The following is a 115,343-nucleotide window of genomic DNA, read 5'->3' as shown; positions in this document are numbered from 1 at the left end:
GCAACCAGGTTGCCTTTGCCGGTGTACTTGTACGCCAGTTCAGGGTCGCGGGCGATTTCACGTACGGGCTCGGCAACGCCAGGGCTGTAGGCCAGCGACAGGTCGCGGGCGGTGGCAGTGGCTTTGGTGAGCTCTACACTCAGCTTTCCTGGACGAGGATGGGCATGATATTCGAGAGCGGCAGTTTTCAAATCAGACATATCGGCATTCCGCTTTTACTGTTGGTCGACGGACCGCCGAGGATACGCGTGTCGCAAAGTCCCTACAAGACTGGGCAGTCACAGGTGTCAAGGGCCCTGCGCTACGACTTTTGGCCAAGAGCCACGGGATACAAGGGCTCAACTGTTCACAATCGACTTAAAAAATGTCTACATTTTTTTGTTTAAATTCGATTTGATCGATGTGCTGCCAAATCGCAGGCACAAAAAAGGCGCCCACAAGGGACGCCTTTTTCAACAGCTGGCAAAAACCCAAAGGGCTTTTGAGCCTTACTCTGCTGGAGTAGCAGCAGGCTTCTTGCCGAAAGCACCAAAGCGATCTGCGAAGCGCTGTACACGGCCGCCGGTGTCCAGAGTTTTCTGCTTACCGGTGTAGAACGGGTGGCACTCGTTGCATACGTCAGTACCCAGTGGCTTGCACAGGTTCGAACGAGTTTCGAACTTGTTGCCGCAGCTGCAGGTGACTTCGATGGTTTCGTACGCTGGATGGATATCGGCTTTCATGGTGACTTCCTCGGGCTAGCGTGCCGCCACTCGACACTATTGTCGAATACCGCACGTAATTAGGCCGCGGATTCTACCAGACCTTTTTAAACGCGCAAGCGGCGGTTCCGGCCGATTGGGCACATATAAGCCCCTTTCATCCGAAAAGACCCGACACATCACATCCCTTTGTGGGAGCGGGCTTGCTCGCGAAAGCAGTGTGTCAGTCGCCGAAAATAGCGGCTGATCTACCGCATTCGCGAGCAAGCCCGCTCCCACAGGGGATCGCAGCGCTCTGAACATCCCATTCGTGCACCACAGACAGGACACTCCCACCGCAGGTCTGCTAGGCTCCCGCCCCTGCGCCACCGCCTGCCTTTATATGAGACTCCCCGCGTGCCCGACGCCATTTTGCGCCTAGCCCTGCCCTCGCCCCTGCGCCGCCTGTTCGACTACCGTGCCCCGGCCGGCGTGCTGCGGACGCAGTTGCAGCCAGGCATGCGCGTGCGCGTGCCATTTGGGCGCCGAGAGATGATCGGCATTCTGGTCGAAGTGGCCGATCACAGCGAAGTCCCCGCAGAAAAGCTCAAGCCCGCCATAGCCATCCTCGACACCACGGCGCCGCTGCCACCGGCCTTGTTCAAGCTGTGCCTGTGGACCGCCCAGTATTACCAGCACAGCCTCGGCGATACCTTGAGCTGGGCGCTGCCGGTGTTGTTGCGCCAGGGCGAGTTGGCCGAAGCACGCCAGGAACGCTTCTGGTCGATGGTGCCCGGCGCGCGCCTCGATGACCCACGCATCGCCCGCGCGCCGCGCCAGCGAGAAGCCCTGGCGACGTTGGCCCAACACCCGCACGGCGTAGCCCATCAGCTATTAAGCAAGCTGATGCTGAGCAAAGACAGCCTCGACCTGCTGCTGGCCAAGGGCCTGGTGCAAGTGGAGATCCGCAAGCACGCCCCGGACCCGCGCCACGACCACTGGCTGGCCCAGCCGGAACTGCCACTGAACCCCGAGCAGCGCGCGGCGTACGAAGCGATTCGCGCTGGTTTCGACAGTTTCCACGCGTTCCTGCTGGCTGGCGTTACCGGCAGCGGCAAGACCGAAGTGTATTTGCAGTTGATCCGCGAAACCCTGCAAGCCGGCAAACAGGCGCTGGTGCTGATCCCGGAGATCAACCTCGGCCCGCAAACCCTGGCGCGTTTCGAGCAACGCTTCAACGCGCGCATCGCCCTGGTGCACTCGGCGGTCAATGACCGTGAGCGCCTGGAATCCTGGCTGGCGGCGCGGGACGGCGAGGCCGACATTATTATCGGCACCCGTTCGGCGCTGTTCACACCGATGAAAAACCCCGGCCTGATCATCATCGACGAGGAGCATGACGGCTCCTATAAACAGCAAGAAGGCCTGCGCTACCACGCCCGCGACCTGGCGCTGGTGCGCGCGCGCCAGGAAGACATCCCGATTGTGCTGGGCTCGGCCACGCCGTCTCTGGAAAGCCTGCACAACGCCTACACCGGCCGCTATGGCCTACTGCGCCTGAACGAGCGTGCCGGCGGCGCCAAGCAACCGCGCTTCCTGCGCCTGGATGTGAAAAGTCGGCCACTGGACAGCGGCATTTCCGGGCCGATGCAGCAAGCCATCGGCCAGACCCTCGCCGCCGGCCAGCAAGTTTTGGTGTTTCTCAACCGCCGAGGGTTTGCGCCGACACTGCTGTGCCATGACTGTGGCTGGATGTCGGAGTGCGAACGCTGCGATGCGCGCATGACCGTGCACCAACGCCACGGCGAGTTGCGCTGCCACCACTGCGGCCATGTGGAGCGCACGCCGCGCCACTGCCCGCAATGCGGCAAAGTGGATTTGCGCCCAGTCGGCGCGGGCACCGAGCGCGCCGAAGAACGCCTGGGGATTCTGTTCCCGGATTACCCGGTGCTGCGGGTCGACCGCGACAGCACGTCGCGCAAAGACGCAATGAATCAGCTGTTCGCCACCATCCAGAAGGGCCAGCCGTGCATCTTGATCGGTACGCAGATGCTTGCCAAAGGGCACCACTTTCCACGGGTCACGCTGGTGTCGATCCTGGATGCCGACGGCGGTCTGTTCTCCGGTGACTTCCGCGCCAGCGAGCGCATGGCGCAACTGATCGTGCAGGTCGCAGGCCGTGCGGGGCGTGCCGAAGAGCCGGGCAAAGTGATTATCCAGACACACCTGGCCGACCACCCGCTGCTGATTCAGCTGACAGAACAAGGCTACTTCGCCTTTGCCGAACAGGCGCTGAGCGAACGCCGCTCCGCCGGCCTGCCGCCGTTCTCGCACCTGGCACTGCTGCGGGCTGAAGCACATAAACCCGGGCAGGCCGAAAGTTTTCTGGATGAAGCCTGCAGCGCCGCCGAACGTTTGCTCGGCGAACTGGGTCTGACCGGCATCGAATTGCTCGGCCCGGTGCCTGCGCCCATGGAGCGCCGCGCCGGGCGTTATCGCGCTCAGCTACTCTTGCAGGCAACGTCCCGCGCACCGCTGCATCGGCTATTAAGTAGCTGGTTGCTTGCCCTGGAGCAAATGCCCAGCGGCCGGCAAGTGCGATGGTCGCTGGATGTGGACCCGGTAGATTTATATTGATAGCAAAACCGCTATCGCAGGCAAGCCAGCTCCCACATGTAGAAGTATTCACCCATTAAAATGTGGGAGCGGGCTTGCCCGCGATGAGGCCCGCAGGTCTACCAACCCGTCTGAACGGTTGGCAAGCCCGCCCTCGCCACGGATAATGCCCAGTTTTTCCACCTGCGCATCGCGCGCCGCCGCTTGCGGTCGAAAGAGAACACCATGAAAGACACCATTCGCCAGCTGATCCAACAAGCCATCACCCAACTCGTCAACGAAGGTGTGTTGCCTGAAGGCCTGACGCCGGCGATCCAGGTGGAAAACACCCGCGACAAGACCCATGGCGACTTCGCCAGCAACATTGCGATGATGCTGGCCAAGCCTGCGGGCATGAAACCGCGCGACCTGGCGGAAAAAATCATCGCCGCCCTGCCTGCCGACGAGAGCGTCACCAAGGCCGAAATCGCCGGCCCAGGCTTCATCAACTTCTTCCAGAACACCCAGGCCCTGGCTTCGCGCCTGGACGCCGCCCTGGCCGACGCCAGGATCGGCGTGCGCAAGGCCGGCCCGCTGCAGCGCGTGGCGGTTGACCTGTCGGCCCCCAACCTGGCCAAAGAAATGCACGTGGGCCACCTGCGTTCGACCATCATTGGTGACGGCGTGGCGCGGGTGCTGGAGTTCCTCGGCGACACGGTGATCCGTCAGAACCACGTGGGCGACTGGGGCACCCAGTTCGGCATGCTGATGGCTTACCTGCAGGAAAACCCGATCACCAGCAATGAGCTGGCCGACCTGGAAAACTTCTACCGTGCCGCCAAAAAGCGCTTCGACGAATCCGAAGAATTCGCCGACCGCGCCCGTGGCCTGGTGGTCAAGCTGCAAGCCGGTGACGAGGAATGCCTGGCGCTGTGGGGCCGTTTCCGCGAGATCTCGCTGTCGCACTGCCAGGAAATCTACGAGCTGCTCAACGTGAAGCTGACCATGGCCGACGTGATGGGCGAAAGCGCCTACAACGACGACCTGATCAACGTGGTCAACGACCTCAAGGCCGCGGGCCTGCTGGTCGAGAGCAATGGCGCGCAGTGCGTGTTCCTCGAAGAATTCAAGACCGCCGACGGCGAGCCGCTGCCGGTGATCATCGTCAAGGCCGATGGCGGCTACCTCTACGCCACCACCGACCTGGCGGCCGTGCGCTACCGCAGTGGCGTGCTGAAAGCCGACCGTGCGCTGTACTTCGTCGACCAGCGCCAGGCCCTGCACTTCCAGCAGGTGTTTGAAGTGGCACGCCGCGCAGGCTTCGTCACCCACCCGATGCACATGGAACACATGGGCTTCGGCACCATGAACGGCGCCGACGGCCGGCCGTTCAAGACCCGTGACGGCGGCACCGTGAAGCTGATCGACCTGCTGACCGAAGCCCAGGAACGCGCCTACAACCTGGTGAAGGAAAAGAACCCGGAACTGGCCGAGGCCGACCTGCGCAACATCGCCCGCGTGGTAGGCATTGGCGCGGTGAAATACGCCGACCTGTCCAAGCACCGCACCAGCGACTACAGCTTCAACTTCGAACTGATGCTCAACTTCGAAGGCAACACCGCGCCGTACCTGCTGTATGCCTACACCCGTGTGGCTGGCGTGTTCCGCAAACTGGGCAAGGACTTCAGCGAAGTTGACGGCCATATCGTGCTGGACGCACCGCACGAACAGGAACTGGCGGCCAAACTGGCGCAATTCGGCGAAGTGCTGAACAGCGTCGGCGAAAAGGGCACACCGCATATCCTCTGCACCTATTTGTACGAAGTCGCCGGCCTGTTCTCGAGCTTCTACGAGAACTGCCCGATCCTCACCGCCGACGACGAAGCCCAGAAGCAAAGTCGCCTGCGCCTCGCCGCACTGGCTGGACGGACCCTCAAGCAAGGCCTGGAATTGTTAGGCCTGGAAACCCTGGAGCGTATGTAAGTTGGCTGCCAAGAAAAAACCTGCACCCAAGCGCGGCGCCAGCCGCTATCAAGCCCCGGCGAAGAAGCCGATCCCGGGCTGGTTGTGGATGGCCATTGGCCTGGCGGTCGGTGCGTTTGTCGTGATCCTGATGAAGCTGGAGCCAGGCAAGGGCGATGACGTCAAACGCGTCAAGCAAGAGCAGCAGAAGGCCACGAAAATGGCCGAAGCCAACAAGACGGCGCCAAGCCCGACCGCACCGGTGAAGCCGAAATACGACTTCTATACGCTGCTGCCGGAATCGGAAGTGATCGTGCCGCCCGACGCCGTGCCGGAGAAAACCCTGCCGACGCCGCAAGTGCCGACCACGCCGGTCACTCCTGCGGAAGCGGCGAAGATCGACACGGCCCGCGCCCAGGCCGCATTGGCCGGGATCACCCCGCCACCGCCGCCGCCAGTGGCGACCACCAAGGCTGCGCCAGTGACCAAGTTCTTCCTGCAAGCGGGCTCGTTCCCGAAACAGGCGGATGCGGATCGGGTGCGTGCGCAGATTATTCTGTTGGGCCAGGCCGTGACGGTGGAGTCCGGCACGGTGAAGGACGCGACCTGGTATCGCGTGCTGGTGGGGCCGTTCAGCAACCGTGAACAGCTGACCGTGGCGCAGAAACAATTGGCCGGTGCCGGGTTTAGTAACCTGTTGTTACAACAACGCCAGAGCCGTTGATTCAAGCTTAACGCCGCTCAAAATGTGGGAGCTGGCTTGCCTGCGATGGCGGTGTAACAGTCAATATTTTCAGTGACTGACACACCGTCATCGCAGGCAAGCCAGCTCCCACATTGGTTTTATGGGCCTCTGGAAAATGTATAAGACCAATAAACACCACTCGTCCGCACACCCTTCCTACGGTTGAAATCCCCCCCGCCACCCCCATATGAGATTCCAACAGGGCATTTTCGCCCCGCTGCGTGGAGACTCTCCCCTTGACCACCATCGTTTCAGTACGTCGCCACGGCAAAGTCGTCATGGGCGGCGACGGCCAGGTTTCACTTGGCAACACCGTGATGAAAGGCAACGCCAAGAAAGTGCGTCGCTTGTACCACGGCCAGGTTCTCGCGGGCTTTGCCGGCGCTACCGCCGACGCCTTCACCCTTTTCGAGCGTTTCGAAGGCCAGCTGGAAAAACACCAGGGCCACCTCGTACGTGCCGCGGTTGAGCTCGCCAAAGAATGGCGCACCGACCGCTCCCTCAGCCGCCTGGAAGCCATGCTGGCCGTCGCCAACAAAGACGCGTCCTTGATCATCACCGGTAACGGCGATGTGGTTGAGCCTGAACATGGCCTGATCGCCATGGGTTCCGGCGGTGGCTACGCCCAAGCGGCAGCCAGCGCACTGCTGAAGAAAACCGACCTGTCGGCCCGTGAAATCGTCGAGACTGCCCTGGGCATTGCGGGCGATATCTGCGTGTTCACCAACCACAACTTCACCATTGAGGAGCAGGACCTCGCCGAGTAAGCCGTAGGCTTATTCCGCTTGAGGCCGCCAAACACTATGTCCATGACTCCCCGCGAAATCGTCCATGAACTTAATCGCCATATCATCGGCCAGGACGATGCCAAGCGCGCCGTTGCCATTGCGCTGCGTAACCGCTGGCGCCGGATGCAATTGCCCGAAGAGTTGCGCGTTGAAGTAACGCCAAAGAACATCCTGATGATCGGCCCGACCGGCGTCGGTAAAACCGAAATCGCGCGGCGCCTGGCCAAACTGGCCAATGCCCCGTTCATCAAGGTCGAAGCCACCAAGTTCACCGAAGTGGGTTATGTGGGCCGCGACGTCGAGTCGATCATCCGTGACCTGGCCGACGCTGCCTTGAAACTGCTGCGCGAACAGGAAATGACCAAGGTCAGCCACCGCGCCGAAGACGCTGCCGAAGAACGCATCCTTGACGCCCTGCTGCCACCGGCGCGCATGGGTTTCAACGAAGATGCCGCGCCGTCGTCCGATTCCAACACCCGTCAGCTGTTCCGCAAGCGCCTGCGTGAAGGCCAGCTGGATGACAAGGAAATCGAGATCGAAGTGGCCGAAGTCTCCGGCGTCGATATTTCCGCACCGCCTGGCATGGAAGAAATGACCAGCCAGCTGCAGAACCTGTTCGCCAACATGGGCAAGGGCAAGAAGAAAAGCCGCAAGCTCAAGGTGAAGGAGGCGCTGAAACTGGTGCGTGACGAAGAAGCCGGGCGCCTGGTGAATGAGGAAGAACTCAAGGCCAAGGCCCTGGAAGCGGTCGAGCAGCATGGCATCGTGTTTATCGACGAGATCGACAAGGTCGCCAAGCGCGGCAACTCCGGCGGCGTCGACGTGTCCCGCGAAGGCGTACAGCGCGACCTGCTGCCGCTGATCGAAGGCTGCACCGTGAACACCAAGCTGGGCATGGTCAAGACTGACCACATCCTGTTTATCGCCTCGGGTGCGTTTCACCTGAGCAAGCCAAGCGACCTGGTGCCGGAGCTGCAAGGCCGTCTGCCGATTCGCGTGGAACTCAAGGCGCTGACCCCAGGCGACTTCGAGCGCATCCTCAGCGAGCCGCATGCTTCGCTCACCGAGCAGTACCGTGAGCTGCTGAAAACCGAAGGCCTGGGCATCGAGTTCCTGCCGGACGGTATCAAGCGCCTGGCGGAGATTGCCTGGCAGGTCAACGAGAAGACCGAGAACATTGGTGCGCGTCGTCTGCACACCCTGCTTGAGCGCCTGCTGGAGGAAGTGTCCTTCAGCGCTGGCGACATGGCCGGTGCGCAGAATGGCGAAGCGATCAAGATCGACGCTGACTACGTTAATAGCCACCTGGGCGAATTGGCGCAGAACGAAGACCTGTCTCGTTATATCCTGTAAGCCTTAACGCAGAGCCGCTTTGCTTTACTGTGGGAGCGGGCTTGCTCGCGAATGCGGTGTTTCAGTCAGCAGTTCTGATACTGACACACCGCATTCGCGAGCAAGCCCGCTCCCACATTTGAAGCCGGTTCCTACAGGATCATCTCCAATGTCGAAATTTCCTACTGCTGTAAACCTGCACAAAACCTCCAACACCCTTGGCCTCACCTACGGGCCCGATGAGGTCTACCAGCTCCCCGCCGAACTGTTGCGCACTCACTCGCCTTCCGCCGAGGTGCAGGGCCACGGCAAACCCATCCTGCAATTCGGCAAGCTCAACGTCCGGCTGATCAAGATAGAACCGGCCGGTCAGTACGCACTGAAACTGACCTTCGACGACGGCCATGACAGCGGACTGTTCACCTGGGACTACCTTTACCAGTTGGCCGTACGCCAGGAAGACCTGTGGGCCGACTATCTTGCAGAACTCAAAGCGGCCGGCAAAACCCGCGATCCGAGTGAGTCGGTCGTGCGGCTGATGCTCTAACTCAGGCGTCTTGCTCTTTAGAGGGCATTTTCTAATTTCATCTGCTTGAATGCCCTGTCGCGTGGTCAACGATTGGCCCGCTTGCGAAAAAAATTAAACTCGGGTAACCAATGGAACTGGCAAGTTCCCTGCATTTGACGATGCGGTATCAACGGTCACCCGAGTTGCAGTACCAGGCTGGTGTCGTGTATCGAAATTGGGTGCGCAGCAATCGCCGGTACTCGTCTTTCGGACAATGGAGCGTCGTAGATGAGTAACAAGAATAACGATGACTTGAAACGCCAGGCCTCGGAAAACACCTTGGGGCTGAACCCGATCATCGCGTTACGCAAAAAGGATTTATTGGCCTCAGCGAAGATGGTGCTGACCCAAGCCATCAAGCAACCGTTGCACAGCGTCAAACACGTCGCCCATTTTGGCGTCGAGCTGAAGAATGTGATGTTCGGCAAATCAGTGTTGGCGCCCGAAGGCGATGACCGTCGCTTCAGCGACCCGGCGTGGAGCCAGAACCCGCTCTACAAGCGCTACCTGCAAACCTATCTGGCGTGGCGCAAGGAACTGCACGACTGGATCGGCGACAGCAACCTGTCGGAACAGGACATCAGCCGCGGCCACTTCGTGATCAACCTGATGACCGAAGCCATGGCCCCGACCAACAGCGCGGCCAACCCGGCGGCGGTCAAACGTTTCTTTGAAACCGGCGGTAAAAGCCTGCTCGACGGCTTGTCCCACTTGGCCAAGGACATGGTGCACAACGGCGGCATGCCGAGCCAGGTCAACATGGGCGCCTTTGAAGTGGGCAAGACCCTGGGCACCACCGAAGGCGCCGTGGTTTTTCGCAACGACGTGCTGGAGCTGATCCAGTACAAACCGATCACCGAGCAGGTGCACGAGCGCCCACTGCTGGTGGTGCCGCCGCAGATCAACAAATTCTATGTATTCGACCTGAGCCCGGAGAAGAGCCTGGCGCGCTTCTGCCTGCGTAATGGCCAGCAGACGTTTATTGTCAGCTGGCGCAACCCGACCAAGGCCCAGCGCGAGTGGGGCCTGTCGACCTATATCGAAGCGCTCAAGGAAGCGGTCGATGTGGTCACGGCAATTACCGGCAGCAAAGACATCAACATGCTCGGCGCCTGCTCCGGTGGCATCACCTGTACTGCATTGCTCGGCCACTATGCGGCGCTGGGCGAGAAGAAGGTCAACGCCCTGACCCTGTTGGTGAGCGTGCTCGACACCACCCTCGACACGCAGGTGGCGCTGTTCGTCGACGAACAGACCCTGGAAGCGGCCAAGCGCCATTCCTACCAGGCCGGCGTGCTGGAAGGCCGCGACATGGCCAAGGTGTTTGCCTGGATGCGCCCCAACGACCTGATCTGGAACTACTGGGTGAACAACTACCTGCTGGGCAACGAGCCGCCGGTGTTCGACATTCTGTTCTGGAACAACGACACCACGCGTCTGCCGGCAGCGTTTCATGGCGATTTGATCGAGCTGTTCAAGAACAACCCGCTGGTACGCGCCAACGCCCTGGAAGTGTGCGGCACGCCAATCGACCTCAAGCAGGTCACCGCCGATATCTATTCCCTGGCCGGCACCAACGACCACATCACGCCGTGGCAGTCTTGCTACAAGTCGGCGCAGCTGTTTGGCGGCAAAGTCGAATTTGTGTTGTCCAGCAGCGGGCATATCCAGAGCATCCTCAACCCGCCAGGCAACCCCAAGGCCCGCTACCAGACCAGCGATGGCCTGGCAGGCAAGCCGCTGGAGTGGCAAGAGAATGCAACCAAGCACACTGACTCGTGGTGGTTGCATTGGCAGGCATGGCAGGCAGAGCGGGCGGGGAAATTGAAGAAGGCTCCTACGAGTTTGGGTAACAAAACCTATGCCGCGGCTGAGGCGGCGCCGGGTACTTATGTGCATGAACGATAAGAACACCCGTTATTTTGATTGAAATGAGATCAAATGTGGGAGCGGGCTTGCTCGCGAATGCGGCGTGTCAGTCAACACCTCTGATACTGATACACCGCTTTCGCGAGCAAGCCCGCTCCCACACTGATCTCACTCCGGCTGCACTACTTCACAGGGCTTGAGCATGCCGCAACCGTTCATCTTCCGTACCATCGACCTGGATGGCCAGACCATCCGCACGGCGGTACGCCCGGGCAAGCATCACTTGACGCCGCTGCTGATCTTCAACGGCATCGGTGCCAACCTTGAGTTGGTGTTTCCGTTCGTCCAGGCGCTGGACCCGGACCTGGAAGTGATCGCCTTCGATGTGCCGGGCGTGGGCGGTTCGTCGACGCCGAACCGGCCTTATCGATTCCCCGGCCTGGCCAAACTCACCGCGCGCATGCTCGATTACCTGGACTATGGCCAAGTGAATGCCGTGGGCGTGTCCTGGGGCGGCGCGCTGGCGCAACAGTTTGCCTATGACTACCCGGAGCGCTGCAAGAAGCTGATCCTGGCCGCCACCGCCGCCGGTGCATTCATGGTGCCGGGCAAGCCCAAAGTACTGTGGCTGATGGCCAGCCCGCGGCGCTATATCCAGCCGTCCCATGTGGTGCGCATCGCGCCGATGATTTATGGCGGCTCGTTTCGTCGCGATGCAAAGCTGGCCGCCGAGCATGCGAGCAAAGTGCGCTCGGCCGGCAAGCTGGGTTACTACTGGCAGCTGTTTGCAGGCTTGGGCTGGACCAGCATCCACTGGCTGCACAAGATCCGCCAGCCGACCCTGGTGCTGGCCGGCGACGACGACCCGCTGATCCCGTTGATCAACATGCGCTTGCTGGCCTGGCGCATTCCCAACGCGCAGTTGCACATCATCGATGACGGCCACCTGTTCCTGATTACCCGGGCCGAAGCCGTGGCACCGATCATCATGAAGTTTCTCGAAGAGGAGCGCCTGCGGGCCGTGATTCACCCGCGACCGGCCGTGTAAGGACTGCACCGCCGCGCAACTTGCCGAGAACCGACTATGGTTCTGAATTGGCGTGCCCGTTGTTGCCTTGACGAAGGAGTGTTGGCTCATGCGAGAAAGACCCGTGACGAACCCGGCGCCCACACCTGCCGTGTTCATCAATGCGCAAAATGCGATCACCGGCCTGCGCGGTCGGGACTTGCTGGCGACCCTGCGCAGCGTCGCCGCCCACGGCTTGCGCAACCCGGTGCACACCGCGCGTCATGCCCTGGCGCTGGGCGGTCAGCTCGGCCGCGTGCTGCTGGGCGAAACCGTGCATGAGCCCAACCCCAACGACGCGCGCTTCGTCGACCCCACCTGGAAGCTCAACCCGCTGTACCGGCGCAGCTTGCAGGCCTATTTGAGCTGGCAGAAACAGACCCGCCACTGGGTCGACGACAGCACCCTGAACGCCGATGACCGCGCCCGTGCCCATTTTGCGTTCTCGCTGCTCAATGATGCCGTGTCGCCCTCCAACACTTTGCTCAACCCGCTGGCCGTCAAGGAGCTGCTCAACTCCGGCGGCAACAGCGTGGTGCGCGGTGTGAGCAACCTGTTTGACGACTTGCTGCACAACAACGGCCTGCCCCGCCAGGTCAGCAAACACGCGTTCGAAGTGGGCAAGACCGTAGCGACCACACCCGGCTCGGTGGTGTTTCGCAACGAGTTGCTGGAGCTGATCCAGTACAAGCCCATGAGCGAAAAACAGTACGCCAAGCCGCTGCTGATCGTGCCGCCGCAAATCAACAAGTACTACATTTTCGACCTGAGCCCGGCCAACAGCTTTGTGCAGTACGCGCTCAAAAATGGCCTGCAGACGTTTATGGTCAGCTGGCGCAACCCGGATGTGCGCCACCGTGAATGGGGCCTGTCCACCTATGTCGCCGCGTTGGAAGAAGCGCTCAACGTGTGCCGGGCGATCACCGGCGCCCGCGAGGTCAACCTGATGGGCGCCTGCGCCGGTGGGCTGACCATCGCCGCGCTGCAAGGCCATCTGCAAGCCAAGCGCCAGCTGCGGCGCGTCTCCAGCGCCAGTTACCTGGTGAGCCTGCTGGACAGCCAGCTCGACAGCCCCGCCACGCTGTTTGCCGACGAGCAAACCCTGGAGGCTGCCAAACGCCGCTCCTACCAGCAAGGTGTGCTGGATGGGCGCGACATGGCCAAGGTGTTTGCCTGGATGCGCCCCAACGACCTGATCTGGAACTACTGGATCAACAACTACCTGCTCGGCAAGGAACCGCCGGCGTTCGACATCCTGTACTGGAACAACGACAACACGCGCTTGCCCGCCGCGCTGCACGGCGATTTGCTGGATTTTTTCAAGCACAACCCATTGAGCCATCCGGGCGGCCTGGAAGTGTGCGGCACACCGATCGACTTGCAGAAGGTCACCGTGGACAGCTTCAGCGTGGCCGGGATCAACGACCACATCACGCCGTGGGACGCGGTGTATCGCTCCACGCAATTGCTCGGCGGCGAGCGGCGCTTCGTGTTGTCCAACAGCGGGCATGTGCAGAGCATCCTCAACCCGCCGGGCAACCCCAAGGCCAATTACGTCGAAAACCCCAAGCTGAGCAGCGACCCGCGCGCCTGGTACTACGACGCCAACCACGTCGAAGGCAGCTGGTGGCCGCAGTGGCTGGCGTGGATTCAACAACGCTCCGGCGTGCAGCGCGAAACCCTGACCGCCCTGGGCAACCAGAATTACCCACCGATGGAAGCGGCGCCGGGCACTTACGTGCGCGTGCGCTGAGTCAACGATCACATTAAGAAGACTGGATGAAGACCCGCGACCGTATCCTTGAATGTGCCCTGCAGTTGTTCAACCACAAAGGCGAACCGAACGTGTCGACCATGGAGGTCGCCAATGAAATGGGGATCAGCCCCGGCAACCTCTACTACCACTTTCATGGCAAGGAACCGCTGGTGCTCGGGTTGTTCGAGCGCTTTCAAAATGAACTGGCGCCGCTGCTCGATCCGCCTGCGGATGCGCAGCTGAGAGCTGAAGATTACTGGCTGTTCCTGCACTTGATCGTCGAGCGCATGGCCCATTACCGGTTTCTGTTTCAGGACTTGTCGAACCTGGCCGGGCGTTTGCCGAAGCTGGCCAAGGGTATTCGCAACTTGCTGACGGCGCTCAAGCGCACGCTGGCTTCATTGCTGGCGCGGTTGAAGGCGGCGGGGCAACTGGTCAGTGATACCCAGGCGCTGGGACAATTGGTGGAACAGATCACCATGACTTTGCTGTTTTCCCTGGATTACCAGCGGATTCTGGACCGGGAGGGCGAGGTGCGCGTGGTGGTGTACCAGATCATGATGCTGGTGGCGCCGCACTTGCTGTTGCCGGCACGGCAGGCGACCGAGAAGTTTGCCCTGAAATATCTGGATGATCTGGATTGAAAATGTGGGAGCGGGCTTGCTCGCGAATGCGATGTATCAGTCAGCACATCTGATACTGACACACCGTATTCGCGAGCAAGCCCGCTCCCACATTTAGCTTTAGGGTGTTCTTGAGATCGAGCCAATAAAAAACGCCCGACCTTCACAGGCCGGGCGTTTTTTGTGCCCTGAAAAAATCAGGACTGACTGGTTGGCGTCGGGGTTGCCGGCGATGCAGTCGGGGTAGCAGCGGGCGTCGGTGCGGACACCGAGTTGGCTGTCGACGCGGTAGGCGCCGGGGTTGCAGGCTTGGCCGCAACAGCAGGCTTTGGCGCTGCTGGTTTTTTCGCTACAGCAGGCTTCTTGGCGGCGGCTGGTTTTGCCGCTGGCTTTGCAGCCACAGGTTTTGCAGCAGGTTTAGCCGCGGCGGGCTTGGCTGCAGGTTTCGCAGCGGCCGGCTTGGCAGCAGGTTTAGCGGCGGCAGTTTTAGCCGCAGGTTTCGCCGCTGTCTTGGCTACTGGTTTAGCCGCTGGTTTGGCAGCAGCTTTAGCGGCCACGGGTTTAGCAGCAGGCTTGGCGGCGGGTTTGGCTGCAGCGGTTTTAGCGGCAGGCTTGGCAGCCGGTTTAGCCGCTGCTTTGGCCGCAGGTTTGGCAGCCGGCTTGGCGGCAGCTTTAACAAGTGGCTTGGCCGCAGATTTTGCAGGAGGTTTGGCGGCAGCCGTTTTAGCGGCAGGCTTGGCAGCAGGCTTGGCCGCTGCGGTTTTAGCCGGTGCCACTTTAGCGCCAGTGAGTTTTTCGATTTGCTTGGTCAGGGTATCGACCTTGCTGTGCAGCGTCTTCAGTTCCGCTTTGCTGGGCACACCCAGTCGCGAAATGGCACTGTTAAGACGCTTGTCGAAAGTTTCTTCCAACTTGCCCCAGGTATCCGAAATGGTCGACTTGGCGGAACCTGCGCTGGCCTTTGCCGCTTCGACTTTTTTACCCACTGTGGTTTTGGTCAACTTCTCGGCCTTCTCGCCGTCTTTGACCAAAGTCTCGAAGTACTTACCGCCGTCACTGCTAACCTTCGAGTACACGCCTAAACCAGCAAGCCAGATCTTACGGGAATATTTTTCAACTTCCCCGATCCACGAGCTGCCTTCTTTCTGAGTAGTCTTTTTAACAGCCATCCCGATGTCTCCTTAGTGTTTACGCGCGACACGTTCTAGCAATGCCGTCAGCTCTTCGAGCTTAGCAGAGAGTGTCTCAACGTCATGTTTAGACGCAATGCCGATCCGATTCAAGGCACTTGCAACACGCGTGTCAAAAGCTTTTTCAACTTTATCCAGTTGAACTTCAACCAAACCTTTGACGCTTGAGACATTACTCTTTACTTGGTCAATCTGACTGTTGGCGGCATCAAGTTGTTCAACCACAACTTTTTTGCCTTTACTTTCAACATGTTGACCGGTCTTAACCAGCTCTTTGAAGTACTCGCCGCCCTCGCTGCCGACCTTGGCATAGGCACCAAGACCCGCCAGCCAGATCTTGCGGGCATAGCTTTTAACGTCACTCAGGGCGGTAGACTGAACGTCGATTTTTTTCTTGAAAATAACTTTGGCCATGGTGCACCTCACGCAGATTAGGGTCGAGGAACGGCCCACAGGAGTTGAGGGCTTGGGCACAAAGTAGGGTGAAAAATTAGAATCGGCACCCTAAGCGCATTCGGATCAGGCCAGTGCCTTATCCAGGGCTTTTTCGATTTCGGACTTGATCGTGCCACTCATGGCCGACATCAACAGGCCGAGTTCCACATCAATACGCAGCGAATCATCGGCGACTAACACAGTGCCTTTAACCCCCGAACGCTTGAGGTTGAGGGTATCGCCGGACCACGAAGGCTCCAGGCCATATTGCTCCTTGAGTTTGTTCGCCAACTTCTCGGCCTTCGCCCGCGCAGCTTCTTTACCCAGGGAATGTGCACGCTCAACGGTAATACGGGCCATTGCAATGACTCCTCTTTTTAACGACTCAGAACACCTGCCATGCGGCAAAAGGTCTCGGTGACCGCCTATCTTACCTTCAGCCTTGCCAAGACAAAGTAGGCCTTGGGGATTATCATGTCCCGCATTCTCTTTTGGTGACAGCGATATGACTGATCAGCGCAAAGGCAGCGATGCCGAACCCACCACTCACTTCGGCTTCAAGAACGTTCCGGAAAGCCAGAAAGCGGAAAAAGTCGCTGAGGTGTTCCACTCCGTAGCCGCCAAGTACGACCTGATGAACGACGTGCTGTCAGGCGGCATGCACCGCCTGTGGAAGCGCTTCACTATCGAGCTGTCGGGCGTACGCACCGGCAACCGCGTGCTGGACATCGCCGGCGGCACGGGCGACCTTGCGGCCAAATTCTCCAAGCTCGTCGGCCCTACCGGCCAGGTCGTGCTGGCCGACATCAACGGCTCGATGCTCAAGGTCGGCCGTGACCGCCTGCTGGATAAAGGCGTGGCCGGCAATATCGAATTCGTCCAGGCCGACGCGGAAAAGCTGCCGTTCCCGGACAACCATTTCGACTGCGTGACCATCGCCTTCGGCCTGCGCAACGTCACCCATAAAGAAGACGCGATCCGCTCGATGCTGCGTGTGCTCAAGCCGGGTGGCCGCCTGCTGGTGCTGGAGTTCTCCAAGCCGACCAACGCGCTGATGTCCAAGGTCTACGACACTTACTCGTTCGCCTTCATGCCGTTGATGGGCAAGCTGATCACCAATGACGCCGAGAGCTACCGCTACCTGGCCGAATCGATCCGCATGCACCCCGACCAGGAAACCCTGAAGTCGATGATGGTAGAAGCCGGTTTCGACCGCGTGACCTACCACAACATGACCTCGGGTATCGTCGCCCTGCACCGCGGCATCAAGCCCTGATGCTGTTCCAGGGCCTTCTCGCCAGCGTCGAACACGGCCTCAACCGTGTACTGCGCCTGGACAGCACCGCCCTGGCGCGGCTCGCGCACTTGAACGGCAAGGTCATTGCCGTCGATTGCACCAGCCCCGCCTTGCAGCTGTTTATCCTGCCCAGCGATGAAGGCCTGCTGCTCGCAAGCCAGTGGGTCGCCGAGGCCGACTGCACCCTGCGCGCGCCGGCGTCGAGCCTGTTGCACCTGGCACTGAGCCGCAACAAAACCGCGATCCTCCACGGCCCCGAAGTGAACCTGGAAGGCGACAGCGCGGTGCTGATGGACCTGGCCGCCGTGCTGCAAGACCTGGAACTGGACTGGGAATACGAGCTGTCACGCTGGATCGGCCCCGTGGCCACCCAGTTGATCAGCGGGCACCTGCGCAGCCGCTCGCGCTGGTATCAGCAGGGGTTTGCCAGCCTCAGCCAGAACCTCGCCGAATACCTGAGCGAAGAATCGCGCACCCTGGTCGGAGAACGCGAAGCGCAAGCGCGCTTTCGTGAACTCGACAAGGCCAAAATCGACCTGGAACGCCTCGAGGCACGCTTCGAGCGCCTGAGCCGTTCCCTTGATCCAAGCGATAACGCATGAAGCTGCTCGCCGTCCGCCGTTTGTTTCGTATCCAGCGCGTCGTAATTCGCTACCGCCTCGATGACCTGCTGTTCGCCCTGCCCTTGCCGTGGTTCCTGCTGGCGGTGCGCTACGTGCTGCCGTGGCGCTGGTTCCCGCGCAAACAGCTGGAGCTGAGCCGGGGCGCGCGCCTGCGCCTGGCGCTGCAGGACCTGGGGCCGATCTTTATCAAGTTCGGGCAGATCCTCTCCACCCGCCGCGACCTGTTGCCCGAAGACATCGCCGATGAGCTGATGCTGCTGCAGGACCGCGTGCCGCCGTTTGACTCCCAGCAGTCGATGAAGCTGATCGAAGAGCAGCTGGGCAAGAAGATCAGTGAAGTGTTCCGCCGTTTCGACGTCGACCCGCTGGCCTCGGCTTCGGTTGCGCAAGTGCATGCGGCGCAGCTCAAGACCGGCGAAGAAGTGGTGGTGAAGGTGATTCGCCCCGGCCTCAAGCCGATCATCGGCCAGGACCTGGCGTGGCTGTTCATCCTCGCCCGCGCCGCCGAGCGTTTCTCTGCCGACGCGCGCCTGCTGCACCCGGTGGACGTGGTCGCCGACTACGAAAAAACCATCTACGACGAACTCGACCTGCTGCGCGAAGCCGCCAACGCCAGCCAGCTCAAGCGCAACTTCGAAGGCTCGCAGCTGTTGTACGTGCCGCAAATCTATTGGGACTGGTGCCGCCCGAAAGTGCTGGTGATGGAGCGCATCTACGGCGTGCAGGTCACCGACCTCGCCACCCTGGCCGACCAGCGCACCGACATGAAGATGCTCGCCGAACGCGGCGTGGAGATCTTCTTCACCCAGGTGTTCCGCGACAGCTTCTTCCACGCCGACATGCACCCGGGCAACATCTTCGTCAGCACCGTCAACCCGTGGAGCCCGCAATACATCGCAATCGACTGCGGCATCGTCGGCAGCCTGACCCCGGAAGACCAGGATTACCTGGCGCGCAACTTGTTCGCCTTCTTCAAGCGCGATTACCGCCGCGTGGCGCAGTTGCACATCGATTCGGGCTGGGTGCCGGCGGAAACCAAGCTCAACGAATTCGAAGCGGCGATCCGCACCGTGTGCGAGCCGATCTTTGAAAAACCGTTAAAAGATATTTCATTCGGCCAGGTGCTGATGCGCCTGTTCCAGACCGCGCGGCGCTTCAATATGGAAGTGCAGCCGCAGTTGGTCCTGCTGCAAAAAACCCTGCTGAACATCGAAGGCCTCGGCCGTCAGTTGTACCCGGACCTCGACCTGTGGAACACCGCGCAGCCGTTCCTGGAGCGCTGGATGCGTGAGCGCGTCAGCCCGAAAACCTTGCTGGGCAACCTGCAAAGCCAAGTGGAGCAGCTGCCGCACCTGGCCAGCATGACCCGCGACCTGCTGGAGCGCATGTCCCAGCCCCACGCCAAAGACCCCGCGCCGCCGTGGCAGAAGCGCAAGGACGACTGGTTCCTGCGCCTGCTGGGCGCCGCACACCTGGTTGGCGGCGTGATGCTCGCCATCGGCGGGCCGCTGAACCAACTGGGCCACTGGCCGGCCGGCATCATGGTCGCCGTGGGTGTTTATCTGATCGTGCGTCGATAGCCGATCCGGTTATACACTGTCGCAAATTGCCGGAGCGGAACATGAAAGACTGGCTGGACGAGATCAAGTGGGACAGTGACGGCCTGGTGCCGGCCATTGCCCAGGACTACAAAACCGGGCGCGTGCTGATGATGGCCTGGATGAACCGCGAGGCCCTGAGCCTGACTGCCACTGAGCAGCGCGCCATTTACTGGTCACGTTCGCGTGGCAAACTGTGGCGCAAGGGCGAAGAGTCCGGGCACGTGCAAACCCTGCACGAGATGCGCATCGACTGCGACGCCGACGTGGTGATCCTGATGGTCGAGCAGATCGGCGACATCGCTTGCCACACCGGTCGCCACAGCTGCTTCTATCGCGTGTTCGAGAACGGCGAATGGAAGGTGGTCGAACCGGTGCTCAAAGACCCGCACGCCATTTACTCGGCAGGACACTGAACATGAGCGATACCCTCAACCGCGTGGCCCAGGTACTGGAAGACCGCAAAGGCGCGGACGCCGACAGCTCCTACGTCGCCAGCCTGTACCACAAGGGTTTGAACAAGATTCTGGAAAAACTCGGCGAAGAGTCCGTCGAGACCATCATTGCCGCCAAAGACGCCCAGATCAGCGGCGACTGCAGCGATGTGATCTACGAAACCGCTGACCTATGGTTCCACAGCCTGGTCATGCTCGCCCAACTGGGGCAGCATCCACAGGCCGTGCTGGATGAACTGGACCGTCGCTTCGGCTTGTCCGGGCACGCCGAAAAGGCCTCGCGCCCGTCCGCCTGAATAACTTTTACAGAGGAATTGCAGCATGGGCATTTTTGACTGGAAACACTGGATCGTCATTCTGGTAGTGGTGGTACTGGTGTTCGGCACCAAGAAACTCAAGAACCTGGGCACTGACGTCGGCGAGTCGATCAAGGGCTTTCGTAAAGCCATGAACGATGACGAAAAGCCGGCCGACCCGGTGGTCAACCCCGTCGTGAACCCAGTGCCTCCGGCCCAGCCTGTGCACCCCCAGGCGACCCAGCCGATCACTGAGCGTCGGACCTTCGACGTGCAGGCTGAAAAAGTCGAAGAGCCGACCCGCAAAGACTCGTGAGCACTGACTAATGTTTGGTATCAGCTTCTCTGAACTGCTCCTCGTCGGCCTCGTGGCCCTGCTGGTATTGGGGCCGGAACGCCTGCCCGGTGCCGCACGCACGGCCGGCCTATGGATCGGGCGCCTGAAACGCAGTTTCAACGCCATCAAACAGGAAGTTGAACGGGAAATCGGCGCTGACGAGATCCGTCGGCAACTGCACAACGAACATATCCTGTCGTTGGAGCAGGAAGCGCGCAAGATTCTGTCGCCGGTGAATGAGCCGAGCAAACCGGCCGAGCCCGTGGCCGAGCACAGCATCGCACCGCCTGCCGTGGCTCCAGCGCCTCCCGTGGTGGAACACACTCCGGCCCCGCCTGCTCACACCCCGGCAGAGCCCGCCCCGACCGCGCCAGCGCCGACGCCCGTTGCGTCGCCCGCTCCCCATGACCCTACATTGCCGCCGCGAGCCCCATGAGCGCTGATAAACCGGAAAACGACCAGCACATGCCGCTGGTCTCGCACCTCACCGAGCTGCGTGCCCGCCTGCTGCGTTGCGTAGCGGCCATCTTCATCATCTTTGCCGGGCTCTTCGCTTTCACCCAGCAGATCTACACCTTCGTCTCTACGCCACTGCGCCAGTACTTGCCGGCGGGCGCGACGATGATCGCCACCGACGTGTCGTCGCCGTTCCTGACGCCACTGAAGCTGACCATGATGGTTTCGCTGTTCCTGGCGATCCCGGTGATCCTGCATCAGATCTGGGGCTTTATCGCGCCCGGCCTGTACAAGCATGAAAAGCGCATCGCCGTGCCGTTGCTGGTGTCGAGCATCCTGCTGTTCTACACCGGCATGGCCTTCGCCTATTTCCTGGTGTTCCCGCTGATCTTCAAGTTCTTCGCCGCCGCCACCCCGGCCGGTGTGGAGATGATGACCGACATCACCAGTTACCTCGACTTCGTGATGACGCTGTTCTTCGCCTTTGGCGTGGCCTTCGAAATCCCGGTGGCCGTGGTGCTGCTGGTGTGGATCGGCGTGGTCGACGTCAAATACCTGAAGAAAGTACGTCCGTACGTGATCATCGGCTGCTTTGTGGTCGGCATGATCCTGACACCGCCGGACATTTTCTCGCAGACCCTGTTGGCCGTGCCGATGTGGATGTTGTTCGAGATCGGCATTCTGTTCGGCAGCCTGATCAGCAAGCGTGGCGATCACCCGGATGACCAACCCGTCGACGACGACCAGCCGCCAGCGACCCAGCCGTGAACCTGCTGCTGCTTGAAGAGGCCGACTTTATCGCGGCCGACCGCGTGATCCTGCGTGATCGGCGCCTGGTGCACATGCAGGAAGTCCACCGCGCAACGGTGGGCGACAACCTGCGCGTTGGCCGCATTGGCGGGCTGATGGGCAATGCACAAGTGCTGCGCCTGGAGGCCAGCGAAGCCGAGCTGCAAGTCAGCTTCGACCTGCCGCCGCCAGCCAAACTGCCGCTGACATTGCTGCTGGCCCTGCCGCGCCCGAAGATGCTGCGCCGAGTGCTGCAAACCGTGGCGTCGATGGGCGTGCCGAAGGTGGTTTTGGTCAACAGCTATCGGGTGGAAAAGAGCTTCTGGCAAACCCCGTTTCTGGAGCCTGAGGCGATCCGCGAGCAGCTTATCCTCGGCCTCGAACAGGCCCGCGATACGGTGCTGCCCGAGATCATCATCGAAAAACGTTTTAAGCCGTTCGTTGAAGATCGCCTGCCAGCCATGACCGCAGGCACCCTCGGCCTGATCGGCCACCCTGGCGATTACCCGGCCTGCCCGCGCGGGCTGGATGAGCCTGTAACCCTGGCCATCGGCCCGGAAGGTGGCTGGATTCCCTACGAAGTAGACCTGCTGACCAAGGCCGGCTTGCAACCCGTACAGCTCGGCGCACGCATCCTGCGGGTAGAAACCGCCGTGACCGCCCTGCTCGCCCGCCTTTTCTAATCCCACAACACACCAACCCACAACACAGAACCCACACAAGCCCGCTCCACAGTGAATCCGTGTCGCTACAGAAACTTCCTACGCGGCCGATAGCCTCTGAATAAGTCCAAGCCTTGTTCAAAGGGAGTTCGCAGCATGTATCGTTGGTTAGCCGAAAAACTGGGGAATGTGAGCGTCAACCGCAAGCTGAGCATTGGCTTTGGCTTGGTGTTGATCCTGACGCTGTTGATCACGTTCACCGGTTGGACCGGCTTGGGCGATGTGATCAGTCGCGGTGACAAGCTGGGCTTTATCTCCAGCCTCAATGGCCTGACCAAAGACCTGCGCCTGGCGCGCCTGGACTTCGAAATGCGGCGCGGCGAACAAGGCACGGATGCGGTCAACGGCCTGCTCACCAAACTGGACAGTGGCCTGAAAACCGCCGAGACCCTGATCGAGCAACCCGACGACAACGCCCTGGTCGAGCAACAGCTCGAGGCTTTAGGCCAATACAAGAAGGCCTTTGCCGCCATGGTCCAGGCCGGCCTCAAGCGTGAAGGCGCACGCAGTAAGCTCGGCGACACCGCCGACAACGCCGTCGCCAAAACCAACGATGTCGAAAAAGCCCTGCTGCAAGGTGACAGCGTCACCCAGTTCAACAGCGTGGTCGACCTGAGCAAGCTGATCCAGCAATCGCGCTTCCAGGTGCGCGGCTACACCTACAGCGGCAAGACCGAAGCCGAGCAACCTGCGCTGGATGCCATCGACAATGCCCTGAAGAAAATCACCGAACTCCAAGGCCAACTGCCTGAGCAGTACCAGGCCAACCTGCAAGAAGCCGGCGTGTCGCTGCAAGCCTACCGCGCCGCCGTCAGCCAGTACCGCGACTCCCAGGTTGCCAGCGCTGCGGCCCTGAAAATCATGACCGAGCAAGGCGACATCCTGCTCGGCCACAGCGAAAAACTCACCACCTCGCAGACCGCCGTGCGCGATGCCGATGCGGCGCAAGCCAAGCAGCTTTTGTTGCTGGCCACCGTGCTGGCGCTGATCTTCGGTATGGTCGCCGCCTGGGCCATCACCCGGCAGATCGTCATCCCGTTGAACCAGACCCTCAACGTTGCTGAGCGCGTGGCTTCCGGCGACCTGAGCCACAACCTCAACTCCGCACGCCAGGACGAGTTGGGCCAATTGCAGCGCGCCATGCAAAGCATGACCGTCGGCCTGCGCGAACTGATCGGCGGGATCAGCGATGGCGTCACGCAGATCGCCAGCGCTGCCGAACAACTGTCGGCCGTGACCGAGCAGACCAGCGCCGGGGTCAATAGCCAGAAGGTCGAGACCGACCAGGTGGCCACCGCCATGAATGAAATGGCCGCCACCGTGCAGGAAGTGGCGCGTAATGCCGAAGAAGCCTCCGAAGCCGCCGTGGCCGCTGACCAGCAGGCCCGCGAAGGCGACAAGGTGGTCAGTGAAGCGATCGCCCAGATCGAGCGCCTGGCCACCGAAGTCGGCAACTCAACCGAAGCCATGGGCCATCTCAAGCGCGAAAGCGACAAGATCGGCAGCGTGCTCGACGTGATCAAGTCGGTGGCCCAGCAAACCAACCTGCTGGCCCTTAACGCCGCGATTGAGGCTGCGCGTGCCGGTGAAGCCGGGCGTGGCTTTGCGGTGGTGGCCGACGAGGTGCGCAGCCTGGCCCAGCGCACGCAGAAGTCCACCGAAGAGATCGAAGAGCTGATCGTCGGCCTGCAAAGCGGCACCCAGCAGGTGGCGACCATCATGGACAACAGCCGTGGCCTCACCGACAGCAGTGTCGAGCTGACCCGCCGTGCCGGCAGCGCGCTGGGCAATATCACGCGCACCGTCTCGACCATCCAGGCAATGAATTCGCAGATCGCCACCGCCGCCGAGCAGCAAAGTGCGGTGGCCGAAGAGATCAACCGCAGCGTGTTGAATGTGCGCGATGTGTCTGAACAGACGTCCTCGGCCAGTGAAGAAACCGCCGCCTCCAGCGCCGAACTGGCGCGTTTGGGGATCTACCTGCAGACGCTGGTCGGGCGTTTCCGTATTTGATCCATCCTACGCGGCGGCCAGACCAGGCCGCCGCAACTTGTGAAACGTCCTACGCAGTTATCAGCCCGCCATAACCCCAAATCGATTTAGCGTTTGAGCTGTTGCCAAGCGCGCTCCCTGATTTGGAGGTTCACCATGTTTCGGCTGACCCGCTTGCTGGTCAACGCCAGCGTCCGCGTAAAACTTGCACTGGGTTTCGGCCAAGTGCTGATCTTGAGTGTCCTGATCGCCGCGACGGGCTGGCAAGCCTTGAACGCCGTGCTTTATCGCTCCAACAGCCTGACGACCTTGGCTCAACTGGCGCTGGACGCCGAGACCATGCGTGCGGACCGGATCGTGTACCGCACCCTGACGGACGCCGCCAGCCTGACCAAAATGACCACGCAGATTGAAAAGATCGACCAGCACCTGGCCGACCTTTCAACGCGTCTGAAAGACCCGGCAGACCTGCAGCGTCTGCAGGAAGCGATACGCCTGGTGGCCAGTTTCAAGGCGGCCATGGCAGCCTTGCCGCCCTTGGTCGAGCAACGCGAGAGCACCCGCCTCGCGCTCAAGAAGTCCGCCCTGCAGGCCAGCGACACCCTGGCGCAATTCGCCAGCGACTTGCCCAACCAAGAGGATGAAAAAGCCCTCGATGCCATCGAAAACCTGCGCCAGGCCATGGAACAGGCGGAGGATCGCGCCCAGAGCCCCGCCTGGGCCGCCGAGTCGCTGCAGGCCTACACCGAGGCACTCAGCCAGACCCTCGGCGCCCTGGACACGGCACAGACCGCGGTGACCGCGCAACCGGTGGACGCGGCACTGCTCAAGACTGACCTGGCCAACTATCGCGAACAGTTGATCAAACTCAAGCAAGCTCAGCTCAATATCGAAACCGTGCAAAACCGATTTGAACAACAACTCGATGAGTTGCGCGAGCACAGCCATCGGCTGAGCGAAGGCCAGACCGCCAAGCGTGACAGCGAAGCCGAGCAGACCCACAGGCTGCTCATCTGCGTCACCTTGGTGGCCTTGTTACTCGGTGTTCTGGCCGCGTGGTGGATCACTCGGCAAATAGTCGGCCCGCTGCGAACACTGCTCACGGCCGCGCACCGTGTCGCTGACGGCGACTTGAGCCAGAACACTGCGCAGGACCGCCACGATGAACTGGGCCAGTTGCAGCAAAGCATCGGGCAAATGACCCGCAGCTTGCGCAGCCTGATCAGCGGCATCGGTGACAGCGCGCGGCAGATCGCCAGTGCCGCCACTCAGTTGTCGACCGTCACCGAGCAAACCCGCGCCGGGGTTAACGGCCAGCGCGACGAAACCGATCAAGTGGCCACGGCGATGAATGAAATGCTCGCCACCGCCCAGGAGGTTGCCCGACATGCCGAACAAGCCTCGGTTGCCGCCAATGAAGCCGACCAGCAAGCCAGCGCCGGCGACAAGGTCGTGGCGCAGGCCGTCGAACAGATCGGCCACCTGGCCCATGAGATGGCGCGCTCCAGCCAGGCGATGATTGCCTTGCAGCGCGAAAGCCAAAAAATCAGCGGCGTGCTGGACGTGATCAAGTCAGTGTCCCAGCAGACCAACCTGCTCGCCCTGAACGCCGCCATTGAGGCGGCGCGGGCCGGTACGGCGGGCCGGGGTTTTGCGGTAGTGGCCGACGAAGTGCGCAGCCTTGCCCAGCGCACGCAGGAGTCGGCCGAGGAAATCGAAGGGCTGATTTTGGGGCTGCACACCGGCACCCAGCAGGTGGCCGACATCATGGACGGCAGCCGCGCGTTGACCGACCACAGCGTCGAACTGACCCACGATGCGGGGGATGCACTGGCGGCAATTATCCGCACCGTGTCGATCATCCAGGAAATGAACCCACAGATTGCTGCCGCTGCCGAGGAACAAAGCGCGGTGGCCGAGGAAATCAATCGCAGCGTGTTGAAGGTGCGGGATGTGTCGGAACAAACCGCGGCCGCCAGTGAAGAAACAGCGGCCGCGAGTGCTCAGTTGACGAAGTTGAGCCTGGATTTGCAGAACCTGGTCGGTAGATTCAAGCTCTGAGGCTTACAGGACTTGGCGCAGAAAGGCCTGGGCGCGCGGGTCTTTAGGGGCGTCGAAGAATTCGGCCGGGGCCGCGTCTTCGAGCAGTTTGCCGTGATCGAAGAACAGCACCCGGTCCGCCACTTCGCGGGCAAAACCCATTTCGTGGGTGACACAGACCATGGTCATGCCTTCCAGGGCCAAGGTCTTCATCACGTCCAGCACTTCGCCGACCATTTCCGGGTCCAGCGCCGAGGTGGGCTCGTCAAACAGCATCACCTTGGGTTCCATCGCCAACGCGCGGGCGATCGCCACACGCTGTTGCTGGCCGCCGGACAAGCGCGAGGGGAACTCATTGGCCTTCTGGGCAATGCCGACTTTTTCCAGCAACGCCAGGGCCTTGGCTTCGCGCTCCTGCTTGCCGCGCTTGCGCACGACTTTTTGCGCCAGGCACAGGTTTTCCAACACGGTCATGTGCGGGAACAGGTTGAAGTGCTGGAACACCATGCCGACTTCGCGACGATAGGCGTTCACGTCGGTTTTCGGGTCGGCCAGCTGCAAGCCATCGATGCTGACGGAGCCTGAATCGAACTCCTCCAAACCATTCAGGCAACGCAGGAAGGTGGATTTTCCGGAACCCGACGGGCCGATCACCACCAGCACTTCGCCCTTGGCGACTTGAGTGGTGACGTGGTCCACCGCGCGCACCACGTGGCCACGGGTGTCGAAGACTTTTACCAGATCGCGGACTTCAATCACTTTGCGCGAGCCTCCGCTCAAGCCGGCTGGCCATTTTTGACAGCGGCAGGTTGATCAGCAGGTACAGGCCTGCCACACAGAACAGGATTTCAAACGGCGAGAACGATGTGGTGATGACCTCACGGCCACTTTTGAGCAGTTCGGTAATCGCGATCACCGACACCAGGGACGTGTCCTTCACCAGGCTGATAAATTGCCCGGCCAGCGGCGGCAGTACGCGTTTGAACGCTTGCGGCAATACCACGTGGCGCATCGACTGGCTGGCACTCAAACCCAACGACCGCGCGGCTTCGTTCTGACCACGGGTGATGGACTGCACACCGGCACGGACGATTTCAGCTACATAGGCACCTGTAAACAGCGACAGCGCGGCGATCCCGGCGAATTCCCGTGACAGGTTGAGCACAGTGCCGATGAAGAAGTAGAAAATGAAGATCTGTACCAATAGCGGCGTTCCGCGCACCAGTTCGACGTAGATCGTCGACAGATCGCGCAACGTCGGGTTGCTGGACAGACGGCACAAGCCGGTTGCCAACCCGATCGCCAGGCCAAGAATGCCCGACACCACCGACAGCCAAAGCGTGGTCCACAAGCCCCACATCAGCGGCCCGAGTGCCCAGTGGCGGGTCACGCCGACCACATCGCCTTCGGCCACGTCATCGCCACGCGACACTTGCAGGCTGTTGTCGGCCACGGTCAGCGTCTGCTCGGCACCGGCGTCATTGCGCAGGGTGACTTCGGCGATGTCGCCTTTGCGCACCAGCTCAACGACGGTGGAGATATCGGCGGCGCGCTGGGACGTCTCGGCCTGGTAGGCGAAGTACTGCGGCACGCGGTTCCAGCGCCATTCGTAGGACATCAGCGAGGTGGCGTAGTACAACGCGCCAGCCAGGCCAACCAGCACGACTACGGTCAGCAGGTGCCAGGGCCATTGGGCTTTTTTCTGTTTCATTTCAAATTCCGCGATTTGTGTTGCTTGTCAGGCCGTCTTCGCGAGCAAGCCCGCTCCCACACTTGACCGAGTTCCAACATGAAAATGCGGTCAAAATGTGGGAGCGGGCTTGCTCGCGAAGGGCGCGACTCGGTCTAAACCTTTATTCCATGTCCTTGAGCCACTCGGAGCTCTTGAACCACTTGTCATGGATGCGATCGTAGGTGCCGTCGTTGCGGATCTGGTGCAGGAAGTTGTTGATGTAGTTGAGGCTGTCGTAATCGCCTTTTTTCAGGCCAAACGCCAACGGCTCAAAGGTGAAGGGTTCTTCCAGGAACACCAGCTTGCCATTACCGACCTTTTTCTCGGCGACCACGTTGTACGGTGCGTCGTAGACGAAGGCATCGGCCTTGCCATTGACCACGTCCAGCACACCTTCCTGTTCGTTGTCATAGCCGTGGTACTTGGCTTTGGAGATCAGCTTTTTAGCCACCATCTCGCCGGTGGTACCGAGCTTGGAGGTCAGGCGGTATTTCTCGTCATTCAGGTCTTTGTAGGACTTGATGGTGCCTTCCAGGTCCTTGCGAATCAGCAGGGTCTGGCCGACCACGATGAAGGGTTCGCTGAAGTTCAGGCGCAGGTTGCGTTCCTGGGTCAGGGTCATGCCGCTGCCGATCATGTCGAACTTGCCGGTCAGGAAGGCCGGGATGATGCCGTCGTAACCGGTGGACACCAGCTCCAGCTTGACGCCCATGGACTTGGCCAGGGCCTTGAGGATGTCGACTTCGAAACCGATGATTTCACCGCGCTTGTCTGTCATTTCGAACGGCATGTAGGTTGGGTCCATGCCGACTTTCAGCGTGCCGCGCTTGACCGCATCATCGATGGCGCCGGCATGCGCCGCAGTGGCCGCGACCAGCGCGGTGACGCCAAGCATCAGCATCGAAAGATACTTTTTCATCATCAAGTCCCCTGAACGATTCTTGTAAGGTCGGCGCGCAAAAGGGCTGCACCAATTCGGGGTGCGATCCTAACCCACTCATTGCCCGTCACAAAGGTTTCGCGGGTAATTGTTAACGGCGTATGTCGGAAAAACCCCACAAAAGTGCAAGCAAGCGCACTGATAGACACGTCCGGGCGAGCGCGCGGCAATTCATTGATATGTAAGTAGTTATGACGATCAGTCAATTTCCGCCATCCAGGCGGTGTCCTTGAACCACTTGTCGTGCAGCCGATCGTAGGTGCCATCCTGGGCCACCTGGCTAAGAAAGTGGTTGATCCAGTTAAGGCTATCGTAATCGCCTTTTTTCAGGCCGAACGCCAGGGGCTCAAAGGTAAACGGCTGCTCCAGCGCCAGCAGTGCGTGGTTCTCCGGCCGGGTCATGGCGATCAGGTTGTAGGGCGCGTCATGAACAAAGGCATCGGCTTTGCCTTCCACCACCCGCCGCACGCCCTCCTCCGGGGTTGCGACACTGCTCAATTGGGCCGCCCCCAAAAAACGTTGTGCGGCGGACTCGCCCGTAGTGCCTTCGGTGGCCACGATCCGATAACTCGCCTCGTCCAGGTCTTCGATACTGGAGATCTTGCCGGCAAGGCTCGGATGCAACAGCACGGTTTGGCCGACGACAATGAAGGAGTCGCTGAAATTGAGCTTCAGGTTGCGCTCTTGAGTGACCGTCATGCCGCTGCCGATCAGATCGAACTTGTTCGCCATCAACCCCGGCACCAAATCGGTATAGGGCACAGCGACCAGTTCAAGTTCGACGCCCAGGGCGCGGCTCATCGTTTGCAGCAAGTCGATCTCGAAGCCGATGATGCGGCCCTGCTTGTCGGTCATTTCGAAGGGGACATAGACGGGCGTGGTGCCGACTTTAAGCACGCCTCGCCGCACCGCGTCATCAAGCGCGCCGGCGCTCAGCCAGCCTGAATAAATCAATGCGGCAGCGCTGATCAGCCATGCCGAACAATACCTTTTGAACATGAATCCCCCTATGTTCGAGTCAATTTCGGGGGCGATGCTAACCCAGCCGCAGGCACGACAATACGCCTCGGACAAGGGTCTTTTGTTTCGAAATAACAAGGTGCCAGGGGGATCAGGAAGAGGCGTGAAACGCTGTAGGACCAGCGCTTCAAACGCCCCCGAGGTGAGCCCTCGGGGGCGTCAGAATCAGGCCGGTTGGGCCTGCGACGACAGCGGTTGCAACGGCAGCAACGGCGCGTGCGGGTCAGCTTTGATCGATGCACGCCAAGCGCCAAGCCATTCGGCGTGGCCTTCGCTCCACACCTGCTGGTGCAGGCGAGCCAGGGCTACCGGGTCGCTGAGCAACGCCACCCGCTCGCCATTGTTGAGGCCGGCAGGGCCGACTTTCAACGCATGGCGCACACGCTCCTGGCGCAAGTGCTCGATCGGCTCGGCCTCACGGTGACGCGAGGTCGCCAGGGCACAGGCCAGGGCGTTCTGCTGCGGGTCGACAACCGAACGCACAAACCCGTCATTCAGGGCGTGCCAACGGTTTTCGTGGGTGTACTTCTCGGTCGACAGCAGGGCTTGCGGCGGATTGTATTCCTCAGGAATCAGGAACAGGCTCTCGTCGCGAGACTTGAGGCCCAGCTTCACGCGGCTGGAAATCACCGACACCGGAATCGACAGCATCAGCGAGCCGACAATCGGAATCAGCCACCACAGGAAGCTCGGGTTCAACCACACCACCAACAGCGCCCACAGGAAGCCGAGCAAGGTTTGCGGGCCGTGGCGCTTGACTGCCTCGCTCCATGGCGTGGAATCGTCGTCACGTTGCGGCGAGTTCCAGGTCGCAGCCCAGCCGAGGAACGCGGCGAGCACGAAGCGGGTGTGGAAGATCATCCGCACCGGCGCCAGCAGCATGGAGAACAGCATCTCCAGCAGCATCGACAAGGTCACCTTGAACTTGCCACCGAACTCTTTCGCACCCTTGGCCCAGATCAGGATGATGCTCAGCAACTTGGGCAGGAACAGCAGCACGATGGTGGTGGAGAACAGCGCCACCGCCTTGTCCGGGTGCCATTGCGGCCACAGCGGGTACAGCTGGCGTGGCGCCATGAAGTACTGCGGCTCCATCAAGGTGTTCACCGCCAGCAACGCCGTCGACAGCACCAGGAAGAAGAACCATAGCGGCGCCGACAGGTAGGACATCACGCCGGTCAGGAACACCGCACGGTGAACCGGGTGCATGCCTTTAACCAGGAACAGGCGGAAGTTCATCAGGTTGCCGTGGCACCAGCGACGGTCACGCTTGAGTTCATCCAGCAGGTTCGGCGGCAGTTCTTCGTAGCTGCCCGGCAAGTCGTAGGCAATCCACACGCCCCAGCCGGCACGGCGCATCAGTGCAGCTTCAACGAAGTCGTGGGAGAGAATCGCACCGGCAAACGCGCCTTTACCCGGCAACGGCGCCAGGGCGCAGTGCTCGATAAACGGCTTCATGCGGATGATCGCGTTGTGGCCCCAGTAGTGGGATTCACCCAACTGCCAGAAGTGCAGGCCGGCGGTAAACAGCGGGCCGTAGACGCGGGTGGCGAACTGCTGCATGCGTGCATACAGAGTGTCCATGCCCGACGCACGTGGCGCGGTCTGGATAATCCCGGCATCCGGCGTAGCTTCCATCAAGCGCACCAGGCTGGTCAGGCATTCGCCGCTCATCACGCTGTCGGCGTCGAGCACCACCATGTACTTGTAGTCACCGCCCCAGCGACGGCAGAAGTCGTCGAGGTTGCCGCTCTTGCGTTTGACGCGACGGCGACGGCGGCGATAGAAGATCTTGCCGAAGCCGCCGGCTTCGCGGCACACGTCAAGCCAGGCTTGCTGTTCGGCGATGCAGATATCGGCTTCGTTACTGTCGCTTAGCACGAAGAAATCGAAGCGGTCGAGGTCACCCGTGGCGGCCACCGATTCGAAGGTGGCGCGCAAACCGGCAAACACCCGAGGCACGTCTTCGTTGCAGATCGGCATCACCAGCGCGGTGCGGGCATCTTTTGGAATCGGCTCGTCGCCGGCGCTTTTGCCGGAAATTCGGTACTTATCGTGACCGGTGAGCAATTCCAGAAAGCCCATCAACGCGGTCCAGAAACCGGCCGACACCCAGCAGAACAAAATCCCGAACATGATCAGGATGCTGGTTTGCAGGGCGTAAGGCAGTACCTGGGTCGCGGTTTGCAGCAGGGTCTGGTTGCGAATCTCGTCGAAGTCGACCAGCGACCAGCCCTGGTACGGCATGATGCCTTTCATGTACCAGCCGGCGACGATGGTCTGGCCGAGCATCAAGATCAGCAGGATGTAGCGACGGATCGAACCGACGGTGCGCCAGCGCGCGGCCGGCAGTACACGTTCGTCTTTGGGCGGCTTCGGCGGGTTGGTGCGACCGGTCATCCGGCGCCAACCGCGCACCAGGATGTTGGTGCGCCAAGGCTCAGGCACGACTTTGGTCCGACGAATCGGCGGCGTCGCCTTCAGGCACACCCGGCCACTGGCGTCGAGCGCGAGCATTTCTGCGTCTTGCAGCTCTTCGGCGGTGTTGAGGGTCAGCCGACGGCCAACCGAGGCTTGGGCAGCATCGGTCGGTGCGTCGAAAGTCGCGGACGACAAGCGTTCGTGCAACTCGCTGAAGGACGTGCAGCCCGCCAACTCGGCGCGCTGCTCTGCGGTCATCGGGAGGTGCGCCAGGTACTCGGACAGAGTCTCTGGCGTGGCTTGAGAATTACTCATCGGCAGGCAACTGATAGCTCCAGGTTTCGGTCAGGACTTGTTCTGTCTTGCTCGGCTCCGGATTAGAGAGTGACGTGGCCGGGGCAGCTTCTGGCTGCTTGGCTTCCTTGTCCTTGGCATCTTTCGCGTCTTTAGCGTCTTTCGCTTCTTTCGCGTCCTTCTTGGCCTGTTTCTCGTGTTGCTTGGCCAGGAGTTTGTCGGCCTTGATCACTTGGGTCGAAGCCTTTTCAGGCTCTGGCTGCGGAATATCCTGGACCAGGGCCGCACGCATTTCAGTTGGCTTGCCTGCGTCTTTGATCTTCATCCGCAGGGTCAGGCGCCAGCCTTTGGTGTGTTCGTTGTAGCGCACGCTGTTTTCAACGATTTCAGCGTTGTCGCCCACGCTCACCTGGCTGCGCACCGGGGCATCGGCCGGCAGTGCTTTGAGGGACGGCCCCTCGAAGTCCACCAGGTAAGCCACGCTGCCGTCCGGCTGGCGGATCAGGTTGGATTGCTTCACGTCACCGGTGGAACGCAGCGTCTGCTTGACCCAGGCGCTGTCGGCCGGGTGCAGGGCTTTTTCGTCCATGGTCCAGTGCAGGCGGTAGCTGATGTCCAGCGGCTCGCCGACTTTCGGCAACTCGGCCGGGCTCCAGAACGCAACGATGTTGTCGTTGGTTTCATCGGCGGTCGGAATCTCGACCAGGTCGACGGAACCCTTGCCCCAGTCGCCCTCAGGCTCGATCCAGGCGCTTGGGCGCTTGTCGTAGTTGTCGTCGAGGTCTTCGTAGTGGCTGAAGTCGCGACCGCGTTGAAGCAGGCCGAAACCGCGCGGGTTTTCGATGGTGAAGTTGCTGACCGACAGGTGTTTCGGGTTGTTCAGAGGGCGCCAGATCCACTCGCCGTTGCCGGCATGGATCGACAGACCGCTGGAATCATGCAGCTCACGACGGTAGTTGAGCACCTTCGACGGCTGGTTCGCGCCGAACAGGAACATGCTGGTCAGCGGGGCAACGCCCAGCTTGCTGACCTTGTCGCGCAGGAACATCTGCGATTTGACGTCGACGATGGTGTCGGTGCCAGGGCGCAGGGTCAGGCGATAAGCGCCGGTGGCGCGTGGCGAATCCAGCAGGGCGAAGATCACCAGCTGCTTTTCACCCGGTTTTGGACGCTCGACCCAGAACTCGGTAAAACGCGGGAATTCTTCACCGGACGGCAATGCCGTGTCGATCGCCATGCCACGCGCAGACAGGCCATACGACTGGCCCTTGCCGACGACGCGGAAGTAACTCGCGCCGAGCATGGTCATGATTTCGTCTTGCTTGTCGTCTTTGTTGATCGGGTAAAGCACACGGAAACCGGCATAACCCAGTTGTTCGGTGGACTTTGGATCGTATTTCACGTCGCCGAAATCGAAACGCGTCGGGTCGTATTTGATTTCATGAACGCTGTCGGCGGTGACTTCGTTGATTTTCACCGGCGTGTCGAAGTGCATGCCCTGGTGATAGAAGGACAGCTTGAAGGGCGTGTTCTGATCGGCCCACTCGGCTTTTTCGTTGCGGAAACGAATCTTCTGATAGTCGGCGAATTTCATTTCGCGAAATTCGTTCGGCAGATTGCTGCGCGGAGCTTCGTATTTCTGCCCGGCCAGCTCTTTTGCCTTGGCCGACACATCATCCAGACTGAATGCCCACAGTTGACCCGCGCCGAACAGGCAAAACAGGGCGGAGCCCGTTACCAGTGCGTTTCGTAACCGTTTGGCAGACAATTTTGGTGCATTACAGGGACTAACAATCACGAGCAACCCTCGCCGAAAACAGATCAAAAAACCAACGGCCAGCTATCTATATGCCAGGTTGGCGAGCATTGTTCCGACTCCCCTGGGTCAAAATGATTCCCCAGTGGCCGTCGGACAAGTCTCTACCTAAGTCAAAAATGGACCAAACAACGCTGATCCCCGTAGCGCGCGATTATCTAGTAGCCAGCGAAACAACGCATTAGGGACAACGAAGTATTTGTAGCGAAACCCTGCGTTTTTAGGCATTAAAGTCGTTTTTAATACATTCATATCTGTAAGAGGAAGGTCACAGGGCCATCATTGACCAAATGCACCTGCATATCAGCGCCAAAACGCCCTGACGCCACCTTGCCATGCAATTGTTGCGCTTGTAACAACAAGTGCTCAAATAGCGCCGCTCCCAGGGCCGGTGGGGCCGCTGTGGAGAAGCTCGGCCGCAGCCCGCTTTTGGTATCCGCCGCCAGGGTGAACTGCGAAACCAGCAGCAAACCGCCGCCGATATCCTTTAAAGACAAGTTCATCTTGCCCTCATCGTCGCTGAACACTCGGTAGTTAAGCAGCTTGTGCAGCAGTTTGTCGGCACTCTCGGGCGTATCTGAAGGCTCGACAGCTACCAGCACCAGCAAACCCTGGTCAATCGAACCGACCACTTCGCCCGCCACCTCGACCCGGGCGCCACGCACCCGTTGCAACAGGCCCTTCATGCTTCTTCTGGCGGCAAATCAAGCAGGCGCCGTGCCATCTCGCCGGTCGCACGTACCAAAGCATCAGTGATGCCTGGCTCGGAGGCCGCGTGCCCTGCCTCGCGAATCACCTGCAGCTCGCTGTTGGGCCACGCCTGATGCAGCTCCCAGGCATTGTCCAGCGGGCAGATCATATCGTAGCGGCCGTGAATGATGACACCCGGCAGATGGGCGATCTTGTGCATATCGCGAATCAGCTGGTTGGGCTCCATGAACGAGTTATTGGTGAAGTAGTGGCACTCGATACGCGCGATGGAGAGCGCGCGCTGCGGCTCGGAAAAGCGCTCGACGTGCTGTGGGCTCGGGCACAGGCCCAACATGCGGCCTTCCCAGCCGGACCAGGCTTTGGCCGCGTGCATCTGGGCGATCTGGTCGTTGCCGGTCAGGCGCTTGTGGTAAGCGGCGACCATGTCGTGACGCTCGTCCGCCGGGATCGGGGCGAGGTAGTCCTGCCAGTAATCCGGGAACATGCGGCTCGCGCCTTCCTGGTAGAACCAGTGAATGTCCTGCGGCCGGGCCAGGAAAATGCCGCGCAGGATCAAGCCATGCACACGCTCGGGGTGGGTTTGCGCGTAGGCCAAAGACAGGGTCGAGCCCCAGGAGCCACCGAACAGCACCCATTTGTCGATGCCCAGGTGTTCGCGGATGCGCTCAAGGTCGGCGACCAGGTCCCAGGTAGTGTTGTTTTCCAGGCTCGCGCGAGGCGTGGAGCGCCCGCAGCCACGCTGGTCGAATGTGACAATGCGGTACAGGTTCGGATCAAAGTAGCAGCGGCTCTGGGCGTCACATCCGGAGCCAGGGCCACCGTGGATAAAGACGACAGGCAAGCCTTCGGGGGTGCCGCTTTCATCGACGTACAGCGTGTGGGTGTCATCGACTGCCAGATCGTGCCGGGCGTAAGGTTTGATCTGCGGGTACCAAGTCTGCATTGCGCGCTCCGTAGGGTGTCGGGTTCATCCCTGAGGGGACGTCTATTATTCTTGCCGTCTGGCATCATAAACCCGAATTGTGCAATGAGCATGTCCTTGAGCACTTAGACCTATGTCAGCTGTTCGCTCCCCAGGTAGGACAGCAGGTAGTCGTACAGCCGATCCACCTCCGGCGCCTGGCCGCGCGCGCGCAAACAGCCGTGGACCAAACCTTTGCCGGGATACAGCACGGCCTCGACGCCTGCTGCTTGCAGGCGTTCGGCATACACCATGCCGTCATCGCGCAGCGGGTCGAACTGGGCCACGGCGATCAGGGCCTTGGGCAAACCGCTGAAATCCTCGGCCAATAGCGGCATGGCATAGGCCGAAGGCTCGCCGCCGCCCAACAGGTAGAGCGCCAGGTAGCAGTCGGTATCGGCGCTGCTAAGCAGCGGCGCGTCCATGCAATCGCGGCGCGACGGCAAATCGGCCGGCCCACCCAAACCGGGGTAGATCAGGACCTGGGCCTGAGGCAGCGGCTGGCCGTCGTCGCGCAGGCCCAGGCACAACGCCGCCGCCAGATTGCCACCGGCGCTGTCGCCCATCACCACCAAACGCTGCAAGTTGATGGCGTGCGGCCCCTGCCCCGCCTGGATTGCCTGCCAGACAGCGCGGCAATCTTCGTACGCCGCCGGGAACGGATGTTCCGGCGCCAGGCGGTAGTCGATGGCGATTACCAACACCTGCAGGGCGCTGGCCAGTTCGAAGCAGATGAAGTCATGGGAATCCAGCCCGCCGACCACCCAACCGCCGCCGTGCATATAAAGGAGGCATGGCCAGCCTTGCGCCGGAGTGGCCGTTGCAGGTTGATAGCAGCGAACCTTCACCCCGCCGAGCGCGGCGTCCGAGACTTGCAGGCCATCGGGCTGCGACGGCGTGAACGCCTCGCACATGCGGTCGTAATTCTGGCGCAAGCCAGCCAGCGATGAGTCTTCGCTGGTGAAGGATTCGGTTTTGGTGACGAAGGCGCGCATCTGCGAAGAAAGTGGGTATTCGGACATGCATAAACTTCTCTGACAATGGAGATCAACCTGTGGGAGCGGGCTTGCTCGCGAATGCGGTGGGTCAGCCAACTCATCAGGCGACTGATACACCGCATTCGCGAGCAAGCCCGCTCCCACATTTGCCCTGTGTTGTTTGAGCTACCGTGTCTGGCTCAGGGCTTAAGGCTGGCCTGGACGGCCGCGACGCCATCGCTGCCATCAAACGCGGCAACCCCCGCCAGCCAACGCTGCAAATCCTCCGGATGGTCGCGCAGCCATTGCTTGGCGACGTCCTGCGGCGACTGGCGCTCCATGATCGGCACCATCAACTGGCTTTCCTGGGCGGCGGTGAAGGTCAGGTTGGTCAGCAGCCGGTTGGCGTTGGGGCAACGCTCGGCGAAGTCCGGCGCGGTGACGGTGGAAACGGTGGCCCGGCCTTCATCGGCACCGAACACATCTTCACTGCCGGTGAGGTAGGTCATTTTCATATTGATGTTCATCGGGTGCGGCGTCCAACCGACAAACACCACGAACTCCTTGCGATTCACCGCACGCTGCACGGCCGCGAGCATGCCCGCTTCACCGGAGGCGACCAGCTTGAAGCCGCCCAGGCCGAAGTGGTTGGTGTCGATCATTTTCTGGATATCGGTGTTCGCGCCACTGCCGGGCTCGATGCCGTAGATTTTGCCGCCCAGTTTGTCCTTGAAGCGCGCAATGTCAGCAAAGGTTTTCAAGCCAGCGTCGGCCACGTATTGCGGCACGGCCAGGGTGGCTTGGGCGTCAGAGAGGCTGGGCGTGTCGAAGACCTTGACCTGTTTGGCGGCCAGGAACGGGGCAATGTTGTTGTCCATCGCCGGTTTCCAGTAGCCAAGGAAGATATCCAGGCGCTTGTCGCGGATGCCGGCAAAGATGATCTGCTGCACGGCGCTGGTCTGCTTGCTGTCGTAGCCCAGGCCGTTGAGCAGCACGTCGGCCATGCCGGAAGTGGCGATGACGTCGGTCCAGCTGACCACGCCCATGCGCACCGCCTTGCACGAGGCCGGCTCAGCGGCCATGGCCTGCGCACTGAGCAGCACGGCGCCGGTGAGGGTCAACAGGTAACGGTTGAACAGTCTTTTCATGAAAGAGGTCTCACTCGGCAGCTTTATTGTGGGGAGTGGCGTCTGACGCGCCCTGCCCACAACCTTACCCAGCGGGATGTCTGTTAACACGACCTGTGGCGACCGGCAGTTGCACTGCGGCGACTGTGAGGCCCCCTTCGCGAGCAAGCCCGCTCCCACATTTGGACCGCATTCTCATGTTGGAACTCGGTCAAGTGTGGGAGCGGCGGTTCGACGCTTCGACTTGCTCGCGAAAGCTATTGCAGCAGCCCCGAAAATTACCGGTAACGCTGCTGCCCCCAGGTTAACAACCCTTCCAGCAACTGCCTCAACACCACCCGCGTCGGCTCGGCCAAATCCGGCCGGTAACGGAACGGCTCAAACTCTTCCATATAGGCGCTCTGGCACAACTCCAGCTGCACGGCATGAATGTCCTGCGCCGGGTCGCCGTAATGCCGGGTGATATGCCCGCCCTTGAAACGCCCGTTGAGCACATGGGTGTATTGCGGATGCGCAGCACAGATGGCTTCCAACTGGCTGGCCAGCTCCGGGTCGCAGGCGGCGCCGTTGAAAGTGCCGAGGTTGAAGTCCGGCAGCTTGCCTTCAAACAAGTGCGGTATCACCGAGCGGATCGAGTGCGCATCAAACAGCAGCGCGTAGCCGAACTCGGCCTTGAGCCGCGCCAGTTCTTCTTGCAGGGCACGGTGGTAAGGGCCCCAAATCTTTTGCAGGTAAGTGGCGCGCTCTTCCTGGGACGGCGCCAACCCTTCGCGGAACAACGGCACGCCGTCGAACAAGGTCGCCGGGTACAGGCCGGTGGTGGCGCCGACGTACAACGGCTTGTCGTCCGCAGACCGGTTCAGGTCGATGACAAACCGTGAATACTCGGCCGACAGCGTGCTGGCCCCCAGTTCCTCGGCAAAGTCATACAGCGTGGGGATGTGCCAGTCGGTGTCCGGCAGGCTTTGTGCCTCGGGGATCAACCCGGCCTCGACCGCAGGCGTCAGACGCAGGCCCGCATGGGGCATGCTAATCAGCAGCGGCACACGGCCTTGTTTGAAGTTCAGAACCTTATCCACAAAAAAGTACTCCTCAAACAGTGACATCGACGCCGTGGCGCACGACGCGTTTATCCAGCTCGCCGCCCAGCCAGTAGGCCAGGTCGGCGGGGCGATCAATCTGCCAGGCGACAAAGTCGGCGACCTTGCCCACCTCCAGCGAACCGTGGGTATCGCCCATACCCAGTGCGGTCGCCGCGTGCTGCGTGGCGCCGGCCAGGGCTTCTTCCGGGGTCATGCGGAACAAGGTGCACGCCATGTTCAGCATCAGGCGCACCGACAACGCCGGCGAGGTGCCGGGGTTGAGGTCGCTGGCGATGGCGATCTTCACGCCGTGTTTGCGCAGGGCGTCCATTGGCGGCAACTGGGTTTCACGCAGGAAGTAAAACGCGCCCGGCAGCAATACGGCGACGGTGCCGGCAGCGGACATCGCGATGGCGTCTTCTTCGGTCATGAATTCCAGGTGGTCCGCCGACAGCGCGTGGTAACGCGCGGCGAGGCTGGAGCCGTGCAGCGACGACAACTGCTCGGCGTGCAGCTTCACCGGCAGGCCCAGTTGCTGGGCAACCTTGAACACGCGCTCGACCTGCTCGGTGGAAAACGCCAGGTATTCGCAGAACGCATCCACCGCATCCACCAGCCCTTCTGCAGCCAGGGCCGGCAGCATCTCGGTGCAGATGTGCTCGATGTAGTCGTCGGCGCGGTCCTTGTACTCCGGCGGCAACGCATGCGCGGCCAGGCACGTGGCGCGCACGCTGACTGGCAACGCTTCGCCGAGGCGCCGCGCGACGCGCAACATCTTGCGCTCGTTGACCAAGTCCAGGCCGTAGCCGGATTTGATCTCCACCGTGGTCACGCCGTCACGCAGCAAGCTGCGCAGGCGCTTGTGGGCGCTGGCAAACAGTTCATCTTCGGACGCGGCACGGGTGGCGCGCACGGTGCTGGCAATACCACCACCCTTGGCGGCGATTTCGGCGTAGCTCACGCCTTCAAGGCGCTGCTCGAATTCGCCGCTGCGATTGCCGCCGAACACCGTGTGCGTGTGGCAGTCGATCAGCCCGGGGGTGACCCACGCGCCTTGCAGGTCATGCACCTGGGCGTAGTCCGCCGGTGGCACTTGGCTGCGGAGGCCGACCCACTCAATGAGCGGGCCTGCGGTGACCATGGCGGCATCCTCGATGATCGAGTATTTGCCGCCTGCCATGGTTGCGACGTGGCAGTGTTGCCAAAGCGTTTTCATCAACGCCTCCCTAAGTTAACGATGAGACAAAGCCGGGTCGTAATGGACCTTGGCCGTTTGCCCGGCAGCAGGTTTGACCCACAGCAGATAGGCGACCACCAGCAGCACGATCCACACGGCGCCGACCAGCAAAGCGGCCTGGGTGTCCGGGAAGTAACCCAGCACGCCAAACACGAACAGCATGAACACGATGGCCGCCGCTGGCGCATACGGCCAGAACGGCACCGGGAATTTCAGCTCGGCGACCTGTTCTTTGGTCATCGAGCGACGCATCGCCACCTGCGTGAACAGGATCATCAGCCACACCCACACCGTGGCGAAGGTGGCAATCGAGGCGATCAGCAGGAACACGTTTTCCGGGATCAGGTAGTTGAGCACCACGCCGCCAAGCAGCGCTGCGCCCATCACCACCACGGTCATCCACGGCACACCTTGCTTGGACAGTTGGGCAAACCCCTTGGGCGCCTGCCCTTGCTGGGCCAGGCCGTACATCATGCGGCCGGCGCCGAAGATGTCGCTGTTGATGGCCGAGACGGCCGCCGAGATCACCACGATATTGAGGATGGTCGCCGCCGAGCCAATGCCCAGGTTGCTGAAGATCTGCACGAACGGGCTGCCTTGGCTGCCAATCTGTGGCCACGGGTAGATCGCCATCAGCACGAACAGGGTCAGCACGTAGAACAACAGGATGCGCAGCGGCACCGCGTTGATGGCCTTGGGGATCACACGTTGCGGGTCTTTGGCCTCACCGGCGGTGATGCCGATGATTTCGATGCCGCCGAAGGCAAACATCACCACCGCAAACGAGGCGATCAGGCCGCCAATGCCATTGGGCATGAAGCCGCCGTGGGCCCACAGGTTGCTGAGGCCGCTGGCCTGGGTTTCACCGGCCGAATGGATGCCGAACAGCATGATGCCGAAGCCGCCGAGGATCATCGCCACAATGGCGCCGACCTTGAGCAGCGACAGCCAGAACTCCATCTCGCCAAACACTTTGACGTTGCACAGGTTCAGGCCGCCGATCAAAAACACGATGCCGAGCACCCATACCCAACGCGCCACTTCGGGAAACCAGAAGCCCATGTAGATACCGAATGCAGTGACGTCGGCGAGGCAGACGATGATCATTTCAAAGGCGTAGGTCCAGCCGAGGACAAACCCGGCCATTGGGCCCAGGTAGGTGCTGGCGTACTGACCGAAGGAGCCGGACACCGGGTTGTGCACGGCCATTTCGCCGAGGGCGCGCATCACCATGAATACGGCGGCGCCGCCGATCAGGTAGGCGAGCAGCACGGCGGGGCCGGCCATCTGGATCGCCGAGGCAGAGCCGTAGAACAACCCGGTGCCGATCGCGGAACCGAGTGCCATGAAGCGAATATGTCGGGCGCTGAGCCCGCGTTTCAAACCCTTTTCTTGCTGGTGCATTTCTCGTCCCTATTATTCTTATGAGGAGAAGATCGTTCCCACGCTCCGCGTGGGAACACATCCTGTGACGCTCCGCGTCACGACTCTGAAAGCGGACGCGCAGCGTCCAGGGCAGCATTCCCACGCAGAGCGTGGGAACGATCGGTTACAAGCTCGGCAGGAGTTTGGCCGGCACCAGCTCATTCAGGCAGCGGCTGGCGAGCAGTTCGCTGGCGGCATTGATGTCCGGGGCGAAGAAGCGGTCCTTGTCGTAGAAGCCGACTTTGGCGCGCAGGATGCCACGGGCTTTTTCCAGCTTCGGCGAGGTTTTCAAACCGTCGCGCAGGTCAAGGCCCTGGCACGCAGCCAACCATTCCACTGCCAGAATGCCACGGGTGTTCTCCGCCATTTCCCACAGGCGCTTGCCTGCAGCCGGTGCCATCGACACGTGGTCTTCCTGGTTGGCGGAGGTCGGCAAACTGTCGACGCTGTGCGGATGAGACAGGGCCTTGTTCTCGCTGGCGAGTGCAGCGGCAGTCACCTGGGCAATCATGAAGCCGGAGTTGACCCCGCCATTGCCGACCAGGAACGGCGGCAGTTGCGACATGTGCTTGTCCATCATCAACGAGATGCGGCGCTCACTCAGCGAGCCGATTTCAGCGATGGCCAGGGCCATGTTATCAGCGGCCATGGCCACAGGTTCGGCGTGGAAGTTACCACCGGAGATCACGTCGCCTTCGGCTGCAAACACCAGCGGGTTATCCGACACGGCGTTGGCTTCCACCACCAGTACTTCAGCAGCCTGTCGGAACTGGGTCAGGCAGGCGCCCATGACTTGCGGCTGGCAGCGCAGGGAGTACGGGTCTTGCACCTTGTCGCAGTTCTGGTGCGACTGCGACACCTGGCTGCTTTCGCCGAGCAGGTCGCGGTAGGCCGCAGCCGAATCGATCTGCCCACGTTGGCCACGTGCGGCGTGAATACGCGCGTCGAACGGCGAGCGCGAGCCGAGCACGGCTTCCACGGTCAGGCCACCGCACGCGAGTGCCGCGGCGAACAGGTCTTCGCCTTCGAACAGGCCGCGCAGTGCATAGGCCGTGGACACCTGGGTGCCGTTGAGCAGCGCCAGGCCTTCTTTGGCGGCAAGCGTCAGCGGCGCCAGGCCTGCGACTTTCAGCGCTTCGGTCGCCTCCAGCCATTCGCCCTTGTAGCGCGCCTTGCCTTCGCCGAGCAGCACCAGCGACATGTGCGCCAAGGGCGCCAGGTCACCGGAAGCACCGACCGAGCCTTTCAGCGGAATGTGCGGGTACACCTCGGCGTTGATCAACGCGATCAGCGCGTCGATCACCTGACGGCGAATCCCGGAGAAGCCACGGCTCAGGCTGTTGACCTTAAGCACCATGACCAGCCGCACCAGCGCGTCGCTGATCGGCTCACCGACACCGGCGGCGTGGGACAACACCAGGGAACGCTGGAGGTTTTCCAGGTCTTCACTGGCGATGCGGGTCGAGGCCAGCAGGCCGAAACCGGTGTTGATGCCGTAGGCGGTGCGATTCTCGGCGAGAATCTGCTCCACGCAGGCCACACTGGCTTCGATCTGCGCCGTGGCGCTGTCATCCAGACTGAGGGTTACCGGCTGCTGGTAGATGGCCCGCAGTTGGGCAAGGCTCAGTTGGCCTGGAATCAGATTTAGCGCAGTCACATTCATGCTCCTTGTGAATTATTCTTAGTGCAAATTAGGTAATACGTGGTGCAACAAAGCGGTGTCTTTGAGCAACGCAGCGGCGCTTGCGATATCCGGCGCCAGCCAGCGGTCCTGCTCGTAGGCCGGGACTTTTTCGCGCAGCAAACGCCAGGCGCTGTCAGTGCCTGCGCCGAAACGCTGGTCCTTGAGAAACTCGAAGGCCTGGGCCGCCAGCAGGTACTCGATGGCGAGGATCTGGGTGACGTTGGCCAACAACTGGTGCAGCTTGAGCGCGGCGTTGGTGCCCATGCTCAGGTGATCTTCCTGCAGGCCCGAGGTGACGAAGTTGTCGAGCACCGCCGGTTGCGCCAGCTGGCGGTTTTGCCCGCACAGCGAGGCGGCGACGTATTGCACGATCATCATCCCGGAGTTGACGCCGGGGTTGCTGACCAGGAACGCCGGCAAGCCACTGACATGCGGGTTGATCAGGCGATCCAGGCGGCGCTCGGCCACCGAGCCGATTTCCGCCATGGCGATGGCGAGCATGTCCGCCGCCAAGGCCACGGACTGCCCATGCGGGTTGGCCTGGGACACCACGCGGTAGTTGTCCGGCGTGCCGAGCACCAGCGGGTTGTCGGTGGCGCTGTTGAGTTCGGTCTCGATCTGGCGCGTGGCGTGTTCAACCTGGTCGCGGGCGGCGCCGTGGATTTGCGGGATCGAGCGGATGCTCAAGGCGTCCTGGGTGCGAATGCCTTTGCTGCTGGCGATCACTTCACTGCCGTCGAGCAGCGCGCGCAGGTTGATACCCACTTGCTGCATGCCGGGGTGCGGCTTGAGGGCGATGATGGCTTCGTCGAACGCGTCGATCTGGCCGCGCTGGGCTTCGAAACTCATGGCGCCGATCACATCGGCCCATTGCAGCAAGTGATGCGCGTCGGCCAGGGCCAGGCAGCTCAGGCCGGTCATGCACGGCGTGCCGTTGACCAGGCACAGGCCGTCTTTGGCGCCGAGTACCACCGGCTGCAAACCTTCTGCGTGTAAGGCTTCTTGCGCCTTCACGATCTGGCCGCGATAGCTCACCGTGCCGACGCCCAGCAAGGCCACGCCGACATGGGCCATGTGGGTCAGGTAACCCACCGAACCCTGGGACGGCACTTGCGGCGTGATGCCGTGATTGAGCAGGGCCAGCAGCGAATGCACCACCTGCGGGTGCAGGCCGGATTTGCCGTGGCTGTAGTTGATGATTGCCGCGCAGATGATCGCGCGGGTCTGCTCGTCGCTCAGCACCGGGCCGACGCCACAGGCGTGGCTCAGCAGGGTATTGCGCGACAGCTGGCTGAGCTGCTCGCCCTTGAGCGACACATTGCACAACGCGCCCAGGCCGGTGTTCACGCCATAGGCGCGCTCACCGCTGGTGACAATGCGCTGGACGATGGCCTGGGCATTGTCGATGCGCGCCCAGGCGTGACCCGAGAGTTCGAGCACTGCGCCGTGACGGGCAACGGCGACCACGTCCTGCCAGCGCAGGGGGGCGTCGGCGATGATGATTTTTGCTGCCTGGGACATCTCTAGCCTCTTAAGTTGATCGTTCCCACGCTCTGCGTGTGAACGCCGCCTGGGACGCTCCGCGTCCCGCTGTCAGAAAGTGACGCGGAGCGTCACGGGATGCATTCCCACGCAGAGCGTGGGAACGATCAGCTACACCACCGCCGCGCGGCGCTGAACAAAGCGGTCCACATACTCATCCGCCGGCGAATGCAGAATCTCGCGCGGGGTGCCGACCTGGATCAGTTTGCCGTCCTTGAGAATCGCAATGCGGTTGCCGATACGCACGGCCTCGTCGAGGTCGTGGGTAATGAACACGATGGTTTTGTGCAGGGTCTTTTGCAGCTCCAGCAACTGGTCCTGCATCTCGGCGCGGATCAGCGGGTCGAGGGCGCTGAAGGCTTCGTCCATCAGGATGATGTCGGTGTCGGCCGCCAGGGCGCGGGCCAGGCCCACACGTTGGCGCATGCCGCCGGAGAGCTGGTGCGGGTATTTGTTTTCGTAGCCCTTGAGGCCAACGGTTTCGATCCAGTGCAACGCGCGTTCGGCGCAGACCTGCTTGGTTTCGCCACGCACCTTGAGGCCGTAGGCGACGTTGTCCACCACGCTCTTGTGGGGCAGCAGGCCGAAGCTCTGGAACACCATGCTGATCTTGTGCCGACGGAATTGGCGCAGAGCTTCCATGTCCAGTTGCAGGATGTCTTCGCCGTCCACCAGGATCGCGCCGCTGGTCGGGTCGATCAGGCGGTTGAAGTGGCGCACCAGCGTGGACTTGCCGGAGCCCGACAGGCCCATGATCACGAAGATCTCGCCGGTGCCGATGCTCAGCGACAGGTCGTTGACGCCGACCACGCAGCCGGTCTCGGCCAGCACCTGGTCCTTGGTCTTGCCCTGGCCTACCAGCGCCAGGGCTTCCTTGGAGCGGTTGCCGAAGATCTTGAAGACGTTTTTAACTTCAATTTTGCTGACAGTAGTCATTTGCTCGCCTCATGCCGTGGACGACCATAGGCCTGGGTAATGCGGTCGATGACCACTGCAAGAATCACAATCGCCAGCCCGGCTTCGAGGCCGCGGCCAACGTTAAGCGTCTGGATGCCGACGAGCACGTCTTCACCCAAGCCACGGGCGCCGATCATCGAGGCGATGACCACCATCGACAACGCCATCATGGTGGTCTGGTTGATCCCGGCCATGATGCTTGGCAGGGCCAGCGGCAGTTGCACGCCGAACAGTTGCTGCCAGCGGTTGGCGCCAAAGGCGTTAATGGCTTCCATGACTTCGCCGTCGACTTGGCGAATGCCCAGGTCGGTCAGGCGAATCAGCGGCGGCGCGGCGTAGATCACCGTGGCGAAAATCGCCGGCACCTTGCCAAGGCCAAACAGCATCAGCACCGGAATCAGGTACACGAAGCTCGGCATGGTTTGCATGATGTCGAGCAGCGGCATTAGCACCGAACGCAGACGATTGCTGCGTGCCGACAGAATGCCCAGCGGAATGCCGATCAGCACCGAGATCACCGTGGCGACCATCATCAGTGCCAGGGTCTGCATCAGCTTGTCCCACAGGCCAACCGCGCCCACCAGGAACAGCAAACCGACGATGACGGCCGTGGTCACCACCTTGCGGGTGGCGTGCCAGGCGATGCCACCGACGATGGCCAGCATCAGCCACCAGGGCGCCGCGCGCAGCAACCCTTCCAGGTTGACGATGGCCCATAGCAGGGTGTCGGAGATGTGCCGGAACACATCACCGTAGTTGGTGACCAGTGAGTCCACCCAACCGTTGACCCAGTCGGCGATGGAAAACGTAAAACTCTCAGGAAACATATCGTGCTCTCGATCCAGTGGGTTGTGGCCGGTGTCCGACTAGCCCCTCAGGGTAGTCGGACACGCTTGACCTACAAGGCCGCGTCGATTTTCTTGGCTGCGTCGTCGCTCACCCATGCGTGCCAGACTTCAGGATGTTCCTTGAGGAAAATTTTCGCCAGTTTTGGCGACTCAATTCGCTCTTTGGCCATGCGACCGAGGTTCTGGTTCAGCAGATCGATGGGCAGGTTGACCTTTTCCAGCACGGCCACCAGCTCCGGCGCTTGCTCGTGGAAGGTCTTGGACAAGCCGACCTTGATGCTCACGCTTTTATCCACACCGGGTTTTTCTTCCAGCTTGACCAGGTCGACCTGGCCCATCAGCGGCGTTGGCGACCAGTAGTAGAACAGGATCGGCTCACCACGCTTGTAGCTCGACAGCACCGCCGCATCCAGCGCCGGGCCGGTGCCTGGGCGGAAGTTGGTGTAAGTGCTTTCCAGGCCGTAGCTTTTGAGCATCTCGCTGTTGTCCAGCTCGCAGGTCCAGCCGGCCGGGCAGTTGTAGAAACGGCCTTTGGACGGTTCTTCCTGGTCCTTGAACACCGAGGCGTATTTGGCCAGGTCAGCGATGTTTTTCAGGCCTGGCGCCTTGGGTTCCAGCTTGCGCTTGGCGTCGCCTTCAATCACGTAACGCGGCACGTACCAGCCTTCGACCGCGCCGACTACCGGGGCGCCGACGCCGACGACTTTGCCGGCCTTCTCGGCCTTGTTCCAGACTTCGCTGCGGCCAACCCACTCTTCGGCGAACACTTGGATGTCGTTGCTGCTCAGGGCGTTTTCCATGGTGATGGAGTTGCCCGGCAAGCTGTCGGTTTTGCAGTCGTAGCCTTTTTCCAGAACGGTTTGCAGGATGTCGGTGAGCAACATGCCGCTTTCCCAATTCAGGCCGGCGAATTTCACCGGCTTACCGGATTCGCACCAACCGGCCGCCTGGGCGCCGGCACTCGCCAACACGCTTGCGCAGAACACAGTAGCCAGCAGGGTCTTATTCATCTTCATTGTTGTGACGCTCCCAATCTTGAAATGGATTACGGCAGTCAGTAGGCGTCCTGCCCTGTCCACGTCCCATCAGGCTTGTGCAGCCAGCCCGTTTGTCGTTGGTGCAGCGCCCTGCTCTATTGGCAGGATCAGTTGATCGGGCACCGTGCCGTGCCATTTTTTCGCACATACGTAATACAAGGCCGCTGGCAGTACCAAGCCGATGATCCAGGAGATATCCACATCACCCAGCGCAGCAACCAAGGGGCCGGTGTAGAACTTGGTGGAGATGAACGGCAACTGCACCAGCACACCGAACACATAGACGCTGATACCCAGCAGGTTCCAGCGACCGTAGCGGCCATTCGGGTCGGCCAAAGCCGGAACGTCATAGCGCTCGCGGGTGATGCAGTAGTAATCCACCAGGTTGATTGCACTCCACGGCGTAAAGAACGCCAGCAGAAACAGGATGAAAGACTTGAACGCACCGAGGAACGAGTGCTGGCCGAGCAACGCGATCAGGGTTGCAGTGCCGACAATCACCAGCACGAACACCAGACGCTGCAGGCGGGTGACCTCAAGGCGGCCGCGGAAGCCGCTGATGATGGTCGCAATGCACATGAAGCTGCCGTAGGAGTTCAGGGTAGAGATGGTGACCTTGCCGAACGCGATGCTGAAGTACAGCAGCGCAGCGGTGGCGCCCGTACCGCTCAACCCAACAATGTAGGCGACTTCGTGACCGGCAAATTGCCCGTTGGACATGGCCGCGGCAAACACGCCAAGGACCATCGCCACCTGAGCGCCAATGACCGAACCGGCGCCGGCGGCGAGAAAGGTTTTCAGCGAAGATGTCTTGCTTGGCAAGTAACGTGAATAGTCCGCTACGTAAGGGCCGAAGGCGATCTGCCAAGAGGCCGCGAGCGACACCGCCAGCAGGAAACTGCTCCAGCTGAAGTGGCGGATCTGCAAAAGCGCGCCAACGTCGGTCTGGCTCATCAAACGACTGAACAGATAGACAAAGGCAATCACGCCAATGACGCTGGCGACACGCCCAATAAAGTGGATCACCCGGTAACCCAGTACGGTGACCAATACGATGACACTGGCAAAAATCAGGATACCGACGCTGTCGCTGACCCCGAACAACTGGCCCAGCGCCTGCCCCGACAGCACGGTCCCGGTTGCGGTGAAACCGAGGTACATCAAACAGACCAGCACAATCGGGATGGCTGCACCGTAAACGCCGAACTGCACCCGGCTGGAGATCATCTGTGGCAGGCCAAGCTTTGGCCCTTGCGCCGCATGCAACGCCATGACGCCGCCGCCGATGAGTTGGCCGATCAACAGGCCGATCAACGACCAGAACACATCACCGCCCAGCACCACGGCCAAGGCCCCGGTGACAATCGCGGTGATTTGCAGGTTGGCACCCATCCACAGGGTGAACTGGCTCAATAGACGACCGTGTCTTTCCGCTTCCGGGATGTAGTCGATCGAACGCTTTTCGATCAACGGGGTGGTGCTTGCACGTGGGTCATTTGCAGCCATGTGTGTTCAACCTCTGATGGATTGTTTTTCGGTAGTGCAGGTGAAACATGTCTTGTGTGCACAGCAGGCCAATTGTGGGAGCTGGCTCCCACATTGAGTTACTTGATCATCGGGAGGTTGAGGCCCTGTTCTTTGGCGCAGTCGATGGCGATCTGGTAACCCGCATCGGCATGACGCATCACGCCGGTGGCCGGGTCGTTGTGCAGTACGCGAGCAATGCGCTCAGCCGCTTCGTCGGTGCCGTCGCAGACGATCACCATGCCGGAGTGCTGCGAGAAGCCCATGCCTACGCCGCCGCCGTGGTGCAGCGACACCCAGGTCGCGCCGCTGGCGGTGTTGAGCAAGGCGTTGAGCAGTGGCCAGTCGGACACGGCGTCGGAACCGTCCTGCATGGCTTCGGTTTCGCGGTTCGGGCTTGCGACCGAGCCGGAGTCGAGGTGGTCACGGCCGATCACCACCGGTGCAGACAGCTCGCCGCTGCGCACCATTTCGTTGAACGCCAGGCCGAGTTTGGCGCGCTGGCCCAGGCCAACCCAGCAGATACGTGCCGGCAGGCCCTGGAAGCTGATGCGCTCGCGGGCCATGTCCAGCCAGTTGTGCAGGTGGGCGTCGTCGGGGATCAGCTCTTTGACTTTGGCGTCGGTTTTGTAGATGTCCTGCGGGTCGCCGGACAGGGCAGCCCAACGGAACGGGCCGATGCCACGGCAGAACAGCGGGCGAATGTAGGCCGGTACGAAGCCCGGGAAGGCGAAGGCGTCTTCCACGCCTTCTTCTTGCGCCATCTGGCGGATGTTGTTGCCGTAGTCGAAGGTCGGAATGCCTTGCTTCTGGAACTCGAGCATGGCTTTGACGTGCACGGCCATCGACTGTTTGGCGGCCTTGATCACAGCCGCCGGCTCGGTCTTGGCGCGCGCGCGGTATTCGTCCCAGGTCCAGCCGGCCGGCAGGTAGCCGTTGAGCGGGTCGTGGGCGCTGGTCTGGTCGGTGACCATGTCCGGGCGCACGCCGCGCTTGACCAGTTCCGGCAGGATTTCCGCCGCGTTACCCAGCAGGGCGATGGAGATGGCCTTGCCTTCCTTGGTGTACTTGGCGATGCGCGCCAGGGCGTCGTCGAGGTCGGTGGCTTGCTCGTCGACGTAGCGGCTGCTCAAGCGGAAGTCGATGCTGACCTGCTGGCATTCGATGTTCAGCGAGCAGGCGCCGGCCAGGGTTGCGGCCAACGGCTGCGCACCGCCCATGCCGCCGAGGCCGGCGGTGAGTACCCAACGGCCGGTGAGGTCGCTGTTGTAATGCTGGCGCCCGGCTTCGACGAAGGTTTCGTAGGTGCCTTGGACGATGCCTTGGCTGCCGATGTAGATCCAGCTGCCGGCGGTCATCTGGCCGTACATGGCCAGGCCCTTGGCATCCAGTTCGTTGAAGTGTTCCCAGCTGGCCCAGTGCGGCACCAGGTTGGAGTTGGCGATCAGCACGCGCGGGGCATTGCTGTGGGTCTTGAACACGCCGACCGGCTTGCCGGATTGCACCAGCAGGGTCTCGTCGTCATTCAGGTTGGTGAGGCTCTCGACGATCTGGTCGTAGCACTCCCAGTTACGCGCCGCACGGCCGATACCGCCGTACACCACCAATTCTTTCGGGTTCTCGGCCACTTGCGGGTCGAGGTTGTTCATCAGCATGCGCAGCGGCGCTTCAGTCAGCCAGCTTTTGGCGGTGAGCGTGTTACCGCGAGCGGCACGGATTTCGACGTCACGGTATTTTGTAGGCTTGGTCACTGCTAAGACTCCTCGGCGATCGATGCGCGAACATTGATGGTGCGAAGGAGAGTCTTACGCACACATCTTTACTTGTACATACAAGCATATGCAATCAAGCGGCCAACTTTCTGGGGAGGCTGTGCAGATTTTTTTCGAAGGCGTGTGCAGGCCTTGAGAATTAAGGCTTGGAGGCTTGGTGAAATTTCTTTAGGAGGTGTTTTTCGCAGAGGACGATTGTTCATAACAACGCGGCGTTGCGCCACGCTGGGGCATTCGGTAACAAATTGGTGCGGGCCTGGAAACAGGTTTCTTCAACAACACAGAAACAAATGTGGGAGCGGGCTTGCTCGCGAATGCGGTGGGTCAGTCGACGCATCTGTTGACTGTCACACCGCATTCGCGAGCAAGCCCGCTCCCACAGTTTTTAACCGCGCGCGGTCAGTTCGATAATGCAGCTGCGGCCGCTGACCGAGATATCCAGCAGGCCAGTGTTACCGTCCACTTGCAGGCAGTCGTGATGGCCCAACTTCTGGTCCAGCACCTTCACTTCATCCGCCACGCTGAACACCAGCACCGTCTGCGCCGTGGTGAAGAAATGCTGCACGCCGTCAATCCACTGAAAACGTGCGTGGTAACGGGCGGGCGAATAAATCAGGTTGAAATCGCGAATCGGCCCCGTGATCAAGCGGCACGAAACCTCACTTTCACCGCTGAACGCAAACGGCTGCAGCGGCAACAAACCACGCTGCTCCTCGCCGTCGACGGTCAACACCATGCCCGCGCCTTTGATCACGGTGATCACGCGCTGGTAACCGGCGAAGGTGGAAAACCCGCCTGACTCGGCGATATCGGCAATCGACAAGCGCCAACCGAAGCCATCCAGGCCTTGGCCTGCATCACGGGTGATTTCTTCGGTGCTGCCGCCGCCGTTTTTCCACGGCATGCGGATGTAATCGGCGGCGCGCCAGACTTTCACGCTACTCATTTACTGAAACGTCCTTCCAGGCTATGACGGGAACCGGGGTGGATCAAACGCGCGGCGGTGACCGGCTGGCGGCCCGACCAGGTGCGGCGGCGAATCAACAGGCACGGCTCGCTTGGCTCGATCTGCAGCAGCTTGCACTCTTGCGCGTCGGCGAGGATCGCTTCGACCACGTGCTCGCCTTCGGTCAGCGGCGCGACCTGGTTCAGATAGGCGTAGGGCGTTTGCTGGGTGAAATCCTGCTGCAAGTAGTCCGGCGCCACCAGGGCGTTGACGAAGCGGTCTTCGATTTGCACCGGGATGTCGTTTTCGAAGTGCACGATCAGCGAGTGGAACACCCGCCCGCCTTCGCGCATTTCCAGGGCGACGGCGCGCTCGGAGCCTGCGGCCTCTTCGCACAAGTGGATGACCTGGCAGGTATGCCGATGACCGCGAGAGGCGATCTCATCGGCAATGTTGTGCACTTCAAACAGCGCCGACTGGCTCTTGGGCTCGGCGACGAACGTGCCGACGCCCTGCATACGTACCAGCAAACCTTCGGCGGTGAGTTCGCGCAGGGCGCGGTTGATGGTCATGCGGCTGAAGCCCAGCTGGCTGACCAGCTCGCTCTCGGACGGCACGCGGTAATGCGGCGGCCAGTTGCCGTTGAGGATCTGCTGGCTGATCATCTGTTTGACGCGGGCATACAAGGGCGCCGGACTTTCGTCCATGTGGGCAGCCAGCGAAGACTTGGCAGGCGGAGTCGGCACAGGGAATCCTTGCAGGGGGAAAAGATGCATAGATTGCCGGAGTTTACCGAGCAGGCAAACGTCTGTATATGTATATACAAATAAACACACGACCGGGGTGCCTTGATCATGTCCGCTTTCTTTGCCGAACGCGCGCTGCTGCCTAATGGATGGGCCAACGATGTACGCTTTGAAGTCAGCGCCGATGGAGCGCTGACCCACGTTGAGCCCAATGCCAGTGCAGACGGCGCCGAACGGCTCAGGGGCCCGGTGCTGGCGGGCATGCCGAACCTGCATTCACACGCGTTCCAGCGTGCCATGGCGGGTTTGGCCGAAGTGGCGGGCAACCCGAATGACAGCTTCTGGACCTGGCGCGATTTGATGTACCGCATGGTCGGCAAGATCAACCCGGACCAACTGCAGGTCATTGCACGCCAGCTGTATATCGAGATGCTCAAAGCCGGTTACACCTCGGTGGCCGAGTTCCACTACGTGCACCATGACGTCAGCGGCCAGCCGTATGCCGACCGCACAGAGCTGTCGCGGCAGATCAGCCAGGCGGCCGCCAGCAGCGGGATTGGCCTGACGCTGGTGCCGGTGCTCTATACGCACTCCGGGTTTGGCGGCCAGGCGCCGAATGAAGGCCAGCGACGGTTTATCAACAGCACCGAAAATTACCTGGACCTGCAAGCGCGTTTGCAGCCGATCCTCGCCGCGCAACCGGCGCAGCAGTTGGGCCTGTGCTTCCACTCGTTGCGCGCCGTCACGCCGCAACAAATCAATGAGGTATTGGCCGCCAGTGACAAGGCCTGCCCGGTGCATATCCACATCGCCGAGCAGCAAAAAGAGGTCGACGACTGCCTGGCCTGGAGTGGCAAACGTCCGCTGCAGTGGCTGTATGACAATGTCGACGTCGATGAGCGCTGGTGCCTGGTCCACGCCACTCACGCGGATGCTGAAGAAGTGGCGCGCATGGCCAAGAGCCGCGCGATTGCCGGGCTGTGCCTGACCACCGAAGCCAACCTGGGCGACGGGATTTTCCCGGCGGTGGATTTTCTCGCCCAAGGCGGGCGCATGGGCATTGGCTCCGACAGCCATGTGTCGCTCAGCGTGGTGGAAGAATTACGCTGGCTGGAATACGGCCAGCGCCTGCGTGATCAACGGCGCAACCGCCTGTATCGCAGTGATCAGCCGATGGTAGGGCGTACGTTGTTTGATGCGGCGTTGGACGGCGGCGCCCAGGCGTTGGGCCAGCCGATCGGTCGATTGGAAGTGGGTAAACGTGCGGATTGGATCGTGCTGGACGGTAATGATCCGTACCTGGCGACGGCGACCGAGGACGGCATTCTTAATCGCTGGCTGTTCGCCGGTGGTGATCGGCAAGTGCGCGATGTGCTGGTGAACGGCAAGTGGGTAGTGCGCGATGGACGGCATGCCGGTGAGGAGGAAAGCAGCCGGGCATTCACGCAAGTCCTGATGGACTTGCTCGGCTAACAAACATTGCAAACCAATGTGGGAGCGGGCTTGCTCGCGAATGCGGTGTATCAGTCATTACATCTGTCGACTGACACTCCGTATTCGCGAGCAAGCCCGCTCCCACATTTTGTTCAGCGGTAGCCCAGGTTTACTGCGAGGTTTTAGCCATCTGCTTGTCTGACGTACGCCAGATCAGCCGCGTGGTGTCATACCCTTGCTGCCGCGCCCTGCTCAGCAGGTCTTCGCGGGTGTCGGCATTCACCGTCGGCGTGCGCGACAAGATCCACATGTAGCGGCGGCTCGGGCTGCCGACGATGGCGGTCTTGTAGTCATCGCTCACGTACAGCACCCAGTAATCGCCCTTGGCGACGCCCGGCAGCAGCGCCGTGAACCAGTTATTGAATTCCACCCAGAGCTTGTCGGTCTTGCCGGGCACTTGCGGCGTGGCCGTGCCCTTGGCTTCTTCCCACTTCCACTCAGGTGTCAGGCAGCGGTTGAACACCGACATGTCGCCATCAGGCAGCAAGGTGTAGCGGGCTTCGGACTGCGCGCAGTTGCGCTGGAAGTACATCGGCAATCGGGCCAACTCATACCAGGTGCCCTGGTAACGCTTGAGGTTGACGTTGCTCGCTGTCTTGGGTTGCAGATCATCGCCAGAATGGCTGGCGCAGCCCGCCAAAAACAGGCTGGCACAAAGGCACAAAACAAAACGCATCATTCTTCTTCTCCCGCAGGCTCGCGCCCCGGTTTACTTCAGGCCTTGCCCGGAAAACATCAGAACTTTGTCACCGGCATATTGAACGCTGATAAAGCTGTTTTTATCGCCCCAGGTGCAACTGGACATACCCAGTGCGCCGGAACAATCGGTCGGCTTACCCAGCAACGACTCTACTTCAGCCTTGGCCATGCCAGCCGACAACTTCGCGTAATTTTCTTGGTTGACCTTGCTGCAAGCGGCCAATAGCACGCAAAAAGCCAGCAAAGCGAGACGGCGTAACGACATGGAAAAACTCCTGGAGGGACGAAGCAGCTTGGGTATCTGCCAGAAGCTTAGAAGGGAAAAGAGGTGTCTGGTTCCCGACGGGCGAAAACAAAAAAGCCCCGAAAACGCTGAAACGTTTCGGGGCTTCTTGTGGTTCAAAAACATCACGCCGTTGTGGCGAGGGAGCTTGCTCCCGCTCGGGTGCGTAGCGCCCGCAAGATTGTCAGGGCCGCTTCGCAGCCCAACGGGAGCAAGCTCCCTCGCCACAGGTTACTTCTTGTGGTAACCGGTCACGCGTTCAACTTCTTCCTTCGAACCCAGGAACACCGCCACGCGCTGGTGCAGGCCTTCAGGCTGGATGTCGAGGATGCGCTGGTGGCCGTCGGTGGACGCGCCGCCCGCTTGCTCAACCAGGAACGACATCGGGTTGGCTTCGTACATCAAACGCAGCTTGCCCGGCTTCGACGGCTCGCGGCTGTCACGTGGGTACATGAACAAGCCACCACGGGTCAGGATACGGTGCACGTCGGCAACCATCGCGGCGACCCAGCGCATGTTGAAGTTTTTCTTCAACGGGCCTTCTTCGCCTTCCATCAACTCGTTGACGTAGCGCTTAACCGGTTCTTCCCAGTGGCGCTGGTTGGACATGTTGATCGCGAATTCCTGGGTGGAAGCCGGAATCGAAATGTCTTCGTGGGTCAGTACGAAGCTGCCCATCTCGCGGTCCAGGGTGAAGCCTTTGACGCCGTCGCCCAAGGTCAGCACCAGCATGGTCTGCGGGCCGTAGATCGCGTAACCGGCAGCGACCTGCTCGGTGCCTGGCTGCAGGAAGGCCTTTTCGTTCAAGGCTTCGTTCTGGCTCAGGTATTCATTCGGGCAGCGCAGTACCGAGAAGATGGTGCCGACTGGTGCGTTGATGTCGATGTTGGACGAGCCGTCCAGTGGGTCGAACACCAGCAGGTAGGCGCCTTTCGGGTATTTGCCCGGGATTTGGTAGGCATTGTCCATTTCTTCGGACGCCATGCCGGCCAGGTGACCGCCCCATTCGTTGGCTTCAAGCAGGATCTCGTTGGAGAGTACGTCGAGCTTCTTCTGCACTTCGCCTTGGACGTTTTCAGTGCCCATGCTGCCCAGGACACCACCCAGTGCGCCTTTGGACACGGCGTGGCTGATTTCCTTGCAAGCACGCGCCACCACTTCGATAAGGAAGCGCAGATCGGCAGGCGTGTTGTTGCTGCGGGTCTGCTCGATCAAATAGCGACTCAGGGTAACGCGGGACATGTAAGGCTCCGGAGAATGGGGGGCTTATAAACCCGCGCAGTTTAACGCGAGTCGAGGGTTATTTCCTCTAATCAGAGGATTTAACGCCAATAGAGTTCACGGTTTGGCGGCGGGTTGGCGCAACAAACTGTAGGCCATCGCCCCCAGCGCCGCCACACCCAACAGGAGCACGGCCCACAGGCCGAGTTTCTTCCAGTCGGTGCCGGCTTCGGGCGGTGCGGCAACGCTAGCGCTTTTAACCACCGCGTCACCCGAGACCCTGGCCTGGCCCAACGTCTTGAGGCGCTCGGCGCTGTAGTCGGGGATCAGGGTCGCCAACGGCAGGTTCGCCGCCTTGACCGAGCCATTGCCCAGCGCCAGGGTAAACGGCGGCTCGCCTCGTGCCAGAAACACCAACTGCGTGGTACGCACGGCAAAGCGCAGGGCCGGTGCCTCGACGCCGAGGCCGCCACCGCGCTCGTCCACTTGCAGTTTGAGTTCGCCAACGGCCACACCCGGCAGGTGCAACTCGTCCTGCACCACGTCCTGGCCGTTCTGAGTCAGGCGGTATAACACGCCATTGCTCAGCGGCTGCCAGGCTTGATTGGCTTCACGGCGCCCCGCCAGGGTGACCGGCGCCAGCGTGTTGGGCTGCTTCAGCTCGATGCGTAAACGCTCGACGGCCAGCCCCGTCGGCAACTGCCAGCTGTACTCCCCGGCCTTGAGGCGCGTACCCGACAACGGCTGCGACCACACCAACGGCGTCGGCAAGCTGCTGCTGGTCGCACTCACCAGCTTGGCCGAGGTCAACGTCGGCGCGACCTGGCCTTGCCACAGCAGGCGCAGGTAACGCGCCGGTTGCCCCGGCAAACTCACGTCATGCTGCTCGACACGCTCGTCGGCAAATGAAAGGCGCGCCACCTGGCCATCGCCCCAGGATTGCCAGTGCTGCAAGTCATCACTGGCCTCGATGCTGAAACGCTGAAAGCCGTCCTGCTCGCGGCTCCAGTCCAGGCTCAGTTGCTGCAGCGGCGCCTTGATCGCGCTGGCGTCCAGCACCCAGCCGCGCAGCACTTGCTTGCCGGCCTTGGACGGACGCACTTCCAGCAGGGTGCCCTCGGCGGTGGATTTCATCACCACGTCCGGCACACTTTCACGCGTATCGGCGGCGTACAGCGGAAACCACTTCACGTCAGCCACATTGCGGCTTTCGGTGCGCTGCGCGGATTGGCGCGACAACGCATAGGCCTGGGGCTCACCGGCGGCGTTGAACACGCGCACATCGCTGAGATCGGCCTGGCGCGCGCTCAATTGCACAGACAGCGGCAGCTCCAGGCGATACCAGGGGCCGCTGCCACTCACCGTCAACGGCACTTGGGTGGTGAAATCGGCAGGCGTTTCCTGCGCCCACACCGACAAGGTCGTGCACATACCCACCGCGATCACGCTCAACTTACCGATCAAGAGGTTGCTCCTTCAGTTTCCAACACCGGTTCGGCGCGCTTGGGCGGCAGCGGCGCAAAGTAACCCACCACCAGCAACAGCCCGCCCACGCCGATAAACGACACGATCCGCGCCAGCCCGCCACGGTTACTCAACTCGACAAAGAACAGCTTGGCGACCACCACCGCAATCAACGCCGCGCCGATCAACCACACTTCACGACGATGGCGCAGGTGGCCGCCGATCATCAGCCCGAGGGCGATCAGGGTCCAGACAATCGACAGACCGGCCTGCACCAACATCGACGCCAGCAAGGCATCCAGTTGGAACGGCACGCCCGCCCAGTGGTGGGCGGTGCGCATCACCAAGGCTGTAAAGAAGGCAAACAGCGAAACACCCGCGACACCTTGGGCAATCAGTTCAGCACGCGGCCCGCGCTGTGGCGCCACGCTGCGCGACCACAGGTAAATACCCAGCAACGCGAACAGCAAGCCCAGCTCCAGCGGGTTGATTAGCGGAACATAAGGCAGTGGCTTCGCCGTGCCGTCACTGAAGATATTCGCCAACCAGAACCAGCCGAGCATCAGCACCGCCAGCGGCAGTGCGGCGAGTACACGGTATTCACGCGGATACGCCGACACCGGCCACGGCCAACTGCGCGGTGCCGCCGCCAATACCAGGTACAGGCTTGGCAGAATCGCCCAACCCAGCCAGCGCCAGGCGTTGTACTCGCTGGACAGCAATAACAGGCCGTAACGCAGCTCCAGCGCCAGTACGCCGATCAACATCCAGCAACCCAGCACATGAGCGATGCTCAACACCTTGCTCGGCACCACCGCAGCCAAACGGCGCAGCGAGATGAAATGCACCACAAACACCGCCAACCACGCCAGCCAGCCGAAGTGTGCCGCCGGGTGGTAGTAATCATTGGCAGACGCCAGCAATACCACGCCCGCCGCCGGCATCAGCAAGGTGCACAGCATACCCAGCGACGCCCAGCGCAACCGGTCGGCCAGCAGCGCCCAGATCGCCACGCTCACTGCCGCGATGCCGAGCAACAATGGCCCCTGCAGCTCTTGCGACGTAAACCGCAGCACTTCGCCGATCAACGCCAGTGCCCACCACGCCGCGCCCCACACCAGCAGCAGGTCGGACAGGCGTTGCAGTTTCAACACGCTGAACACCGGCGCATGCGGTTCACGCTGCAAGCGCCAGGCGCCGACCAATGCGGCCAGGCCCAGCACCATCGGCGTCCAGAAACCGCTGTGCGCCAGCGGGCGCAAGCCCTCGCGGGTCAACGGCCCGAGCAACTCCGGCATCGCGAGCAGGAACGAGGCGCCACCGACCAATTGCAGCAGCAACCCAAACACAAAGCTGACGCGCTGTTGCAGGTACAGGCTCAACCAGATGATTAACAAACCGCTGGCCGCCCACACCCCGCTGGCGCTCTCCCATGGCAACACGAACAGCACCGCAAGATTGATCAATACCAAACCTGCGAGCAGCACCACCGACAGCGCGCGCAGTAGACGTACGTCGCTGCGCACCATGTCGTCACGTGCCGCCATGAGCATGCCGCCGACCAGCGCCAGGCCAATCAGCGAAGCGGTCAACAAGCCGGTCCACCCGGCACTGAAGACTGCCGCCCCATCACCGCCCCGCAAGCGCAGCAGGAACAGCGCACCGCCCAGCAACTGCACGGCAAAGGCGGTGAACAGGAAGGTGCGCGAGCCGATGCGCAGGCCGACAAACAGGGTAGCCAGACCGGCGATTGCCCAACTGATGGCGGTGCCTTGTGTCTGTAGCAGCAGCGGTGCGAGCAGGTACAAAAAGGTCAGGCCCAGGCTGGCCAGCACGGGCATGCCTTTACGCTCCCAGGCCGCCGACTGTTCTGCCGTGGCCCTGCGCAACTGATCGAAGCTGAACAGCAACGCCGCACCCAGCAACAGCGCGCCCAATGGCGCACCGTCGAGCAGGCTGTGTTCGCCGATGCGCAGCTCGCTGAGGAACGCCAGCGCCGAGCCCAACTGCAACAACAAACCAAACGCGCGCGCCAAAGGCCGCTGCTGACGCAAGCCGAGCCAGAAGATCCCGGCGCCCTCCACCGCCCACGCGGCAGCCGTCCAGCGCGCGTCGAGGCCCAGGGGAATCGCCAGGCTGGCAAAGATCACGCCCAGCGCCAGGCAGGTTTCCGCCAGCAGCAAGGCGCGCCCGCCGTTGAGCACTCGGGCCAGGCCCATGTAGATAAGCCCTAAGCCGAGCGCACTGAAGGCAGCGGCAAATTCCAGGTGCTGCACCAGGGCGAACTGCAAGCCAAAGCCCACCAGCGGCGGGCCGAACAACATGCTGCCGTCGACGTAATCACCCTTGGCCGCCGACCAGCGTAGCAATGCATCACGGCCCTCGGGCGCATCGCCCATCTCTTGCAACTTCCGTCGAGTAAACAACAGGCCGATGGCCAGGTACATCAGGAAAAACAGAATCAGGAACGGCTCGGTGCTCCACAGCAGTTCCGGTGTGTAGGAGCGCATGCCCCAGGCGAAACCGATGCCGAAAGTGCCGACAAACCCGATCAGGTTGAGCAAGCGCCAGGCCTTGAACCAGGCGATGGCGAGAATGCCGGCGTTGAGCAATGCGAAGTAACTGAACAACGCCACGTGGTTGCCGGCGCCGGTAGAGGTGAGGATCGGCGCGGCAAACCCACCCAGCGCCGCCGCACAGGCGAGGCCGAGGGCGTCCTGGGTGATCGCCAGGATCGCCGAAAACACCGTGACTGCCACCAACAGGCCAAGGGCGGCGCTCGGGTCGATCAACGGGTGCAAGCGCATCGCGGCAAACACCGTCAGGTACAACACGGCAATGCCGGTGCCTTGCAGCATCAGGCCGTAATTGCTGTTACGCAGCCGCAACCACCAGCCCAGACCCAAGAGGCCGATGGCAGCAGCGGCAACCCCGGCGTAACGCAGCTCGATCGGCACTACCACGCCTTCGGTGGCATAGCGCAGCAGGAAGGCCAGGCCGAGGAACAACAGCACCACGCCGACGCGCAGCACGGTGTTACCGCCGAACAGCCAATTGCGGGCGCCGCTGAAGGCGCGCTCGATCAGGTTGGGGCCGCGCGGAATCGCAGGCTCTTCAGGTTGTGGTGTCGGCGCAGCCACCCAGACGTCGTCCGGCAGCGGCTGGCTGGCTTCGGCAACCATGGCAACAGGCGCCAGTTCGGCGGGAAGCTCCCAGACAAGTTCGGGCTTTGCAACGGCGGGGGCGGGTTCAGGAATGGGGGATTGGACAATGACACTGCTTGTCGGCGCAGGCACTTCCAGCTGCCGCAGGCGTTCGCCCAGCGCGATCAGCGCTTTCTGTGTGGTTTCCAACTGACGCGCTTGCTGGTTCGCTTGAGTCGACAGCATCGACAGGCGAATCGCCTGGCCAATGCCCAACCCCAGCAGCGCACCGAAGCCGGCGTCGGTGAACGACTCATCGAGTGTCCAGCCGAGCACCAGGCCAATCAGCATGAAAATCCATTGCATGGTCGATATCCCTAAGCAACCCGAGGCGGGCGTAAGCGTTGCTCAGTATATCGACACCGAACCAATGTGGGAGCGGGCTTGCCCGCGATAGCGGTGTATCAGTCGACATATTTGCAAACTGACACTGCGCTATCGCGGGCAAGCCCGCTCCCACATTTGGATCAGCAGTGGTTAGTCGAGGGCTTTCCAGATCTCGGTGGCGTATTCGCGGATCGTGCGGTCGGAGGAGAACCAGCCCATCCGCGCCGTGTTCAGCACCGCTGAACGCCACCAGGCCTTGGAGTCATGCCAATGCGCCTCGACCCGCGCCTGGGCGTCCCAGTAGGAGTCGAAGTCGGCACACACCAGGAAACGGTCGTAGTCGATCAGCCCGTCGATCAAGCCCACATAACGGCCCGGATCATCCGGCGAGAACACCCCGCCGCGAATCGCTTGCAGTACATCGTTGAGGCGATGGGAGGCGGCAATTTCCGGCCCGGCGTTAAATTCACCGGCGTGCTTGCGCGCTTCCACCTGCTGCGCGCTCAGACCAAAGATGAACATGTGATCGGCGCCCACCCGCTCGTGCATTTCCACGTTGGCGCCGTCCATGGTGCCGATGGTCAGTGCGCCGTTGAGGCCGAACTTCATGTTACTGGTGCCCGAGGCCTCAAAGCCGGCCGTGGAGATCTGCTCCGACAAGTCCGCCGCCGGAATGATGCTTTCCGCCAGGCTGACGTTGTAGTTGGGCAGGAACACCACCTTGAGCAAACCGCGCACAGTCGGGTCGTTGTTGACGGTGCGGGCAATGTCGTTGGTCAACTTGATGATCAACTTGGCCTGGTGATAACTCGCGGCCGCCTTGCCGGCGAAGATTTTCACTCGTGGCACCCAGTCGGTGCCCGGCTCGGCGCGGATCGCCTGGTAAAGCGCCACGGTGTGCAGCAGGTTGAGCAACTGGCGTTTGTATTCGTGGATGCGCTTGACCTGCACATCGAACATCGCCGCCGGGTTGACCGAAATGCCCAGGCGCTCGTGGATGATCTCGGCCAATGCACGTTTACTGTGCAGGCGCTGATCGGCGAAGGCTTTGCGGAAAGACTGCTTCTCGGCGAAGGTTTCGAGCTCCGTGAGGCGGGTTTCCATGGTGTCGAGAATGTCCGGGCCCAGCGCTTCCACCAGCATCTCGGTGAGTTTGGGGTTGGCCTGGTACAGCCAGCGGCGGAAGGTGATGCCGTTGGTTTTGTTGTTGATGCGCTCCGGGTAGAGCTTGTGCAGTTCGGAAAACACCGTGCTGCGCATCAACTGGGTGTGCAAACCGGACACGCCGTTGACGCTATGGGAGCCGAGGAACGCCAAGTTGCCCATGCGCACGCGGCGGCCGTTGTCTTCTTCGATCAGCGACACAGCGCGCAGTACGTCGAAATCATGAATGCCCTTGGCGCGCAGCGAGTCGATGTGCTGGGCGTTGATCAGGTAGATGATCTGCATGTGCCGTGGCAGCATGCGTTCCATCAGGCCTACAGGCCAGGTCTCCAACGCCTCGGGCAACAAGGTGTGGTTGGTGTAGGAAAGGGTTTCAACCGTCACATCCCATGCCGCTTCCCACGGAATGTCATGCAGGTCGACCAGTTGACGCATCAGCTCGGCCACGGCAATCGACGGGTGAGTGTCGTTGAGCTGGATGGCGGCGTGTTCGCCCAGGCTCAATACCGAGCCGTGCATGTTTTTGTGGCGGCGCAGCAAGTCCTGCAGCGAGGCGGAGACAAAGAAGTATTCCTGACGCAGGCGCAGTTCCTGCCCTGCTTCGGTGCTGTCGGCCGGGTAAAGCACGCGGGAGATGCTTTCGGCGCGGGCCACTTCGGCGACGGCGCCCAAGTGGTCACCGGCGTTGAAGCGTTCCAGGTGCAGGTCTTCGACGGCGCGTGCACGCCACAGGCGCAGGGTGTTGACGCTGGCGCCGCGCCAGCCGACGACTGGGGTGTCGTAAGCCACCGCGCGCACAGTTTCATTCGGCGACCACACTTGAATCATCTTGCCAGAGGCGTCCGCCAGGGTTTCGACGCTGCCGCCAAAGCCGATCGGGTAAATCACTTCGGCGCGCTCGAATTCCCACGGGTTGCCAAAGTCCAGCCAGCGTTCAGTCTGCTCCTGCTGCCAGCCATCGACAATCGCCTGGCGGAACAAGCCGTGCTCGTAACGAATGCCATAACCGTGGCCGGCAATGCCCAAGGTCGACATGCTTTCCATAAAGCACGCGGCCAGGCGGCCCAGGCCACCGTTGCCGAGGGCCGCGTCGGGCTCCAGCAGGCGGATGCGTTCCAGGTCGACGCCCAGCTCGGACAACGCTTCGCGCGCAATCTCCAGCACGCCCAGGTTGCTCAGGCTGTCGTAGAGCAAGCGACCGATCAGGAATTCGAGGGAGAGGTAATAAACCCGCTTCTGGCCTTTGCGGTAGATACGCCGCGTGTGGTCCATCCAGTGATCGACCATCTGGTCGCGCGCGGCCAGGGCAATGGCTTCGAACCAGTCGTGGTCGAAGGCGTGGTCGGGGTCTTTGCCCACCGCGTAGGTAAGTTTGGTCAAGACAGCATCGCGGAATGCGGCTACCTCTGCTTCTCGTGCAAGCGGTTCCTGAGACATCGGTGCGACCTCGGGCGAGATTGAAGGAGTTGCTAGAGCCTAGTCGGTCTGACAGACGGTAGACGGTCTGGTTCGGCAGTTTTTTAACTCATTCACCTTTGCCGAAATTTAATGCAGGGGTCGTGCCCGATTGGCCTTTGCGCAGCCTTCGGGCTGAAAGCCGCAAAATATTGTTCAAAAAATCATCAATCCCGGTATTATCGCGCGCCCGGATATAGCCCCACCTTGGAACCCTGATGAAGCCTCAACTGATCGCCGCTGCGGAACTCGACCGTCTCGAGACTTGGCAGAAATATTCCGCCCACATGTGCGGTGGCTGCGTGTCCAGCTGCTGCACGCTGCCGGTTGAGGTGAAGATCAAGGACCTGATCCGCATTGGCATCGTCGATGAATTCGAACGCGGCGACCCACCGAAGAACATCGCCAAGCGTTTGCAGAAGGAAGGCATCGTCGAGCGCTTCAATTCCAAATCCGAGATTTTTACCCTGCAGCGCATGAGCAACAACGATTGCTTGTACCTGGATCGTAAGACGCGCTTCTGCACTATTTATGACAAGCGCCCGGATACGTGCCGCAACCACCCAAAAATCGGGCCGCGCCCAGGGTATTGCGCGTATAAGCCGAAGGAAGTGGTGCGCGAGACCAAGTTCAAGACCCTCGACAAGTTCTGATGATCGTTCCCACGCTCTGCGTGGGAATGCCTCTTGGGACGCTCCGCGCCCCGCCTCTAAGTGCGGACGCGGAGCGTCCTGGGCTGCATATCCCACGCTGAGCGTGGGAACGATCAGGCATAAAAAAACGCCCCCGGCCTTTCGACCGGGGGCGTTTTTCATTCAGCCTGAGTTAACTCAGTTCTTGGCTTTCTTGGCAGCGCGGGTACGCTCGCCTTCGTCCAGGATCTTCTTACGCAGGCGGATCGACTTAGGCGTAACTTCGCACAGCTCGTCGTCCTGGATGAATTCCAGGGCCTGTTCCAGAGTGAAGCGAACAGGTGGAACCAGGGCGATGGTTTCGTCTTTACCCGAAGCACGCATGTTGTCGAGCTTCTTGCCTTTGGTTGGGTTGACGCCCATGTCGTTGTCACGGCTGTTCAGACCAACGATCTGACCGTTGTAGATCTCTTGACCGTGTTCAACGAACAGCTTGCCACGCGCCTGCAGAGTTTCCAGGGAGTAGGTCAGCGCCTTGCCGGTTTCTACCGATACCAGAACACCGTTCTGACGGCCGGACATGTCGCCGGACTTCATGGTGTCGTAGCGATCGAAGATCGAGGTCAGGATGCCAGCACCGTTGGTCAGGGTCAGGAACTGGTTACGGAAACCGATCAGACCACGAGCAGGGATGTTGTATTCCAGACGTACACGGCCTTTGCCATCCGGCACCATGTTGGTCAGGTCGCCCTTACGCAGGCCCATCTCTTCCATGACCTTGCCCTGGGATTCTTCAGGGGTGTCGATGGTGACGTTTTCAAACGGTTCCTGCTTCACGCCGTCAACCTGACGGATGATCACTTCAGGACGACCAACGCCCATTTCGAAGCCTTCGCGACGCATGGTTTCGATCAGTACCGAGAGGTGCAGCTCACCACGGCCGGAAACCTTGAACTTGTCAGCCGAGTCGCCTTCTTCAACGCGCAGAGCAACGTTGTACAGCAGCTCTTTGTCCAGACGTTCCTTGATGTTACGGGACGTCACGAACTTGCCTTCTTTACCGCAGAAAGGCGAGTCGTTTACCTGGAAGGTCATGGAAACGGTTGGCTCGTCAACGGTCAGAGGCTTCATCGCCTCGACGTTGTCCGGCTGGCACAGGGTGTCGGAGATGAACAGCGAGTCCATACCGCTTACGCAAACGATGTCACCGGCAAACGCTTCTTCAACGTCGATGCGGTGCAGACCGTGGTGACCCATCAGCTTCAGGATACGGCCGTTGCGTTTCTTGCCGTCGGCGCCGATGGCGACAACCGGGGTGTTCGGCTTGACGCTACCACGAGCGATACGGCCAACACCGATAACACCCAGGAAGCTGTTGTAGTCCAGTGCCGAGATTTGCATCTGGAACGGGCCTTCACGGTCAACTTTCGGAGCCGGTACGTTGTCGACGATCGACTGGTACAGCGGGGTCATGTCTTCAGCCATGTCGGTGTGTTCCAGACCGGCAATGCCGTTCAGGGCCGAGGCGTAGACGACTTTGAAGTCCAGCTGTTCTTCGGTAGCACCCAGGTTGTCGAACAGGTCGAAGATCTGGTCCAGAACCCAGTCCGGACGTGCGCCTGGACGGTCAACCTTGTTGATGCACACGATCGGACGCAGGCCGGCTTCGAAAGCCTTCTTGGTCACGAAACGGGTTTGCGGCATAGGGCCGTCTTGGGCATCAACCAGCAGCAGAACGGAGTCAACCATCGACATTACGCGTTCAACTTCGCCGCCGAAGTCGGCGTGGCCCGGGGTATCCACGATGTTGATGTGGTAGCCGTTCCAGTTGATGGCGGTGTTTTTAGCCAGGATGGTAATACCGCGCTCTTTTTCCTGGTCGTTGGAGTCCATCACGCGCTCGTCGTTGAGCTCGTTGCGCTCCAGGGTGCCGGATTGACGCAAGAGTTTGTCTACCAGGGTGGTTTTACCATGGTCAACGTGAGCAATGATGGCGATGTTACGTAGATTTTCGATCACTTGTGTATCTCGATCAGAGGATTCGGTGTGCTGACAGGTCGTGGCAGCGATTAACAGTAGAGTCAGGCCTTGCCGTTACAGCTTGACGGCAGAGTCGGGGGGCCGGTGACGCAGGCCACAGGCAAACAGCCCCGGGCTCTTAGCTCGGTCGATAAACGCGCACATTGGCATGCCCCTCACTGAGCAAATGGTGGGCATGCAGGCGACTCATCACGCCTTTGTCGCAATACAGCAGGTACTGACGGCTGTTATCCAGTTCCTTGAAACGCGCGTTCAATGCATAGAACGGCAGCGTTTGCACGTCGATGCCAGCGATTTCCAGTGGCTCATCTTCAGCGGCATCCGGGTGACGGATGTCGACGACGATCTGGCCGGCCAGGGCTTCGCTGACTTCTTCGATTTGCACGTCTTGGCCCAATTCGTCGATTACGCGATCGATCGGCACCATTTTGGCGTTCTCGAGCGCACGCTCCAAAATCGCCATGTCGAACTGTTGTTCTTCGTACTCCACGCGGTTGCGTTTGGCGTGGGTCTTGGGGTTCACCGAAATGACCCCGCAATATTCAGGCATGTGCTTGGCGAAATCCGCCGTGCCGATTTCTTCGGCCAGGTCGATGATGTCCTGCTTGTGACTGGCGATCAGCGGGCGCAGCACCAGCTTTTCGGTCACGCAGTCGATCAGCGACAGGTTCGGCAGCGTCTGGCTGGACACCTGGGAGATCGCTTCACCGGTCACCAGTGCGTCAATCTGCAACTGATCGGCGATTCGGGACGCAGCGCGCAACATCATACGCTTCAATACTACGCCCATATGACTGTTATCGACTTTACCGAGAATTTCGCCGAGCACTTCCTCGAACGGCACGCTTACGAATAGCACGCGTTGGGAGCTGCCGTACTTCTTCCAGATAAAGTGCGCGACTTCCATCACGCCCAATTCGTGTGCACGCCCGCCCAGGTTAAAGAAGCAGAAGTGGCTCATCAGGCCGCGGCGCATGATCTGGTAGGCCGCCACGGTGGAATCGAAACCGCCGGACATGAGAACCAGGGTCTGTTCCAGGGCGCCCAGCGGGTAGCCGCCGATGCTGTTGTGCTGGCTGTGGATCACAAACAACCGTTGGTCGCGAATTTCCATGCGCACTTCAATTTGCGGCGCTTTAAGGGAAATTCCGGCGGCGCCGCACTCGCGACGCAGCTTGCTGCCGACGTATTTCTCGACGTCCATGGAGCTGAAGGTGTGCTTGCCGGCACGCTTGCAGCGCACCGAAAAAATCTTGCCTTCAAGCTCGCTGCCGTAGTGCAGTTTGCACTTTTCGGTGATGTCGTCGAAGTCGCCCAGCGGGTACTCATCCACCTGCAGGAAATGCGCGATGCCCGGCATGCAGCTCAGGCGCTCGGTCATGTCCTTCAAGGCTTTGGCGTCGGTAATACGGGTTTCCAGCTCGAGATTGTCCCACACGCCGTTCACCACCACAGCCGGGTCCAGGTCTCGGAGCACGGCACGGATGTTCTTGGCCAACTGACGGATGAAACGCGTCCGTACCGGTCGGCTTTTGATGGTGATCTCGGGGAAGACTTTAACGATTAATTTCATGGAAACAGCGCGCGCCGGGCCTGCTGAAAAAGGGGGGCGCGGATTATAGCGGAAATCGCTCAAGGTTTAACCAGTTAATATGCATTGCGCTCTTCGCGCACCAAAACGGGTCATTTACTAAAATTAACGCTACATTGCAGTGCGTTATTTATTCCGCTTCAGCGGATTGCACCGTTATAGGGGCCATTTTGAAGCAAAAAGGCCATGTTGGCGCACTGGCATGCAATTTGCTCTCTTGTGAGGCAGGTTGCCTTGGTCGAGTATTCGCGCCGGCATCACCCACATTCTAAGGGCTAACTCCACTACCCCAGCCCGAAGCCACCCGGAGGACACCATGTCGAAGTCGGTTCAACTCATCAAAGATCATGACGTTAAATGGATTGATCTGCGCTTCACGGACACTAAAGGTACTCAGCACCACGTGACCATGCCGGCTCGCGACGCGCTGGATGATGCTTTCTTCGAAGAAGGCAAAATGTTCGACGGTTCCTCCATTGCTGGCTGGAAAGGCATCGAAGCCTCCGACATGATCCTGATGCCGGACGACAGCACTGCCGTTCTCGACCCGTTCACCGAAGACCCAACCCTGATCATCGTCTGCGACGTGATCGAGCCTTCGACCATGCAAGGCTACGACCGCGACCCACGTGCGATCGCCAAGCGTGCCGAGGAATACCTGAAGTCGACCGGTATCGGCGACACCGTATTCGTAGGCCCGGAGCCAGAATTCTTCATCTTTGATTCGGTCAAGTTCAAGTCCGACATCTCCGGCTCCATGTTCAAAATTTTCTCCGAACAAGGTTCGTGGATGTCCGACCAGGACGTGGAAGGCGGCAACAAAGGCCACCGTCCAGGTATCAAAGGCGGCTACTTCCCGGTTCCTCCGTTCGACCACGACCACGAAATCCGTACCTCCATGTGCAACGCCATGGAAGAAATGGGCCTGGTCATCGAAGTTCACCACCACGAAGTGGCGACTGCCGGCCAGAACGAAATCGGTGTGAAGTTCAACACCCTGGTTGCCAAGGCTGACGAAGTTCAGACCCTGAAGTACTGCGTACACAACGTGGCTGATGCCTACGGCCGTACCGCTACCTTCATGCCTAAGCCACTGTACGGCGATAACGGTTCGGGTATGCACGTTCACCTGTCCATCGCCAAAGAAGGCAAGAACACCTTCGCTGGCGAAGGTTATGCCGGCCTGTCCGACACCGCCCTGTACTTCATCGGCGGTATCATCAAGCACGGTAAGGCCCTGAACGGCTTCACCAACCCGTCGACCAACTCCTACAAGCGTCTGGTCCCAGGCTTCGAAGCACCGGTAATGCTGGCCTACTCGGCTCGTAACCGTTCCGCTTCGATCCGTATTCCTTACGTGTCCAGCCCTCGTGCTCGCCGTATCGAAGCGCGCTTCCCGGATCCAGCAGCCAACCCATACCTGGCCTTCGCTGCCCTGGTAATGGCCGGTCTGGACGGTATCCAGAACAAGATCCACCCTGGCGACGCCGCCGACAAAAACTTGTACGACCTGCCGCCTGAAGAGGCCAAAGAGATCCCACAAGTGTGCGGCAGCCTGAAAGAAGCCCTGGAAGAGCTGGACAAGGGCCGTGCGTTCCTGACCAAAGGCGGCGTATTCAGCGACGACTTCATCGATGCCTACATCGAGCTGAAAAGCGAAGAAGAAATCAAAGTACGCACCTTCGTACACCCACTGGAATACGAGCTGTACTACAGCTGCTGATCCGGTAGCGCTGCTTAACGCGGCGTAACGAAAAAGACCTCCTTCGGGAGGTCTTTTTTTTGCCTGGGGTTCCGAGCGTAACGGGGCGATTAAGGTAGCCTTGACTGATGCAGCTTCATATCTGCAAACCCAATCAAACATGTGGGAGCGGGCTTGCTCGCGAATGCGGTGGATCAGCCACCGAATATATCGACTGAAAGACTGTATTCGCGAGCAAGCCCGCTCCCACAAGGAGATCACCGTTGAAAAATAAACTTTTGTTCGCACTGCTGTTCGTCAGCGCCAGTGCCAGCGCCGCACCGCCTACCCTCGCGCCGTTGCTCAACAGCATCGCCGAGCGCCTGGCCATCGCCGACGAGGTCGCACTGAGCAAATGGGACAGCCATAAGGCCGTGGAAGATCGCCCTCGTGAACAGGCTGTGATCGCCAGCGTGAGAGCCCAGGCACCGAGCTACAAAGTGGCGCCTGACGCGGCGGAGCAGTTCTTCAGTGCGCAGATTGAAGCGAACAAATTGGTGCAATACACCCGGCTGTCGGACTGGCACTTCACCGGCAAGGCGCCCGACACGCCGCGCCCGGATCTGGTCGGCAAGATTCGCCCCCAATTGGACCAACTGCAAAAGCGCCTGCTACAGCAGCTGGCGGACTTCAGCCCCGAACGCAGCAACCCGCAGTGCCCTCAATGGTTGGCGCAGGCCGTACACGAACCGCTTCGCGACCCGCTGGCCCAAATCGCCATGGCCCGTGCCACAGCCGAGCTGTGCATCTATACGCCTTGACCGACCTGGGCCTGCTTCATTGAAGGCCCATTCCCAGTATTCGTGTTAAACCGCAGAAATGTCTGATACTTCCCAGGCAGTCGAGCTTCTACGATGCAGCGTCCAGCCGCCAGCCGCCGACGTACTTCGCGATGACTCTCAACTGCCAGCTCCTGTGTTCACTGACGCTCGCAATCAGCCAGCTGACCGAAGTACAACCCACCCTCGACTCCGCCTCCGACGCCGAGCCCCACGCCTGGACGGTGGAGACACCGTATCCGGACAGCACGATTGTCAACGCCAGAATCACTGGCACAGCCACTCACGCAAAAAAGACCAGCATCGCAATCCTGCAAGTCGCCTGCTACAGTTCGCCCTCTCGCCCGATGATTTCGCTGCTGACCCACACCGACAAACTGCGCTTCAACCCCAATATTTATGAAGGCCCGGACGCTCGATCTTCAGGACCACTCAGCCTTACCACCGGCACCCTCCCTGCACGAACTTACCGTGTAAACGGCTACTACAGCGCAGAACCGACCCAGCAGCATGGCGTACTGTTTAAATTCACCATGCCCGCTAATCGCCAAGAACTGCGCGAGTGGATCGCCAACAACACGCACGGCCAACTGATCACGATGACGCTGCCTTCAGCAATCCCCGGTGACTCGCCGCTGACCGCAGAGTTCGTCCTCCCCCAAAACAGCACTGGCCTGCACGAGATCGTCAAATCCTGCCTGAACAACCGCAAAAACACGCCTAAAAAACCTTCCTGAACAAAGCGGGTAAAACTGCACTATATTGGTGCAGTAGGCCGCACCCTTCCCAACCAAACAGCCCATTTTGGTTCGAATCTTCCCGAGCACGCTGGCAGAACGCCACAGTTTCGAGCCTTAAACACCTGTTTCAGGGCTTTAACGCTTCTTTTCGGAGCTTTGGTTTGGTTTTTGCATTTTCCTTGTATCAGCGTGTGCCTCAAGCCCGCGCCTTGCTCCAAAAGAGGTCCTGATGACCATCAGCGATGCACTGCACCGATTGTTACTCGACAACCTGACCACCGCGACCATCTTGCTCAACGACGATTTACGTCTTGAGTACATGAACCCGGCGGCGGAGATGCTCCTGGCTATCAGCGGCCAGCGTAGCCATGGGCAGTTCATCAGCGAATTGTTCACCGAGTCGGCCGAAGCCTTGAGCTCGTTGCGCCAGGCGGTGGAGCAGGCACACCCGTTCACCAAGCGCGAAGCGATGCTCACCGCCCTCACCGGCCAGACGCTGACCGTCGACTACGCCGTAACCCCGATCCTGAGCAACGGCGCGACCTTGCTGCTGCTCGAAGTACACCCGCGCGACCGCCTGCTGCGTATCACCAAAGAAGAGGCGCAGCTGTCCAAGCAGGAAACCAGCAAGATGCTGGTACGCGGCCTGGCCCATGAGATCAAGAACCCCTTGGGCGGGATTCGCGGCGCGGCGCAACTGCTGGCCCGCGAGCTGCCGGACGAGAACCTCAAGGACTACACCAACGTCATCATTGAGGAAGCCGACCGCCTGCGTAACCTGGTGGACCGCATGCTCGGCTCCAACAAGTTACCGTCGCTGGCGATGACCAACGTGCACGAGGTGCTGGAGCGCGTTTGCCAACTGGTGGAAGCCGAAAGCCAAGGCTGCATCACCCTGGTGCGCGATTACGACCCGAGCATTCCCGACGTATTGATCGACCGCGAGCAGATGATCCAGGCGGTGCTCAATATCGTGCGCAACGCCATGCAGGCCATCAGCAGCCAGAACGAGTTGCGCCTGGGCCGCATCAGCCTGCGCACCCGCGCCCTGCGCCAGTTCACCATCGGCCATGTGCGCCATCGCCTGGTGACCAAGGTCGAGATCATCGACAACGGCCCGGGCATTCCTGCGGAACTGCAGGAAACCATCTTTTTTCCCATGGTCAGCGGCCGCCCGGACGGCACCGGGCTGGGCCTGGCCATTACCCAGAACATCATCAGCCAGCACCAGGGTCTGATCGAATGTGAAAGCCATCCCGGCCACACCACGTTCTCGATCTTTCTGCCTCTGGAACAAGGAGCCCCATCGACATGAGCCGTAGTGAAACCGTCTGGATCGTCGATGACGACCGTTCTATCCGCTGGGTCCTCGAGAAAGCCTTGCAACAGGAAGGCATGACCACCCAGAGCTTCGACAGCGCCGACGGGGTGATGAGCCGCCTGGCACGCCAGCAGCCGGACGTGATCATCTCCGACATCCGCATGCCGGGCGCCAGTGGCCTGGACTTGCTGGCGCGCATCCGCGAACAGCACCCGCGCCTGCCGGTGATCATCATGACCGCGCACTCGGACCTGGACAGCGCTGTCGCGTCCTACCAGGGCGGCGCCTTTGAATACCTGCCCAAGCCCTTCGACGTGGACGAGGCGGTGGCGCTGGTAAAACGTGCCAACCAGCACGCCCAGGAACAGCAGAACCAGGAAGCCCCGCCGGCCCTGACGCGTACCCCGGAAATCATCGGCGAAGCGCCGGCGATGCAGGAAGTGTTTCGCGCCATTGGCCGCTTGAGCCATTCCAACATCACCGTGCTGATCAACGGCGAATCGGGCACCGGTAAAGAACTGGTGGCGCATGCGTTGCACCGTCACAGCCCACGGGCGGCCTCGCCGTTTATCGCGCTGAACATGGCAGCGATTCCCAAGGACTTGATGGAGTCAGAGCTGTTCGGCCACGAGAAAGGCGCGTTCACCGGCGCAGCCAACCTGCGTCGCGGCCGCTTTGAACAGGCGGATGGCGGCACGCTGTTCCTGGATGAAATCGGCGATATGCCAGCCGATACGCAAACCCGCTTGCTGCGCGTACTTGCCGACGGCGAGTTCTACCGCGTGGGTGGGCACACGCCGGTCAAGGTCGATGTGCGCATCATTGCGGCGACCCACCAGAACCTGGAAACCCTGGTGCACGCGGGTAAATTCCGTGAAGACTTGTTCCACCGTCTGAACGTGATCCGCATCCACATCCCACGCATGTCTGACCGTCGCGAAGATATCCCGACGCTCGCGCGGCACTTCCTCAGCCGCGCCGCCCAGGAGCTGGCCGTTGAACCGAAGCTGCTGAAAAGCGAGACCGAGGAATACCTGAAGAACCTGCCGTGGCCGGGCAACGTGCGCCAGCTGGAGAACACCTGCCGCTGGATCACGGTGATGGCGTCGGGGCGCGAAGTGCATATCAGCGACTTGCCGCCAGAGCTGTTGAGCCTGCCGCAGGATTCGGCACCGGTGACCAATTGGGAGCAGGCGCTGCGCCAATGGGCCGACCAGGCCCTGGCACGCGGCCAGTCAAACCTGCTGGACAGCGCCGTGCCGGCTTTCGAGCGGATCATGATCGAAACCGCCCTGAAGCACACCGCCGGCCGCCGCCGCGACGCCGCCGTGCTCCTGGGTTGGGGCCGCAATACCTTGACGCGCAAGATCAAGGAGTTGGGCATGAAGGTGGATGGTGGGGATGATGATGAGGGTGATGAGGGCTGATTGATCGTTCCCACGCTCTGCGTGGGAACGCAGCTCTGGACGCTCCGCGTCCCATTTCAAAGTCGTGACGCGGAGCGTCACTGGAGGCATTCCCACGCGGAGCGTAGGAACGATCATCCACTGAAGAACCCATGTGGGAGCGGGCTTGCTCGCGAAGGCGGTGTGTCAGTCAACAGGTGTATCGACTGATGAGGCGCCTTCGCGAGCAAGCCCGCTCCCACATTTGGATCTCCACAAAGTTCCAGGACTGTGCACCGCTTCAATGCACCATGAACTAGCATCGCGCACGGATCCAACGCCTGAAACACCTGCCTGATTAAAAAAATATTAAACCGTAAAAACACCAAAGCCCCGTATTCCGGGGCTTTGCGCTTTCTGGCAAATTTTTTTGGTGAGAATTGCAAATTCTGGCACGCGCCCTGCAATAAGCCTTGTACTACCCAGTTTCGGGGACCTTGGTACAGGCAGGCCGAGAATCCCCTCTTTACACCCGGGGTGCTTGATGCAAACAGCGTCGTGCCCCACACCCGTTTCGGGAACCTCGGTACAGGCAGGCCGGGGATTCCCTCTTTAACACCGAAGCCTTTGGCTTCATCCCGTTTTGGGAGCCCTGGTACAGGCAGGCCGGGAACTCCCTTCTTTACACCCGGGGCTTATGCGGCACAGCGCCCATAGCCCCAGCCCGTTTTGGGAACCTTGGTACAGGCAGGCCGGGGATTCCCTCTTTTATTCCTCGTGCAGATGGATCTGCAGCCGCCAGCGGCCATCGGCCTTCTCCCCCTTCCACTCCCCGCGCAACGGCCGAGCCGCCACCAGGTTCAGCAGCAAGCCGGCATCGGTCTTGCGGGTGCGCCAATTCACATCCTTGTCGTTGACCTTGAGTTGCCCACTGGCGGCCATGCCCTGCGCGTCGAATAACAGCGCCACGGTGCCATCGATATGCTCGCCATGCAGCTTGGGTTCGCTGTTGAACCACACCACCAAGCCGTCGGCCGCCGTCTCCACCTGCTGCAGCGCGACCGGGTCCGGCGTGGTCAGGCGGCCGATCATCAAACCGATCATCAAGCCGACAATCGCCAATGAGCCCATGACCCGAGGCATAAGCTTCGGTCTTGGGTCGTCTTCAGGGGTAGAATGCAGCGCATCTTTGCCTTCGGAGCCGTGCATGTTTCACGTCATCCTTTTTCAACCAGAAATTCCGCCGAATACCGGCAACGTTATCAGGCTGTGCGCCAACAGTGGCTGCCACCTGCATTTGATCGAGCCGCTGGGCTTCGACATGGACGACAAACGCCTGCGCCGCGCCGGGCTGGACTACCACGAGTACGCCACGCTCAAGCGTCACGCCGACCTCGCAAGCTGCCTGGAAAGTCTGGGCCACCCACGGCTGTTCGCGTTCACCACCAAAGGTTCGCGGCCGTTTCATGATGCCAGCTTTGCCGAAGGCGACGCGTTCCTGTTCGGCCCTGAGAGCCGTGGCCTGCCGGCCGAGGTGCTTGACGCCCTGCCCGACGGCCATCGCCTGCGCTTGCCGATGCGCGAGGGTTGCCGCAGCTTGAACTTGTCCAACACCGTAGCCGTTGCCGTCTACGAAGGCTGGCGCCAGCTGGGCTTTAAGTAATACACCAAACAAAATGTGGGAGCGGGCTTGCTCGCGAATGCAGTGTGTCAGTCACCGAAAATGTTGACTGAAATACCGCATTCGCGAGCAAGCCCGCTCCCACATTTGATCGGTGTCGTTGCTCAGAACAGCTTACTGAACGGTCGACGAACCTTCTGTTTGCATACGCTGCAGTTCTTGCGCGTACAGAGCATCGAAGTTCACCGGAGCCAGCATCAGCGCAGGGAACGAGCCACGGGTGACCAGGCTGTCCAGGGTCTCACGGGCGTACGGGAACAGGATGTTCGGGCAGAACGCGCCCAGGGTGTGGCTCATGGAGGCTTCGTCCAGGCCCTGGATCAGGAAGATACCGGCCTGTTGCACTTCAGCGATGAACGCCACTTCTTCGCCGTTCTTGACGGTGACCGACAGGGTCAGCACGACTTCGTGGAAGTCGCCTTCCAGTGCCTTTTGACGGGTGTTCAGGTCCAGCGCAACGCTTGGGGTCCATTCCTGGCGGAAGATAGCCGGGCTTTTCGGCGCTTCGAACGACAGGTCACGCACGTAGATCCGCTGCAGCGAAAACTGTGGGCCTTGGTCTTGCGCTGCTTCAGTGTTCTGTTGGTCAGTCATCGCAGATCCTTCTTGATCTTGGGGTCTTTTAGGGTTTAGGAGTCAGACGAGCAGCAGCGCATCGAGTTTACCGGCGCGCTCCAGGGCGAACAGGTCATCGCATCCACCGACATGCTTGTCGCCGATCCAGATCTGCGGCACGGAGGTGCGTCCCGCTTTTTTGGTCATCTCGGCGCGCACTTGGGGTTTGCCGTCGACCTTGATCTCTTCGAAGGCAACGCCCTTTTTCTCAAGCAGAGCCTTGGCTCGCATGCAGTAAGGGCAATAATCGCTGGAATAAACGACAACCTGGCTCATATCACTTCACCAGCGGCAGGTTATCGGCCTTCCAGCTGCCGATACCGCCGGACAGTTTGGCGGCGGTGAAACCGGTCTTGAGCATCTCGCGGGCGTGGGTGCCGGCGTGCTGGCCTTGGGCGTCGACCAGAATGATGGTCTTGGCTTTGTATTTTTCCAGCTCGGCCAGGCGTGCGATCAGCTTGTCCTGCGGAATGTTCAGGGCGCCGACGATATGGCCGGCGGCAAAATCCTTGGCCGGGCGAATATCCACGACAACGGCCTCATCCTTGTTGACCAGTGCGGTCAGCTCCGACGTGCTCAGGCTGCGGCCACCGCGGCTCATTTCATGAGCGATCAGCAGCGCCAGCAGGATGACGAAGGCACCCGCGAGCAGGTAGTGGGCAGTGGCAAATGCAATCAGGTGATCAACCATCAAGGAGGTTCCAGGGCGTTAAAATGGCGGTAAGTATACACAGCCGTCAGGGGGGGCCAACCCCCGTAAAGCGGTGACGTGGTCGGAACTTCGCTTTAAACTGCTACTCCCTTTTAGATTGCCTTCCTTTATTACCGCCGCGAGAGGATCTATGACTACTACGCCTAAACCTTTGGTCCTGATAATTCTCGATGGCTTCGGACACAGTGAAAGCCACCACGACAACGCCGTTTACTCCGCCAAGAAGCCGGTACTCGACCGCCTCACCGCCACCGTACCCAACGGATTGATCTCGGGTTCCGGCATGGATGTAGGCTTGCCGGATGGCCAAATGGGCAACTCGGAAGTCGGCCACATGAACCTCGGCGCCGGACGAGTGGTATACCAAGACTTCACACGCGTGACCAAATCGATCCGCGACGGCGAGTTCTTCGAGAACCCGACGATCTGCGCAGCGGTAGATAAAGCAGTGGCAGCCGGCAAGGCCGTGCACTTCATGGGCCTGTTGTCCGATGGCGGCGTACACAGCCACCAGGATCACCTGGTCGCGATGGCCGAACTGGCGTTCAAGCGCGGCGCCGACAAGATCTACCTGCACGCCTTCCTCGACGGTCGCGACACGCCGCCGAAAAGCGCGCAATCGTCCATCGAACTGCTCGACGCCACCTTCGCTGCGCTGGGCAAAGGCCGCATCGCCAGCCTGGTCGGTCGCTACTTCGCCATGGACCGTGACAACCGCTGGGACCGCGTCGCCCAGGCGTACAACCTGATCGTCGACGGCCAGGCCGAATTCAACGCCGCCACCGCCCAGGAAGGCCTGGCTGCCGCCTACGCCCGTGGCGAGAGCGATGAATTCGTCAAGGCCACCACCATCGGCGAGCCGGTGAAGGTCGAAGACGGCGACGCCGTGGTGTTCATGAACTTCCGCGCCGACCGTGCCCGCGAGCTGAGCCATGTGTTTGTCGACGCCGGCTTCAAGGACTTCGAGCGCGCACGCCAGCCGAAAGTCGAGTTCGTGATGCTCACCCAATACGCCGCCAACATCCCGGCCCCGTCGGCGTTCGCGCCGGGCAGCCTGGAAAACGTGCTGGGCGATTACCTGGCGAAAAACGGCAAGACCCAGCTGCGCATCGCCGAAACCGAGAAATACGCCCACGTGACCTTCTTCTTCTCCGGTGGCCGCGAAGAGCCGTTCCCAGGTGAAGAACGCATCCTGATTCCGTCGCCAAAAGTCGCCACCTACGACCTGCAGCCGGAAATGAGCGCGCCGGAAGTCACCGACAAGATCGTCGACGCCATCGACAACCAGCGTTATGACGTGATCGTGGTCAACTACGCCAACGGCGACATGGTCGGCCACAGCGGCAACCTGGAAGCGGCCGTCAAAGCCGTGGAATGCCTGGACCTGTGCGTCGGGCGCATCGTCGACGCCCTGGAAAAGGTCGGCGGCGAAGCGCTGATCACCGCCGACCACGGCAACTGCGAGCAGATGTCGGATGAATCCACCGGCCAGGCTCACACTGCCCACACGACTGAACCAGTGCCGTTCATCTACGTCGGCAAACGCGACCTGAAAGTGCGTGAAGGCGGCGTATTGGCGGATGTGGCGCCGACCATGCTGAAGCTGATGGGGCTGGAGAAGCCGAAAGAGATGACCGGCACCTCGATTCTGGTCTGACCCCGGCATCACCACAAAACCAGTGTGGGAGCGGGCTTGCTCGCGAATGCGGTAGTTCAGTCAATATATTCAGTGACTGACACACCGTATTCGCGAGCAAGCCCGCTCCCACATTGGTTTTGCACCATTTGGAAGATATCTTTTTGCCATACCACCGCCACTCGGCACCTATCTTGCCTCCCAGCCTGAATTGGGCGTTTTTTTTGCCGCGCTTGGCGGGCATACTAGGCCGTCCCTTTCCCTGGTGTCGCCCGCCTCTATGCTTCGCGCCTTGATTACCCTCGCTCTAGTCTGCTTGCTCCAACCGGCGTTTGCCGATGAGCGCGCACAAACCCAACAACAGTTGGACGCTACGCGTCAGGACATTACCGAGCTGAAAAAACTGCTCGGTAAACTCCAGGAAGAGAAATCCGGGGTGCAGAAAGACCTGCGCGGCACGGAAACCGAGATGGGCAAGCTCGAGAAGCAGGTCCAGGAGCTACAAAAAGAATTAAAGAAGAGCGAGTCGGAACTGGAGCGACTCGACGCTGAGAAAAAAAAACTCCAGAGCGCCCGCGTTGAACAGCAACGCCTGATCGCCATCCAGGCCCGCGCCGCGTACCAGAGCGGCCGCCAGGAATACCTCAAGCTGCTGCTCAACCAGCAGAACCCGGAAAAATTCGCGCGCACACTCACCTATTACGACTACCTGAGCAAGGCACGCCTGGCGCAATTGAAGGGGTTCAACGAAACCCTGCGCCAACTGGCCAATGTCGAACAGGAAATTGCCGACCAACAGTCGCAACTGACCGACCAGAAAACCGCCCTCGATAACCAGCGCGACCAGCTCGAAAAGGTGCGCAAAGAGCGCCAGCAAGCCCTGGCCAAGCTCAATGATGATGTAAAAGCCCGCGACGCCAAGCTGCAAGCGCGTGAGCAGGACCAGGCCGACTTGGCCAAAGTCCTTAAAACCATCGAAGAAACCCTGGCCCGCCAGGCACGTGAGGCCGAAGAAGCGCGGCAAAAAGCGCTGATCGCCCAGCAGGAAGCGGAAAAAAAGCGTCAGCGTGAGGCCGAACTGGCCGCTACGACGGACGCACCGGCACCGCGTAAACCGGCGCATGCAGCCCCTGGCCCGCTGGTTTCCAGCGCCGGCGAGAACTTCGGCGGCCCTTTTGCTTCAGCTCGCGGCAAACTTCCATGGCCTGTTGATGGTCGACTACTGGCACGCTTCGGTGAAACCCGTGGCGATGACACCCGCGCCAAGTGGGACGGGGTGATGATCAGCGCCGCTGCCGGCAGCCAGGTCCACGCCGTCCACGGTGGGCGCGTAGTGTTTGCCGATTGGCTGCGCGGTGCCGGTTTGTTGGTGATTCTTGACCACGGTAATGGCTATTTGAGCCTTTACGGCCACAATCAGACTTTACTCAAGTCGGCAGGTGATGTTGTAAAAGCCGGTGAATCCATCTCCACTGTCGGTAACAGTGGTGGCCAGGACACTCCGGCGCTGTACTTCGCTATTCGTCAGCAGGGCCGCCCAAGCGACCCTGCACAATGGTGCCGTTCCCAAGGATAGGGCCGCATCTACATTAGGAGTTCGTTCGACATGCTGCATTTGTCCCGCCTCACTTCGCTGGCCCTGACGATCGCCCTGGTGATCGGCGCGCCTCTGGCTTTTGCCGACCAGGCTGCTCCAGCTGCGCCCGCCGCCACGGCAGCGACCACCAAGGCGCCGCTGCCGCTGGACGAGCTGCGTACCTTTGCCGAGGTCATGGACCGGATCAAAGCCGCGTATGTCGAACCCGTAGACGACAAGACCCTGCTGGAAAATGCCATCAAGGGCATGCTCAGCAACCTCGACCCGCACTCCGCCTACCTCGGCCCGGAAGATTTCGCCGAGCTGCAGGAAAGCACCAGCGGTGAGTTCGGTGGCCTGGGCATCGAAGTCGGCTCTGAAGACGGCCAGATCAAAGTGGTCTCGCCCATCGACGATACGCCTGCTTCCAAGGCCGGTATCCAGGCCGGCGACTTGATCGTGAAGATCAACGGCCAGCCGACCCGTGGCCAGACCATGACCGAAGCCGTCGACAAGATGCGCGGCAAGCTCGGCCAGAAAATCACCCTGACCCTGGTGCGCGACGGCGGCAACCCGTTTGACGTGACCCTGGCCCGCGCGACCATCACGGTCAAGAGCGTGAAGAGCCAGCTGCTGGAGTCGGGCTACGGTTACATCCGTATCACCCAGTTCCAGGTCAAGACCGGCGACGAAGTGGCCAAGGCCCTGGCCAAGCTGCGCAAAGACAACGGCAAGAAACTCAATGGCATCGTGCTCGACCTGCGTAACAACCCAGGCGGCGTGCTGCAGGCGGCGGTGGAAGTGGTCGACCACTTCATCACCAAAGGCCTGATCGTCTACACCAAGGGCCGTATCGCCAACTCAGAGTTGCGCTTCTCGGCCACCGGCAATGACTTGAGCGAAGGCGTGCCACTGGCAGTGCTGATCAACGGCGGCAGCGCCTCGGCGTCGGAAATCGTCGCCGGTGCCCTGCAAGACCAGAAACGCGGCGTACTGATGGGCACCACCAGCTTCGGCAAAGGCTCGGTACAAACCGTGTTGCCGCTGAACAACGAGCGCGCATTGAAGATCACCACGGCGCTGTACTACACGCCGAACGGTCGTTCGATCCAGGCCCAGGGCATCGTGCCGGACATCGAAGTACGCAAGGCCAAGATCACCAACGAGATCGACAGCGAGTACTACAAAGAGGCCGACCTGCAAGGTCACCTGGGCAATGGCAACGGCGGTGCCGACCAGCCAACCGGCAGCGGCGCCAAAGCCAAGCCGATGCCGCAGGACGATGATTACCAACTGGCCCAGGCGTTGAGCCTGCTTAAAGGCCTGAGCATCACGCGCAGCCGTTGATATGCGTTTTGCCCTGATCATCGCTGTGCTGTGCAGCCTGGCCGGGGTCGCCCACGCGACCCCGGCCAGCGAATCGCATAAAGCCTATCTGACCCTCATCATCGACGACCTGGGGCAAAACCTGCCCCGGGATCGCCGCGTACTGGCCCTGCCTGGGCCGGTAACCACCGCGATCATGCCGGACACGCCCCACGCCGCCGAATTCGCCCGCGAAGCGCACAAGGCCGGCAAAATCGTGATCCTGCACATGCCCATGGACCCGGCCACCGGGCCGTTCGCCTGGCACCCGGACCTGCCGATCGAAGAACTCGGCAAGCGCCTGGATGCTGCCTTCAAGGCCGTGCCCTACACCGCCGGCATCAACAACCACATGGGCAGCCGCATGACCGCCCAACGGGACGCCATGGCCTGGTTGATGGGCGAGCTGCAACGGCGCAACAAGTTCTTCGTCGACAGCCGCACCAGCGCGCAGACCGTGGCCGCTGCCGAAGCGCAGAAGATAGGCCTGGCGCATGTGTCGCGGGATGTATTCCTCGATGACGAGCGCACCGAAGCGGCGATTTCTACGCAACTGCAAACCGCGATCAAGCTGGCCCACAAGCAAGGCTCGGTGGTGATGATCGGCCATCCCTATCTGCAAACCCTGGCGGTGCTGGAGCGCGAGCTGCCCAAGCTCAAGGCGCAGGGCATTGACTGGATTGATATCAAGTTGATGATCAGCGTGCGCGGTAATCAGGCCATGGCCGGACACGGCAAGAACGGTCAGTACCGTTAAAAGTGGGAGCGGGCTTGCTCGCGAAAGCGGTGGATCAGTCAGCCTATTCAATGACTGACACACCGCCTTCGCGAGCAAGCCCGCTCCCACATTTTGACCGCGTTTCGCCGTGCGCTACGGGGCTGCATCTGGAATGCGGCTCCCACAGTGATTTCTGCCAGTTACAGATACTTGGCCATGATCTCGTCGACGCCGCCGTCTTTGCGCAACTGGTCCAGCGCGGCCTGCAGCTTGGCCACCAGATCATCCGGCACATCTTTGTTCAACGCGAGATAGAGCTGGGCGCTGTTGAAGCGCAGCACGGTCTTGAGCCCCGTTACGCCCACCTGACGCGCCAGGTAACGCCCGGCGGGATCACCCGTCGCCCATAGGTCGATCTGGCCATCCATGAGCTTTTGCGCGTTGTCCTGATCGCGTAACACCACCAGCGGATTGAGGCCCTGCTTCTCCAGGGTTTCGGCAATGGCGTCGCCCTTGTAGGCGCCAATCTTGTAGCGACGGGCGTGCTCAAGGTCCGCCAGTTCGATCTTGCTGTCAGCCTTGGCCAGCATCACCCAGTCGTCGGGGCCGATGGGACCTACCCATTTGAACAGGGCTTCGCGATCCGGCAGGCGCGCCATCACGAATACGCCGTAACCGGGCTTTTCCAGGGCGAGTTTATAGATTCGCTCCCAAGGAAAACGCAGGGTCAGGTTGTAGGAAATACCGGCACGCTTGAACGTCTCGCGCACGATGTCGACGGCGATGCCTTCGATGTTCTCGTCCTTGGCGAAGTTCTTGCCGTTTTTCGCCATGTTGTAGGGCGGGAAGTTTTCCGTCAGCAACACCAGGGAGGCGTCGGACGGCTCTTCGGCACGGGCCGAGCCTGCCAAAAGCATGGAAGTACTGGCGAGGGCGAGCAGCAGGTGTTTGAACATGAAGGTTACCGGAATCCATGGCAAGCGCAGAGAGTGCCGCGCGCCTGCCATGGTGTCCAGCAGCGTTTAGCGAACGACGATACCGCGCGCCGCCATGTAGGCCTTGGCCTCGGGAACGGTGTATTCGCCAAAGTGGAAAATACTCGCCGCCAGCACTGCGCTGGCATGGCCTTCGATCACGCCGTCGGCCAGGTGCTGCAGGTTGCCGACACCGCCGGAGGCGATCACTGGAATACCCAGCGCATCACTGATGGCGCGGGTTACGCCCAGGTCGAAGCCGTTTTTCATGCCGTCCTGGTCCATGCTGGTCAGCAGGATTTCACCGGCGCCCAGGCCTTCCATCTTCATCGCCCACTCCACCGCGTCCAGGCCGGTCGGCTTGCGACCGCCGTGGGTGAAGATCTCCCAGCGCGGGGTTTCGCCCGGGCCGGAGACTTTCTTGGCGTCGATGGCGACCACGATGCACTGCGAACCGAAGTGCTGCGCGGCTTCACCGACAAACTCCGGGTTGAACACGGCGGCGGTGTTGATCGAAACCTTGTCCGCACCGGCGTTGAGCAGGTTGCGGATGTCTTGCACCGTGCGCACGCCACCGCCCACGGTCAGCGGGATAAACACCTGGCTGGCCATGCGCTCGACGGTATGCAGCGTGGTGTCGCGGCCGTCGACGCTGGCGGTGATGTCGAGAAAGGTAATCTCGTCGGCACCTTGCTCATCGTAGCGACGGGCGATTTCCACCGGGTCGCCGGCGTCACGGATGTTCTCGAACTTGACGCCCTTGACCACGCGACCGTTGTCGACGTCCAGGCAAGGGATGATGCGTTTGGCAAGCGCCATGGTCAGTCCTCAGCCGTTGTAGGCGTCGCAGTAAGCCTGGGCTTCGGCGACGTCCAGGGTGCCTTCGTAGATCGCGCGGCCGGTGATGGCGCCGATGATGCCGGGCGCCTTGGCGTCCAGCAGCGATTTAATGTCGCCCAGGTTGTGAATGCCACCGGAGGCGATCACCGGAATCTTCGTGGCAGCCGCCAGAGCAGCGGTGAACGGTACGTTGCAGCCCTGCATCATGCCGTCTTTGGCGATGTCGGTATAAACGATGGCGGATACGCCGTCGGCTTCGAACTGCTTGGCCAGGTCGATCACTTGCACAGTGCTGATTTCAGCCCAGCCGTCGGTGGCGACGAAACCGTCTTTGGCATCCAGGCCGACAATCACCTTGCCCGGGAATGCACGGCAGGCTTCAGCGACGAACGCCGGATCTTTCACGGCCTTGGTGCCGATGATCACGTAGCTGACGCCGGCCTTGACGTAGTGCTCGATGGTTTCCAGGGAGCGGATACCGCCGCCGATCTGGATCGGCAGGTTCGGGTAGCGCTTGGCGATGGCGGTAACCACTTCGCCATTCACCGGCTGGCCTTCGAAGGCGCCGTTCAAGTCCACCAGATGCAGACGACGGCAGCCACCTTCTACCCATTTGGCAGCCATGCTCACCGGGTCATCGGAGAACACGGTGGAGTCTTCCATGCGGCCTTGGCGCAGGCGTACACAAGCGCCGTCCTTGAGATCGATAGCGGGGATAATCAGCATCTGGCAAACCTTATTCGATATTCAGCAATGCTTGGGAAATCAGGGTTTCTCAAGCGACCACAGGTCGCTTTCGATGCTTTCGAACCTTTCTTTAAGGAGCGTCTGCGTGTCGAAAATCGCCCTGTTGTAATAGTGCGGCGCCACTTCGGTGGTGAACAGCTCAAGAATCTCGGCGACCTCGAACGAGCCCAGCTTGAGCTCGAAGCGGTCCTCCATGAAGCGCTTGATCTTGAGGGTAGCCTCACTCTCCTGCTCGGGCGTGAGGTTCAAGATCGGCAACTTCGGTTTCTTGGCCATTTACCAGCGACCATCCCACGCGGCGAAGTTCTGCAGCAATTGCAGGCCATGGGTATGGCTCTTCTCCGGGTGAAACTGCACGGCAAACCGCGAGCCTTCGGCCAGCGCTGCGGCAAAGTCGACGCCATAGTGCCCGCCACCGACCACCTGGCGCGGGTTACCCGCGGCGATGTAGTAGCTGTGCACGAAGTAGAAGCGCGCCATGTCCGGGATTTCATGCCACAGCGGGTGGTCGACGGTGCGGCGCACTTCGTTCCAGCCCATGTGCGGGACTTTCAGGTGTTCGCCGTCTTCGTGCAGGTCTTTGCCGAAGAACTTCACCTGGCCCGGGAACAGGCCGATGCAGTCCACGCCGTCGTTCTCTTCGCTGCGATCGAGCAAGGCTTGCATGCCCACGCAAATGCCGAGAAACGGACGGTCCTGGCTGACTTCACGCACCAGGCTGTCAAAGCCCAGGCGGCGGATCTCGGCCATGCAATCGCGAATCGCGCCGACGCCGGGAAATACCACCCGGTCGGCTTCGCGAATCACATTGGCATCGCTGGTGATCAGCACCTTGCCGGCGCCTACGTGCTCGAGGGCCTTGGCCACCGAGTGCAGGTTACCCATGCCGTAATCGATAACCGCGACCGTCTGCATTACAGAACGCCCTTGGTCGAGGGCATTTGCCCGGCCATGCGGTCATCCAGCTCCACGGCCATGCGCAGGGCGCGGCCGAAAGCCTTGAACACGGTTTCGATCTGGTGGTGGGTGTTGGTGCCGCGCAGGTTGTCGATGTGCAGGCTGACAAGTGCGTGGTTGACGAAACCCTGGAAAAACTCCTGGAACAGGTCGACATCGAAGCCGCCCACGGTGGCGCGGGTGTAGGGCACGTGCATCTGCAGGCCTGGGCGGCCGGAGAAGTCGATGACTACGCGCGACAGCGCTTCGTCCAGCGGGACATAGGCGTGGCCGTAGCGACGGATGCCTTTTTTGTCGCCGATGGCCTTGGCAAATGCCTGGCCGAGGGTGATGCCTACGTCTTCCACCGTGTGGTGGTCGTCGATATGCAGGTCGCCCTTGCACTCGATATCCAGGTCGATCAGCCCATGACGGGCGATCTGGTCCAGCATGTGCTCAAGAAAAGGGACACCGATATCAAATCGGGCCTTTCCGGTGCCATCCAGGTTGATCGAGGCTTTGATCTGGGTTTCCAGAGTGTCGCGCTCGACGGACGCCTTACGTTCGGCCATCACCAGCTCCGCAAAATCATTGGGCGAAAAAGGCAGCCATTATAGGGGCGCGGGCGCCAAACAGAAACATCGAAGGGGATAAGACTGATGGAGTGTCGGGGATAGACATGTCAGTACAAGCGCAGGGCCAGCTTTATGTGGGAGCGGGCTTGCTCGCGAAGGCGGTGTGTCAGCCAATACATGGGCTGACTGATCCACCGCATTCGCGAGCAAGCCCGCTCCCACACAAGCCCGCTCCCACAAGGGTTACGCGGTGTTAGTGGAACAATACCGCCGTCTTCTGCAGGGTCACCCACACACCCCACGCCAACGGAATACCCACTACCAGCCAGGCAGCGATCGCCATTGGCACGCTGCCGGACGAGGCTTTCCACTCCAGAGAAGTCGTGGCGTCAGCCCCTTTGTCGTGGCCCAGCGCCTGTTCGGCAGCCAGTTGCGCATCGGTCATGAAGTACTTGTCGGCCACCGGGCGAACCAGCAGGTTGCAGATGAAGCCCAGCACCAGCAGGCCTGCGAGGATGTACAAGGTGATGTCGTAAGCCGCAGCGCGCGGAACGCCGATGCTCAACTGATACTCACGCAGGTAGTTCACCAACACCGGACCAAGCACGCCCGCCGCCGCCCAAGCGGTCAACAGGCGACCGTGAATCGCGCCGACCATTTGCGTACCGAACAGGTCCGCCAGGTAGGCCGGGACCGTCGCAAAACCACCGCCGTACATCGACAGGATGATGCAGAACGCGGCCACAAACAGCGCGACGTTGCCCAGATGTCCCAGGTTCGGAATCAGCGAGTACAGGGCAAAGCCCAGGGCGAAGAACACGAAGTAGGTATTTTTACGGCCCAGGTAATCGGAGAACGACGCCCAGAAGAACCGGCCACCAATGTTGAACAGGCTGAGCAAACCGGTGAACCCGGCCGCGATTGCAGCAATAGACGCCAGTTGACCGGCATCCAGTTGGCCAAACGTCAGGCCATTACCCAGCAACTTGCCACCGAACACTTCCTGCAGCAGCGGCGACGCCATGCCGAGGATGCCGATACCGGCCGATACGTTCAGGCACAGCACCAGCCACACCAGGCGGAATTGCGGGGTTTTCCAGGCCACGTTCACGTGCACGTGACGATGGGTGATCATCGCGTTGTTGGCTTTTTTCGCCGGGGCGGTCCAGCCCTCAGGCTTCCAGCCGGTCGGCGGAACGCGGTAGGACAATGCGCCACCAATCATGAACACGAAATAGATCACGGCCATGACCACGAAGCTCTGCCATACGCCCACGCTTGTCGGCGAAGCGAAGTGGCCCATCAGCGCTGCTGCCAACGGTGCACCCACCATTGCGCCGCCGCCGAAGCCCATGATCGCCATGCCGGTGGCCATGCCGCGCTTGTCCGGGAACCACTTGATCAGGGTCGACACGGGCGAGATGTAGCCCAGGCCCAGGCCGATACCGCCAATCACTCCAGAGCCGATCCACATCAGCCAGATCTGGTGGGTGTAAACGCCCAACGCCGAGATCAACAGGCCGCCGCACCAGCACAAGGCCGATACAACGCCGGCTTTACGTGGCCCGGCATGTTCCAGCCAGCCGCCCCAGATCGCTGCCGAGCAGCCCAGGAAGATGAAAAACAGGGTGTAGATCCAGCCCAGCATGGAGATGGGCCAGTCGCACTGGGACGAGAAGACTTGCGCGATAAAGCTCATGTCCGGTGCACAGGCAACCGGTGCGGTGATACCCAGCGCCTTGGACAGTGGCAGCCAAAACACCGAGAAGCCGTAGGCCATGCCGATGCAGAGGTGGATGGCCAGGGCGGCCGGTGGAACCAGCCAGCGGTTGAACCCCGGCTTGGCGATAATGCGCTCCTTGGACAGGAACGCAGGCTGTGCGGCAGTATTGCCAGCCGCAGTGCTTGTGCTCATTGGTGTTTCCCCCAGTTATTAGTATGTGTCCGTCAGGCGCTCTCTCCCTCGGCCTTGCACGCAGAGCGTTGGCCGTTGTTGTTGAGTAAAGCTCCTTTTGAGCGCGACGCTGTGTCGCAGACGACAGACGAACCCGCGCAGATTAGCACCAGTGGATGACAGAAAAACCAAACTGATATCACCTTTTTCACGCAATCTGATTTGTTCGTCGGCAAAATCCGATTTTGCCGACGCTGGATACAATGTAACGATGCGTGAACTGACGCAGGCCGTCGGGCGTTATACTCTGCGGCTAAATTTTGAAATCGACATACAAGGACTCGCCCATGAAAGCGTTCGGCAAAATCCTGGGTCTGGTACTTCTCGGGCTGTTGCTGATCATTGTGGCCCTGGGCTTTGCCCTGACCCACCTCTTCGATCCCAACGATTACAAAGACGAGATTCGCCAGATTGCCCGCGACAAGGCCCACATCGAGCTGACGCTCAATGGCGATATCGGTTGGAGCCTGTTCCCCTGGCTGGGCCTGGAATTGCACGAAGCCAGCGTCGCGACCATGACCAACCCTACCCAACCGTTTGCCGACCTGCAGATGCTTGGCCTGTCGGTGCGCGTGCTGCCGCTGTTGCGCCGCGAAGTGCAGATGAGCGACGTGCGTGTCGAAGGCCTGAACCTGCGCCTTAACCGTGACAAGCAAGGCCACGGCAACTGGGAAGACATCGGCAAGAATGTGACCGAGACCACCGCCGGCGCCCCCGCTGCGGCGCAGCAGCCCGCCGAGCCGGAACCCGAGAAGCCGCCAAAGCCGATCCGCCTGGACATCGACAGCCTGACCATCAACAACGCCCGCGTTGAATACAACGACGAGCAAACCGGTAAGCAGTACAGCGCCGAAAGCATTCAACTGAGCGCCGGCGCCGTGCATGAAGGCGCGAGCATTCCGCTCAAACTCACCGCGTTCCTGGGCAGCAACCAGCCGCTGATGCGGGTCAAGACCGAGCTTAATGGCAACCTGCGCATTCAGCGCGCCCTCAAGCGCTACCAGTTCGAAGACATGAAGCTCAGCGGCGAAGCCACCGGCGAGCCGCTGCAAGGCAAGACCGTGACCTTCTCCACCCAAGGTCAATTGCTGGTGGACCAGGCGGCCAACATTGCCGAGTGGACCAACCTCAAGCTCTCCGCCAACCAGCTGCGCGCCCTGGGCGAACTGAAGGTCAACGACCTGGACAAAACCCCGCAGCTCAGTGGCGCCCTGTCCATTGCCCAGTTTGACCTGGCCAAGTTCCTCGACAGCGTCGGCCACCCGCTGCCGCCGATGGCAGCAGGCAGCCTGAGCAAAGTCGAACTGGTCAGCCGCCTCAAGGGCACGCCTACCAGCGTGGCGCTGGAAGACCTGAACTTGAAACTCGACAGCAGCACCTTCACCGGTCGCATTGCTGTCGAAGATTTCGCCAAGCAAGCCCTGCGCGTGCAGCTCAAAGGCGACACCTTCAACGCCGACGACTATCTGCCGGCCAAGTCCGACACGGCCAAAGGTGCCGCTGCCGCACGCCAGGCCGAAGTGCAGAACAGCGAAGCGGGCGCGATGGCCGCCGGTGGCACCACACCACTGCCGGATGCACCGACCAAAGGCGCGTGGAGCACCGACAAACTGCTGCCATTGACGCGCCTGCGCACCTTGGACGTGAATGCCGACCTGGCCTTCGGCCAACTGACCCTGAGCAAACTGCCGATCCAGAATGCCGCACTTAAAGCGTCCGGCATCGACGGCCAACTCAAGCTCGACACCCTGAGCGGCGGCCTCTACAACGGCACCTTCCAGGCCAACGGCACGCTCGATGTGCGCCAGGACATCCCGGTGCTGGCGCTGCAAACCCATATCAAGCAAGTGCCGGTTGAGCGCATCCTGCAAGCCCAGGGGCAAAACCCGCCGGTGAAAGGCCAGGTCACCCTGGACAGCAACCTCAACGGCCGTGGCAACAGCCAGAAGGCATTGATCGACAGCCTCAACGGCACCGCCAGCTTCGTGATCAATAACGGCGTGCTGCTCAATGCCAACCTCGAACAGCAACTGTGCACCGGCATCGCCCTGCTCAACCGCAAGACCTTGAGCAGCACGCCACAGGGCAAGGACACGCCATTCCAGGAACTGCGCGGCAACTTGACCTTCCGTAACGGCGTGGCCAGCAACCCCGACCTGAAAGTGCGCATCCCCGGCCTGACGGTCAACGGCAACGGTGACGTCGACCTGCGCGTGCTGGGCATGGACTACCGCGTCGGCATCATCGTCGAAGGCGACAAGCGCAACGTGCCGGACCCGGCTTGCCAGGTCGGCTCCAACTTCCAGGGCATCGAAGTGCCGTTGCGCTGCCGTGGCCCGCTGGAACTGGGCGCCAAGGCCTGCCGCCTGGACAAGGATGGCTTGACCCAAGTCGCCATCAAGGCGGCCGGCAACAAGCTCAGCGATAAACTTGAAGAGAAGCTCGACAAGGTCAACCCACAGTTGAAAGACGCTCTGAAGGGCCTGTTCAAGCGATGAGAAACGAGCAGTTTTCGCAGGCGGTACTGGACTGGTACGACCGCCACGGTCGCCATGACCTGCCCTGGCAACAGGGCATCACGCCTTACCGGGTGTGGGTGTCGGAGATCATGCTGCAACAGACCCAGGTCAGCACGGTATTGAATTACTTCGACCGCTTCATGGCTTCTTTGCCGACGGTCGAAGCCCTGGCCGCTGCGCCGGAAGATGAAGTGCTGCACCTGTGGACCGGCCTGGGTTACTACACCCGCGCACGCAACCTGCAGAAGACCGCCAAAATCGTCGTCGCCGAATACGGCGGCGAGTTTCCCAAGGACGTCGAAAAACTGACTGAATTGCCCGGCATTGGTTTGTCCACCGCCGGCGCAATCGCCAGCCTTAGCATGGGCCTGCGTGCGCCGATTCTCGATGGCAACGTCAAGCGCGTGTTGGCGCGCTTTACCGCGCAAGAGGGTTACCCAGGCGAGCCCAAGGTCGCCAAGCAGCTTTGGGCGACCGCAGAACGCTTCACGCCACACGATCGCGTCAACGCCTACACCCAGGCGATGATGGACATGGGCGCCACGCTCTGCACCCGCAGCAAACCCAGCTGCCTGTTGTGCCCGTTGGAAAAGAGCTGCGAAGCCCACATGCTCGGCCTGGAGACGCGCTATCCGATCCCCAAGCCGCGCAAGACCATCCCGCAAAAGCGCACGCTGATGCCGATGCTGGCGAATGCCGAGGGCGCGATTCTGCTTTACCGTCGCCCTTCCACGGGCCTGTGGGGCGGTTTGTGGAGCTTGCCGGAGCTCGATGACCTGCAAGACCTGGAACACCTGGCTAACCAGCACGCGCTCGAACTGGGCAAACCACATGAACTGCCGGGGCTTGTCCACACCTTCAGCCATTTCCAGCTGGCCATCGAACCCTGGCTGGTCCAGGTCGAGGAATCCGCCCATCACGTGGCCGAGGCCGACTGGCTCTGGTATAACCTCGCCACCCCGCCGCGCCTGGGCCTTGCCGCCCCGGTGAAAAAACTGCTGAAGCGCGCGGCTGAAGTATTGAACGCAGGAGTTCCGTCATGACCCGCACCGTAATGTGCCGCAAGTACAAAGAAGAATTGCCAGGCCTGGATCGCCCTCCGTACCCAGGTGCCAAGGGCCAGGACATTTTCGAACACATATCCGCCCAAGCCTGGGGTGATTGGCTGAAACACCAGACCCTGCTGATCAACGAAAAACGCCTGAACATGATGAACGCCGAAGATCGTAAATACCTGGCGGGCGAGATGGACAAGTTCTTTTCCGGCGAGGAATACGCCAAGGCCGACGGCTACGTGCCGCCTGCTCAATAATTGATCAAAAATCGGGGTCGGCACGTAAGCGACGGTAATAATTAAATATTTTTTGAAAACTTGCTTGACGACCCCCTGAAAAACCCGTTTAATGCGCCCCGTTGCCCAGATAGCTCAGTCGGTAGAGCAGGGGATTGAAAATCCCCGTGTCGGCGGTTCGATTCCGTCTCTGGGCACCACTAATTAGTTTCAGGTGGTGCGAACGTCATCTGAAACAAACAAAAAACCCGCCTAGTGCGGGTTTTTTGTTGCCTTCGATTTGCTGCCCCTTCCGCGCATGCACCCTGTCGAAAAATAGTAGCATTATGCTATGATTTGACTGATTGCCATGGCAGGCGAGCAACATCATGCGGATGCATCCTTATCCCTCCCGTATCTCGTCGGCCTTTGGTATTCAAAAACCAAAACAGGCCAGGTGACCCAGTCACCCAACCCTAGCCCCCCTCGCTGCACCCACTCGATATCTATCGACATGGAAAAGTTATGTCCAACATCAATGAATTGAAAGACAAAATCGACACAAAGACCGCCAACATGGTGTTGCTGTGCATAGCAACAGCGGGGCTCTACGTGCTGTTGTGGCTGGCCCGAAACAACAAAATCATCAGCGAAACCACAAAGGTCCGACTGGTTGACGACACCTACATCATTTGGCTTGCGGTATGCCTTGGCTTGGGCGGGCTCCTTTCCAACAGTGGCTTGGCATCCATGGACTTGTTGTCCGGGATTCTTATGATCGCCTCCAGCGCCCTTTATATCGTCTGGGCATTCAAGGCCAAAAAAGCCCTGTCGGAATACGCTCTAAGCGAGCACAAGATCGACCTGAGAATGAACGGCTTCTACACCTTCTTCCTGCACGCCTTTTACATCAACTACTGCATCAATGACCTGCCGGAAGAGCAGCGTAAGCAAAACATTCTGCGCGGTCAGACCCAGCAACCCCAGCAGGTGTGAAATCAAGTTGGGCGCAGGGCTGCACCCGGGACCCCTCCTTCAAGGACGCTTGCATGATCCGCACTACAGGAAGACTCAAGACCGCAATGGTGTTCGCCGCGTACCTGTTTTGCGCTGGCACCGCCAATGCGGCAAATGAAGAACTTGCCCAGGAAGTACGGGAAAGCATGCAGGAGCAGTGGGATAACGACACCTCGCCCGGCGAAAACAAGATCAAAGACCTGACGCTGATAAAGCGAGGGGAAAACAAATACCGTGGGATCGTTGAAGTGGAAGGCCCGGATGGCCCTGAAACACTGATCGTGAAGGTCATGGTCGACGACGACAACCTGATCTGGGAAGTCGTGGACTAGCGACGCACCGCAACACCCAGCACTACGCCAGCCCGACGTACTGCCTCCCCCTTGGGCACATGGAGAAGTAAATGGCATACACATCGATCATTTTCAAAAACCCGCATACCGGCGCAATGAAAGAGGCTCCGGTTGGGTTTTCCTGGACAACGTTCTTTTTCGGCTGCTTCCCGGCACTGTTTCGCGGCGACCTGAAGTACGGCCTGATCCAGTTCGTCATCGCCATGTTCACAATGGGCGTGAGCAACATTGTGTTTGCCTTCATCTACAACAAGCTCTACATCAAGGACCTTATCGGCCAAGGCTTCAAAGGCCAGTCCATTGCCAGCGGCGACATGAACTTTGCCTCGGCAAAAATCGGCATGCAGATACCTATGCTTGAAGCTGCCTGATTCGCCCTCTGCACCGCCCAATAAAAGCCTGCCTTGTGCAGGCTTTTTGATGCGTGGAAGAAATGCTCACTTGAGCAGAAACACCATCAGCGGATTGTCATTCAGCCGACCTTCGAAGTTTGCTGCCTGCTGTTCCATTGACGTCCCTTTCAACAACACAGCCTCTTTGCGCGGCACAATTACCCAAGATGGCCGGGGCAACGTCGCCAGCTTTTCAAGCTCATTGCCCGCGACAAACAGCGGCTGCTCATCGTGGTTAAGGTTCATCATGTAGCGTATTGCCCAGGTGTCGCGACCGAGGTCGACAAACACCAACGGGCCCGGCTGCGACGCTCGGAGCGCTTCGACCTGGCTGACAAACCGGCGTGTGTCGAATTGCAGGTCTTTGGCCGGATCTATCACCACCACCAGCAGCAGCCACTGCGCCGCCAAGGCGATTGCGCTGAGCCACACCAACCGCAATGGGCGCCGCCAGGCAATCAACGCTGCCGCTTGCAGAACCAGCAGCGCGCCAATCAACAACGGCAACGAAACCTCAGGCCAATATCCGTGCTTCTGCCAGGCATGCCGACACACAAACAGCACAACCACGCACAACGCCGGCAGCGCTGCGACAAGCCATTCATAACAGCGGCGCACGCCAACCAGCCAGTTTTGCGCCTGGAGCAGCCCATAGGCCGCGACAGCGGCAAACATCGGCACCATCGGCAGAATGTAATAGGCGCGTTTGAAGTGCGGCACCGACAACCCGAGCAAGATCATCAAGCCACAGGCACCCAGCCGCACGACCAGTTGCACTTCGTCACTGACCCACCGCTCAGACCAGCGGTGGCGCAACGCAATCAAGGCCGCCAACGCCAGCGGCACCACAGGGAAGTAACGGTACAAGCTGAGCTTGAAGTAGAAGTAGAACGGCTCGCCACTCTCATCAAGCCGACCACTGACCTGCATCCTGAACACATCATCGGCAAAGGCATCGCCGCCGCTGAACCGCGCCAGCTTCATCAACATCCACCAGCACGCCACCAGCAACACCAACCCCACGAAACCGTGAATCAGCACCTGCTTGACCCGCTCCCCGGGCCGGCCCATTGCCCAATACACGCACACCACGCCACAGACTTCGATCAACCCCAGCGGCCCGCGAATTGCGAATGCCAGGACAAACAGCGGGAACACGGCCAACTGCCTCACCCGCGAACCCAGGCGCTCGCCACTGTGCAGCAGGTAGAAACTGCCCACGCATAACAGCGCGATCATCAGGTCCAGGCACACCGAACGCGACTTATCGAGCAATTGAGTAGTGAGCAGCGTGAGCAGCACCGTCAGCAATGCCCAAGGCCTGCTGAACGGCGCCAGCAGGCGATAGACCAGGGCGGTCATGCCCGCCGAGGCCAGCGCCGTCGGCAGCACGTTCGCCAGGTGGTTCGGCGCGCCAAACAACTTGGCAATGACAAAACTGAAGAAGGTCGCAGTGCCGGGATAATCAGGGTACGGCTGCCCATACGTGGTAGGAAAAAGGCTCGCGCCATGGCGAAACATTTCCTGCATGAACAGCGCCCAACGTCCGTCAAACCCTTGGGGTTGCTCGTCCCAGATGCCCCAGGTGAACAGCAGCAAAGCGATCAGGAAAATGCCCAGGGACTCCAGGCGAAAACGGCTGCGGTGATCCATCGAATGTCCTTTCAGGTAGGCTGCGCCGACTCCATGGTGCCGACTCAACCCCTGAATAGCGCCTGAACAAACCCGAACATTTATGGATTTATCGACCAGCGCGCCACACCAGTGCCGGAATCAGCCGGATGTAGACTAGCTCGCCGATCAGCTCAAGCAGGGTTTGCACAATCACCGCCGTGGCCGCCAGCCCGCGCACGTCGTCGGGCAATGCCAGCGCCAAGGGCAGCACCACCAATGAGTTGCGGGTCGACGCACTGAACGTCACCGCCCGCGCCGTCGAGGCAGGCAACGCGAACAACCGTGCCGCCAACGCCCCCATCAACGGGGCCAGCAACAGGAATGCCACATACACCGGAATCACCGGCAGCAACACACCGATATCGCGCACCACCGAGGTGATCTGCGAGCCAATCACCACAAACAGCACCAGTGCCATCGCCGGCACCGGCAGCCAGGCCCAGGCGTTATTCCACGCCCCCATCAGCCTTGAGCGCCGCGCCAGGGCGGTGGTCAGCACCGCCAGCATCATCGGCAGCACAATCAACCACACGAACGCCTCAACAAACGGCCCCACCGCCACCACCACTTCGGATTGCGCGCCCAGCATAAAACCCAGGTACACCGGCAACAGCACCAGTTGCAGCAACAACAGCACCGGCGTCGCCGCCAGCATCAGCCGCGAATCACCCTTGCCGATATGGGTGAACACCACCACGTAGTCGATGCACGGCGTCAGCAATACGAGCAGCGCACCGACCAGCAGCGCCGGGCGCTCCACCAGGCCACGGGTGAGCGCCCACACCAGCAACGGCACCAGAATGAAATTGGCCAGCAACAATGCCGCGATGAAGCGCTTGTTGCTCAGGCCTTGGCGCAGGTCCAGAAACGGGATTTGCAGGAACATCGCGTACATCAGCACTGCGATGGCGGGCGTGACCAAAATGCCGAGGCCGTGGGCGGACGTGGGTGCAAACACGCCGAATGCAGCCGCGAGCAGGACGGCGACGAAGTAGATGGGGATCTGGTTGTGTTCGAGGGTGTCGCGGGTCATGAAGACGCTCTAGCGGTTTGCGAAGGCGTAAGCCTAGGCCTGCCAGTCTAATCGGTGCATGGTTGGCTGTCGTTCCTCTCGGATATATGGCTTTATCAGTGGCCCCGAACATTAGTGACCCTGCCGGAGAGAGCACAAGTACTGGCAAACTGAACAACTGTTACTAAAAAAAATAAAAACCGACACAGGCATAGAAACAATGAATGTGAATGAAGCCTCTCCGCAAAGGCCTGCCATCACCTCCAAACCAAGCCCCAGCGAACCCTTCAAGGAGCCCGCTGCCGACGGCTATCTGATTGGCGGTTTTACCTGGCGACACCTGCGCACCGACTTCGAGCGCCCAGTCGTAATAATCAACGCCGCCACTTCCGTGCGCTGCCGCCACTACTCACGCTTCGCCGACTACCTGTTTGCCAACGGCTTCGACGTCATCACCTTCGACTACCGAGGCATCGGCGAATCGCGCAGTGGCTCGTTACGCGGCTTTAAAGCGTCGTGGTCGGATTGGGGTGTGCTGGATTTCGAGGCGATGTTGCAGCGTGCGCAACGGGAGTTTCCGGGGCAGCCGATAGATGTGGTCGGTCACAGTTTCGGCGGTTGTGCAGCAGGGCTGGGGGCATCAGGCGCGGTGATTCGGCGAATTGTCACCGTCGGCGCGCAGTTTGCGTATTGGCGCGACTATGAAGCGAGCGAACGCTGGCAGATGTTCGGTAAATGGCATGTGGTGATGCCGTTGGTAACGGCGCTGTGTGGTTACTTCCCCGGTAAGCGCCTGGGCTGGCTGGAAGACACGCCAGCCGGAGTGGTACGCGACTGGGGCACACCGACGCTCAGGTATGAAACGCGCCCCAGCGGGCGCGCCCTGGTTGAGCTGCCGTTTGCCCGCGTGGAGGCACAATTGCTGGCCATCAGCATCACCGACGATCCGTTCGGCACGGTGGCGGCTATTGAGCGGTTATTGGGCTATTTCGAAGGCAGCGCGTGTACTCACTTACGTATCGCACCCGAAGAAATCGGCGAAAAAGCCGTCGGGCATTTCGCATTTTTCCGCAGTGAATATCAGGATCGGTTGTGGCCGATTGCGCTTAACTGGTTGGAAAAAGGTCAACTAGCCAACGATACGCCAGGTCGGCAGATAGCAGGTTAAAAAAACCAGTCAAAACCACCCCGTTTCCTACGCAATTACTGCCGCTCATCAAAGTGTTCCAGTCGCCATAACCTGAGATTCTTCTTCGCCCAATTGCTTACGAAGAACCTCATGAAGATACCGTCAGTACCTCGCGGCGATGATCCGCAGCTGAGTCCTTTGCTCACCGACCTCGTCAAACTCATCCATGCCGCGCGCCAACAAGCTCTACGTAGCGTGGATACGATCCAGGTGCTGACCTGCTGGCAAATCGGTCGTCACATTGTCGAGTTCGAACAACAGGGGAACGTACGCGCAAAATATGGCAAAAAACTTTTACCAACCTTGGCAAACGAGCTGACAGGCCGCTACGGAAAGGGGTTTGACGCAACAAATCTTCGACACATGCGAGGCTTTTTTCTCGCATTTCCAAAATACGACGCAGTGCGTCGCGAATTGAGCTGATTAAACAACTGCAAAACTTTCTGCTTGAGTTAGGTAAAGGATTTGCCTTCGTCGCGCGTCAGCAAAGAATCAGCACCGAAAGCAGGGACTACTACCTTGACTTAGTGTTCTACAACTACCTACTCAAATGCTTTGTAGTTTTCGATATAAAACGCGGAGAGCTCACTCATCAGGACATTGGCCAAATGGATATGTACGTACGCATGTACGATGACTTGAAACGCAGCCCGGAAGACGGGCCTACGGTGGGGATCATCCTGTGCTCACATAAAGACGCATCTGTAGTCCGATATTCAGTGCTAGAGGGCCACGAGCAGCTATTTGCCAGCAAGTACAAACTGGTACTGCCTAGCGAAGAGGAGCTACGCGCAGAATTAGAGTCTCTGACAGAGCGTGCTCTCAGAGCTGAGCCACCACAGAATCCCTTGGGATTTCCCCCAACCTGCGCTTCAATACCCCACCCAGATCCTGAACAAAGGACGTGAGCCCATGGCCTCGCCGAACAAGCAGCAAAAACGTGCCCACCGGGCAAAGGCCAAGGCCAAGCAGAACCGTACCCAACGCAGCGTTGCAACCAAGCCGGATGCGTTTGCCGGTGATGACAGCCGCATTGACCTTGAGTCCGTGGATTTGACTGAGCTGTTTGTGGAGATGCGCGCAGCGGGCGAGGTTAGCCAACAGGCGCTGTGCGCGGTGTTCCTGGCGCACCCGTTGCTGGCACTGGTGCTGGAGCAGGAAGGCGAAGAAGAGGCTACCGACTTTATCCTCGCGGCACTGATCGAGTATCGGCAGTGGGCGACGGACACCGATGATGAAGCGGCGGCGTTGGCGTGGATTGAGTCGCCGGCGTTTCAAGCCGATTACGTAGCGGCGTCCCAAGCACTCGCCAGCTCGCAAGACTGACGCAAAACCCAATGTGGGAGCGGGCTTGCTCGCGAAAGCAGCGTGTCAGTCACCAGATATGCTGGCTGATCCACCGCATTCGCGAGCAAGCCCGCTCCCACATTTGAATGGCGGTGTATCAAACACCGCACACCATCAGTTGAGTACCACGGCGCCTAGCTTCTGGGCCTTGCGACGGCTCGCCACAAACAACCCCGCCAGTACCACCAGCAAGCTCAGGATCCCGGTCGCGATGATCTCGACCCGGTGCGCTTCCTGGAACAGCATGATGGTCAGCGTGCCGACGATGAACACCATCACCGCATAGGTCAGGCCAGGGAACAGCCACATTTTGAAGACGATTTTCTCGCCCGCCGCCGTACGCTTCTGGCGCATGCGCAGTTGCGACACAGCGATCACCAGATACACCAGCAATGCGATAGCACCGGAGCTCGCCAGCAGGAATTCGAACACTGCCGCCGGGGCGACATAGTTGGCGAACACTGCCAGGAAGGCCGCGCCAGTGGACAGCAGCACCGCCCAGTAAGGCGTGCCGCTCTTGTTGGTGCGCTTGGCCACAGCCGGTGCGTCACCGCGACGGCCAAGGGAGAACAGCATGCGCGAAGCGGTGTACAGCGCCGAATTGAGGCAGCTGGTTACGGCAACCAACACCACCAGGTCAACAATCAGCTTGGCATTCGGGATGCCCATGCGTTCAAGCACAGTCTGGTAGGAACCTACCGCGGCCAGCGTCGGATCGTTCCATGGCACCAGGGACACCACGATGAAGATCGACAGCAGGTAGAACAAACCAATCCGCCAGATTACCGAGTTGGTGGCCTTGGTGATTTGCTGGCCCGGGTTCTTCGACTCAGCGGCAGCGATGGTGACGATTTCAGTGCCCATGAACGAGAACATGGTGGTCAGGATGGCTGCCAATACTGCGCCCATACCATTGGGCATAAAGCCTTGGGTGTCGAACAAGTGTGAAACGCCGCTGACCTGGCTGGTCGGCAGGAAGCCGAAAATCGCCGCCAGGCCGAGGATCACGAAGCCCACAATCGCCACGACTTTGATCAGCGCAAACCAGAACTCGAATTCACCGTAGTTCTTCACGCTGAACAGGTTGGTCGCGGTCAGCAGCAAGGTGATGATCAGGGTAAATGCCCAGATGGCCACGTCGGGGAACCACGCGTGCAGGATGGTCGCAGCGGCGTTGGCTTCCAACGGAATCACCAGCACCCAGAACCACCAGTACAGCCAGCCGATAGTGAAACCGGCCCAGTGACCGATCGCGCGGTCGGCGTAGGTGGAGAACGAACCGGTGTCGGGCGACGCTACCGCCATCTCGGCGAGCATGCGCATTACCAATACCACCAGCGTACCCGCAGCGGCGTAGGCCAGCAGTACGGCAGGGCCGGCGGCGGCAATCGCGTGGCCGGAGCCAACAAACAAACCAGCGCCGATGACGCCGGCAATCGACAGCATGGTGACGTGACGCGGTTTGAGCCCCTGTTCGAGGTCATTGGAGCTTTGCGTACTACTCATTGACACACCTTTACGAGGAATTGCGAAAACGGTCCGCCCGGCCTGCGATCTTTCTCGTGAAAAGAAACCAACGGGGCGTTCTTTATTTTTTACGCAAGATTTGCGCCAAAATGTTACAGAGCCGCGATTGACGCGGGCTGTAGGACAATTGATCAGCCCTCGCAACTCATTGAGAACAATGGCATTCCGCTATAGCGTTACCGTGCGACTCACTTTAAAGAGGTAAATGCGCACCAAAAACACACACAAAAAGTACGTGACGCTCCATAAAGGGGCTGATAAGGACCGTTTGCCCGGTTAACCCTTCCAACACCCGGCCAAAGCTGGCACCATCGCGCCCTTTTTTACGCGAAGCCTGTGGATTTATCGGGTTCAAACGTCTGTTAGGTTGTTGATGGCGCGACACGCTGCTGCGCTGATGCGACACCCTGCCGCACACCACCTGTTAACCGTCCGTAGCGCTGTTGGCTGCCATCTGACCGCTATGCTAGCTTGGCGCCTCGCCAGGAAGGCGGCCCAACAGCAAGAACGCACTGAACACAATGAGGACCGCACATGGCCGAGGCCGCGCCCGCGCTTGAAATCCGCAACTTGCATAAACGCTATGGTGAGCTGGAGGTACTCAAAGGTATCTCGCTGACCGCCCGCGACGGCGACGTGATCTCGATCCTGGGTTCCTCCGGTTCCGGCAAGTCCACCTTTCTGCGTTGCATCAACCTGCTGGAAAACCCGCACCAGGGGCAGATCCTCGTCGCTGGCGAAGAGCTCAAGCTCAAGGCCGCAAAAAACGGCGAGCTCACGGCCGCCGACGGCAAGCAGATCAATCGCCTGCGCAGCGAAATCGGTTTTGTGTTTCAAAACTTTAATCTGTGGCCACACATGAGCATCCTCGACAACATCATCGAGGCGCCCCGCCGTGTGCTCGGCCAGAGCAAGGCCGAAGCTATAGAAGTGGCCGAAGCCCTGCTGGAAAAGGTCGGCATCGCCGACAAGCGCCACGCCTACCCCGCGCAACTGTCCGGCGGCCAGCAACAACGGGCGGCGATTGCGCGCACCCTGGCGATGCAGCCCAAGGTCATTCTGTTCGACGAGCCGACATCGGCGCTTGACCCGGAAATGGTCCAGGAAGTACTTAATGTGATCCGCGCGCTGGCCGAAGAAGGCCGCACCATGCTGCTGGTCACCCATGAAATGGGCTTTGCCCGTCAGGTCTCCAGTGAAGTGGTGTTCCTGCACCAAGGCCTGATCGAAGAGCAAGGATCGCCACAGCAGGTGTTTGAAAACCCGCTTTCGGCGCGCTGCAAACAATTCATGTCCAGCAACCGCTAACGGAGCAACATGCATGCAGAACTATAAAAAATTCCTTCTGGCCGCGGCCGTTTCGATGGCGTTCAGCGCCACGGCCATGGCAGAAACCTTGAAAATGGGGATCGAAGCGGCCTACCCGCCCTTCAACAATAAAGACGCCAGCGGCAACGTTGTCGGCTTCGACAAAGACATCGGCGACGCCCTGTGCGCGAAGATGAAAGTCGAGAAGTGCGAAGTGTATGTGTCCGACTGGGACGGCATCATCCCGGCCCTGAACGCCAAGAAGTTCGATTTCCTGGTGTCCTCGCTGTCGATCACCGATGAGCGCAAGCAGGCCGTCGACTTCACCGACCCGTACTACTCCAACAAGCTGCAATTCATCGCGCCTAAGGCGACTGCGGACTTCAAGACCGACGCGTCCTACCTGAAGGGCAAGGTCATCGGTGCACAGCGCGCGACGCTGGCCGGTACTTACCTGGAAGACAAGCTGCCGGACACTGAGGCCAAGCTCTACGACACCCAGGAAAACGCCTACCTCGACCTGACGTCGGGCCGCCTGGACGGCATCCTCGCCGACAAATACGTGCAGTACGAATGGCTCAAGAGCAAAGACGGTTCGGCCTATGAGTTCAAAGGCGACCCGGTTGTAGAAAGCGACAAGATCGGTATCGCCGTACGCAAGGGCGACCCACTGCGCGAACGCCTGAACAAAGCCCTGGCAGAGATCAAGGCAGACGGCACCTACAAGAAGATCAACGACAAGTACTTCCCATTCAGCATCGAATGATCTGAATGGCCTGCCCGGCGCGCTCGACAGGGCGCGCCGGCTTTTAGCAATGCCTGCCGCGATATGAAAACACCATGAATTTCGATCTCTACGGATTCGGCCCGGCGCTCGCTGCCGGCGCGCTGATGACCGTCAAACTGGCGCTCACGGCTTTATGCCTGGGGCTGGTGCTGGGCCTTGCCGGTGCCTTGGCCAAGACATCGCCCTACAAGCCATTGCAATGGCTTGGCGGCGTTTACTCGACCATCGTTCGCGGCGTGCCGGAACTGTTGTGGGTGTTGCTGATTTATTTCGGCACGATCAACGCGATGCGCAGCCTGGGTGAAATGCTCGACATCCCCGACCTGTCACTCAGCGCTTTCGCGGCCGGCGTGATCGCCTTGGGTCTGTGTTTCGGGGCTTACGCCACCGAGGTGTTACGTGGCGCGATCATCGCTATTCCCAAGGGCCATCGCGAAGCCGGCGTGGCATTGGGCCTGTCGAAGTCTCGCATCTTCACCCGCCTGATCATGCCGCAGATGTGGCGTATCGCCCTACCGGGCCTGGGCAACCTGTTCCTGATCCTGATGAAAGACACCGCGCTGGTCACGGTTATCGGCCTGGAAGAAATCATGCGCCACGCCCAGATCGCGGTCACCGTCACTAAACAGCCGTTTACCTTCTATCTGGTCGCCGCGTTCATTTACCTGGGCCTGACGTCGCTGTCGATGCTCGCTATGCACGTGCTGGAAAAACGCGCCGCCCGCGGCTTCGTGAGGACGACGTAATGGAATGGGAAGTCATCTATAAGTGGCTGCCGAAGTTTATCCAGGGTGCCATTCTGACCCTCGAACTGGTTGGCATCGCCGTGATTCTCGGGCTGATCCTGGCGATCCCGCTGGGCATCGCTCGCTCGTCAAAACGCTGGTATGTGCGTTCGCTGCCCTACGCGTATATCTTCTTTTTTCGCGGCACCCCGCTGCTGGTGCAGTTGTTCCTGGTCTATTACGGCCTGGCCCAATTCGATGCCGTGCGCGCAAGCTTCATGTGGACGTATCTGCGCGACCCTTTCTGGTGTGCCACGGCCACCATGACCCTGCACACGGCGGCTTATATCGCCGAGATCCTGCGCGGCGCCATCCAGGCTATCCCGCCGGGTGAAATCGAAGCAGCTCGCGCGCTGGGCATGTCCAAGCCGAAGACGCTGTTCTATATCATCCTGCCGCGTGCGGCCCGCATCGGCCTGCCAGCCTACAGCAACGAAGTCATTTTGATGCTCAAGGCCAGCTCGCTCGCGAGCACGGTGACCTTGCTGGAACTGACCGGCATGGCCAGGACCATCATTGCGCGCAACTACCTGACAGTTGAGATGTTCTTCACCGCCGGCGTGTTCTACCTGCTGATTTCCTACATCCTGGTACGCGGCTTCAAACTGCTCGAACGCTGGTTGCGCGTCGATGCTTGCCAGGGACGTTGAGGCGCGCTTTGCGGCGCTGGATGCGTTCCTGATCGAGCACCAAGGGCTGTGGCGACCACGGCCCTTTACCCATCTGCATTTACCCTGGGAAAACCAGCATCCCGAGCTGGCCCAGTGGCTGCGCCAGCGCTCGCTGGCCGATGCCGAAAACAGCCACAACCGCCCCCATGAATTGCCGGCGCCGGCGCCTTTTCCACAGCTGGCTACGCAGGCGCTGCAGCTCAGTGCTGTGGACAAGTTACCGACACAGGCGCTGGAAACCGCTCGCCATCGGCTCAACGTCGACGTGCCGGGCCGCAAGTGGCAACAGATCGAAGCCTTCGGTGCCGCACTGAATTTCGCGCAAAAGCCTACGCACTGGCTGGACTGGTGCGCCGGCAAAGGCCATCTCGGCCGCCGCCTGCTGCACGCCGACCAGCAGCTGACCTGCCTGGAATACGACCCGGCGCTGATCGCCTCCGGCCAGGCCTTGAGCGACCACCACGGTTTATCCGCCAGCCATCGCCTGAAAGACGTGATGGCGGATCTGACGATCAGCCCCGAACACACGCCCGTCGCCCTGCATGCCTGCGGCGACCTGCACGTGCGGCTGCTGCAACTGGCCAGCGCGGCCGGGTGCAAGCAACTGGCGCTGGCGCCCTGCTGTTACAACCGCATCAACGCCGACAGCTATCAGCCCCTGTCCGGCGCCGGGCGCGCGTCGCCACTGAAGCTGTCAATTGATGACCTGGGCCTGCCGCTGAGCGAAACCGTCACCGCCGGCAACCGAGTGCGTCAACAGCGCGACACCTCCATGGCACGGCGCCTGGGCTTCGATCAATTACAGCGACACGTGCGCGGCCTCGACGAATACCTGCCGACGCCTTCCCTGCCCGCCAGTTGGCTGGATAAGCCCTTCGCCGAGTACTGCCAGGAGCTTGCAAGCCTCAAAGGTTTATCCGCAGGTGAACAGGATTGGGCGGCGCTGGAGGCACACGGCTGGCGGCGCCTGGCGCACGTGCGAAACCTGGAGTTGCTGCGCGGCCTGTTTCGGCGCCCATTGGAAATGTGGCTGGTGCTGGACCGGGCGCTTTTTTTGGTGGAACAGGGCTACAAGGTCGAGATAGGCAGCTTCTGCGAACCGGCGCTGACTCCGCGCAACGTGATGGTGCTGGCCGAGCGCGATTAGAGGGCAAAAATTCCTACACGCGCCCTGTGGATAACTCTGTTGATGGAATCTTTACAGAAGCTGTAGTTATCAGTGCTACAGGGCAAAAGCCACGCTGGTCATTTTTTGTTCACAAAATTAAATGCACACAAAACAGGCAGTTGCAGCGTGTTGAGAACGGCTCCACAAAATGGCTGTTTCGTGACAGGCCCGACCAACCGATTGTGCATAAGCATCTGGCGATAAGCGTATAAACCGCACTTTAGGCGGTTGCTTTCGGCGCCTTGAGTACCCGGCAAATCTCATTGATATCGTCACTCGCCAAGCGTTTCGCCACGTTGTCCAACGGGTCTGCGGCAAACGCCAACGCCTCGTTGATCGCCATGTCGCGGTGTACCTCCAGCGGCGCTTTGCCGAGGCGCTGCTTGAACGCCTCAACCATGTCCAAACTGAAGGGGTTGCTCTCATCCACCTGGTTGACCACCACCTGCACCGCCGGTGGGTTCTGGCCTTCAAGGTGCGGGGCGAGCAGCACATCCAGATGATCCAGGGTGCCAAGGCACGCGGCATCGGCCTGCACGATCACCAACACCACATCGGCAACATTCAGCGCTTGATGGAAGTAGACGTTGTTGCCGGCCGGGGTATCGATGATCACCGTTTGCCGCTCGTTTAGGCCCAGTGAGGCAAGCCGTTGAGCCAGCCAGGTGGGCTCATGCTTGAGCCAACGTTCGAGGTTTTCCTGCTGCTGGATGTCGATATCGCCAAAGGTGATGACCTGGCAACCGGCGAAACCGAGCTGCTGTAAAGGGCTCCATTGCCCATGCTCCAGGCTGGTGCGGCCGATACCAGGCAACGCGGCACTCACGCCGAAGTGATGGTGCAAGGCGTTTTGCGGGTCCAGGTCCAGCGCCACCACCGATTCGCCGTGGCGCTGCAAACCGCTGCTCAACGCCGTGGCCAACGTACTGCGGCCAACGCCGCCATTCATCGACACTAACGCGACTACTTTAGGGCGCAACGCGGGGATATCAGTCAATTGGGATTGGGGATGGGTGTTTTCGTCAGCAGGCACGCTGCCGAAAAAGTGCATGCGCGCATTAATGCCTTGGGCATCATGGGTGACGTTCTTGCCGAACAACGCCAGAAGTTCTTCGCTAAGGCTCATAGCCAGCTCCTCACGACGCAGCGTAAAGACGTGAAGGTCGGCAAGCAGGCACTTACCGCAGGTCTTATTATGGGCGTCTCAGTGAAGCATTCTGTGACAGGCGTGAGGAAGTGTCATTATTTTGATGTTTTTGCTGGTTGTTTTTTAGACAAACGGTAAATAGTCAAATTAATGGCCGCTTGCATTTTAACGCAGGCGCGCCCTCAGTGAATGGCACAAGGTGTTCACATCCTGGCTGCCAACACTGTCGAGCGCCGGGTCGAGCGGGTCGTGCCCATAGGCCTGCGCCTCACTGAACGCAGGATCACGGCGCACGGTGCCCAGCACTGCATCGCCCAGACGCAACTTGAACACGCCGGCCATGTCCTGGCTGAAAGTATGGCCGCCATCGACCTGGTTGATCACATAAAACCGTTGTGGGGCCGATTCACTGGCGAGGTACGGCGCGAGCACCTCGTCCATCTTCGCCAAGCGCCGAAACGAAGCGGCGTCCGGCTGAACTACCACCAGCACCATATCCGCCATGGACATCGCCTGGCTCAGGTACACCGTGTTGCCTGCCGGCACATCGATAACCACCGTGTCCTGCCCAGTCAAACCGAGCCCGGCCAGACGCTTGCTGAGAAATTCGAGATCCTGCCCCAGCCAGCGATTCAGGCTCTGTTGCTGCACCGCGTCAGTTTCACCAAAGGCGACAACACGGCACCCGGCAAAACCGCGTTTGGGCAAGGCTTGCCAGGTTTGGTTGAGCAGGCTGGTTGCGCCTAAGCCAGGCAGATCAACGCCCGGACACAGGTGATAACGCAGTGCATTTTGCGGGTCCAGCTCCAACGCCAGCGCCGGATTCCCCTGGCGCTGCAAACCGTTGGCAATCGCGGCGGCCAACGTGCTGCGCCCCACCCCGCCCGTGGCTGAAACCACCACCACAACTTTTGCTGCCGACGCATCCGAATAGCTCGCCCCACGCGGGGCTTCGACCGCCTCGGGCGACGGCGCAGCACCTTGGTTCAACTGGTCCAGCAACCGTTGCAAAGGCTCAGCCACCCACGGCTCGCTTAAAGAGTGTGCACCCAGCGCGGCGTATAGTTTTGAAATGTGATCTGCACGCCCCACCGACTGCTCCTCTCTGTTGAAACCGCTGATTAAATGAGGGCCGCATTGTGTGATATCACGATGATGGTGTCAGTATTTTGGTGTTTGTATCGAAATGCTTTCAGATGAGCGGCATGGCGCCAATATTATGGCCTATCGCTTATGGGTAAATATCTACTTTCAAAACAATGTATTAACCGAATCCTGTGCGTTTATTAACCAAACTTAGGTAATGCGCTTCCGACAGTGAGGCCGCTTCGTATCAGCAAGTACAGATAGCCGCACACCGTACACAACGAGACAAAACCCCAGCCCCGCGACACAGCCCAGATACCTCACAGGCATTCAATGACCTCACCCCACCATTGAAGCCTCAGAGGCCACCACCATGAACCCGAATAACTGGAAAACCTTCATCGCCGCCAGCCTGCTTGCCCTCACGTTCACCGCACATGCCGACAACGGCCACAAGCCGGACATTCAGCGCGTGCTGTCGACCACCGAAGACGCCCGCTCAGGCTGCGGCGTAGTCAATGCACGGATGACGTACTTGGATTCGAAGGGCCAGACGCAGGTGCTGAACTACATGAAATTCACCGACGACTGCGGCGACGGGAATTGAGCTGATTTGCGGTGCCCGAGACGACGAAAAAGCCGTGATCGCAAAAAAACCTTCACTTCTGCAAAAATAGTCAGAATTCAGGGGTTTACAGAAGCTTGCCAATCGCTATAATCGTCGCCCTAACACGCCGGTATAGCTCAGTTGGTAGAGCAACTGACTTGTAATCAGTAGGTCCCGGGTTCGACTCCTGGTGCCGGCACCATATAAGACAAAGCCCTCACAGCAATGTGAGGGCTTTGTTGTTTCTGGGGTTTTAACCCAGGTCAGCCTATGAAATAGACGGCTGCAGCCCCTCCGCTGTTTCCGCCCGCACTTCAGCTTTTATGCAAAATTATGGCTGGGCAATAATTATGGCGTTTCCATAAAACAAATAATTTCATCCGCAGCCAATCCGTGCCGCTTGGATAGGCCACAAAACAACTAATCCAATTTCCTGATTGCTCCCCTCTCCCCGCCACGCTAACCTCCACTCCGTCCCTGCCAATGCAGCGACCGGGCCTGAGAACCCGCTTTTGATGCAGGCGCTAAAAGCGCCACGCATTCGTTGAAACAACGAACGTGGTAGCTCTCACTCGATATGGGAGTCTCACCAATGACCGCTACAAATCCCCCCGCGTTAACCACCCTCGGCGTCACCCCTTTCTCCTTTCACTCAGACCAACCTCTGTTCCGCGTCAACAGCGGCGTCCCTCTGCTCGAAGCCCTGAACCACGCTTCCGATTTGCTCCACGTCGCCAAGCAGCTCGCAGAGGATGCGGCGATGACGAAGGAGACGGACCGTTATGCCTGAGCGTCGCATTATTTGCAGGAGATGGTAAAGGCGGTGATTGATGATGCGGTGAAGGTGTTGGCGTCGCCCTGCAATGCTGAGCAATAAGATAGGAATGGTGTGGCCGGGCGGGCGCTATCGCGGGCAAGCCCGGCTCCCACAGGTGATCTGGAGAGGTAGTTGATAGAGCGCCCCGGCCTGGACAGGCCGGGGCGTTTTTGATCAGTGCCCGGCGCTTTGCCCGCCGTCCACATGAAGAATCTCGCCGGTGACAAACCCAGCGTTTTCCAAATAGATAATCGCCTGGGCAATATCACTCGCTTCGCCCATGTGCCCGACCGGGTGCAGGCTGCCCAAGGCCGCGTGGGTTTCTTCGCCGTGCATCGGCGTTTTGATAATCCCGGGGCTTACCGCGTTCACGCGAATGCCGCGTTTGGCGTATTCAATTGCCAGGGATTTGGTCGCCGAATTCAGCCCGCCTTTGGTCAGCGAGGCCAGTACCGAGGGCACACCGTCAATCGCGTGGTCGACCAGGCTGGTGGTGATGTTGACGATGTGCCCGGCGCCTTGTTTGAGCATCTCGGTAATCGCCAGTTGGGTGATGTAGAAGAACCCATTGAGGTTCACGGCCAGCACGTTTACGTAGTCTTCTTGGGTGTAGCTGGTGAAGGGTTTGGCGACGAAGATACCGGCGTTGTTGATCAGGCTGTCGATGCGGCCAAAACGCGCCACGCCTTCGCGGACTACGCGCTTGGCGGTGGCGGGGTCGGCGATGTCACCGGCCACGGTGAGAATGTCCGGATCCGTCGACGGTTTGATCGACCGCGACGTGGCAACCACACGGTAATCCAGCTCACGGTAAGCCTTCACCGCAGCCGCGCCGAGGCCTTGGGATGCGCCGGTAATCACAACGACTTTTTTAGAATTGCTCATGATGAAACCTCTATCTAGAAAATGGGATGGTTCAAGCAGCCGCTGCGGACATTTCCCGCAGCATCTGTTCGTAGTCACTGACGGATTGCGACCCGGAGACCAACTGCCGGCCATTCAGCACCATGGCCGGCACTGAATTGATACCGCGCTCGCGGTAGAACGCTTCCAGCTCGCGCACTTCATCGGCGTAGGCGGCAGAGCCCAGCACCTGGCGGGCGCCTTCGATTTCCAGCCCTGCTTCTGCTGCTAAACGCGCCAGGGTTTCGTGGTCGCTGACGTTCTGGCCATCGGTGAAAAAACCGCGCAACAGCGTCTTTTTCAGCTCGATTTGCCGGCCTTGTTGCAACGCCCAAAACAACAACCGGTGTGCATCGAAGGTGTTGTAGAAGTGGCTGCGTTTTTCCAGGTCGAAGCTGAAGCCGATGGCTTCGCCGCGCTCCATCAGCATTCTTTTGCCGCTGGCGACTTCTTCAGCGCTGCGCCCGTATTTGCGCATCATGTGGGCGACGGCGTTTTCGCCCTCGGCCGGCATGTCGGGGTTGAGTTCGAAGGGTTTGAAGGTCAGCTCAACCTTCACTTCGCCCGCCAGGTTGGCGATGGCTTGTTCCAGCGCGGTGGCGCCCAGGGCGCACCACGGGCAGACCACGTCGGAGACGAAGTCGATGGTGACGGGCGCGCTCATGACGGTTTCTCCGTGAGCTGTTTGCGGTATTGAGTGGTGGTAATACCGGCGTAACCCCAGTTATCAGTGTCGACTTCTTCGATGACGATGTGGGTCAAGTCAGGGCGTTTGTTGAGGACGCGTTCGAGGGTTTCGGTGAACTCGGCGATGACCTGGGCTTTTTGCTCAGGGGTAACGCCGTCACGGGTGATGCGCAGGCTGACAAAGGGCATGGCAGTGGCTCCAGTGGCCGGCCATCGGGGTGATGGGCTGGCACGTGGGGCTAATTTAGGCGTGCGCCTGAAGGCGATAAAGAGGGCGCCGAGTACTTCATTAGTACTGCGGTGTAACAAGTCAGAGGCCAGCAGGCGCGCATAAAAAAACCCCGAACCAGTCGGGGTTTTTTATCGCCTGAAATCAGGCGCGACGTGCGATCAATTAGAAAACGTTGATCGGGTAGTCGGCGAACAGACGGACTTCGTTACCGCCTACGTTGTAGTCGCTGGCGTTGTTGGAGACGCGCAACCAGGACGCACGAGCGCGCAGGCTCAGGTCTTTGGCTGGGCCGCTCTGAACGACGTATTTGAACTGGTTGAAGATTTCACGCTCGGTGCCACTGCCGCGGTTGGAGCCGTCGTCAATGTTGGTGCCGCGCACGTAGGCGATGTTGTAGGTCAGGCCAGGCACGCCGAAGGCGCTGAAGTCCAGGCCGTAGCCGGCTTGCCAGGAGCGCTCGTCCTTACCGTTGAAGTCGGACCAGTAGGAGTTGGCCAGCAGGATGGTGTTGCCACCGTCGCCGATGCCGCCAGCGTTGCGGTAGCCGCCGTACAGGTAGCCGGTGTCGCCGGTGCTGCGCTGGTGAGCCACGGTGAAGCTGTGCGGGCCAACAGCCCAGGTAGCGCCCAGGCTCCAGATTTTGTTGTCGCGGGCGTCTGCATCACCTTGGTTTTCCAGGGCGAAGCTGCGGTCCAGCTTGGTTTTGTAGCCATTGAAGTCAAAGGTCAACGATTGCTTCTCTGGCAGGGCCAGCACGTAGTTGACGTTGACGTATTGCTTCTTCAGCACGTCCTGCATGTCGGAGGCGTACAGCGCGGCCGACAGGCTTTCGGTGAATTTGTAGCTACCACCCAGGTAGTTGATGCTTTTCAGGCCGCCGCTGTCGCTGCCCTCGGCGCTCTTGCGTGCTTCCTTGGTGAAGTGACCGGCGTCCAATTGCAGACCGGCGATTTCTTTGGAAACGATCGAGGTGCCCTCGTAGGTTTCCGACAGCAGGCGCGAGTTGTCGTATTGCAGCACAGGTACGGCGGGCATCTGCTGACCGTATTTGATCACGGTGTTAGAGATGCGCGCCTTGACGGCTGCGCCGCCCTTGGCCAGGTCGTCGGCTGCTGCGCCGCTGTCGCCTTGCTTGAAGAAGTCGATACCGCCAGCGCCGCTGCGACCTTTACCACCGTCCAGACGGATAGCGTATTGGCCGATCACATCCACACCCACACCCACGGTGCCTTGGGTGAAGCCGGATTCGAACTTGCCGATGAAGCCTTGGCCCCATTCAGCTTTGTCTTGCTTGCCGTTTTTGTAGTCGCGGCTGATGTAGGCGTTACGTGCGGCAATGTTCAGGTGGCTGTCGTCAACGAAACCCTTGGATTGCTCCTGGTCGTTGGCCATGACTGTCGATGCGCTCAAAATCCCCAAAGCGATCAGACTCATCCGTTGTTTCAACATTTTTTTATATTCCTTATTACTGGTTGAGTACGCGCTGTGACACCAGGCTCCGTGTTGCTTTTCTGGTGTCGACTTTTTCCAGAAAAAAGAAGGCCTGCGGACGACTGAACTGCCGCAGGCCTTTTTTTTATTGGATGAGTCATGGCGGTTAGCCACAGGCGTTGGGCGCAATCCTATGCGCGGGTTGAACTATGTGTCAATTTCGTGAATCGTCTGTATTTAGTCAAAAAAATTCTAAGCCAGGCATTCCAGAGCCTTCACGCCAGCCTGAAAAATCCTCCGACTCGCCAAGAAAACACATTGTGTAACACTTTCTACGTCCTACATGTTTGGGAATGCATAACGCGCGCAAATGCAAAGCATTACCATTAGCGCGCTTTTTCCCTCCTGACATTTTTGGACACATTCACCCATGCCTGCCCCTCGACTAACGCCCATCACCCTTGGGCTTTCTGTTCTGCTGTCTGCTGGTTTTGCCTGCGCCGCCACGGTCTTACCGACAACGTCGATCAGCACCGAAGTTGACGAAGACGACCCACGCGTCAAAGAGACCAACACCGCCACCCGCACCGCCACTTCGGTGCGTTATGTGCCCCAGGCGATTGATTCGGTAAAAACCGAAAGCCTGCGCTCTTACGGCACCAACGACCTGGGCCAGGCACTCAGCGGTATTCCCAACGTGAGCAGCGGTGCCGATACCCGCTTCGACAGCCTGCGCATCCGTGGTTTCGACGCGAGCAACGACTTTTACCTGGACGGCATTCGCGACGACAGCCAGTACGTGCGCGACCTGCATAACATCGAGCGCATCGAAGTGCTCAAAGGCCCGGCGGCGGTGTTGTACGGGCGCGGCGGCCAAGGCGGCATCGTCAACCGCGTGAGCAAATTGCCCACCGCAGGCCATAAATCCAGCATCGAAGCCCAGGGCGGCAGCAATGACCTGCGCAGCCTGTATGCCGACCTCAGCACCGACCCCACCGACACCATCAGCTTGCGCCTGAACATGGGCAACGAAGACAGCAACAGTTTTCGCGATGGCGTCAGCGGCAACCGCAAACTGTTTGCGCCGTCGATGAGCTGGCAGCTCACGCCCGACCTGAATTGGTTGGTGCAATACGAATACAGCCGCTACAACCGCACACCGGACCGTGGCATTCCCGGCGTCAACGGGCGCCCGGCAGACGTGAGCCGCAGCACCACCTATTTCGACAGCCGCGACTACATCGACGACAAATCCCAGTCGTTGCGCTCCAAGCTCGCCTATGAACTCAACGCCAACTGGCAACTGCGCCACACCCTCGGCGTGTTCAAGCTCGACAGCGATTTCGATAACACTTACCAGACCGGCTATGACGCCAAAACCAACAAGGTCACGCGCCAGCGCTGGCAGCAAGACCTGACCACCCGCAACGTCTTCAACAACCTTGAGCTGGAAGGTGGTTTCGACACCTTCGGCCTGGAACACCGTCTGCTCACCGGCCTTGAACTGGGCAGCCAGCGCCGCGACCCGAAGCTGTACACCGCCACCGCCGTCAACCGCGGCGGCCAGGCCGTGCCGAGCCTGGACCTCAACCAACCCAATCGCCACCTGAGCCACACCGGGCGCATGAGCCTTTCCAGTTACAACCACACGGAAGTCGAAAGTCGCGCGGTGTACGTGCAGGACCAATTGCGCCTCAACGATCAATGGCAACTGTTGGCTGGCCTGCGTTATGACCACTTTGAAGTGGACACCACCAGCAAGGTGCTCAACACCCAGCAAGACGTCGAAAGCCGCAGCACCAGCCCGCGCGTCGGCCTGGTGTGGACGCCACTGGAGCATCACTCGTTCTATGCCTCGTGGAGCAAAACCTTCTCGCCGGCAGGCGGCGGCCTGATCGGCATCACGCCGAATGCCGCGGGCAGCGTCAACGACCTCAGCCCCGAGCTGACTCGCCAGAAAGAAATCGGCGTGAAAAGCGACTGGCTCGATGATCGCCTGAGCACCACCCTCGCCGTGTACGAGCTTGAGCTTTATAACCGCCGCACCAGCGACCCGCTGGACCGCACCATCACCCTGCTCAGCGGGCTTCAGCGCTCACGCGGTGTGGAGCTGACGGCGACCGGCAAAATCATTGGCAATTGGTACGTGCGCGGCGGCATCGGCCTGCAGGATGCCAAGGTCGAGAAGGACAACAACGGCTTTGAAGGCAAGCGCGTCAGCGATGTGGCCAAGCGCAATGGCAGCCTGTTTATCACCTGGAAACCGGAGATGGGCTGGTACGCGGAAACCGGTTTGACGCTGGTGGGCGACCGTTATGCCGACAGCCTCAACACCGTGGTGCTGCCGGGTTATGGCCGCTGGGATGCATTGGCCGGGTTCCGCCAGAAAGAGTGGGATGTACGCGCGGCGCTGAACAACATCGCCGACAAACACTATTACGAGTCGGCGACCAGTGTGGCGCAGATCCAGCCGGGCGAGCCGCGCAGTTTGGTGGTGACGGGCACCTACAGTTTCTAAGGCCGATCACGCTCC

General features: G+C 60.4%; 103 protein-coding genes, 2 tRNA genes and 3 pseudogenes (1 of these 108 only partly in view). 53 read left to right on the top strand and 55 right to left on the bottom strand.

Translation table 11 applies throughout. The annotated features are described in order from the left end of the window. Together HX783_RS14405 and rpmE are read right to left on the bottom strand one after the other, a co-directional pair. Window positions 1–200, bottom strand: partial view of a malic enzyme-like NAD(P)-binding protein gene (locus tag HX783_RS14405; RefSeq protein ID WP_016979185.1) — the beginning only. It extends 1,069 nt beyond the left edge of the window; the window shows 200 of its 1,269 coding nt (coding positions 1–200); its start codon is at window positions 198–200; its stop codon lies off the left edge, out of view. Between the two features lie 288 nt (window positions 201–488). Then, window positions 489–722, bottom strand: coding sequence for a 50S ribosomal protein L31 (rpmE, locus tag HX783_RS14400; RefSeq protein WP_005784030.1), 234 nt, complete (start codon window positions 720–722; stop codon window positions 489–491). A 375-nt stretch (window positions 723–1,097) separates the two neighbouring features. Here rpmE and HX783_RS14395 point away from each other — a divergent pair, with 375 nt between their 5' ends. The 10 genes from HX783_RS14395 to HX783_RS14350 all read left to right on the top strand — a co-directional run bounded on the left by HX783_RS14395 (window position 1,098) and on the right by HX783_RS14350 (window position 14,005). Next, window positions 1,098–3,317: a primosomal protein N' gene (locus HX783_RS14395; protein WP_177017294.1), complete on the top strand. Its 2,220-nt coding sequence runs from the start codon at window positions 1,098–1,100 to the stop codon at window positions 3,315–3,317. A 204-nt stretch (window positions 3,318–3,521) separates the two neighbouring features. Next, window positions 3,522–5,258, top strand: coding sequence for an arginine--tRNA ligase (gene argS, locus HX783_RS14390; protein WP_177017293.1), 1,737 nt, complete (start codon window positions 3,522–3,524; stop codon window positions 5,256–5,258). A gap of 1 nt (window position 5,259) precedes the next feature. Continuing rightward, on the top strand, window positions 5,260–5,961 hold the full coding sequence (locus HX783_RS14385; protein ID WP_053253947.1) for an SPOR domain-containing protein: 702 nt from the start codon (window positions 5,260–5,262) through the stop codon (window positions 5,959–5,961). Window positions 5,962–6,218: 257 nt separating this feature from the next. Beyond that, entirely contained in the window at window positions 6,219–6,749 is a 531-nt protein-coding gene (gene hslV, locus HX783_RS14380) for an ATP-dependent protease subunit HslV (protein ID WP_010563201.1), read from the top strand. Window positions 6,750–6,785: 36 nt separating this feature from the next. Continuing rightward, entirely contained in the window at window positions 6,786–8,123 is a 1,338-nt protein-coding gene (gene hslU / locus HX783_RS14375; RefSeq protein WP_008439258.1) for an ATP-dependent protease ATPase subunit HslU, read from the top strand. Window positions 8,124–8,271: 148 nt separating this feature from the next. After that, window positions 8,272–8,649 carry a gamma-butyrobetaine hydroxylase-like domain-containing protein gene (locus tag HX783_RS14370; RefSeq protein WP_177017292.1) on the top strand — a complete coding sequence of 126 codons (378 nt, stop codon included), beginning with the start codon at window positions 8,272–8,274 and terminating at the stop codon, window positions 8,647–8,649. Between the two features lie 249 nt (window positions 8,650–8,898). Further along, window positions 8,899–10,578 (top strand): class II poly(R)-hydroxyalkanoic acid synthase, encoded by a 1,680-nt coding sequence (gene phaC, locus HX783_RS14365; RefSeq protein ID WP_159953776.1) that lies wholly within the window; start codon window positions 8,899–8,901, stop codon window positions 10,576–10,578. 163 nt (window positions 10,579–10,741) lie between these two features. Then, the gene (phaZ, locus tag HX783_RS14360; protein ID WP_177017291.1) at window positions 10,742–11,587 is read left to right on the top strand and encodes a poly(3-hydroxyalkanoate) depolymerase; all 846 of its coding nucleotides are present in this window, start codon (window positions 10,742–10,744) and stop codon (window positions 11,585–11,587) included. Window positions 11,588–11,675: 88 nt separating this feature from the next. Continuing rightward, the gene (gene phaC / locus HX783_RS14355; protein WP_159953774.1) at window positions 11,676–13,358 is read left to right on the top strand and encodes a class II poly(R)-hydroxyalkanoic acid synthase; all 1,683 of its coding nucleotides are present in this window, start codon (window positions 11,676–11,678) and stop codon (window positions 13,356–13,358) included. Window positions 13,359–13,384: 26 nt separating this feature from the next. Then, window positions 13,385–14,005, top strand: coding sequence for a TetR/AcrR family transcriptional regulator (locus tag HX783_RS14350; protein WP_177017290.1), 621 nt, complete (start codon window positions 13,385–13,387; stop codon window positions 14,003–14,005). Window positions 14,006–14,181: 176 nt separating this feature from the next. Here HX783_RS14350 and HX783_RS14345 read toward each other — a convergent pair whose 3' ends face one another. The 3 genes from HX783_RS14345 to HX783_RS14335 all read right to left on the bottom strand — a co-directional run bounded on the left by HX783_RS14345 (window position 14,182) and on the right by HX783_RS14335 (window position 15,969). Next, window positions 14,182–15,153: a phasin family protein gene (locus tag HX783_RS14345; protein ID WP_177017289.1), complete on the bottom strand. Its 972-nt coding sequence runs from the start codon at window positions 15,151–15,153 to the stop codon at window positions 14,182–14,184. Between the two features lie 12 nt (window positions 15,154–15,165). Further along, window positions 15,166–15,588: a phasin family protein gene (locus tag HX783_RS14340; RefSeq protein WP_177017288.1), complete on the bottom strand. Its 423-nt coding sequence runs from the start codon at window positions 15,586–15,588 to the stop codon at window positions 15,166–15,168. 105 nt (window positions 15,589–15,693) lie between these two features. After that, window positions 15,694–15,969: a polyhydroxyalkanoic acid system family protein gene (locus tag HX783_RS14335; RefSeq protein WP_159953770.1), complete on the bottom strand. Its 276-nt coding sequence runs from the start codon at window positions 15,967–15,969 to the stop codon at window positions 15,694–15,696. A 145-nt stretch (window positions 15,970–16,114) separates the two neighbouring features. On the opposite strand from HX783_RS14335, the gene ubiE reads away from it, so the two are divergent. The 12 genes and pseudogenes from ubiE (at window position 16,115) to HX783_RS14280 (ending at window position 26,235) form a co-directional block, all read left to right on the top strand. After that, entirely contained in the window at window positions 16,115–16,885 is a 771-nt protein-coding gene (gene ubiE, locus HX783_RS14330) for a bifunctional demethylmenaquinone methyltransferase/2-methoxy-6-polyprenyl-1,4-benzoquinol methylase UbiE (protein ID WP_003171186.1), read from the top strand. Continuing rightward, window positions 16,885–17,508: an SCP2 domain-containing protein gene (locus HX783_RS14325; RefSeq protein WP_177017287.1), complete on the top strand. Its 624-nt coding sequence runs from the start codon at window positions 16,885–16,887 to the stop codon at window positions 17,506–17,508. The genes ubiE and HX783_RS14325 overlap by 1 nt, the downstream gene beginning before the upstream one ends. After that, entirely contained in the window at window positions 17,505–19,109 is a 1,605-nt protein-coding gene (gene ubiB / locus HX783_RS14320; protein ID WP_159953768.1) for a ubiquinone biosynthesis regulatory protein kinase UbiB, read from the top strand. The genes HX783_RS14325 and ubiB overlap by 4 nt, the downstream gene beginning before the upstream one ends. A 41-nt stretch (window positions 19,110–19,150) precedes the next feature. Then, the gene (gene hisI, locus HX783_RS14315; protein ID WP_058423690.1) at window positions 19,151–19,543 is read left to right on the top strand and encodes a phosphoribosyl-AMP cyclohydrolase; all 393 of its coding nucleotides are present in this window, start codon (window positions 19,151–19,153) and stop codon (window positions 19,541–19,543) included. Between the two features lie 2 nt (window positions 19,544–19,545). Further along, window positions 19,546–19,878 carry a phosphoribosyl-ATP diphosphatase gene (locus tag HX783_RS14310; protein WP_003209299.1) on the top strand — a complete coding sequence of 111 codons (333 nt, stop codon included), beginning with the start codon at window positions 19,546–19,548 and terminating at the stop codon, window positions 19,876–19,878. A 25-nt stretch (window positions 19,879–19,903) separates the two neighbouring features. Further along, window positions 19,904–20,194 carry a twin-arginine translocase TatA/TatE family subunit gene (locus tag HX783_RS14305; protein WP_177017286.1) on the top strand — a complete coding sequence of 97 codons (291 nt, stop codon included), beginning with the start codon at window positions 19,904–19,906 and terminating at the stop codon, window positions 20,192–20,194. A gap of 10 nt (window positions 20,195–20,204) precedes the next feature. Continuing rightward, on the top strand, window positions 20,205–20,651 hold the full coding sequence (gene tatB / locus HX783_RS14300; RefSeq protein ID WP_177017285.1) for a Sec-independent protein translocase protein TatB: 447 nt from the start codon (window positions 20,205–20,207) through the stop codon (window positions 20,649–20,651). Continuing rightward, window positions 20,648–21,439 (top strand): twin-arginine translocase subunit TatC, encoded by a 792-nt coding sequence (tatC, locus tag HX783_RS14295; RefSeq protein ID WP_177017284.1) that lies wholly within the window; start codon window positions 20,648–20,650, stop codon window positions 21,437–21,439. The genes tatB and tatC overlap by 4 nt, the downstream gene beginning before the upstream one ends. Continuing rightward, window positions 21,436–22,143, top strand: coding sequence for a 16S rRNA (uracil(1498)-N(3))-methyltransferase (locus HX783_RS14290; RefSeq protein ID WP_177017283.1), 708 nt, complete (start codon window positions 21,436–21,438; stop codon window positions 22,141–22,143). The genes tatC and HX783_RS14290 overlap by 4 nt, the downstream gene beginning before the upstream one ends. Window positions 22,144–22,278: 135 nt before the next feature. Further along, window positions 22,279–23,337, top strand: a pseudogene (locus HX783_RS30295) (methyl-accepting chemotaxis protein); the annotation flags it as partial. Next, window positions 23,323–24,195, top strand: a complete 873-nt coding sequence (locus tag HX783_RS30290) for a methyl-accepting chemotaxis protein (protein ID WP_371317685.1) — start codon at window positions 23,323–23,325, stop codon at window positions 24,193–24,195. The pseudogene HX783_RS30295 and the gene HX783_RS30290, both read left to right, overlap by 15 nt. A 135-nt stretch (window positions 24,196–24,330) precedes the next feature. Then, window positions 24,331–26,235, top strand: a complete 1,905-nt coding sequence (locus tag HX783_RS14280) for a methyl-accepting chemotaxis protein (protein ID WP_177017281.1) — start codon at window positions 24,331–24,333, stop codon at window positions 26,233–26,235. Window positions 26,236–26,238: 3 nt separating this feature from the next. On the opposite strand, the gene HX783_RS14275 is transcribed toward HX783_RS14280, so the two are convergent. From HX783_RS14275 to hutC, 22 genes are all read right to left on the bottom strand, one after another. Further along, complete coding sequence (locus HX783_RS14275; protein WP_057724449.1) at window positions 26,239–26,973, bottom strand: amino acid ABC transporter ATP-binding protein; 735 nt, start codon at window positions 26,971–26,973, stop codon at window positions 26,239–26,241. Continuing rightward, a complete protein-coding gene (locus HX783_RS14270; protein WP_177017280.1) occupies window positions 26,966–27,925 on the bottom strand; it encodes an amino acid ABC transporter permease in 960 nt (319 codons plus the stop codon). The genes HX783_RS14275 and HX783_RS14270 overlap by 8 nt, the downstream gene beginning before the upstream one ends. Before the next feature lie 142 nt (window positions 27,926–28,067). Beyond that, window positions 28,068–28,865 (bottom strand): transporter substrate-binding domain-containing protein, encoded by a 798-nt coding sequence (locus tag HX783_RS14265; RefSeq protein WP_177017279.1) that lies wholly within the window; start codon window positions 28,863–28,865, stop codon window positions 28,068–28,070. 219 nt (window positions 28,866–29,084) lie between these two features. After that, entirely contained in the window at window positions 29,085–29,885 is an 801-nt protein-coding gene (locus HX783_RS14260) for a transporter substrate-binding domain-containing protein (RefSeq protein WP_159953759.1), read from the bottom strand. Window positions 29,886–30,071: 186 nt separating this feature from the next. Further along, complete coding sequence (mdoH, locus tag HX783_RS14255) at window positions 30,072–32,642, bottom strand: glucans biosynthesis glucosyltransferase MdoH (RefSeq protein ID WP_177017278.1); 2,571 nt, start codon at window positions 32,640–32,642, stop codon at window positions 30,072–30,074. Continuing rightward, on the bottom strand, window positions 32,635–34,419 hold the full coding sequence (locus tag HX783_RS14250; RefSeq protein WP_159953757.1) for a glucan biosynthesis protein G: 1,785 nt from the start codon (window positions 34,417–34,419) through the stop codon (window positions 32,635–32,637). Before HX783_RS14250 ends, mdoH begins: the two co-directional genes overlap by 8 nt. A 266-nt stretch (window positions 34,420–34,685) precedes the next feature. Then, window positions 34,686–35,123: a D-aminoacyl-tRNA deacylase gene (gene dtd / locus HX783_RS14245; RefSeq protein ID WP_177017277.1), complete on the bottom strand. Its 438-nt coding sequence runs from the start codon at window positions 35,121–35,123 to the stop codon at window positions 34,686–34,688. Further along, the gene (gene pip / locus HX783_RS14240; protein ID WP_159953755.1) at window positions 35,120–36,091 is read right to left on the bottom strand and encodes a prolyl aminopeptidase; all 972 of its coding nucleotides are present in this window, start codon (window positions 36,089–36,091) and stop codon (window positions 35,120–35,122) included. Before pip ends, dtd begins: the two co-directional genes overlap by 4 nt. Before the next feature lie 110 nt (window positions 36,092–36,201). Further along, window positions 36,202–37,131: an alpha/beta hydrolase gene (locus HX783_RS14235; RefSeq protein WP_177017276.1), complete on the bottom strand. Its 930-nt coding sequence runs from the start codon at window positions 37,129–37,131 to the stop codon at window positions 36,202–36,204. Between the two features lie 155 nt (window positions 37,132–37,286). Further along, on the bottom strand, window positions 37,287–38,234 hold the full coding sequence (locus tag HX783_RS14230) for a choline ABC transporter substrate-binding protein (RefSeq protein WP_177017275.1): 948 nt from the start codon (window positions 38,232–38,234) through the stop codon (window positions 37,287–37,289). A 257-nt stretch (window positions 38,235–38,491) separates the two neighbouring features. After that, window positions 38,492–39,292 (bottom strand): N-formylglutamate deformylase, encoded by an 801-nt coding sequence (gene hutG, locus HX783_RS14225; protein ID WP_177017274.1) that lies wholly within the window; start codon window positions 39,290–39,292, stop codon window positions 38,492–38,494. A 13-nt stretch (window positions 39,293–39,305) separates the two neighbouring features. Beyond that, on the bottom strand, window positions 39,306–40,511 hold the full coding sequence (gene hutI, locus HX783_RS14220) for an imidazolonepropionase (protein WP_177017273.1): 1,206 nt from the start codon (window positions 40,509–40,511) through the stop codon (window positions 39,306–39,308). 15 nt (window positions 40,512–40,526) lie between these two features. Next, on the bottom strand, window positions 40,527–41,936 hold the full coding sequence (locus tag HX783_RS14215) for an amino acid permease (RefSeq protein WP_177017272.1): 1,410 nt from the start codon (window positions 41,934–41,936) through the stop codon (window positions 40,527–40,529). Between the two features lie 145 nt (window positions 41,937–42,081). Continuing rightward, on the bottom strand, window positions 42,082–43,620 hold the full coding sequence (hutH, locus tag HX783_RS14210; RefSeq protein WP_177017271.1) for a histidine ammonia-lyase: 1,539 nt from the start codon (window positions 43,618–43,620) through the stop codon (window positions 42,082–42,084). Window positions 43,621–43,638: 18 nt separating this feature from the next. Beyond that, window positions 43,639–45,162: a histidine ammonia-lyase gene (hutH, locus tag HX783_RS14205; RefSeq protein WP_177017270.1), complete on the bottom strand. Its 1,524-nt coding sequence runs from the start codon at window positions 45,160–45,162 to the stop codon at window positions 43,639–43,641. 132 nt (window positions 45,163–45,294) lie between these two features. Continuing rightward, a complete protein-coding gene (locus HX783_RS14200; protein WP_159953747.1) occupies window positions 45,295–46,119 on the bottom strand; it encodes a glycine betaine/L-proline ABC transporter ATP-binding protein in 825 nt (274 codons plus the stop codon). Then, a complete protein-coding gene (locus HX783_RS14195; protein WP_017138613.1) occupies window positions 46,116–46,967 on the bottom strand; it encodes a proline/glycine betaine ABC transporter permease in 852 nt (283 codons plus the stop codon). The genes HX783_RS14200 and HX783_RS14195 overlap by 4 nt, the downstream gene beginning before the upstream one ends. A gap of 71 nt (window positions 46,968–47,038) precedes the next feature. Continuing rightward, window positions 47,039–48,004 (bottom strand): ABC transporter substrate-binding protein, encoded by a 966-nt coding sequence (locus tag HX783_RS14190; RefSeq protein WP_159953745.1) that lies wholly within the window; start codon window positions 48,002–48,004, stop codon window positions 47,039–47,041. 69 nt (window positions 48,005–48,073) lie between these two features. Beyond that, entirely contained in the window at window positions 48,074–49,531 is a 1,458-nt protein-coding gene (locus tag HX783_RS14185) for a cytosine permease (RefSeq protein WP_177017269.1), read from the bottom strand. Between the two features lie 98 nt (window positions 49,532–49,629). Beyond that, on the bottom strand, window positions 49,630–51,300 hold the full coding sequence (gene hutU / locus HX783_RS14180) for a urocanate hydratase (RefSeq protein ID WP_159953743.1): 1,671 nt from the start codon (window positions 51,298–51,300) through the stop codon (window positions 49,630–49,632). A 406-nt stretch (window positions 51,301–51,706) separates the two neighbouring features. Then, complete coding sequence (locus HX783_RS14175; protein ID WP_159953742.1) at window positions 51,707–52,267, bottom strand: HutD family protein; 561 nt, start codon at window positions 52,265–52,267, stop codon at window positions 51,707–51,709. Further along, on the bottom strand, window positions 52,264–52,974 hold the full coding sequence (gene hutC, locus HX783_RS14170) for a histidine utilization repressor (RefSeq protein WP_232109295.1): 711 nt from the start codon (window positions 52,972–52,974) through the stop codon (window positions 52,264–52,266). The genes HX783_RS14175 and hutC overlap by 4 nt, the downstream gene beginning before the upstream one ends. A 147-nt stretch (window positions 52,975–53,121) precedes the next feature. Between hutC and HX783_RS14165 the strand changes: the two genes are divergently transcribed. Next, window positions 53,122–54,486, top strand: coding sequence for a formimidoylglutamate deiminase (locus HX783_RS14165; RefSeq protein WP_177017267.1), 1,365 nt, complete (start codon window positions 53,122–53,124; stop codon window positions 54,484–54,486). Window positions 54,487–54,616: 130 nt separating this feature from the next. Here HX783_RS14165 and HX783_RS14160 read toward each other — a convergent pair whose 3' ends face one another. From HX783_RS14160 to HX783_RS14135, 6 genes are all read right to left on the bottom strand, one after another. Further along, window positions 54,617–55,186: a lipocalin family protein gene (locus HX783_RS14160; RefSeq protein WP_159953739.1), complete on the bottom strand. Its 570-nt coding sequence runs from the start codon at window positions 55,184–55,186 to the stop codon at window positions 54,617–54,619. A 30-nt stretch (window positions 55,187–55,216) separates the two neighbouring features. Next, entirely contained in the window at window positions 55,217–55,471 is a 255-nt protein-coding gene (locus tag HX783_RS14155) for a hypothetical protein (protein WP_017849914.1), read from the bottom strand. A gap of 249 nt (window positions 55,472–55,720) precedes the next feature. Continuing rightward, window positions 55,721–56,731: a class 1 fructose-bisphosphatase gene (locus HX783_RS14150; protein ID WP_177017266.1), complete on the bottom strand. Its 1,011-nt coding sequence runs from the start codon at window positions 56,729–56,731 to the stop codon at window positions 55,721–55,723. 96 nt (window positions 56,732–56,827) lie between these two features. Further along, complete coding sequence (locus HX783_RS14145; protein ID WP_177017466.1) at window positions 56,828–58,171, bottom strand: DUF3999 domain-containing protein; 1,344 nt, start codon at window positions 58,169–58,171, stop codon at window positions 56,828–56,830. After that, window positions 58,171–61,683 (bottom strand): DUF2339 domain-containing protein, encoded by a 3,513-nt coding sequence (locus tag HX783_RS14140; protein WP_177017265.1) that lies wholly within the window; start codon window positions 61,681–61,683, stop codon window positions 58,171–58,173. The genes HX783_RS14145 and HX783_RS14140 overlap by 1 nt, the downstream gene beginning before the upstream one ends. A gap of 171 nt (window positions 61,684–61,854) precedes the next feature. Further along, window positions 61,855–64,305: a glycogen/starch/alpha-glucan phosphorylase gene (locus tag HX783_RS14135; protein ID WP_106577485.1), complete on the bottom strand. Its 2,451-nt coding sequence runs from the start codon at window positions 64,303–64,305 to the stop codon at window positions 61,855–61,857. Window positions 64,306–64,541: 236 nt separating this feature from the next. Here HX783_RS14135 and HX783_RS14130 point away from each other — a divergent pair, with 236 nt between their 5' ends. Beyond that, window positions 64,542–64,976, top strand: coding sequence for a YkgJ family cysteine cluster protein (locus HX783_RS14130; RefSeq protein WP_017529542.1), 435 nt, complete (start codon window positions 64,542–64,544; stop codon window positions 64,974–64,976). A 177-nt stretch (window positions 64,977–65,153) separates the two neighbouring features. Here HX783_RS14130 and typA read toward each other — a convergent pair whose 3' ends face one another. Together typA and thiI are read right to left on the bottom strand one after the other, a co-directional pair. Next, the gene (gene typA / locus HX783_RS14125; RefSeq protein ID WP_003217997.1) at window positions 65,154–66,974 is read right to left on the bottom strand and encodes a translational GTPase TypA; all 1,821 of its coding nucleotides are present in this window, start codon (window positions 66,972–66,974) and stop codon (window positions 65,154–65,156) included. A 139-nt stretch (window positions 66,975–67,113) separates the two neighbouring features. Further along, complete coding sequence (gene thiI / locus HX783_RS14120; RefSeq protein ID WP_159953736.1) at window positions 67,114–68,568, bottom strand: tRNA uracil 4-sulfurtransferase ThiI; 1,455 nt, start codon at window positions 68,566–68,568, stop codon at window positions 67,114–67,116. 334 nt (window positions 68,569–68,902) lie between these two features. Here thiI and glnA point away from each other — a divergent pair, with 334 nt between their 5' ends. The 5 genes from glnA (at window position 68,903) to ntrC (ending at window position 74,594) form a co-directional block, all read left to right on the top strand. Then, a complete protein-coding gene (glnA, locus tag HX783_RS14115) occupies window positions 68,903–70,309 on the top strand; it encodes a glutamate--ammonia ligase (RefSeq protein WP_024072899.1) in 1,407 nt (468 codons plus the stop codon). Window positions 70,310–70,551: 242 nt separating this feature from the next. After that, window positions 70,552–71,088 (top strand): chorismate mutase, encoded by a 537-nt coding sequence (locus HX783_RS14110; RefSeq protein ID WP_177017264.1) that lies wholly within the window; start codon window positions 70,552–70,554, stop codon window positions 71,086–71,088. Between the two features lie 131 nt (window positions 71,089–71,219). Beyond that, window positions 71,220–71,843, top strand: coding sequence for a hypothetical protein (locus HX783_RS14105; protein WP_177017263.1), 624 nt, complete (start codon window positions 71,220–71,222; stop codon window positions 71,841–71,843). 232 nt (window positions 71,844–72,075) lie between these two features. Then, entirely contained in the window at window positions 72,076–73,161 is a 1,086-nt protein-coding gene (gene glnL, locus HX783_RS14100; RefSeq protein ID WP_016979130.1) for a nitrogen regulation protein NR(II), read from the top strand. Beyond that, window positions 73,158–74,594, top strand: coding sequence for a nitrogen regulation protein NR(I) (ntrC, locus tag HX783_RS14095; protein WP_003218003.1), 1,437 nt, complete (start codon window positions 73,158–73,160; stop codon window positions 74,592–74,594). Before glnL ends, ntrC begins: the two co-directional genes overlap by 4 nt. A 726-nt stretch (window positions 74,595–75,320) precedes the next feature. On the opposite strand, the gene HX783_RS14090 is transcribed toward ntrC, so the two are convergent. Then, window positions 75,321–75,761 carry a hypothetical protein gene (locus HX783_RS14090; protein WP_159953732.1) on the bottom strand — a complete coding sequence of 147 codons (441 nt, stop codon included), beginning with the start codon at window positions 75,759–75,761 and terminating at the stop codon, window positions 75,321–75,323. Here HX783_RS14090 and HX783_RS14085 point away from each other — a divergent pair. Next, window positions 75,760–76,215 (top strand): tRNA (cytidine(34)-2'-O)-methyltransferase, encoded by a 456-nt coding sequence (locus HX783_RS14085; RefSeq protein WP_003171120.1) that lies wholly within the window; start codon window positions 75,760–75,762, stop codon window positions 76,213–76,215. The two genes, HX783_RS14090 and HX783_RS14085, sit on opposite strands and share 2 nt — an antisense overlap. A 132-nt stretch (window positions 76,216–76,347) precedes the next feature. Here HX783_RS14085 and secB read toward each other — a convergent pair whose 3' ends face one another. The 3 genes from secB to HX783_RS14070 are packed head-to-tail and all read right to left on the bottom strand — an operon-like array spanning window position 76,348 to window position 77,539. Continuing rightward, window positions 76,348–76,827, bottom strand: a complete 480-nt coding sequence (gene secB, locus HX783_RS14080) for a protein-export chaperone SecB (protein ID WP_106577478.1) — start codon at window positions 76,825–76,827, stop codon at window positions 76,348–76,350. A gap of 42 nt (window positions 76,828–76,869) precedes the next feature. Further along, window positions 76,870–77,124, bottom strand: a complete 255-nt coding sequence (gene grxC, locus HX783_RS14075) for a glutaredoxin 3 (RefSeq protein WP_053253893.1) — start codon at window positions 77,122–77,124, stop codon at window positions 76,870–76,872. A 1-nt stretch (window position 77,125) separates the two neighbouring features. Further along, entirely contained in the window at window positions 77,126–77,539 is a 414-nt protein-coding gene (locus tag HX783_RS14070) for a rhodanese-like domain-containing protein (protein WP_053253892.1), read from the bottom strand. Window positions 77,540–77,690: 151 nt separating this feature from the next. Here HX783_RS14070 and gpmI point away from each other — a divergent pair, with 151 nt between their 5' ends. The 4 genes from gpmI to HX783_RS14050 all read left to right on the top strand — a co-directional run bounded on the left by gpmI (window position 77,691) and on the right by HX783_RS14050 (window position 82,894). Next, window positions 77,691–79,217, top strand: a complete 1,527-nt coding sequence (gpmI, locus tag HX783_RS14065; RefSeq protein ID WP_177017262.1) for a 2,3-bisphosphoglycerate-independent phosphoglycerate mutase — start codon at window positions 77,691–77,693, stop codon at window positions 79,215–79,217. A 259-nt stretch (window positions 79,218–79,476) separates the two neighbouring features. After that, window positions 79,477–80,772 carry a murein hydrolase activator EnvC gene (locus HX783_RS14060; protein ID WP_177017261.1) on the top strand — a complete coding sequence of 432 codons (1,296 nt, stop codon included), beginning with the start codon at window positions 79,477–79,479 and terminating at the stop codon, window positions 80,770–80,772. 30 nt (window positions 80,773–80,802) lie between these two features. Next, a complete protein-coding gene (locus HX783_RS14055) occupies window positions 80,803–82,119 on the top strand; it encodes a S41 family peptidase (protein ID WP_159953728.1) in 1,317 nt (438 codons plus the stop codon). Between the two features lies 1 nt (window position 82,120). Next, window positions 82,121–82,894, top strand: a complete 774-nt coding sequence (locus HX783_RS14050; RefSeq protein ID WP_177017260.1) for a divergent polysaccharide deacetylase family protein — start codon at window positions 82,121–82,123, stop codon at window positions 82,892–82,894. Between the two features lie 161 nt (window positions 82,895–83,055). On the opposite strand, the gene HX783_RS14045 is transcribed toward HX783_RS14050, so the two are convergent. The 7 genes from HX783_RS14045 to HX783_RS14015 form a co-directional block, all read right to left on the bottom strand. Further along, window positions 83,056–83,811, bottom strand: coding sequence for an ABC transporter substrate-binding protein (locus tag HX783_RS14045; RefSeq protein ID WP_177017259.1), 756 nt, complete (start codon window positions 83,809–83,811; stop codon window positions 83,056–83,058). A 66-nt stretch (window positions 83,812–83,877) separates the two neighbouring features. Further along, a complete protein-coding gene (gene hisF / locus HX783_RS14040) occupies window positions 83,878–84,648 on the bottom strand; it encodes an imidazole glycerol phosphate synthase subunit HisF (RefSeq protein WP_003171107.1) in 771 nt (256 codons plus the stop codon). Window positions 84,649–84,657: 9 nt separating this feature from the next. After that, entirely contained in the window at window positions 84,658–85,395 is a 738-nt protein-coding gene (hisA, locus tag HX783_RS14035) for a 1-(5-phosphoribosyl)-5-[(5-phosphoribosylamino)methylideneamino]imidazole-4-carboxamide isomerase (RefSeq protein ID WP_003187784.1), read from the bottom strand. A 39-nt stretch (window positions 85,396–85,434) separates the two neighbouring features. After that, a complete protein-coding gene (locus tag HX783_RS14030) occupies window positions 85,435–85,692 on the bottom strand; it encodes a DUF2164 domain-containing protein (RefSeq protein ID WP_159953725.1) in 258 nt (85 codons plus the stop codon). Continuing rightward, window positions 85,693–86,331, bottom strand: a complete 639-nt coding sequence (gene hisH / locus HX783_RS14025) for an imidazole glycerol phosphate synthase subunit HisH (RefSeq protein ID WP_159953724.1) — start codon at window positions 86,329–86,331, stop codon at window positions 85,693–85,695. Further along, entirely contained in the window at window positions 86,331–86,924 is a 594-nt protein-coding gene (gene hisB, locus HX783_RS14020; RefSeq protein WP_100940330.1) for an imidazoleglycerol-phosphate dehydratase HisB, read from the bottom strand. The genes hisH and hisB overlap by 1 nt, the downstream gene beginning before the upstream one ends. A 256-nt stretch (window positions 86,925–87,180) precedes the next feature. Continuing rightward, window positions 87,181–88,842 carry an OFA family MFS transporter gene (locus tag HX783_RS14015; protein ID WP_177017258.1) on the bottom strand — a complete coding sequence of 554 codons (1,662 nt, stop codon included), beginning with the start codon at window positions 88,840–88,842 and terminating at the stop codon, window positions 87,181–87,183. Between the two features lie 326 nt (window positions 88,843–89,168). Between HX783_RS14015 and HX783_RS14010 the strand changes: the two genes are divergently transcribed. The 7 genes from HX783_RS14010 (at window position 89,169) to HX783_RS13980 (ending at window position 94,411) form a co-directional block, all read left to right on the top strand. Further along, a complete protein-coding gene (locus tag HX783_RS14010) occupies window positions 89,169–91,379 on the top strand; it encodes an AsmA family protein (protein ID WP_177017257.1) in 2,211 nt (736 codons plus the stop codon). Further along, window positions 91,376–92,443 (top strand): A/G-specific adenine glycosylase, encoded by a 1,068-nt coding sequence (gene mutY, locus HX783_RS14005; protein ID WP_177017256.1) that lies wholly within the window; start codon window positions 91,376–91,378, stop codon window positions 92,441–92,443. The genes HX783_RS14010 and mutY overlap by 4 nt, the downstream gene beginning before the upstream one ends. Continuing rightward, entirely contained in the window at window positions 92,440–92,712 is a 273-nt protein-coding gene (locus HX783_RS14000) for an oxidative damage protection protein (protein WP_177017255.1), read from the top strand. Before mutY ends, HX783_RS14000 begins: the two co-directional genes overlap by 4 nt. 103 nt (window positions 92,713–92,815) lie before the next feature. Continuing rightward, a tRNA-Phe gene (locus tag HX783_RS13995) sits at window positions 92,816–92,891 on the top strand. Window positions 92,892–93,195: 304 nt separating this feature from the next. After that, window positions 93,196–93,666 (top strand): hypothetical protein, encoded by a 471-nt coding sequence (locus HX783_RS13990; protein WP_177017254.1) that lies wholly within the window; start codon window positions 93,196–93,198, stop codon window positions 93,664–93,666. 53 nt (window positions 93,667–93,719) lie between these two features. Continuing rightward, on the top strand, window positions 93,720–94,019 hold the full coding sequence (locus HX783_RS13985; protein WP_177017253.1) for a hypothetical protein: 300 nt from the start codon (window positions 93,720–93,722) through the stop codon (window positions 94,017–94,019). Between the two features lie 71 nt (window positions 94,020–94,090). After that, window positions 94,091–94,411 carry a hypothetical protein gene (locus HX783_RS13980; protein ID WP_177017252.1) on the top strand — a complete coding sequence of 107 codons (321 nt, stop codon included), beginning with the start codon at window positions 94,091–94,093 and terminating at the stop codon, window positions 94,409–94,411. Between the two features lie 66 nt (window positions 94,412–94,477). Here HX783_RS13980 and HX783_RS13975 read toward each other — a convergent pair whose 3' ends face one another. Together HX783_RS13975 and HX783_RS13970 are read right to left on the bottom strand one after the other, a co-directional pair. Next, a complete protein-coding gene (locus tag HX783_RS13975; RefSeq protein ID WP_177017251.1) occupies window positions 94,478–96,085 on the bottom strand; it encodes a glycosyltransferase family 39 protein in 1,608 nt (535 codons plus the stop codon). An 88-nt stretch (window positions 96,086–96,173) separates the two neighbouring features. After that, entirely contained in the window at window positions 96,174–97,139 is a 966-nt protein-coding gene (locus HX783_RS13970) for an arsenic resistance protein (RefSeq protein WP_177017250.1), read from the bottom strand. A 199-nt stretch (window positions 97,140–97,338) separates the two neighbouring features. Between HX783_RS13970 and HX783_RS13965 the strand changes: the two genes are divergently transcribed. From HX783_RS13965 to HX783_RS13955, 3 genes and pseudogenes are all read left to right on the top strand, one after another. Continuing rightward, entirely contained in the window at window positions 97,339–98,286 is a 948-nt protein-coding gene (locus HX783_RS13965; RefSeq protein ID WP_177017249.1) for an alpha/beta fold hydrolase, read from the top strand. A gap of 111 nt (window positions 98,287–98,397) precedes the next feature. Further along, window positions 98,398–99,215 (top strand): annotated as a pseudogene (locus HX783_RS13960) (PDDEXK nuclease domain-containing protein). A 4-nt stretch (window positions 99,216–99,219) separates the two neighbouring features. Further along, window positions 99,220–99,633 (top strand): hypothetical protein, encoded by a 414-nt coding sequence (locus HX783_RS13955; protein WP_177017248.1) that lies wholly within the window; start codon window positions 99,220–99,222, stop codon window positions 99,631–99,633. A gap of 135 nt (window positions 99,634–99,768) precedes the next feature. Here HX783_RS13955 and gabP read toward each other — a convergent pair whose 3' ends face one another. Then, window positions 99,769–101,160 (bottom strand): GABA permease, encoded by a 1,392-nt coding sequence (gene gabP, locus HX783_RS13950; protein ID WP_177017247.1) that lies wholly within the window; start codon window positions 101,158–101,160, stop codon window positions 99,769–99,771. 555 nt (window positions 101,161–101,715) lie between these two features. On the opposite strand from gabP, the gene HX783_RS13945 reads away from it, so the two are divergent. The 5 genes from HX783_RS13945 to HX783_RS13925 all read left to right on the top strand — a co-directional run bounded on the left by HX783_RS13945 (window position 101,716) and on the right by HX783_RS13925 (window position 105,879). Continuing rightward, window positions 101,716–102,489: an ABC transporter ATP-binding protein gene (locus HX783_RS13945; RefSeq protein ID WP_177017246.1), complete on the top strand. Its 774-nt coding sequence runs from the start codon at window positions 101,716–101,718 to the stop codon at window positions 102,487–102,489. 13 nt (window positions 102,490–102,502) lie between these two features. Further along, the gene (locus HX783_RS13940) at window positions 102,503–103,255 is read left to right on the top strand and encodes an ABC transporter substrate-binding protein (RefSeq protein ID WP_177017245.1); all 753 of its coding nucleotides are present in this window, start codon (window positions 102,503–102,505) and stop codon (window positions 103,253–103,255) included. 74 nt (window positions 103,256–103,329) lie between these two features. Beyond that, window positions 103,330–104,022 carry an ABC transporter permease gene (locus tag HX783_RS13935; protein ID WP_177017244.1) on the top strand — a complete coding sequence of 231 codons (693 nt, stop codon included), beginning with the start codon at window positions 103,330–103,332 and terminating at the stop codon, window positions 104,020–104,022. Beyond that, window positions 104,022–104,711: an ABC transporter permease gene (locus HX783_RS13930; RefSeq protein WP_106577455.1), complete on the top strand. Its 690-nt coding sequence runs from the start codon at window positions 104,022–104,024 to the stop codon at window positions 104,709–104,711. Before HX783_RS13935 ends, HX783_RS13930 begins: the two co-directional genes overlap by 1 nt. Further along, on the top strand, window positions 104,692–105,879 hold the full coding sequence (locus HX783_RS13925; protein ID WP_177017243.1) for a methyltransferase: 1,188 nt from the start codon (window positions 104,692–104,694) through the stop codon (window positions 105,877–105,879). Before HX783_RS13930 ends, HX783_RS13925 begins: the two co-directional genes overlap by 20 nt. 241 nt (window positions 105,880–106,120) lie before the next feature. Here the strand turns inward: HX783_RS13925 and bcsQ (HX783_RS13920) are convergent, their stop codons facing one another. After that, window positions 106,121–107,026: a cellulose biosynthesis protein BcsQ gene (gene bcsQ / locus HX783_RS13920; protein ID WP_177017242.1), complete on the bottom strand. Its 906-nt coding sequence runs from the start codon at window positions 107,024–107,026 to the stop codon at window positions 106,121–106,123. Between the two features lie 186 nt (window positions 107,027–107,212). Beyond that, entirely contained in the window at window positions 107,213–108,070 is an 858-nt protein-coding gene (gene bcsQ, locus HX783_RS13915) for a cellulose biosynthesis protein BcsQ (RefSeq protein WP_371317679.1), read from the bottom strand. A 436-nt stretch (window positions 108,071–108,506) separates the two neighbouring features. Between bcsQ (HX783_RS13915) and HX783_RS13910 the strand changes: the two genes are divergently transcribed. From HX783_RS13910 to HX783_RS13900, 3 genes and pseudogenes are all read left to right on the top strand, one after another. Beyond that, complete coding sequence (locus tag HX783_RS13910) at window positions 108,507–108,740, top strand: DUF2790 domain-containing protein (RefSeq protein WP_177017240.1); 234 nt, start codon at window positions 108,507–108,509, stop codon at window positions 108,738–108,740. Between the two features lie 126 nt (window positions 108,741–108,866). Next, window positions 108,867–108,942, top strand: a tRNA-Thr gene (locus HX783_RS13905). Window positions 108,943–109,332: 390 nt separating this feature from the next. Then, window positions 109,333–109,617: pseudogene (locus HX783_RS13900) on the top strand (DUF3077 domain-containing protein). A 114-nt stretch (window positions 109,618–109,731) separates the two neighbouring features. Here HX783_RS13900 and HX783_RS13895 read toward each other — a convergent pair. From HX783_RS13895 to HX783_RS13880, 4 genes are all read right to left on the bottom strand, one after another. Then, window positions 109,732–110,442: an SDR family NAD(P)-dependent oxidoreductase gene (locus tag HX783_RS13895; RefSeq protein WP_177017239.1), complete on the bottom strand. Its 711-nt coding sequence runs from the start codon at window positions 110,440–110,442 to the stop codon at window positions 109,732–109,734. Window positions 110,443–110,473: 31 nt separating this feature from the next. Next, window positions 110,474–111,124, bottom strand: coding sequence for a DsbA family oxidoreductase (locus HX783_RS13890; protein WP_177017238.1), 651 nt, complete (start codon window positions 111,122–111,124; stop codon window positions 110,474–110,476). Then, entirely contained in the window at window positions 111,121–111,336 is a 216-nt protein-coding gene (locus HX783_RS13885; RefSeq protein ID WP_177017237.1) for a 4-oxalocrotonate tautomerase family protein, read from the bottom strand. The genes HX783_RS13890 and HX783_RS13885 overlap by 4 nt, the downstream gene beginning before the upstream one ends. A gap of 205 nt (window positions 111,337–111,541) precedes the next feature. Continuing rightward, on the bottom strand, window positions 111,542–112,828 hold the full coding sequence (locus HX783_RS13880; RefSeq protein ID WP_159953689.1) for an OprD family porin: 1,287 nt from the start codon (window positions 112,826–112,828) through the stop codon (window positions 111,542–111,544). Window positions 112,829–113,240: 412 nt separating this feature from the next. On the opposite strand from HX783_RS13880, the gene HX783_RS13875 reads away from it, so the two are divergent. Further along, window positions 113,241–115,328, top strand: coding sequence for a TonB-dependent siderophore receptor (locus HX783_RS13875; protein WP_177017236.1), 2,088 nt, complete (start codon window positions 113,241–113,243; stop codon window positions 115,326–115,328). The last annotated feature ends 15 nt before the right edge of the window (window positions 115,329–115,343 follow it).

It is taken from the genome of Pseudomonas sp. D2002, from assembly GCF_013385735.1.
GTDB lineage: Bacteria > Pseudomonadota > Gammaproteobacteria > Pseudomonadales > Pseudomonadaceae > Aquipseudomonas.
Note: the sequence above shows the minus strand (reverse complement) of the source record. Positions and strands in the feature narration are given on the sequence as shown.

Excerpts from the sequence above, each read along its gene's own strand:
- rpmE (WP_005784030.1), bottom strand. The coding sequence starts at position 722 with ATGAAAGCCGATATCCATCCAGCGTACGAAACCATCGAAGTCACCTGC.
- argS (WP_177017293.1), top strand. The coding sequence starts at position 3,522 with ATGAAAGACACCATTCGCCAGCTGATCCAACAAGCCATCACCCAACTC.
- hslU (WP_008439258.1), top strand. The coding sequence starts at position 6,786 with ATGTCCATGACTCCCCGCGAAATCGTCCATGAACTTAATCGCCATATC.
- HX783_RS14370 (WP_177017292.1), top strand. The coding sequence starts at position 8,272 with ATGTCGAAATTTCCTACTGCTGTAAACCTGCACAAAACCTCCAACACC.
- phaC (WP_159953776.1), top strand. The coding sequence starts at position 8,899 with ATGAGTAACAAGAATAACGATGACTTGAAACGCCAGGCCTCGGAAAAC.
- phaZ (WP_177017291.1), top strand. The coding sequence starts at position 10,742 with ATGCCGCAACCGTTCATCTTCCGTACCATCGACCTGGATGGCCAGACC.
- phaC (WP_159953774.1), top strand. The coding sequence starts at position 11,676 with ATGCGAGAAAGACCCGTGACGAACCCGGCGCCCACACCTGCCGTGTTC.
- HX783_RS14350 (WP_177017290.1), top strand. The coding sequence starts at position 13,385 with ATGAAGACCCGCGACCGTATCCTTGAATGTGCCCTGCAGTTGTTCAAC.
- HX783_RS14345 (WP_177017289.1), bottom strand. The coding sequence starts at position 15,153 with ATGGCTGTTAAAAAGACTACTCAGAAAGAAGGCAGCTCGTGGATCGGG.
- HX783_RS14340 (WP_177017288.1), bottom strand. The coding sequence starts at position 15,588 with ATGGCCAAAGTTATTTTCAAGAAAAAAATCGACGTTCAGTCTACCGCC.
- HX783_RS14335 (WP_159953770.1), bottom strand. The coding sequence starts at position 15,969 with ATGGCCCGTATTACCGTTGAGCGTGCACATTCCCTGGGTAAAGAAGCT.
- ubiE (WP_003171186.1), top strand. The coding sequence starts at position 16,115 with ATGACTGATCAGCGCAAAGGCAGCGATGCCGAACCCACCACTCACTTC.
- HX783_RS14325 (WP_177017287.1), top strand. The coding sequence starts at position 16,885 with ATGCTGTTCCAGGGCCTTCTCGCCAGCGTCGAACACGGCCTCAACCGT.
- ubiB (WP_159953768.1), top strand. The coding sequence starts at position 17,505 with ATGAAGCTGCTCGCCGTCCGCCGTTTGTTTCGTATCCAGCGCGTCGTA.
- hisI (WP_058423690.1), top strand. The coding sequence starts at position 19,151 with ATGAAAGACTGGCTGGACGAGATCAAGTGGGACAGTGACGGCCTGGTG.
- HX783_RS14310 (WP_003209299.1), top strand. The coding sequence starts at position 19,546 with ATGAGCGATACCCTCAACCGCGTGGCCCAGGTACTGGAAGACCGCAAA.
- HX783_RS14305 (WP_177017286.1), top strand. The coding sequence starts at position 19,904 with ATGGGCATTTTTGACTGGAAACACTGGATCGTCATTCTGGTAGTGGTG.
- tatB (WP_177017285.1), top strand. The coding sequence starts at position 20,205 with ATGTTTGGTATCAGCTTCTCTGAACTGCTCCTCGTCGGCCTCGTGGCC.
- tatC (WP_177017284.1), top strand. The coding sequence starts at position 20,648 with ATGAGCGCTGATAAACCGGAAAACGACCAGCACATGCCGCTGGTCTCG.
- HX783_RS30290 (WP_371317685.1), top strand. The coding sequence starts at position 23,323 with ATGCAAAGCATGACCGTCGGCCTGCGCGAACTGATCGGCGGGATCAGC.
- HX783_RS14280 (WP_177017281.1), top strand. The coding sequence starts at position 24,331 with ATGTTTCGGCTGACCCGCTTGCTGGTCAACGCCAGCGTCCGCGTAAAA.
- HX783_RS14270 (WP_177017280.1), bottom strand. The coding sequence starts at position 27,925 with ATGAAACAGAAAAAAGCCCAATGGCCCTGGCACCTGCTGACCGTAGTC.
- HX783_RS14265 (WP_177017279.1), bottom strand. The coding sequence starts at position 28,865 with ATGAAAAAGTATCTTTCGATGCTGATGCTTGGCGTCACCGCGCTGGTC.
- HX783_RS14260 (WP_159953759.1), bottom strand. The coding sequence starts at position 29,885 with ATGTTCAAAAGGTATTGTTCGGCATGGCTGATCAGCGCTGCCGCATTG.
- mdoH (WP_177017278.1), bottom strand. The coding sequence starts at position 32,642 with ATGAGTAATTCTCAAGCCACGCCAGAGACTCTGTCCGAGTACCTGGCG.
- dtd (WP_177017277.1), bottom strand. The coding sequence starts at position 35,123 with ATGAAGGGCCTGTTGCAACGGGTGCGTGGCGCCCGGGTCGAGGTGGCG.
- pip (WP_159953755.1), bottom strand. The coding sequence starts at position 36,091 with ATGCAGACTTGGTACCCGCAGATCAAACCTTACGCCCGGCACGATCTG.
- HX783_RS14235 (WP_177017276.1), bottom strand. The coding sequence starts at position 37,131 with ATGTCCGAATACCCACTTTCTTCGCAGATGCGCGCCTTCGTCACCAAA.
- HX783_RS14230 (WP_177017275.1), bottom strand. The coding sequence starts at position 38,234 with ATGAAAAGACTGTTCAACCGTTACCTGTTGACCCTCACCGGCGCCGTG.
- hutI (WP_177017273.1), bottom strand. The coding sequence starts at position 40,511 with ATGAAAACGCTTTGGCAACACTGCCACGTCGCAACCATGGCAGGCGGC.
- HX783_RS14215 (WP_177017272.1), bottom strand. The coding sequence starts at position 41,936 with ATGCACCAGCAAGAAAAGGGTTTGAAACGCGGGCTCAGCGCCCGACAT.
- hutH (WP_177017271.1), bottom strand. The coding sequence starts at position 43,620 with ATGAATGTGACTGCGCTAAATCTGATTCCAGGCCAACTGAGCCTTGCC.
- hutH (WP_177017270.1), bottom strand. The coding sequence starts at position 45,162 with ATGTCCCAGGCAGCAAAAATCATCATCGCCGACGCCCCCCTGCGCTGG.
- HX783_RS14200 (WP_159953747.1), bottom strand. The coding sequence starts at position 46,119 with ATGACTACTGTCAGCAAAATTGAAGTTAAAAACGTCTTCAAGATCTTC.
- HX783_RS14195 (WP_017138613.1), bottom strand. The coding sequence starts at position 46,967 with ATGTTTCCTGAGAGTTTTACGTTTTCCATCGCCGACTGGGTCAACGGT.
- HX783_RS14190 (WP_159953745.1), bottom strand. The coding sequence starts at position 48,004 with ATGAAGATGAATAAGACCCTGCTGGCTACTGTGTTCTGCGCAAGCGTG.
- HX783_RS14185 (WP_177017269.1), bottom strand. The coding sequence starts at position 49,531 with ATGGCTGCAAATGACCCACGTGCAAGCACCACCCCGTTGATCGAAAAG.
- HX783_RS14175 (WP_159953742.1), bottom strand. The coding sequence starts at position 52,267 with ATGAGTAGCGTGAAAGTCTGGCGCGCCGCCGATTACATCCGCATGCCG.
- hutC (WP_232109295.1), bottom strand. The coding sequence starts at position 52,974 with ATGGACGAAAGTCCGGCGCCCTTGTATGCCCGCGTCAAACAGATGATC.
- HX783_RS14165 (WP_177017267.1), top strand. The coding sequence starts at position 53,122 with ATGTCCGCTTTCTTTGCCGAACGCGCGCTGCTGCCTAATGGATGGGCC.
- HX783_RS14160 (WP_159953739.1), bottom strand. The coding sequence starts at position 55,186 with ATGATGCGTTTTGTTTTGTGCCTTTGTGCCAGCCTGTTTTTGGCGGGC.
- HX783_RS14155 (WP_017849914.1), bottom strand. The coding sequence starts at position 55,471 with ATGTCGTTACGCCGTCTCGCTTTGCTGGCTTTTTGCGTGCTATTGGCC.
- HX783_RS14150 (WP_177017266.1), bottom strand. The coding sequence starts at position 56,731 with ATGTCCCGCGTTACCCTGAGTCGCTATTTGATCGAGCAGACCCGCAGC.
- HX783_RS14140 (WP_177017265.1), bottom strand. The coding sequence starts at position 61,683 with ATGCAATGGATTTTCATGCTGATTGGCCTGGTGCTCGGCTGGACACTC.
- HX783_RS14135 (WP_106577485.1), bottom strand. The coding sequence starts at position 64,305 with ATGTCTCAGGAACCGCTTGCACGAGAAGCAGAGGTAGCCGCATTCCGC.
- HX783_RS14130 (WP_017529542.1), top strand. The coding sequence starts at position 64,542 with ATGAAGCCTCAACTGATCGCCGCTGCGGAACTCGACCGTCTCGAGACT.
- thiI (WP_159953736.1), bottom strand. The coding sequence starts at position 68,568 with ATGAAATTAATCGTTAAAGTCTTCCCCGAGATCACCATCAAAAGCCGA.
- glnA (WP_024072899.1), top strand. The coding sequence starts at position 68,903 with ATGTCGAAGTCGGTTCAACTCATCAAAGATCATGACGTTAAATGGATT.
- HX783_RS14105 (WP_177017263.1), top strand. The coding sequence starts at position 71,220 with ATGACTCTCAACTGCCAGCTCCTGTGTTCACTGACGCTCGCAATCAGC.
- glnL (WP_016979130.1), top strand. The coding sequence starts at position 72,076 with ATGACCATCAGCGATGCACTGCACCGATTGTTACTCGACAACCTGACC.
- ntrC (WP_003218003.1), top strand. The coding sequence starts at position 73,158 with ATGAGCCGTAGTGAAACCGTCTGGATCGTCGATGACGACCGTTCTATC.
- HX783_RS14085 (WP_003171120.1), top strand. The coding sequence starts at position 75,760 with ATGTTTCACGTCATCCTTTTTCAACCAGAAATTCCGCCGAATACCGGC.
- HX783_RS14090 (WP_159953732.1), bottom strand. The coding sequence starts at position 75,761 with ATGCACGGCTCCGAAGGCAAAGATGCGCTGCATTCTACCCCTGAAGAC.
- secB (WP_106577478.1), bottom strand. The coding sequence starts at position 76,827 with ATGACTGACCAACAGAACACTGAAGCAGCGCAAGACCAAGGCCCACAG.
- grxC (WP_053253893.1), bottom strand. The coding sequence starts at position 77,124 with ATGAGCCAGGTTGTCGTTTATTCCAGCGATTATTGCCCTTACTGCATG.
- HX783_RS14070 (WP_053253892.1), bottom strand. The coding sequence starts at position 77,539 with ATGGTTGATCACCTGATTGCATTTGCCACTGCCCACTACCTGCTCGCG.
- gpmI (WP_177017262.1), top strand. The coding sequence starts at position 77,691 with ATGACTACTACGCCTAAACCTTTGGTCCTGATAATTCTCGATGGCTTC.
- HX783_RS14060 (WP_177017261.1), top strand. The coding sequence starts at position 79,477 with ATGCTTCGCGCCTTGATTACCCTCGCTCTAGTCTGCTTGCTCCAACCG.
- HX783_RS14055 (WP_159953728.1), top strand. The coding sequence starts at position 80,803 with ATGCTGCATTTGTCCCGCCTCACTTCGCTGGCCCTGACGATCGCCCTG.
- HX783_RS14050 (WP_177017260.1), top strand. The coding sequence starts at position 82,121 with ATGCGTTTTGCCCTGATCATCGCTGTGCTGTGCAGCCTGGCCGGGGTC.
- HX783_RS14045 (WP_177017259.1), bottom strand. The coding sequence starts at position 83,811 with ATGTTCAAACACCTGCTGCTCGCCCTCGCCAGTACTTCCATGCTTTTG.
- hisF (WP_003171107.1), bottom strand. The coding sequence starts at position 84,648 with ATGGCGCTTGCCAAACGCATCATCCCTTGCCTGGACGTCGACAACGGT.
- hisA (WP_003187784.1), bottom strand. The coding sequence starts at position 85,395 with ATGCTGATTATCCCCGCTATCGATCTCAAGGACGGCGCTTGTGTACGC.
- HX783_RS14030 (WP_159953725.1), bottom strand. The coding sequence starts at position 85,692 with ATGGCCAAGAAACCGAAGTTGCCGATCTTGAACCTCACGCCCGAGCAG.
- hisH (WP_159953724.1), bottom strand. The coding sequence starts at position 86,331 with ATGCAGACGGTCGCGGTTATCGATTACGGCATGGGTAACCTGCACTCG.
- hisB (WP_100940330.1), bottom strand. The coding sequence starts at position 86,924 with ATGGCCGAACGTAAGGCGTCCGTCGAGCGCGACACTCTGGAAACCCAG.
- HX783_RS14015 (WP_177017258.1), bottom strand. The coding sequence starts at position 88,842 with ATGAGCACAAGCACTGCGGCTGGCAATACTGCCGCACAGCCTGCGTTC.
- HX783_RS14010 (WP_177017257.1), top strand. The coding sequence starts at position 89,169 with ATGAAAGCGTTCGGCAAAATCCTGGGTCTGGTACTTCTCGGGCTGTTG.
- mutY (WP_177017256.1), top strand. The coding sequence starts at position 91,376 with ATGAGAAACGAGCAGTTTTCGCAGGCGGTACTGGACTGGTACGACCGC.
- HX783_RS14000 (WP_177017255.1), top strand. The coding sequence starts at position 92,440 with ATGACCCGCACCGTAATGTGCCGCAAGTACAAAGAAGAATTGCCAGGC.
- HX783_RS13990 (WP_177017254.1), top strand. The coding sequence starts at position 93,196 with ATGTCCAACATCAATGAATTGAAAGACAAAATCGACACAAAGACCGCC.
- HX783_RS13985 (WP_177017253.1), top strand. The coding sequence starts at position 93,720 with ATGATCCGCACTACAGGAAGACTCAAGACCGCAATGGTGTTCGCCGCG.
- HX783_RS13980 (WP_177017252.1), top strand. The coding sequence starts at position 94,091 with ATGGCATACACATCGATCATTTTCAAAAACCCGCATACCGGCGCAATG.
- HX783_RS13975 (WP_177017251.1), bottom strand. The coding sequence starts at position 96,085 with ATGGATCACCGCAGCCGTTTTCGCCTGGAGTCCCTGGGCATTTTCCTG.
- HX783_RS13970 (WP_177017250.1), bottom strand. The coding sequence starts at position 97,139 with ATGACCCGCGACACCCTCGAACACAACCAGATCCCCATCTACTTCGTC.
- HX783_RS13965 (WP_177017249.1), top strand. The coding sequence starts at position 97,339 with ATGAATGTGAATGAAGCCTCTCCGCAAAGGCCTGCCATCACCTCCAAA.
- HX783_RS13955 (WP_177017248.1), top strand. The coding sequence starts at position 99,220 with ATGGCCTCGCCGAACAAGCAGCAAAAACGTGCCCACCGGGCAAAGGCC.
- gabP (WP_177017247.1), bottom strand. The coding sequence starts at position 101,160 with ATGAGTAGTACGCAAAGCTCCAATGACCTCGAACAGGGGCTCAAACCG.
- HX783_RS13945 (WP_177017246.1), top strand. The coding sequence starts at position 101,716 with ATGGCCGAGGCCGCGCCCGCGCTTGAAATCCGCAACTTGCATAAACGC.
- HX783_RS13940 (WP_177017245.1), top strand. The coding sequence starts at position 102,503 with ATGCAGAACTATAAAAAATTCCTTCTGGCCGCGGCCGTTTCGATGGCG.
- HX783_RS13935 (WP_177017244.1), top strand. The coding sequence starts at position 103,330 with ATGAATTTCGATCTCTACGGATTCGGCCCGGCGCTCGCTGCCGGCGCG.
- HX783_RS13930 (WP_106577455.1), top strand. The coding sequence starts at position 104,022 with ATGGAATGGGAAGTCATCTATAAGTGGCTGCCGAAGTTTATCCAGGGT.
- HX783_RS13925 (WP_177017243.1), top strand. The coding sequence starts at position 104,692 with ATGCTTGCCAGGGACGTTGAGGCGCGCTTTGCGGCGCTGGATGCGTTC.
- bcsQ (WP_177017242.1), bottom strand. The coding sequence starts at position 107,026 with ATGAGCCTTAGCGAAGAACTTCTGGCGTTGTTCGGCAAGAACGTCACC.
- HX783_RS13910 (WP_177017240.1), top strand. The coding sequence starts at position 108,507 with ATGAACCCGAATAACTGGAAAACCTTCATCGCCGCCAGCCTGCTTGCC.
- HX783_RS13895 (WP_177017239.1), bottom strand. The coding sequence starts at position 110,442 with ATGAGCAATTCTAAAAAAGTCGTTGTGATTACCGGCGCATCCCAAGGC.
- HX783_RS13890 (WP_177017238.1), bottom strand. The coding sequence starts at position 111,124 with ATGAGCGCGCCCGTCACCATCGACTTCGTCTCCGACGTGGTCTGCCCG.
- HX783_RS13885 (WP_177017237.1), bottom strand. The coding sequence starts at position 111,336 with ATGCCCTTTGTCAGCCTGCGCATCACCCGTGACGGCGTTACCCCTGAG.
- HX783_RS13880 (WP_159953689.1), bottom strand. The coding sequence starts at position 112,828 with ATGTTGAAACAACGGATGAGTCTGATCGCTTTGGGGATTTTGAGCGCA.
- HX783_RS13875 (WP_177017236.1), top strand. The coding sequence starts at position 113,241 with ATGCCTGCCCCTCGACTAACGCCCATCACCCTTGGGCTTTCTGTTCTG.